At 62.3% G+C, this 115,343-nt stretch carries 54 protein-coding genes (2 of these 54 only partly in view); 29 read left to right on the top strand and 25 right to left on the bottom strand.

What is annotated here, in order from left to right; genetic code table 11:
• Positions 1-275 carry the final stretch of a LysE family translocator gene (locus SGN16_RS12950; RefSeq protein WP_335944255.1) on the top strand. Its footprint begins 334 nt before the window's first position, so only the last 275 of its 609 coding nucleotides appear in the window; its start codon lies off the left edge, out of view; it ends in the stop codon at positions 273-275.
• A 10-nt stretch (positions 276-285) separates the two neighbouring features.
• Here SGN16_RS12950 and SGN16_RS12955 read toward each other — a convergent pair whose 3' ends face one another.
• From SGN16_RS12955 to xylA, 4 genes are all read right to left on the bottom strand, one after another.
• Positions 286-1,422, bottom strand: a complete 1,137-nt coding sequence (locus SGN16_RS12955; RefSeq protein WP_307572060.1) for a sugar ABC transporter permease — start codon at positions 1,420-1,422, stop codon at positions 286-288.
• Entirely contained in the window at positions 1,423-2,979 is a 1,557-nt protein-coding gene (xylG, locus tag SGN16_RS12960) for a D-xylose ABC transporter ATP-binding protein (RefSeq protein ID WP_210644592.1), read from the bottom strand.
• Between the two features lie 197 nt (positions 2,980-3,176).
• On the bottom strand, positions 3,177-4,178 hold the full coding sequence (gene xylF, locus SGN16_RS12965; protein WP_210644594.1) for a D-xylose ABC transporter substrate-binding protein: 1,002 nt from the start codon (positions 4,176-4,178) through the stop codon (positions 3,177-3,179).
• 222 nt (positions 4,179-4,400) lie between these two features.
• Entirely contained in the window at positions 4,401-5,717 is a 1,317-nt protein-coding gene (xylA, locus tag SGN16_RS12970; RefSeq protein WP_210644596.1) for a xylose isomerase, read from the bottom strand.
• A gap of 153 nt (positions 5,718-5,870) precedes the next feature.
• Between xylA and SGN16_RS12975 the strand changes: the two genes are divergently transcribed.
• Positions 5,871-7,058 carry a XylR family transcriptional regulator gene (locus tag SGN16_RS12975; RefSeq protein WP_335944256.1) on the top strand — a complete coding sequence of 396 codons (1,188 nt, stop codon included), beginning with the start codon at positions 5,871-5,873 and terminating at the stop codon, positions 7,056-7,058.
• Between the two features lie 12 nt (positions 7,059-7,070).
• Here SGN16_RS12975 and SGN16_RS12980 read toward each other — a convergent pair whose 3' ends face one another.
• Complete coding sequence (locus SGN16_RS12980; RefSeq protein ID WP_335944257.1) at positions 7,071-7,922, bottom strand: NmrA family NAD(P)-binding protein; 852 nt, start codon at positions 7,920-7,922, stop codon at positions 7,071-7,073.
• A gap of 111 nt (positions 7,923-8,033) precedes the next feature.
• On the opposite strand from SGN16_RS12980, the gene SGN16_RS12985 reads away from it, so the two are divergent.
• The 3 genes from SGN16_RS12985 (at position 8,034) to SGN16_RS12995 (ending at position 10,678) form a co-directional block, all read left to right on the top strand.
• Complete coding sequence (locus SGN16_RS12985) at positions 8,034-8,939, top strand: LysR substrate-binding domain-containing protein (RefSeq protein ID WP_335944258.1); 906 nt, start codon at positions 8,034-8,036, stop codon at positions 8,937-8,939.
• A gap of 117 nt (positions 8,940-9,056) precedes the next feature.
• A complete protein-coding gene (locus tag SGN16_RS12990; protein ID WP_335944259.1) occupies positions 9,057-10,184 on the top strand; it encodes a saccharopine dehydrogenase NADP-binding domain-containing protein in 1,128 nt (375 codons plus the stop codon).
• A gap of 2 nt (positions 10,185-10,186) precedes the next feature.
• A complete protein-coding gene (locus SGN16_RS12995) occupies positions 10,187-10,678 on the top strand; it encodes a DUF2269 domain-containing protein (protein ID WP_210644604.1) in 492 nt (163 codons plus the stop codon).
• Positions 10,679-10,789: 111 nt separating this feature from the next.
• On the opposite strand, the gene SGN16_RS13000 is transcribed toward SGN16_RS12995, so the two are convergent.
• From SGN16_RS13000 to SGN16_RS13020, 5 genes are all read right to left on the bottom strand, one after another.
• Entirely contained in the window at positions 10,790-11,332 is a 543-nt protein-coding gene (locus SGN16_RS13000) for a GNAT family N-acetyltransferase (RefSeq protein WP_335944296.1), read from the bottom strand.
• An 18-nt stretch (positions 11,333-11,350) separates the two neighbouring features.
• On the bottom strand, positions 11,351-11,728 hold the full coding sequence (locus SGN16_RS13005) for a hypothetical protein (RefSeq protein WP_335944260.1): 378 nt from the start codon (positions 11,726-11,728) through the stop codon (positions 11,351-11,353).
• Between the two features lie 84 nt (positions 11,729-11,812).
• Entirely contained in the window at positions 11,813-12,508 is a 696-nt protein-coding gene (locus tag SGN16_RS13010; RefSeq protein ID WP_335944261.1) for a type II CAAX endopeptidase family protein, read from the bottom strand.
• Between the two features lie 174 nt (positions 12,509-12,682).
• Positions 12,683-13,216 carry a histidine phosphatase family protein gene (locus SGN16_RS13015; protein WP_335944262.1) on the bottom strand — a complete coding sequence of 178 codons (534 nt, stop codon included), beginning with the start codon at positions 13,214-13,216 and terminating at the stop codon, positions 12,683-12,685.
• A 28-nt stretch (positions 13,217-13,244) separates the two neighbouring features.
• Entirely contained in the window at positions 13,245-14,300 is a 1,056-nt protein-coding gene (locus SGN16_RS13020) for an SDR family oxidoreductase (protein ID WP_335944263.1), read from the bottom strand.
• 117 nt (positions 14,301-14,417) lie between these two features.
• Between SGN16_RS13020 and SGN16_RS13025 the strand changes: the two genes are divergently transcribed.
• Positions 14,418-15,287 (top strand): LysR family transcriptional regulator, encoded by an 870-nt coding sequence (locus SGN16_RS13025; RefSeq protein WP_335944264.1) that lies wholly within the window; start codon positions 14,418-14,420, stop codon positions 15,285-15,287.
• A gap of 74 nt (positions 15,288-15,361) precedes the next feature.
• Here SGN16_RS13025 and SGN16_RS13030 read toward each other — a convergent pair whose 3' ends face one another.
• Entirely contained in the window at positions 15,362-16,606 is a 1,245-nt protein-coding gene (locus SGN16_RS13030) for an acyl-CoA dehydrogenase family protein (protein WP_210644613.1), read from the bottom strand.
• Between the two features lie 352 nt (positions 16,607-16,958).
• Here SGN16_RS13030 and msuE point away from each other — a divergent pair, with 352 nt between their 5' ends.
• The 8 genes from msuE (at position 16,959) to SGN16_RS13070 (ending at position 24,902) form a co-directional block, all read left to right on the top strand.
• Positions 16,959-17,522 carry an FMN reductase gene (gene msuE / locus SGN16_RS13035; RefSeq protein WP_335944265.1) on the top strand — a complete coding sequence of 188 codons (564 nt, stop codon included), beginning with the start codon at positions 16,959-16,961 and terminating at the stop codon, positions 17,520-17,522.
• Positions 17,523-17,560: 38 nt separating this feature from the next.
• On the top strand, positions 17,561-18,658 hold the full coding sequence (sfnG, locus tag SGN16_RS13040; RefSeq protein WP_335944266.1) for a dimethylsulfone monooxygenase SfnG: 1,098 nt from the start codon (positions 17,561-17,563) through the stop codon (positions 18,656-18,658).
• A gap of 14 nt (positions 18,659-18,672) precedes the next feature.
• Complete coding sequence (locus SGN16_RS13045) at positions 18,673-19,833, top strand: AMP-binding protein (RefSeq protein WP_335944267.1); 1,161 nt, start codon at positions 18,673-18,675, stop codon at positions 19,831-19,833.
• A gap of 13 nt (positions 19,834-19,846) precedes the next feature.
• Positions 19,847-20,629, top strand: coding sequence for an ABC transporter ATP-binding protein (locus SGN16_RS13050; RefSeq protein ID WP_335944268.1), 783 nt, complete (start codon positions 19,847-19,849; stop codon positions 20,627-20,629).
• A 69-nt stretch (positions 20,630-20,698) separates the two neighbouring features.
• Entirely contained in the window at positions 20,699-21,580 is an 882-nt protein-coding gene (locus SGN16_RS13055) for a branched-chain amino acid ABC transporter permease (RefSeq protein ID WP_335944269.1), read from the top strand.
• Between the two features lie 12 nt (positions 21,581-21,592).
• Positions 21,593-22,660 carry a branched-chain amino acid ABC transporter permease gene (locus tag SGN16_RS13060; protein WP_210644625.1) on the top strand — a complete coding sequence of 356 codons (1,068 nt, stop codon included), beginning with the start codon at positions 21,593-21,595 and terminating at the stop codon, positions 22,658-22,660.
• A gap of 71 nt (positions 22,661-22,731) precedes the next feature.
• Positions 22,732-24,057, top strand: a complete 1,326-nt coding sequence (locus SGN16_RS13065; RefSeq protein ID WP_335944270.1) for an ABC transporter substrate-binding protein — start codon at positions 22,732-22,734, stop codon at positions 24,055-24,057.
• Positions 24,058-24,113: 56 nt separating this feature from the next.
• A complete protein-coding gene (locus SGN16_RS13070; RefSeq protein ID WP_335944271.1) occupies positions 24,114-24,902 on the top strand; it encodes an ABC transporter ATP-binding protein in 789 nt (262 codons plus the stop codon).
• A gap of 236 nt (positions 24,903-25,138) precedes the next feature.
• Here SGN16_RS13070 and SGN16_RS13075 read toward each other — a convergent pair whose 3' ends face one another.
• Positions 25,139-26,242, bottom strand: coding sequence for a sigma-54 dependent transcriptional regulator (locus tag SGN16_RS13075; protein WP_210644631.1), 1,104 nt, complete (start codon positions 26,240-26,242; stop codon positions 25,139-25,141).
• A gap of 320 nt (positions 26,243-26,562) precedes the next feature.
• On the opposite strand from SGN16_RS13075, the gene SGN16_RS13080 reads away from it, so the two are divergent.
• The 3 genes from SGN16_RS13080 to SGN16_RS13090 all read left to right on the top strand — a co-directional run bounded on the left by SGN16_RS13080 (position 26,563) and on the right by SGN16_RS13090 (position 30,423).
• Positions 26,563-27,825 carry a serine hydrolase gene (locus SGN16_RS13080; RefSeq protein WP_335944272.1) on the top strand — a complete coding sequence of 421 codons (1,263 nt, stop codon included), beginning with the start codon at positions 26,563-26,565 and terminating at the stop codon, positions 27,823-27,825.
• 117 nt (positions 27,826-27,942) lie between these two features.
• Positions 27,943-29,280, top strand: a complete 1,338-nt coding sequence (locus SGN16_RS13085) for an alginate export family protein (RefSeq protein ID WP_335944273.1) — start codon at positions 27,943-27,945, stop codon at positions 29,278-29,280.
• 39 nt (positions 29,281-29,319) lie between these two features.
• A complete protein-coding gene (locus SGN16_RS13090; RefSeq protein ID WP_335944274.1) occupies positions 29,320-30,423 on the top strand; it encodes a polyamine ABC transporter substrate-binding protein in 1,104 nt (367 codons plus the stop codon).
• A 49-nt stretch (positions 30,424-30,472) separates the two neighbouring features.
• Here the strand turns inward: SGN16_RS13090 and SGN16_RS13095 are convergent, their stop codons facing one another.
• Positions 30,473-31,084, bottom strand: a complete 612-nt coding sequence (locus tag SGN16_RS13095; RefSeq protein ID WP_335944275.1) for a TetR/AcrR family transcriptional regulator — start codon at positions 31,082-31,084, stop codon at positions 30,473-30,475.
• 444 nt (positions 31,085-31,528) lie between these two features.
• Here SGN16_RS13095 and SGN16_RS13100 point away from each other — a divergent pair, with 444 nt between their 5' ends.
• Genes SGN16_RS13100 through SGN16_RS13110 form a run of 3 tightly spaced genes read left to right on the top strand, consistent with a single transcriptional unit; the run spans position 31,529 to position 35,965 of the window.
• Positions 31,529-33,250 carry a type I secretion system permease/ATPase gene (locus SGN16_RS13100; protein WP_335944276.1) on the top strand — a complete coding sequence of 574 codons (1,722 nt, stop codon included), beginning with the start codon at positions 31,529-31,531 and terminating at the stop codon, positions 33,248-33,250.
• A complete protein-coding gene (locus SGN16_RS13105; RefSeq protein WP_335944277.1) occupies positions 33,243-34,613 on the top strand; it encodes an HlyD family type I secretion periplasmic adaptor subunit in 1,371 nt (456 codons plus the stop codon). The genes SGN16_RS13100 and SGN16_RS13105 overlap by 8 nt, the downstream gene beginning before the upstream one ends.
• Before the next feature lie 2 nt (positions 34,614-34,615).
• Positions 34,616-35,965, top strand: coding sequence for a TolC family outer membrane protein (locus SGN16_RS13110; protein WP_210644649.1), 1,350 nt, complete (start codon positions 34,616-34,618; stop codon positions 35,963-35,965).
• 302 nt (positions 35,966-36,267) lie between these two features.
• On the opposite strand, the gene SGN16_RS13115 is transcribed toward SGN16_RS13110, so the two are convergent.
• The gene (locus tag SGN16_RS13115; RefSeq protein ID WP_335944278.1) at positions 36,268-41,883 is read right to left on the bottom strand and encodes a putative Ig domain-containing protein; all 5,616 of its coding nucleotides are present in this window, start codon (positions 41,881-41,883) and stop codon (positions 36,268-36,270) included.
• A gap of 406 nt (positions 41,884-42,289) precedes the next feature.
• Here SGN16_RS13115 and SGN16_RS13120 point away from each other — a divergent pair, with 406 nt between their 5' ends.
• The 3 genes from SGN16_RS13120 (at position 42,290) to hemN (ending at position 45,588) form a co-directional block, all read left to right on the top strand.
• Complete coding sequence (locus SGN16_RS13120) at positions 42,290-42,733, top strand: hypothetical protein (protein ID WP_135845745.1); 444 nt, start codon at positions 42,290-42,292, stop codon at positions 42,731-42,733.
• Between the two features lie 96 nt (positions 42,734-42,829).
• The gene (locus SGN16_RS13125; protein ID WP_335944279.1) at positions 42,830-44,203 is read left to right on the top strand and encodes a coproporphyrinogen III oxidase; all 1,374 of its coding nucleotides are present in this window, start codon (positions 42,830-42,832) and stop codon (positions 44,201-44,203) included.
• Positions 44,200-45,588, top strand: coding sequence for an oxygen-independent coproporphyrinogen III oxidase (gene hemN / locus SGN16_RS13130; protein WP_210644655.1), 1,389 nt, complete (start codon positions 44,200-44,202; stop codon positions 45,586-45,588). The genes SGN16_RS13125 and hemN overlap by 4 nt, the downstream gene beginning before the upstream one ends.
• Before the next feature lie 79 nt (positions 45,589-45,667).
• On the opposite strand, the gene SGN16_RS13135 is transcribed toward hemN, so the two are convergent.
• From SGN16_RS13135 to SGN16_RS13170, 8 genes are all read right to left on the bottom strand, one after another.
• Complete coding sequence (locus SGN16_RS13135) at positions 45,668-45,874, bottom strand: hypothetical protein (protein ID WP_210644657.1); 207 nt, start codon at positions 45,872-45,874, stop codon at positions 45,668-45,670.
• A gap of 6 nt (positions 45,875-45,880) precedes the next feature.
• On the bottom strand, positions 45,881-47,305 hold the full coding sequence (gene adeC / locus SGN16_RS13140) for an AdeC/AdeK/OprM family multidrug efflux complex outer membrane factor (protein ID WP_210644659.1): 1,425 nt from the start codon (positions 47,303-47,305) through the stop codon (positions 45,881-45,883).
• A gap of 87 nt (positions 47,306-47,392) precedes the next feature.
• Entirely contained in the window at positions 47,393-48,220 is an 828-nt protein-coding gene (locus SGN16_RS13145; protein WP_210644661.1) for a helix-turn-helix transcriptional regulator, read from the bottom strand.
• 618 nt (positions 48,221-48,838) lie between these two features.
• Positions 48,839-49,999: an FAD-dependent monooxygenase gene (locus SGN16_RS13150; RefSeq protein WP_210644663.1), complete on the bottom strand. Its 1,161-nt coding sequence runs from the start codon at positions 49,997-49,999 to the stop codon at positions 48,839-48,841.
• Positions 50,000-50,086: 87 nt separating this feature from the next.
• Complete coding sequence (locus tag SGN16_RS13155; RefSeq protein WP_335944280.1) at positions 50,087-57,373, bottom strand: amino acid adenylation domain-containing protein; 7,287 nt, start codon at positions 57,371-57,373, stop codon at positions 50,087-50,089.
• 107 nt (positions 57,374-57,480) lie between these two features.
• Positions 57,481-58,743 carry a nucleotide disphospho-sugar-binding domain-containing protein gene (locus SGN16_RS13160; RefSeq protein ID WP_210644667.1) on the bottom strand — a complete coding sequence of 421 codons (1,263 nt, stop codon included), beginning with the start codon at positions 58,741-58,743 and terminating at the stop codon, positions 57,481-57,483.
• A 268-nt stretch (positions 58,744-59,011) separates the two neighbouring features.
• Complete coding sequence (locus SGN16_RS13165) at positions 59,012-72,598, bottom strand: amino acid adenylation domain-containing protein (protein ID WP_335944281.1); 13,587 nt, start codon at positions 72,596-72,598, stop codon at positions 59,012-59,014.
• A 1-nt stretch (position 72,599) separates the two neighbouring features.
• Positions 72,600-88,724, bottom strand: a complete 16,125-nt coding sequence (locus SGN16_RS13170) for an amino acid adenylation domain-containing protein (RefSeq protein ID WP_339102098.1) — start codon at positions 88,722-88,724, stop codon at positions 72,600-72,602.
• A gap of 297 nt (positions 88,725-89,021) precedes the next feature.
• Between SGN16_RS13170 and SGN16_RS13175 the strand changes: the two genes are divergently transcribed.
• The 3 genes from SGN16_RS13175 to SGN16_RS13185 all read left to right on the top strand — a co-directional run bounded on the left by SGN16_RS13175 (position 89,022) and on the right by SGN16_RS13185 (position 92,160).
• Positions 89,022-90,026, top strand: a complete 1,005-nt coding sequence (locus SGN16_RS13175; RefSeq protein WP_210644673.1) for a cupin-like domain-containing protein — start codon at positions 89,022-89,024, stop codon at positions 90,024-90,026.
• On the top strand, positions 90,023-91,393 hold the full coding sequence (locus tag SGN16_RS13180) for an MFS transporter (protein WP_339102099.1): 1,371 nt from the start codon (positions 90,023-90,025) through the stop codon (positions 91,391-91,393). Before SGN16_RS13175 ends, SGN16_RS13180 begins: the two co-directional genes overlap by 4 nt.
• A 155-nt stretch (positions 91,394-91,548) precedes the next feature.
• Positions 91,549-92,160 (top strand): aspartyl/asparaginyl beta-hydroxylase domain-containing protein, encoded by a 612-nt coding sequence (locus SGN16_RS13185; protein ID WP_210644676.1) that lies wholly within the window; start codon positions 91,549-91,551, stop codon positions 92,158-92,160.
• A gap of 378 nt (positions 92,161-92,538) precedes the next feature.
• Here SGN16_RS13185 and syrC read toward each other — a convergent pair whose 3' ends face one another.
• The 3 genes from syrC to syrB1 all read right to left on the bottom strand — a co-directional run bounded on the left by syrC (position 92,539) and on the right by syrB1 (position 96,610).
• Positions 92,539-93,750: a syringomycin E biosynthesis aminoacyltransferase SyrC gene (syrC, locus tag SGN16_RS13190; RefSeq protein ID WP_210644678.1), complete on the bottom strand. Its 1,212-nt coding sequence runs from the start codon at positions 93,748-93,750 to the stop codon at positions 92,539-92,541.
• Positions 93,751-93,811: 61 nt separating this feature from the next.
• A complete protein-coding gene (syrB2, locus tag SGN16_RS13195; RefSeq protein ID WP_135845730.1) occupies positions 93,812-94,744 on the bottom strand; it encodes a syringomycin E biosynthesis L-threonyl-[L-threonyl-carrier protein] 4-chlorinase SyrB2 in 933 nt (310 codons plus the stop codon).
• An 18-nt stretch (positions 94,745-94,762) separates the two neighbouring features.
• Positions 94,763-96,610, bottom strand: a complete 1,848-nt coding sequence (syrB1, locus tag SGN16_RS13200; protein WP_339102100.1) for a syringomycin E biosynthesis L-threonine--[L-threonyl-carrier protein] ligase SyrB1 — start codon at positions 96,608-96,610, stop codon at positions 94,763-94,765.
• Between the two features lie 343 nt (positions 96,611-96,953).
• On the opposite strand from syrB1, the gene SGN16_RS13205 reads away from it, so the two are divergent.
• The 3 genes from SGN16_RS13205 to SGN16_RS13215 form a co-directional block, all read left to right on the top strand.
• Positions 96,954-98,015, top strand: coding sequence for a TauD/TfdA family dioxygenase (locus tag SGN16_RS13205; protein ID WP_210644682.1), 1,062 nt, complete (start codon positions 96,954-96,956; stop codon positions 98,013-98,015).
• A gap of 34 nt (positions 98,016-98,049) precedes the next feature.
• Positions 98,050-99,747 (top strand): cyclic peptide export ABC transporter, encoded by a 1,698-nt coding sequence (locus SGN16_RS13210; RefSeq protein WP_339102101.1) that lies wholly within the window; start codon positions 98,050-98,052, stop codon positions 99,745-99,747.
• A 393-nt stretch (positions 99,748-100,140) separates the two neighbouring features.
• On the top strand, positions 100,141-115,343 hold the 5' portion of the coding sequence (locus SGN16_RS13215) for a non-ribosomal peptide synthase/polyketide synthase (protein WP_339102102.1). The gene runs 13,888 nt beyond the window's last position; 15,203 of the gene's 29,091 nt are visible here — the first part of the coding sequence; its start codon is at positions 100,141-100,143; its stop codon lies off the right edge, out of view.

Raw genomic sequence — 115,343 nt, forward strand, 5'->3', positions numbered from 1 at the left:
CGCTGTCAATTCAGTTGCTGAACCCCAAGGCGGGTTTCTTCTTCCTGGCTGTCTTTCCCCAGTTCATCAAGCCGGCGGGTGACTACTACAGCCAGTTTTTCTTGCTGGTGTCGTCCTACAGTTTGCTCGTCGTATTGGTGCATTCCGGTTATGCCCTGACGGCCCAAGTCGCAAGAGGCTGGCTCTCCACGAGCAAGGGCGCGAGGATTGCTGGCAAGCTGTCGGGGATCACGTTCATGGGTTTCGGCGTGCTGATGGCCTCTGCCAGCAAGTGACGCATACGGGTCAACGCCGTCCCGTCCGGGTACTCACATCCACCCAAACCGCCAACACCAGGATGCTGCCCTTGACGATCATCTGCCAATAACTGTCGACGTCGAGCATGGACATGCCGTTGTCCAGGCTGGTGATGACCAGCGCGCCGAGGAGGGCGCCGTAGACGGTGCCGGAGCCGCCGCGCATGGAGGTGCCGCCGATGAAGCAGGCGGCGATGGCATCGAGTTCACCCATGTTGCCAGCCGAGGGTGAGCCGGCGGCCAGGCGCGCGGTGTTGACCATGCCGGCGAGGGCGCACATCACGCCCATGATGCCAAAGATCCACAGTTTCACGGCTTGCACGTTGATGCCCGACAGGCGCGTGGCTTCCATGTTGCTACCCACCGAGTAGACGCGGCGGCCGAACACGGTCTGGCTGGTGACGTAGCTGAACACCCCCAGCAGGATCAACAAGAGCAGCACCGGCACCGGGATGCCGTCGTAGCTGTTGAGGGTATAGACGAACCCGGCCAGCACCGCGCCGATCAGCACCACGCGCAATACGTCACGCACCAGTGAGTGCGCCGCCAGGCCATGCAGGGCGCGGTTGCGCCGCTGTTTCCAGGTCAGGAACAGGGTCAAGGCGAACAGCAGCACGCCCAGCCCCGTCCCGACCGTGTGCGGCAAATAGCCCTGGCCGACGTAGACCAGCTCCGGTGATACCGGGGCGATGGTGGTGCCGCCGGTCACCCCCAGCAGGATGCCGCGAAAGGCGAGCATGCCGCCCAGGCCGACGATGAACGACGGGATACGCAAGTAGGCGGTCATGTAGCCGTTGCCCAAGCCAATCACCAGGCCACACAAGGCGACCAGGCTCAGGTTCGCCAGCAGCGGGATGTGATAGACCACGTCGAGAATCGCCGCCAGGCCACCGAGCAGCCCTAGCAATGAACCCACCGACAAATCGATCTCGCCGCTGATGATCACCAGCACCATGCCGCAGGCCAGGATCCCGGTGATGGACATCTGCCGCAGCAGGTTGGAGAGGTTGCGTGGGGTCACGAACCCGCCGTCGGTCTGCCAGCTGAAGAATAGCCAGATCACCGCCACGGCGATCACCAGGGCGAGCATTTTGTAGCGGCTGAAAAGTTGTTTGACCTGATTCATCTACGCGGACTTCCGATCATTATTGTTATGGCCATCGGGCTGGCTGAGTGCGGCGGCGAGCACCTGTTCCTGGGTGAGTTCGTGGTTGATGAAGTCGCCGCGCAACTGGCCTTCGCCGATCACCAGCACGCGGTCGGATACCCCCAGCACTTCGGCCAGTTCCGAGGAGACCATGATGATCGACACGCCTTCGGCCGCCAGCGCGCCCATCAGCTTGTAGATTTCATATTTGGCGCCGACATCCACGCCGCGGGTGGGCTCATCGAGAATCAGCACGCGGGGTTTGGTCAGCAGCATCTTCGCCAGCACGGCTTTTTGCTGGTTGCCGCCGGAAAGGCTGGTGATCGGCAGGAACGGGCTCGCGGTCTTGAGGTGCATGCGCGAGATTTCCTTGTCGATGCTGCCCAGTTCGGCTTCGGCGTCGATGCGGGTCATTTTCGAGTAGTTGTCCAGCACGGCTAGGGTGATGTTCTGGCCCACCCCCAGGTCGGGAATGATGCCTTGTCGCTTGCGGTCTTCAGGAACCATGCACAGGCCGGCGCGGATCGACTTGAGCGGCGTGCGCGTGTCGATTTGTTGGCCGTTGAGCCAGACTTCGCCTTCGTAGCGGCCGGGGTAGGCGCCGAACAGCGCCGATACCAGTTCCGTGCGACCGGCGCCGACCAGCCCGGCAATGCCAAGGATTTCCCCGCGCTTGAGCACGAACGAAATGTCGTCGACCCGTTTGCGCTTGGGGTTGTCGACGTCGTAGCAGGTGAAGTGGCGCGCCTCGAATATCACCTCGCCGATGTCATGGGGTTCGGTGGGGTAGAGGTTGCTCATTTCCCGTCCGACCATCTGGGTGATGATCTTCGGAATATCCATCTCGGTCATGGCGGTAGTGGCGATATGTTTGCCGTCGCGGATCACCGAAATGGTGTCGCACACGGCCGCCACTTCATCGAGCTTGTGGGAGATGTAGACGCAGGCAACGCCTTTGGCCTTGAGGTCGCGGATGATGTCCAGCAGCACCTCGATTTCCGAGCGGGTCAGGGCCGAGGAGGGCTCGTCGAGGATCAGCAGCCGTGCTTGCTTGTTCAGCGCCTTGGCGATTTCCACCAGTTGCTGGTAACCACCGCCGTACTGGGAAACCGGTAGCGAGACGTTCATGTCCGGCACTTTGAGTTCACGCATCAGGGCTTCGGCGCGATGGATCATCGCCGGGTAGTTCATGCGCCCGCCGGGCAGCGTCAGCTCGTGGCCCATGAAGATGTTTTCGGCCACCGACAGGTCGGGGACCAAGGTCAATTCCTGGTGAATGATGACGATCCCGGCGGCTTCGGTTTCGCTGATGGACTGCGCCTTGAGCGGCTGGCCGTCCCAGAGGATTTCACCGTCCCAGGTGCCGTAGGGATAGACCGCCGAGAGAACTTTCATCAGCGTCGATTTGCCAGCGCCGTTCTCGCCGCACAGGCCGACGCATTCCCCCGGCCGGACCTTGATGTCGATGCCATTCAGGGCTTTGACACCGCCGAAGGTTTTGACGATGCCGTTCATTTGCAACAGGTAGTCAGACATGGCGAGGGCTCGTGAAAAAAGGCTCACTCAAAGCAGGGGGGCGGCCGTGGGCCAGACATCCCCTCGATCCAGTCAGTCCTCTGTGGAGCGAGCTTGCTCGCGATAGCGGTGGTTCAGCTTGCATCAATATTGGATGTGCTGCCGCCATCGCGAGCAAGCTCGCTCCCACAGGGACTTTGCTTGATTGACTGGTTAGGTCACTGCCCGGCGATCTGCGCCTTGGTGTAGAACCCGTCCTTTTCCAGCAGGTCGATGTTGTCCTTGGTCAGCGGTGTCGGCGTGAGCAGGATGGTGTCGACTTTTTTGCTGCCATTGTCGTATTGCGAACTGAAGCTGGGTTTCTCGTTCCGCGCCAGTTGCACCGAGAGCTTGGCGGCTTCGGAGGCGATCAGTTTCAGCGGCTTGTAGACGGTCATGGTCTGGGTGCCATCGATCACCCGCTTGACCGCTGCCAGGTCGGCGTCCTGGCCGGAGATCGGTACCTTGCCGGCCATTTTCTGCGCGGCCAGGGCCTGGATCGCGCCGCCGGCGGTGGCGTCGTTGGAGGCGACGATGCCATCGATTTTGTTGTCGTTGCGGGTCAGGGCGTTTTCCACGATGCTCAGGGCTTCGGTAGGGTTCCACTCCTTCACCCACTGCTGGCCGACAATCTTGATGTCACCCTTGTCGATGGCCGGTTGCAGCACCTTCATCTGGCCTTCGCGCAGGACCTTGGCGTTGTTGTCCGTGGGGGCACCACCGAGCAGGAAGTAATTGCCCTTGGGCGCGGCCTTGAGCACGCCGCTGGCCTGCATCTCGCCGACTTTTTCGTTATCGAAGGAGATGTAGGCGTCGATGTCGGCGTTGAGGATCAGGCGGTCATAGGACACCACCTTGATCCCGGCCTTCTTGGCTTCGGCGACGGCGTTGGTCAGCACGGTGGCGTTGAACGGCACGATGACGATCACATCGACGCCACGGGAAATGAGGTTTTCGATCTGGGATATCTGCTTCTGCTCGTTGGCGTCGGCCGACTGCACGAAGACCTTGGCGTCGAGTTTTTCCGCCGCCGCGACGAAGTAGTCGCGATCCCGCGACCAGCGCTCCAGACGCAGGTCATCGATGGAAAAACCGATCTTGGGGTGGGCCGCGTCGGCCATGACCGGAAGCGAGAGCAGGGCCAGGGCGCCGGCGAGTAATGTGCGTTGTATTTTTTTCATTGTGGTGCGTCCTTTTATTGTTGTTTGAAAGACACTGCCTGACGATGAGCGTGGTGCGGATAGAACTGTAGAGACTCCCGGGGCGCCGCGGGCAGAGATTTGTCGCGAGAATGTAACAGCCTCTTTGGCGGCTCAGATAAGTCAGATTGTTCTCCCGAGGGGGCGGTTTCGCAGCCCCGCGGGGCGGTGCGACATTTCGCTAAATCCCCTCGCCACAATGTGTCAGGGGTAGATGAACCGGTTGACCACGTTTTCGAGCATCTCCTGCCGACCGCTGACGGCCTGGGGGTTGAGTTCGTTGGCGAAGGCATGTTCGGCCAGTGACGCGAGACTGAACTCGCCCGCCAGCACCGCCTGGCCAAATGGCTGTTGCCAGCCGGCGTAGCGTTGATCCTTGAATCGCTGGAGTTGATCGTCCTGCACCATGGCCGCCGCGCGCTCCAGGGCCAGGGCGAGGACGTCCATGGCGCCGATGTGGCCGTGGAACAGGTCTTGTTCGTCGCTACTCTGGCGGCGGACCTTGGAGTCGAAGTTGAACCCGCCGTTGGTGAAACCACCGGCCTTGAGGATCTCGTAGGTGGCCAGGGTCATCTCTTCGACGCTGTTGGGGAACTGGTCGGTGTCCCAGCCGTTCTGCGGATCGCCACGGTTGGCGTCGATGCTGCCGAAGATCCCCAACGAGACGGCGGTGGCGATCTCGTGGTGGAAGCTGTGCCCGGCCAATGTCGCGTGGTTGGCCTCGATGTTGACCTTGATCTCGTTTTCCAGGCCGTACTGTTGCAGGAAGCCGAACACCGTGGCGCTGTCGTAATCGTATTGGTGTTTGGTCGGCTCCTGGGGCTTGGGCTCGATCAGCAGGTCGCCCTTGAAGCCGATCTTGTGCTTGTGCTCGACCACCATGCGCATGAAGCGGCCGAGTTGTTCGCGCTCGCGCTTGAGGTCGGTGTTGAGCAGGGTTTCGTAACCTTCACGGCCGCCCCACAACACGTAGTTGGAGCCTTTGAGGCGTTGGGTGGCGTTCATGGCGCTGAACACCTGCGCAGCCGCGCAGGCGAACACCTGCGGGTCCGGGTTGCTGGCGGCGCCGGCGGCAAAACGCGGGTTGCTGAAGCAATTGGCGGTGCCCCACAGCAGCTTGACCCCTGTCTGTTCTTGATGGCGCTCCAGGTGGTCGACCATCTGTGCGAAGTGGTTGCGGTACTCCTTCAGCGAATGGCCTTCCGGGGCGACATCGGTGTCGTGGAAGCAGTAGTAGTCGATGCCCAGTTTGGAGAAGAACTCGAAGGCCGCTTCGGCCTTGCCGATAGCCAGCTCCATCGGGTCCCCGCTGCGCTGCCACGGGCGCTTGAAGGTGCCGGCGCCGAACACATCGGAGCCCGGCCAGACAAAGGTATGCCAATAACAGACCGCCATGCGCAGGTGCTCGCGCATGGGTTTGCCGAGTACCAGCTTGTCGGCGTCGTAGTGGCGGAAGGCAAGGGGCGAGTGGCTGGTGGGGCCTTCGTAGCGAATCTTGTCGACACCGGGGAAGTACGGCATGGCGATTTCCTTATTGTTCTTGGCGGTGTCTCGATACTAACGCCGGGCCTGTGGCTGCTGATTATGAAAATCACCAACGGGTAGTTCGATTTTGAGTATTGAGGTTCGACGTTGCGAAGCCTAGTCTGTTTGCACCGGCTTAGGGTAAAACCAATGAAAACCGTCCCCCCCGTCCACCGCATTGCGCTGTTGTTCAACGGCAGCAAGATCTACGACCGCGGCATCATCAGCGGTATCGGCAACTACCTGAGCAGCACCCGAGCATCCTGGGATTTGTTCCTCGAGGAGGATTTTCTCTGTCGCTTGAAAGGGATCGAGCGCTGGCAGGGCGACGGGATCATCGCCGACTTCGACGACCCGCTGATCGGCGAGGCGCTGGCCGGGATCAAATTGCCGGTCGTGGCGGTGGGCGGGTCTTATCAGGATGCCCGCGCCTATCCCAAGGGCATTCCCTATGTTGCCACTGACAATGACGCGTTGATGAGATTGGCTTATGAGCACCTGATCGAGGCCGGATTGACACGCTTTGCCTGTTTCAGCCTGCCTGAAGCACAGGCCAACCGTTGGGCTCAGGAACGGGAAAAAGCCTTTCGCCGGTTGGTGCAGCGCGATGGCCTGCACGTCGAGGTCTATCGCGGCATGGGCACCAGCGCGCCACTCTGGGACAGCGCCGTCGAGCAACAGATCGCCTGGCTGCAAAGCCTGCCCAAACCCATCGGTATCATCGCTGTGAGTGACGCCCGTGCCCGGCAGCTGCTGCAGGCCTGCCTGACCGCCGGCATCGCCGTACCCGAGCAGGTGGCGTTGATTGGTATCGACAACGATCCGCTGACCCGCAGCCTGACGCGGGTGCCGTTGAGTTCGGTGATCCAAGGCACCGAAACCATGGGTCGCACCGCCGCGCGCCTGTTGCATCAGATGCTGCACGGCATGCCCTCCACCGGCACACAGGTGCTGATTCCTCCTGACGCGATCAACGTGCAAGCCTCGAGCCTGCATCAACCGTTGGGCAATCCCTATGTCATGCAGGCGCTGCTGTTCATCCGCCAATACGCCTGCCAGGGCATCAAGACTGCCCAGGTGGCCGCGTATGTGGGGGTGTCGCGCTCATCCCTGGAGTCGCACTTTCGCAAGGCGCGTGGCTGTAGCGTCCACGACGAAATCCTGCGTTTCAAACTGGCGGCGGCCGCCAGCGGACTGGAAAACACCGACTCGCCGATTGCCGACATCGCCCAGAATTGCGGTTTCAAATCGGCGCAGTACCTGCACACGGTGTTCCGCCGCGAGTTCGGCTGCACGCCGAGGGAGTATCAGCAGGGGGCTAACGCAGCGACTCACTGATTCGCACCGTGGTCAGCGAGAGAGAAGCGCCGACAATACTTCTTTCAAACCAACATGTCCTTTGCGTGGAATGCCTTCGAAGCGAATCCAGCCTTCATTGAAACCATGGAGCATCTGGATGCGCGGATTGGGGTTGCTCATGCCTTGAGAACGGAACAGTGCCTCCCAGCTATCGCTGGGCACCACTTCCATTTTCACGGGTTTATCCAGCAGCTGCGAAAAAGCAGCGGCGATATCGTTGGGTGTAACCTGTTGCTCGGATTCCAGCTCGACGATTCGCTTGCCACACCAATCTTCCTGCAGCAGTTCGGCGCTTACCCTGCCTACGTCGGCTGTAGCGATCATGGGAACTGGCTTATCCAGTGGCTGGAGGAAGCTCGGGATCACGCCGCTGCTCTTGGCGGGCTCGATGTCCCACAGGCTGTTTTCCATGAACCAGGCAGGGCGCAGGAACGTGATGGGCAGGTCCAGCGTGCCAAAACTCTGTTCGAGGATTTGAAGCTGGTTCAGCAGATTTGGTTGACCTGCCTGAGCGCCAATCGTGGAAATGCACAGCACCTTTTCCGGCCGGGTTGTCTCAAGCGCTGTGCGCAGGTTTTCGATGATCTGGCGTGTCTCCGCAAAGCCTTCGGAAGGATCGAAGTTGGCAGGCAACAGGATGAACACGCCAGTACTGGCACTGAAGGCAGGGATCAGTGTGCTGATGTCATTAGCGTCAGCAATCGCGACTTCGCAACCTTTCGCGGCCCACGCTTTGCCTTTCTCAGCATCACGCACGACAACTTTGACTCGCTTGTCTGCACCCAGCAGGTTGCGAGCAACTTCGGCACCTACCTGACCCGTAACACCCATAACCGTATACATACCAATTCCTCTTGAAGAGCGACCTGTTGCCGCTATGGGTGAATTATTGCGCTGGTTCCAAGTTTTCTTCGATATCATGAGTCGCATTGCTTATATGACGGAGAATCATTAATGGGCTTCGACGGGCGCTTGGTCAGCGGTATGGGCGTACTCTCGGCGGTGGTCGATAGCGGAAGTTTCGTCAAGGCTGCGGATGCACTGGATATGACTCAGTCCGGGGTCAGCAGGGCAGTCGCGCGTCTCGAAGCGAGACTGGGAATTCGCTTATTCGACCGGACTACTCGCTCGGTGAAGCTCACAGATGAAGGACGCCGCCTTTACGAAGAAATAGCGCCATTGCTCGCCGGATTGGAGAAGGCGGCGACGGTCGCATCTGGCAGTGCTACGGCTGTACGGGGACGGCTCAGGGTCAATGTTGACCCGTATTTCTCCAGGCTGATCCTGGCGCCCGCGCTTGGCAGCTTCATGGCAACCTACCCCGCGATCGAGCTGGATCTAGTGACCCGTGAGCAGATGGGGGACCTGGTGGCCGATGGCGTTGACCTGGCTGTGCGCTTTGGCGAGCAACCTTCCTCTTCACTGATCGGCAGGCAGTTGCTGCAAACTCGGGTGCTTACCGTCGCGTCCCCGGCTTACCTGGAAAAACACGGTCGTCCGCTGCATCCGTCCGAGCTTGAGCGCGCGGAGCATGTATGCGTGGACTTTCGAAATCCTCAAACAGGCAAGCCTTTCATTTGGGAATTCCATCGAGGTGCCGAGCGTTTGAGTGTCAAAACGCACGGAAGACTGATGGTCAATGATGTAGGCACCATGCACCGAATCTGTGAGGAAGGTCATGCCGTTGCCCAGGTGTTGGAATTGGGGCTAGACGCTGCCCTACGTGAAGGAAGGCTCATCGAACTCTTTCCGGATTGGCCTGATGAATATTTTCCGCTCTACGCTTTGTACCCTTCAAGGCACTTGCCGCCGGCCAAGGTGCGAGCGTTCCTAGAGTTTGTAGTCGCGCTCAGCCGATAATAGGATCAATGATTTAGCGTCATCGACTATCTAACGAATACACTTCGCAGGTATGGATTGGTGCTGGATAGGGCTGCGGCAAGGCGCTGGCTCATCGACTTATTAGGGAAGCATTGAATGGCGTTCAGGGTGTTGGTGATCGGTGGGTATGGCAACTTCGGCAGCATCGTTTGCAGGCACTTGGTGGCGATGCCCGGTATAGAGCTGGTGCTTTCGGGCCGTGATCCCAAGAAGTTGCTACGCAAAGTCGCTGAGTTGAAAACCCAATCAGGCGCTGTCTGCGAAAGTTGGTGCGGCGATGCCATGGGCCCTGAGTTCAAATCCGTCCTGGGCTCGATGAACATCCAGCTGGTCATCCATACCGGCGGGCCGTTTCAGGGGCAATCCTATGCAGTGGCCGAGAGCTGTATCGACGCAGGCGTGAACTACTGTGACCTGTCCGATTCCCGGGCTTTCGTCACCGGCATTGGCGCTCTCGATGCCCGGGCAAAGCAGGCGGGCATGGCGATCCTCAGTGGTTGCAGTTCAGTGCCGACGCTATCGGCCGCGATCATCGATCAGCAGCGCTATCGCTTTAAACGCATCGACTCGATCGAGCATGGTATTTCCTCTTCGGCCAAGATGCCGGGACTGTCCACCGTCGAAGGCGTCCTGGCCTACGCCGGCAAGCCGATCAAGCAGCTCAAGAACGGCCAAGTGCACGAGGTGTTGGGCTGGCAGGATCTTGAACTGCGCAGAATGCCGCACATGGGCATTCGGCTGTTGGCTAATGTCGACGTGCCGGACATGGATATCTTTGCCGGCCGCTATGGCGCACAAACCCTGAGTTTCAAGGCCGGTTCAGGCCTTAAGCTCGGAGGCCTGGCCAACTACCTGCTGGCCCAGGCACTGCGCAAAGGTATCGTCCGTGACCATGCCCCTTGGGCCGCAAGGCTTCATCGTTGGGGGTTGTGGTTCGAACGATTCGGCGATGGCAAAAGCGCGATGTACATCGATGTCCAGGGCATCGGGCTCGAAGGAAAACCGTTGTTCATGACGGCGCAGCTCACGGCCTTGAATGACAAAGGCCCGGAGATTCCCAGCTGCGCCGCCGTCGCCTGGGCCGCAAAACTCGCCCAGGGCTACTTGCCCGCACCCGGCGCCCGCGCGTGCGTCGGCGAAATCACCGTTGACGAATACATGGCCGCGATCAACGATCCGGAAAACCTGAGCCTGTCCGTGCACTTCTCTGACGAGCAGGGCTGACCATGCTCTACCTGTGCCTGAAGTACGTTCACATCATCGCCGCTGTTTTCCTGTTCGGATTCGGCATGGGCTCCTACCTCTATCTGATCGCCGCCAGCCGCACGGCCAACCCTCAAGTGATCGCGCACGTGGCCAGGACGGTCGTGCAGTTCGACACCTGGATTACCACGCCGGCCGGCTTCATTCAGATCATCACGGGCTACCTGCTGCTGACGCTCGCCGGGCTTCCCCTGACCACCGAATGGGTGCTGACCTCGCTGATCATCTTCCTGTGTGTGGGCGCGCTTTGGTTGCCGGTATTGGTGCTGCAGAAGCGGTTGTACGTGATGGCTTCAAGCGCGGTCGAAGCTGGAAAGACGCTCGATAATCAGTACCTGCCCGTGTATCGAAAATGGTTCTGGTTGGGTGTCTGCGGATTTTCCGGGATGTTTGTGATCGTGATGATCATGGTGACCAAGATGACGCCATGGCAGTTGGTTGGGTTATTGGGGTAGGCGCGCGGGGCCGATGGGTTTGGGTATCCCCGAATAATACTTGTTTGCCAATTAGCGTCTGCTTTACAGCCGGATGAAATGTTTGGCTGGTAGACGTGGAGCATCAGAAAGCTAGGAATTATCCTTTGAACCGGTAGCGTACTGGTGACTCTCCTCAATCCACAGGCCAAACCGATAATCGCGCTCTATCCCTTCGTGCAGCGCTAATTGCTCGATCAGGAAACCACACCGTTTGAGGACTTTGGCCGAGGCGATATTGCCAGCGTAGACGTGGGCTACCAATCGGTTAAGGCGCCAATGCACTTGCGCCTGCTGGATCAGATGCTTCACCGCCAGTGTCGCCAGTCCTTGTCCGCAGGCGCTTTGGGCTATCCGATAGCCGACCTCTGCTGACCCCTCGGCCAGGTCGATGTCTTTGAGGTTCGCTCGGCCCACTATTTTTCCCTCGGGATCCTCGATGACAAACGGGTGCCAGGCTCCGGCGGCGAAATCAGCCAGATACGTTGCGATGTGCTCGGTGACGCCCTGCACCGAGTAGAAAGCCGGATCGCGAGGATCAATGTGGCGCTCGAACCACTCGCGGTTGTCCCGCTCGAAAGCCAGTAACGCCTCAGTATCAGTACTGCGTAAGGTACGAATGCTGACGGGCTTCATGCTCATGACTGCCTCCTTCTATCGACCCACTAATGGGTAGTGCTTGATGCGACAGGCATAGCTGTTGCCGTCGCCTTTACACATGCCGTCCAGATACCGGTAGTCGACCTGTGCCGACTGCCCCTTCTTGGGCCAATGCCGGCGGGGGAGCGTGGCTTGGTAATCGGTCGTTTCTGGCGTGAACGTGAGCGTGGTCCCTGCCTCCGGGCATTCTACGGCGGTCGATGCCGGTCTGACTTTCAGGACCTGGGCCTGTAGCTGCGGATACGGTTGTTTCAGCACTTCAACGATACGCAGTTCCAAGCGGCAAATTTGCCACGTTGCTGCTTGTACGGGCTCGCCCACGGCTGAAAGTGCCAAAATGGCCAGGGTATATCCCCTAATATGATTTTTCATTGTTACCAAGGCCTGGAGTGATGATGTACGGCCAAAGAACCAGGACAAGTTGCCTGGCCAGCCGAGAAGTCAGGTACTTGTAGATCAACTGTAAAGCCCCAGCAGGCGCAAAGCCCCGTCAGTGGTCAGGGCAACAATCTCCGCCAGCGAGTGCAGCAGTATCGGGACCAGCAGGCCACCGCTGTTGATTCTCGCGATGGCGAACACGCATCCACAAGCAAAGAGCAGCGCGACGGTTGTCCAATTACCGTATTGGATGTGAATGCCGGCGAAGATGGCCGACGTCACGATGACTGCGATCCATTTCCAGGCAGGGCTGTTCTCGTAGGGGAACAGTCGCAGCAGGTAATGGCGGAAATACAACTCTTCGGCGATGGGGGGAAACACGATCAGCGAGGCGATTTTGATCGCGCCTTGCCAACCGCTGAGGCCGGCCAGGAGCTCGGCCATGAAGGCCTCTTGAGGCAAGCCCAGCACGACGATGGCGACCCCGCAAAGCAGGTAGGACGCAATGATCCCGAACGCACCGATCCGCAGCGGGTTGCGGATGGCGTCACCGCGCAGTTGGGCGCCTGAATCGGAGCGGTATTGCCAGGCGAACAGGGCGAGGAGAATGAGCGCGATTGGGCCCATCGTGGCGGCAAACGACAGGTATGACTCTGCCGGTAGGAGGAGAACCGCGGGTATTGCGCCTAGGAAAAACACCAGGCTGGCAAGAACGAACATGCCCAATCGGCGAAAGAAGCGGTAATCCGCAAAGGTGGAGGCGGGTAGCAACACAGGGGCGGCACCAAGATTCGTCACAGTCACTCCATGAGTGCAAAGAAGGAAAGGTATGCTGCCAGTATTCTTGGCTGCCTGGTACGGGTTCCGACTGGTTTTGTGGAAAAGTAGGCGCATGGTTCAAGGCCAAACGCCGGCATAGGCTGTGCGGCGGTTTAAAAAACGCCGGGATTAATTCCGATAGACCGCCGCACTCCAATACTGGCTGCCATTGCGCTTTTGACGAGTCCAGCCGTCCGCCTTCAATTGCTTGGCGATCATGCGATTCATCCAGCCATGCCCCAGCAGCAGGACCGGGCCATTGCCGGCAAGTGCCTGCAGCCGTTGCGCTGCGCTGTTGGCACGCAGCTTCGCGGCACCTGCGGACTCAACCCGGCGGGAGTACCCGCACAACCATAAGACCCGCAGAACAAACGCCCAGGTAAACGGTGAGAGCCTTGGCCATTTCCAGCGGCCATACGGCAGTTGCGCTTCACAGAAAAGCGCGTCGACGACGGTGGGCTCCAGGCCCAATGCCAGGGCAGAGGCCAGGGCACGAGGCGCGGAGCTTGAAACGATGACCGTGGCGGTCGCGGCGAGCTGTTGGCTGGCGTCCGGGGCGGGGTGATGAGTGATTTCCGAGCGGTCGTAGCGTTCGATCCAGTCTTTCATATCGAGCGCTGATACTTTGGCGGTCGCGGCCAGTTTTGGCTGGCCATGGCGCATCAGTATTATTTCTCTGGGCACAGTCTTTCTACGTCCTTGTGTCAGTGGTCTGTCTGGCCGGCACACTGTAATTTTTGAACCAGCCGTGATCACGGTACCACGCCACGGTATCGCTGAGGGTCCGCTCCAGCGTACGGAAGCGTATACCGAGCTCGTGTTCACTTTTGCTGTGATTGAAACGGCTGCGGTCTGCTTCTCGCACCAATAGGCGCAAGGTGGCCAGGCTCAGCAGGACGGGTTTGCGGGTAATACGTGCATAGAGTTCTTGCACGGCCGCCAAGAGGTATAGAAGGGGCAGCGGTACTTGTCGAGCCGGTGTCTTGACGCCCGCGATGCGTCCAAGGACAGGCACCAGTTCGCCCATGGTCATATGCCGGCCTGCGGCGAGATAGCGTTCCCCCCGGCGTCCATGATTGGCAGCGGCAATCTGCGCCAGTGCCACGTCGCGGGCATCGACCACGGAAAAGCTGCCGGGGATCAGGCCGGGCAATTTGCCGTTCACGACATCGTTGACCAACTGCCCCGAGGAGGTCGGTCCGATGTCGGCGGGGCCCCACATCCAGCCAGGCAGGACCATGCAGGCATGCATTTCGGGATGGTCTTGCAGAAACGACAGGATGACCCTGTCAGCGAGAATCTTGCTGCGGTAGTAGTCATCCGCGTCGGCCTCGGCGCGCAGGCAGGTCTCGTCGATGGATGTGCCGGGCGCCCCGTCGAGCACGGCGATGGATGAGGTATGGATGAACCGCCGTATGCCGGCGCGGAAGGCCTGGTCAATCAGATCCCGCGTACCGCTGACGTTGATCTTTTCCAAGGCTTTCCAGTGGCTGCCGCCCTTGTAGTTGTCGCGAAAGAATGCCGCCGTGTGAAACACCGTATCGCAGCCTTGCAGCGCCGGTGCGAAGGCCTCTACGTCGGCCATGTCTCCCACGACCAGTTCCACCCGTGGCAGCTTGCTGAACTGCTGTTCACCCTTGGCTCTTGATCGGACCAGGGCTTTGACCGCGTAGCCTCGAGCGATCAGTTCACGCACCAGGTTGTTGCCCAGTAAGCCTGTGGCGCCAGTGACGAAGACGCTGTACATGTTCGAACCTTCCTGTTGTTTCGACGGCGTGTAGATATACCGCCCAGGCCTCTCGCGAAAAATGGCGACTGCTGCATAATGGCTTTGCATATATGCAGACCAGGGAAGGAATGACGCATGGCGTTGCAAGCAAATTGGGATGATCTTCGTCTGCTGTTGGCGGTTTCGCGGCGCGGCAGCTTTCTTCAAGCGGGCCAGTTACTGGGGATGGCGCCGTCTACGGTGTCCCGACGCTTGACCCAGCTTGAAAGCGCCCTGGGCGAACCGCTGGTGGAGCGGGGCGTGGAAGGATGTTGGTTGACCCCGCGTGGCCAGTCGCTTCTGGAGGTTGCCCAGGCTGCTGAATCGGGCTTGCGACGGCAAACCTTGGCGGCCCTGTCCGAGCGGCCCACGGAGCTATCGGGCAGTGTTGTCGTCAGTGCCGGGGAGGGGTTTTCATCTGCCGTGCTGGAGGCTGCCAGTCGCTTCACTGCTTTGCATCCGCGCTGTTCGGTGGAGTTGCTGTCAACACCGGACTTTCACAAGATCGTTCGCGGCGCCGCAGACATTGCGGTACGCACGGCCCATCTGGGCGAACCGTCGTTGATTTATCGTCCTCTCGGCAAATTCGCCTACGGGGTCTTCGCGGCAGCAAGTTATCTGCAGCGCTTTCCGGGAATGACGCTGGCCACTGCGGGCAACATTGCCTTGCTGCCTCCATTGGACATGTTGCCGCAAATGCGTGCAGCAAAAGCCGCGGGCTTGGAACGGGCACAGATCAGCGTGAGCTCCTTTACCGCGCAGCTTGAATCGGTGAGACGAGGTATGGGGGTGGGCGTATTGCCGCGGATTCTGGCAAAGGACCTGGTCGAGGTGTTTCCGCAGATCGAGCTTCCGGATTTGGAGGTTTATCTGGTGACCCGGCCCCAGGTATTGAAACAGGCTCATATCAAATGTTTTTTTGCCATCCTGGAACAGGTGCTGATCGAAGCCGTTTCCATGAATTGAAGCGGAACGCGGAGCGTCCCTGGCGACATTCCCACGCGGAGCGTGGGAACGATCAATCCTTGCAGGTACAGCCCTCAGCCTTGCTTGGACCCTCTGCCAATTTGCCAGACATACGGTGGTTCCGTGCCATTGATTTCCCAGTCGCCAATGATGCGCTCCTTATAGATCAGCGGATTGTGCGAGGCGGCGGTGCGCGCATTGCGCCAGTGGCGGTCGAGGGCTTTGCCAGTGCTGGTGGCCGACGCGCCGAGGGCGTTGAACAGGTCGCTGGTGGCACGCAGTACCAGGTCGGAGATCACCACCTGGGCTTGGGCGGACTCCAGTTCGGCGGCGATGTTGGCGATGTGCTCGGCCTCGGTGTTACGGCCAAAGCGGCTTTCGTAGGCGCGTTGCGAGGCCGCTGCGGCACGCAGGGTGGTAGCCTCGGCAGCATAGACTTGGGCCGAGGCCTTGCCGACCACTTGCTGCACTTGTACGTCCTGGCTCACTTGGCTGGCATTGCCGGTGCTGAATATCCGTGTGCGTTTGTTCACCTGCTCGGTGATGTCGCGCACGGCTGCGCGGCCTGAGCCGGTCAGCACCGCCAGCAAGACCAGTTGATAGAACGCCGTCTGGTACTTGAAGCGGGTGGCGAAGTCGATGAGGTTTTCGGCCTCGACCACGGCATTCTCGAACACCGACGTCCCGCTGCCGGTGGTGCGTTGGCCAAAGCCGTCCCAATCGTCACTTTGCTTGACGCCCGGCTGGTGGACATTGACGGCGGCGATCACGTCGCTGCCGTTGTCGTCACGCTGGGCGTACAGGTCGATCCAGTCGGCAAAAATACTGCCGGTGCTGTAGTACTTGGTGCCGTTGACGACCCATTGATCGCCCAGGCGGGACACGCGGGTGCCGACTTCGCCGATTTTCACCGCGCCGATTTCGGTCCAGGCATTGCCCACCAGGTCGCCCTCGACGAAGCGCTTGAACCAGATGTCCTGCGGACTGCTGGCATGGGCATTGAGGCGATCCTCGACAAAGGCGAAGTGGCCGCGCAGGGCCTGGGGCAGGTTGGAGTCGGCTTCGGCCAGTTCGATCAGCAGTTGCAATAACTGCGGCAGCGAAGCCCCGGCACCACCGAACTCGACTGGTACGCGCACGGCGCCAAAGCCGGCTTCCTTCAACCATTTCACCTGTTCGAAGGGCAGGCTGCGGGTTTGCTCACGCTCCAGGGCGCCGGCTTGGATGCGCGCGAAAATCGGCCGAAATCGCTCGACCAAGGCTTGATAGTCAGTGCCGGTGGAGAGGACAGGCGGCAGGTGTTGTTGCTGTGCGGTCATGACGGTGTTCCTTCTGATGACGAGAGGGTAGCTGGAGCCATTGCACGGTCCATGCCTGACGTGAAATGCCCGTAGAACCTGGGCTGCACGGCTTTTATGGGCGAAAGAGTTGTCGGCCTGCGGACAATCTGTTGCGCGACTGTGTGCTGGGCAACAGTCATCACCGCGAGCAACGACACCGCGGGGTGTTGGCCAGGCAACAGCGTAGCAACAGCTTGTCTGTAAGACGACAGCGCAGTGATTTCGTTATTTGGTTAAATCATTGATTAATAAGTAAATATCAAGCTGGCACGGTTGCTGCTCTAGACCTTGTGCGGACGCTGCGACAGCGTCTACTGGCATGAGGTAAGTGATGAACAAGCAATTCAAAGTGGTGGCAGTGTCAGGCAGCGTGCAGCAACCGTCGCGCACCCTGGTCCTGCTTAACGCGCTGGTGGAAAGGCTCGGGCAGCAATTGCCGATCGAAGTGCGCTTGGTCGAACTGGCCAAAATCGGCCCACAGTTCGCCGGCGTACTGCGTCGTGAGGCGTTGCCCGCCGCCGTGCAAGAAGACCTGCAGGCCATTGAAAGCGCTGATCTGCTGATTGCAGCGAGCCCAGTCTATCGGGCGTCGTACACCGGCCTGTTCAAGCACCTGTTCGATTTCGTTCATCACGAAGCCCTTAAAAACGTACCGGTGCTGCTGGCCGCGACCGGGGGCTCCGATCGCCATGCCTTGATCATCGATCACCAGCTGCGGCCACTGTTCGGCTTCTTCCAGGCCCTCAGTCTGCCCGTGGGGGTCTATGCCAGCGAAACCGATTTCTCTCACTACAGGATTTCCAGCACGCCGCTGCTCGAACGTATCGAGCGTGCTGTCGAGTCGGCGCTGCTGAGCCTAGCCCCGGACTTGCGGCGCAACGCCAGCGCCGCCTGATCAATCACTTCATTTCAACGAACTGTGGAGTACATGCAATGAGCCAGGACACGATCAAATTTGCTTACTGGGTGCCCAATGTCAGCGGAGGCCTGGTGGTCAGCAAGATCGAACAGCGCACCGATTGGGGAATCGACTACAACCGTAAACTTGCGCAAATCGCTGAGGATGCAGGCTTCGACTATGCCCTTTCTCAGGTGCGTTTTACCGCCGGGTACGGTGCCGAATACCAGCATGAATCGGTGGCGTTCAGTCACGCCTTGCTGGCCGCCACCACACGCCTGAAAGTCATCGCCGCCGTGTTGCCGGGGCCATGGACGCCGTCGGTGCTGGCCAAGCAGATCGCAACCATCGATCACCTGACCGGCGGCCGGGTGGCGATCAACGTGGTGTCTGGCTGGTTCAAGGGCGAGTTCACCGCCATTGGCGAGCCGTGGCTGGAGCACGATGAGCGCTATCGCCGATCCGAGGAATTCATCACCGCGCTCAAGGGCATCTGGACCACCGACAACTTCACCTTTCGCGGTGACTTCTACCGCTTCCACGACTACACCCTCAAGCCAAAACCGTTGCAACAGCACCCGGAAATTTTCCAGGGCGGTAGCTCACGTGCCGCCCGGGACATGGCTGCCCGGGTCTCCGACTGGTATTTCACCAACGGCAATACCGTTGAGGGCATCAAGGCCCAGGTCGATGACATCCAGGCGAAAGCTGCGGCCAACAACCACAAGGTCAAGGTCGGAGTGAACGCGTTCGTCATCGCCCGCGACACCGAAGAGGAGGCGCGGGCGGTGCTGGCCCAGATCATCGACCAGGCCGATCCTGAAGCGGTCAATGCCTTCGGCGATGCGGCGAAGCAGGCCGGCAAGTCCAGCCCGGAAGGCGAGGGCAACTGGGCCAAGTCCAGTTTCGAGGACCTGGTGCAGTACAACGACGGCTTCAAGACCAACCTGATCGGCACGCCGCAGCAGATCGCCGAGCGCATCGTCGCGCTCAAGGCCGTGGGCGTCGACCTGGTGCTCGCGGGCTTTTTGCACTTCCAGGAAGAAGTCGAGTATTTCGGCCGCAAGGTCCTGCCGCTGGTGCGTGAACTGGAGCAACGCAAAGTGGCAGCAAAAACGGCGGCGGTCGCTTAGGCGCGGGAGGCAGCATGGGTACGTTCACCGACACAGCCGCTGCGTCACCGGCCAGCTTGCCCCAGTGGTTGCAGCAACAGGCGCATCAACATGGCGCGGATGTCGCGCTGCGTCATAAGCACCTGGGTGTCTGGCAAGAGCGGACCTGGGAGCAAGTGGCCGACGAGGTGCGCCGTTTGGCGAGCGCCTTGCAAGTCTGCGGTTTTTCGGCGGGCGCGACCCTGACGATTATCAGCCGGCCCAGGCCGCAGGCGCTGTTTGCAGCATTGGCCGCGCAGTGGCTGGGAGGCGTGGCGAGCCTGTTCGACCCGTTGGAGGCAAGGGGCGAACAGGTGCGACTGCTCGGCACGCTGCAGCCGGACTTCGTTCTGGTCGAAGGCTTGGAAGAAATGCTGCGTCTGCAGGCGGCGCAGGCCGTCGTGCGCGTGCTGGTTTACCTGGACAAGCGTGGCTTGTCGGATTCGTTGCCATTTGCTCAAGCACTGGATTACGCCGCGTTGGTTGCCGAGCGGCCCACCGGTGAGCTGGCACCGCAAGGGCGAGTGCTGCAAACGGCCTTTGTCTTTTATCGAGGGGCGGGGCAGGCCATTGAAGAACAACGCGTCAGCCACGCCGAGCTGTTGCAGGAGGGCCAGCGATTGGTGACACGCGAAGGGCTGGGACGCCAAGAAGAAGCATTGGCCGCACGGGCGTTCGCCTCAGGCGGACAAGCTCGCTATTTGCTGGCGCCCTGGTTGATCGCCGGTTTTCGCCTGAACTTCCCAGAGAACCTGGCGACCCGTGATCGCGACCGTCGCGAGCTGGGCCCGACACTGGTGGCCGGGACACGTGACACCTACGAACGTTTGTACCGCAATGCGCTGGAGCGTTTGCCGGAGCCGGGCAGCTGGCCGCGCCGGCTGGTGGACTGGGCGCTGGCGGTCCATCCGGGGCCCCTGCAAAGGTTTCTGGGTGACTGGCTGGTGCGCCGGCCTTTGCGCGATGTGCTGGGTTTTTCCCGGACCCGTGCGCCGCTGCTGGTGGGGGATGCCCTGGCGCCTGAGACCCAGGCGTTTTTCCAGGTGTTGGGTATCCAGGTCCGGCAGTGGGGCGACGCGGCCCACTGGGAAGCGCCGACGAACCTTGTGAAGCGAACCACTCATGACTGGACCGGGTTCCAGTCGCAATTGGCCTGAGAGGAAACGCCCCATGACCCAGACGGCCGCCAAGCATCTGCTGGAACTGGAACATATTTCACTGTCATTCAAGGGCGTCAAGGCGGTTACCGACATCAGCTTTCGGGTTGCCAGCGGTGAGATCTGCGCCTTGATCGGCCCCAACGGTGCCGGCAAGAGCTCGCTGTTGAATGTCATCAGCGGTGTGTACCAGGCCCAGGACGGGCGCATCCGTTTTGACCGGCAAGATCGGCGCCGGATGCGCGCCCACGATGTGGCGGTGCGCGGCATTGCCCGGACGTTCCAGAACATCGCCTTGTTCAAGGGCATGAGCGTGCTCGACAACGTGCTCACCGGACGCAACCTCAAGCGTCGCAGCAGCTGGTTTGAACAGGCCCTGCGCATCGGTCGGGCCCGGGCCGAGGATGACATCCAGCGCGAAGCGGCGGAGCGGGTCATCGAGTTCCTGCACTTGCAGCCCTGGCGCGACGCTTTGGTCGGCAAGTTGCCCTATGGCCTGCAGAAGCGGGTGGAGTTGGCCCGGGCCATGGCGGCAGAGCCTCGGCTGTTGCTGCTGGACGAGCCCATGGCCGGGATGAATGCCGAGGAGAAGCAGCAGATGAGCCGCTTCATCGTCGACATCAATCGAGAGCTGGGCACCACTGTGGTGTTGATCGAGCACGACATCGGTGTGGTCATGGACATCAGCGACCACGTGGTGGTGCTCGATTACGGCCGCAAGATCGGCGATGGATCGCCTGAAGAGGTACGACAGAACCCCGAGGTCATTGCGGCCTATCTGGGCACGCGCCACTAACCCTGGGCATTCGAAGGCTTCTCCGTCTGGAGAGGGCAGGCAAGTTGCGCCCGCAAAACAGGAACAGGCATGGAGTTTTTCTTTGAAGTATTGATTGGCGGGCTGTTGGCGGGGGTGATGTACGCCCTCGTGGCGATCGGTTTTGTCCTGATCTACAAGGCCTCCGGCGTGTTCAATTTCGCCCAGGGCGCGATGGTGCTGTTCTCGGCACTGACCTTCGTCAGCCTGCTGGAGCGCGGTGTGCCGTTCTGGCTGGCGTTTGTCATCAGCCTGGTGGCCATGCTGCTGATCGCGGTGGCGGTGGAGCGCGTGGTGCTGCGGCCGTTGGTCAACCGCTCACCGATCACCCTGTTCATGGCCACCCTCGGGCTTTCCTACGTCATCGAAGGTTTCGCCCAGGCGCTGTGGGGTGCCCAGGTGCACGGCCTGGAGCTGGGTATCAGTGACGAACCGCTGGAGCTGGGCGGGATGTTGTTGTCGCAGTTCGACATTTTTGCCGCGCTGACGGCCGCGCTGTTGGTGCTGCTGTTGTCCTGGCTGTTCAACAAGACCAGGTTGGGGTTGGCGTTGCGCGCGGTGGCCGACGATCCACTGGCGGCCTTGGCTGTGGGCATCCGCTTGCAGCGGGTCTGGGTAGTGGTGTGGGCGGTGGCGGGGTTTGTCGGGCTTGTGGCCGGGCTGCTCTGGGGCGCTCGCCTGGGGGTGCAGTTCTCGCTCTCGCTGGTGGTGCTCAAGGCCCTGCCGGTGTTGATCATCGGCGGCTTTACCTCCATCAGCGGGGCGATTGTCGGCGGGTTGATCATCGGCGCCTCGGAGAAGTTGGCGGAGGTTTACCTCGGGCCCTTTATCGGCAGTGGTATCGAGAACTGGTTTCCCTACGTCCTGGCGCTGCTGTTCTTGCTGGTGCGTCCGGCGGGGCTGTTCGGCGAGCGGGCCATCGAACGAGTCTAGGGGAGAAACCACATGTTTTATCGAGAAGCAGGTCAGTTCAACACCCGTTACGCCGAGGATCGCCGTGTCTTTGCCTTGCGCCAGGATCGCCACGGACTCGCCGTATTATTGCTGGTTGCGTTCGTCGTGGTGCCCTGGCTGGGGAATGACTATTGGTTCAGCGCGATCCTGATTCCGTTCCTGGTGCTGTCCTTGGCCGGGCTGGGGCTCAACCTGCTGACCGGCTATGCCGGGCAATTGTCCCTCGGCTCAGCGGCGTTCATGGCGGTGGGGGCCTTTGCCACCTACAACCTCGAACTGCGTGTCGCCGGCTTGCCGTTGTTGTTCAGTATCGCCCTGGGCGGGCTGACGGCGGCGCTGGTGGCGGTGCTGTTCGGCCTGCCGAGCCTGCGGATCAAGGGTTTTTATCTACTGGTCTCGACCTTGGCGGCGCAGTTTTTCGTGACCTGGGCGTTGACCCGGTTCAGCTGGTTTTCCAACAACAGCGCCTCGGGCGTGATCACCGCGCCGCGCCTGGACGTGTTCGGGGTGAACCTGGACGCACCGGCCGGCCGCTATCTGCTGACCCTGACGGTCGTGGTGGCGCTGTTCTGGCTGGGCAAGAACCTGGTGCGCAGCGAGCTGGGGCGCAACTGGATGGCGGTGCGTGACATGGACACCGCCGCAGCGGTGATCGGCATCCCACTGGCGAAAACCAAGCTGCTGGCCTTCGCCATCAGTGGCTTTTTCCTCGGGGTGGCCGGTGCCCTGTGGGCCTTCGCCTACCTGGGCACCGTGGAGCCCCATGGCTTCGATCTCAACCGGTCGTTCCAGATCCTGTTCATCATCATTATCGGTGGCCTCGGCAGCCTGCTGGGCAACTTTCTCGGCGCGGCCTTCATCGTGCTGTTCCCGGTGTTGCTCTCCAACCTGGTGGCGCTGCTGCCCGGCGGGCTGGTGGACGCCGGCCAGGTGGAGAACCTGCAGAAGATGATATTCGGCGCCCTGATCATCCTGTTCCTGATCAAGGAACCAGAGGGCCTTGCACGCCTCTGGCAGCGATTTCGCGAGCGCGCACGGCTGTGGCCGCTGCGCTACTGAGCGAACCGCTCAAGGCGATTTTCAGCTCCATTTTGTTGGCTTATCACTGGCTTCATCACAAGGAAAATCCGATGTTCAAACGATCATTCGCCAGCAGTCTGGCGCTGGCCCTGAGCCTCACCGCCGCGGCCTTTACCGTCCAGGCGGACAATGAACAATACTTCCCGCTGCAAAGCTATCGCGTCGGTCCATATGCGGCCGGCGGGACCGGTTTTTTCGGCGGCTTCATCGACTACCTCAAATACGTCAACGCCAATGGCGGGGTGAATGGCGTCAAGCTGACCTGGAGCGAGTGCGAAACCGAATACGTGGTGGAAAAAGGCGTGGAGTGCTACGAGCGCCTGAAGAAAGGCTTGAACGGCGCGCCAGCGGCGGCCACCAACCCGCTGTCGGTGGGCATCGCCTACGCCACATTGGAGCGTTCGACAGCCGACAAACTGCCGCTGATCACCATCAACCACGGTCGCACGGATTCCACCGACGGCAGTGTGTTTCCCTACGTTTTTCCGTTGCAGTTGAACCCGTATTCCGAGGTTTCGGCGATCATCAATTACATCGGCCAACGGGCTGGCGGGTTGGACAAACTCAAGGGCCTGAAGATCGTCACGCTGTATCACGGCTCGCCCTATGGCAAGGAAACCAATGAGGTCTTGCAGACCCTGGCCGACAAATACGGCTTTACGCTGACCTTGCTGGAAGTGCCGCATCCAGGCAATGAACAACAGTCGCAATGGCTGAATATCCGTCGGGAAAAACCCGATTGGGTGATCTTGCGTGGCTGGGGCGTGATGAACCCGGTGGCGCTGAAAACCGCGCAGAAAGTCGGTTTTCCGGCCGATCACATCATTGGCAATATCTGGAGCAACTCCGAGGACGACGCGGCGCCGGCCGGTGCTGCGGCCAAGGGCTTCATCGCCATCACCACCCATCCTTCAGGCACCGATTTCCCGGTTCTGCAGGGCATCAAGCAGCAGGTGGTCGATGCCGGTCATGGCGACCTGGCTGACCCCAAGCGCTTCGGCACCGTGTATTACAACCTCGGCGTGGTCAACGGCATCCTCAACGTTGAAGCCGTGCGCATTGCCCAGCAGAAGTTCGGCAAGCAGCCGCTGACCGGTGAGCAGGTGCGTTGGGGGTTCGAGAACCTCAAGCTCGACGACGCCAGGCTCAAGGAACTGGGGGCGCTGGGCCTGGTGCAGCCGTTGCAGTTGTCGTGCGCGGACCATGAAGGCGGTGGTGCGGTGCGCTTCCAGCAATGGGACGGGACCCAGTGGAAGCTGATCAGTGACTGGGTACAGGCCGACCGTGCCTTGCTGCGGCCGATCATTGAAGCCTCTTCGCATCAGTACGCCCGGGAAAAAGGCATTACCCCGCGTGATTGCAGCAAGGAATCCTAAGGCATCGCAGCGACCCGGACGCTCGCGTCCGGTCGCTCCCTGAAGAGGCGAAAAGCATGACCACGCAAGTGCCGATCCTGCAGATCGACGACATTGAAGTGCTCTACGAACAAACCATCCTGGCCGTGCGCAGCGTGTCGCTGAAGGTGGTGAAAGGGCAAGTCGTGGTGCTGCTGGGCGCCAACGGCGCAGGCAAAAGCACGACCTTGAAGGCGGCCTCCAACCTGGTGCGTGCCGAACGGGGCGAGGTGGTGCGGGGGCGGATTGTGTATCAGGGAAAGGAGGTGACCCACAGTGCGCCTCACACGCTGGCGGCAAACGGATTGGTGCAGGTGCTGGAGGGCCGGCATTGCTTTGCCCAGTTGACCGTGGAAGAAAACCTCTTGGCCGGCGCCCTTGCGCGCCAGGTTCCGCGGCGCCAGCTCCTGGCCGACCTGGAGTGGGTCTACGCGCATTTTCCGCGCCTGAAATTGCGGCGCAAGAGCCTGGCCGGCTACACCTCGGGCGGCGAACAGCAGATGATCGCGCTCGGGCGTGCGCTGATGGCCAAACCACAACTGGTGCTGCTCGACGAGCCGTCGATGGGCCTGGCGCCGCAGATCGTCGAGGAAATCTTCGAGATCGTCCGCCAACTCAACCAGCGCGATGGCGTGAGCTTTTTGATCGCCGAACAGAACATCAACATCGCCCTGCATCATGCCCACTATGGCTATGTATTGGAAAGCGGTCGCGTGGCCAGTGAAGGCAGCGCCGAACAACTGGCAGCCCGCGGCGATCTCCAGGATTTTTATCTGGGGACGCGGGCTAGGGAGCAGGAAGGAGCCGGGATTGAAGCACTGCGTTGATGCACCGCGTAGCTGTTATCAGGGCTGCTGCGCAGCCCAACGGGGATAAATCCCCTCGCCACAAAAAGTGCTTTGATCGTTCCCACGCTCTGCGTGGGAATGCATCCCGTGACGCTCTGCGTCACCTTCCAGAAGCGGAACGCGGAGCGTCCCTGGCGACATTCCCACGCAGAGCGTGGGAACGATCGATATTGCTTTTGTGGCGAGGTAGCTTGCTCCCTCGCCACGAGGGAAATTCAGGTAGACAGATTGACCACCCGGCCATCCCGTGTATCCAGGGCCGGGCGCCGTCGATTGACCACCAGCTCGCCAATCCGGATCAGCAGCGTGCGCGTCACATTGCGACTGAGGCCCAACAGACTGGCCGTATGCACTTGATTGCAATTGGCGTAGCGGTAGGTGGCGCGCAGTAGCGCTGCTTCGACCTGCTCATGAAGGTTGCCGTGCTCCTGCTCGAGCAGTTTTTCAAAGGCTTTTTGCAACAACGCCTCTGCGTTTTGTGGGACGCATTCCTGTGGGTTGTCCTGACGTTCGATGCGAAAATTCGACAGGTGCAGGTCCTGTTCGCCAATCACTTTGTTACGGCAAATCAGCAGTGTGTGGTGAATGACGTTTTCCAGCTCGCGGATATTGCCCGGCCAGGAATAGTCGAGCAGTTTGCGCTGCGCCTGGGCGTCCAGCGTCACCTCGCCGTGACCCAGCCGGCGGCTGTACTCGGCGATGAAATGGCGGATCAACGGCAGGATGTCGCCGGGTCGTTCGCGCAAGGGTTTGAGGACCAGGCTGACTACGTTCAGGCGGTAATAGAGATCTTCGCGAAAGTGTCCGGCGTTGATGGCTTTTTCCAACTGCACGTTGGTGGCCGCCAGTACCCGCACATTGATCTTGATGCTCTTGCGCGAGCCCAGGCGGACCACTTCACGTTCCTGTAGTACCCGCAGCAACTTGACCTGGATCGGCAGCGGCAAATCACCGATTTCATCCAGGAACAGCGTGCCACCGTCGGCCTCCTCGAACCAGCCGGCCTTGGCCGTCAATGCGCCGGTGAAGGCGCCTTTTTCATGGCCGAACAGCTCGGCTTCCACCAGTGTTTCGGAAAACGCCCCGCAGTTGACCGCAACGAACGGCTTGTCGCGGCGAGTGCTGAGGTTGTGCACATGGCGGGCCACCAGCTCTTTGCCTGTCCCGGTCTGGCCGATGATCAATACACTGGCATCGCTGGGCGCCACTCGTTGCAGATGCGCCAACAGCGCCTGGGAAGTAGGGTCTTCAAAGACCTGGGCCGTGGCGCGAATCGAGGTGGCCAGGCTGGGCGAGGGAGGAAGCGTGAGGAGCTGCATGACGGTGGCCCGTTAATGAGAGTGCAGTGACTGATGGTGAGTGCCAACGCTCCTTGTTGGGATCACCGCGCGAAGCCAAAGGCTTAAGTCTTAATCTAAATGATCTAAAAAACAGAGAGCAAATAACTTTAAGTTATTTGCTTAGCGTCTTCGACGACAGTCAGGGCACTGGAATGAGGCAATTCTTGCGCATGATCCTGCGAAGAGCCTGCATCCAATAAAAAACAACCAATAAAAAACTTTATTGACTAAAAATAAATAGCGAGTAATTATTCCCCTGCATCTGCTTTCACGCAGAGTCACTTTTCAGGGGCAACCCGATGAGTCAGAACACCCTGCCTTCGTTGGCACGTCTTTACGTCGAAGCGACCGAATCGCCGTCCGACACCTGCAGTGCGCCCTTGCTCATGCAAGGCTTTCCAGCTGAACCTCACCGTCGCGTTACCTGGAGCAATTGGATGCGACCTCCATTCAATCAATGGGGGTTTCGCAACCTGGCGCGCCTGCGTCCGTCCATTGATGTGCAGGCGGGGAGCGCACCGATCAGCCTGTTCAAACACGCGTCCCGTCCTCTGGATCAGTTGCACTTCGACAGCGAGTCGGGGTTGAGCATCAGCGTGATCGAGCATTTGATTGCCAGTCAGACCGATGCCTTTGTAGTGCTGCAAGGCGATACGCTGCTGTTTGAACGGTACTTCAACGGCCAGCGTCCTCAGGACCGGCACATCATGTTTTCGGTGACCAAGTCGCTGATCGGCACCCTGGGCGAACAGCTGGTTACTGAAGGTGTACTGGATCCAGCGTTGTCCGCCGCCCATTACGTGCCGGAACTGGCGGGTAGCGCGTTTGGCGACGCTACCGTCAGGCAACTGTTCGATATGGCGGTGGGCATCGACTACAGCGAGGTTTATGAGGATCCGGATTCCGAGAGCTCCCAGTACGGCTACGCCTGCGGTTTCCAGCCGGCGCCGGCGCAGTACGCTCAGTTCGAGTCCTTGTATCAATACCTGCCGTCACTGAAAAAACGCGGCAGCCACGGCGGCTTCTTCCATTATGTGACCGCCACCACCGAAGCCTTGGCCTGGGTGATGGAGCGCGCCAGCGGCAAGGCTTGCGACCGGTTGTTGCAGGAGCTATGGGGCCAATTGGGTTGCGAGCGCGACGGCTACTTCATGGCTGACCCCTGGGGACGCAGCGTTGCCGGTGCCGGTTTCAGTGCCACCTTGCGAGACATGGCGCGTTTCGGTCGCCTGCTGGCCAACGATGGTCGTCACGATCAACGACAACTGCTATCGAGCGAGACGGTCAGCCGTATCGCCGCCGGTGCCGACCCGGCGATCTATGCCACGTCCCCCGACTTCTCGGCATGGACCCCTGGTGCTTCCTATCGCAGCCAGTGGTACGTCTTCAACGACCACAGCCAGGCACTCATGGCCGGTGGCATCCATGGCCAATACCTGTTTGTCGACAAACCCTCCGGCGTGGTGATCGTCAAGCAGTCATCGCTGAGCGAGGCCGTCAGTCCGTTCGACGGGGACAGCGTGCGCATGCTGCGCGCCATCGCGGCGGACCTTGCCCGCTGACGTGACCCGAAAAAACAAGAGATCCGCGTTCCGTTCACCTGGCCTGGCCGGGTGTTGGCGACGTTTTGCGCCGCCATTCACTGCCCTGTAACAACAATAATCACACAGGAGCTTCAAATGGTTTCCATGACGCGTTTTCCCCGAACGCTCTTAGCGCTCGGGTTGCCCCTGACTACCCAGTTCGCCTTGGCGGGCTACACCTTCGAGGACGGTAACCTCAAGGGCGAGGTCAACCTCACTGCCGGTGGGGCGGCTATTTCTACCCGTAATGTCAATTTCGGCGCTGGTCGCGTCGATATGCGCAGCGGCAAGAACGGTGGCACCAAAATCGACTGGCAGGAGTTCTACGTCAAACCCGGCGTCAAGCTGGAGTATGCCGTACAGCCAGACTTCAGCTTGCTGGCCGGCGGCTCTCTGGTGGGGGCGACTACGTTGGGCGACGGTGATGCCGGCGGCTTTACCCGCCGCTCCGATGGCAAGGTGGACACCGAAGAGCTCTACGGCGGTTTCCGGACAGGGGAGTGGACAGTCACCGCCGGTCGCCAGAACTACATGATCGGCACTGGTTTCATCGTGATGGACGGCAACCTTGACCAGTTGAAAGATGGCGCCTACTGGCTCGCCCCGCGTACCGCGTTCAAGGATTCCGCCGTGCTTGCCTGGGACCATGGCGCCTTGAAGGCTCAAGCGTTCAGCCTGGGGACCGACAGCGACCTTGGCGACTTTCGCATGAGTGGCGCGAACCTGGATTACAACCTCGACGATCAGGTAACGCTGGGGGCTACGGCCATGAAGGTCAAGGCCATGGGTCCCATAAGCAGGACGTCGCCGCGGCATCGCGATGGCATGCAGGTGTACAACGTGAGGGCCTTGAACACCAAGGTTCCAGGCATCCCTGACCTGACCCTGAATGCTGAATATGCCTTGGAGCGCGGCAGCGGAGAAGGCGTGGATTACGATGCCAAGGCTTGGTATGGCCAGGCGGATTATGCCTTCAACACGTTGCCACTGACCCCTGTCATCGGTTACCGCTACGCGAGCTTTTCCGGCGACGACAATCTCACAGATAACCGCCAGAAGGCTTGGGAGTCCCTGAGCAAGGGGTTCGTCGACTGGAGTACCTGGTTGATCGGCGATGTCGTCGGCAACTACCTGCTGTTCAACAGCAACGAAAACGTCCAGCAGTTTTCACTCAAGACCCACCTCGATGAAACCCTCACCCTCGGTGCCATCCACTACCAGTTCTGGCTGGACGAAAAAAACTACATGGGGGCAGCCGTCAGTGATCGGCGATTTGCCGACGAAAGCGTAGTCTTCCTGGATTGGGTGCCGTCGAAGTCGTGGTCAACCTCGCTGTCCTATAACTGGGTCAAGCCGATGGCTGCGGCCAAGCAAGTATTTGGCGACGACCAGAAATTCAGCGCGCTGGAACTCTATTTCACCTACCGCTATTAAGTGCCGCGAGCCATCGCGGCCGCGCTGGAGTGTTTGATCATGAACAGGTTTTTGCGTAACACCATGCTGGGTGCGGTTGTTTCGATGCTGGTCAGTGGCGTGAGCCTGGCCGAAGAGCGGACGGTGCGGATCTACAACTGGATCGAGTACCTGCCGCCGGAAATCCTGAAGAGCTTCCAGGAGGAAACCGGCATCCGCCCGATCTATGACGTCTTCGACAGTGTCGAGACGCTGGAGTCCAAACTGCTGACCGGCAACTCCGGGTATGACGTGGTGTACCCGAGCAGCTCCAATGTCAGTCACCTGATCGCTGCGGGCGCAGTGCAACCCCTGGACCGCAGTCAACTGCCCAACTGGCAGCACCTGGACCCCGAATTCATGAAATCCCTGGAAGCCGTCGGTGACGAAGGCAATCGCTACGCGGCACCGTATCTCTGGGGCACGACCCTGATCGGCTACAACGTCGACAAAGTACGCCAGGTGCTCGGGGCCGACGTGCAGATGAATACCTGGGACATCCTGTTCAAGGAAGAGAACATGGCCAAGCTGGCCAGTTGCGGTGTCGGCTTGCTCGATGCGGCCAACGAGATCGTGCCCATCGCCTTGCACTACAAGGGGCTGGACCCCAACAGCCAGAAGCGAGAGGACTACCCACAGGCGCAGGCGGCGATGGCCAGGATTCGTCCCTACATCACCTACTTCAATTCGTCGCGTTACGGCATGGACCTGGCCAACGGTGAGATCTGCGTAGGGGTGGGCTGGTCTGGCGGGGTGGCCTTGGCCAAGCGGCTGGCCGAGGATGCTGGCAAGGGCGTCAAGGTGGAGATGGCGCTGCCCAAGGAAGGCGCGCCGATGTGGTCGGACGTGATGATGGTGCCCACCAACGCACCTCATCCCCAGGAGGCCTATGCCTTTATCAACTACATCTTGCGTCCGGATGTGATTGCGCGGATCAGCAACAAGATCGGTTACCCCAACCCGAACAAGGACGCCACGGCATTGGTGAGCGCCGAGATCCGTAACAACCCCGCCATGTACATACCGGACGAAGCTCGCAAGACCCTGTTCGCGCTGCAACCCGTGCCGGCTGCCGTGGAACGGATCCGCACCCGCACCTGGACCACCATCAAGACCAATCGCTGATCAGCGTGGCCCGGCGTCGCAGCGCCGGGCTCTTGATGGCTGGGTGTACTCAGGCGCGCATTCCCTGGAACAGCAGCTCGGTGATACGCCGCACCTGTGTGGAATGTGCCTCGATATCCGGCTGTTGCTGGTTGACCAGCCTGAAGAGCTGCAAGTGCGAGTAGTCGTTCAACAGGAAGGCGGCCAGCTCGACGTCGAGGTCGGCACGTAGCTTGCCGGCCTGCTGCAGTTCTCTGATCAAACCGCTGATTTCGGCCCTGAGCGCATCGTTCATGGCGCGATAGCCTTCGGGCAGGCCGTTGTCGCTACCAAACAGAATCAGCGGCAGCAATTCGCGCCAGAGGCTGGGGTGCATGACTTCCAGGGCGTAGCCGGTGAGCAGCCGCTCCAGGTAACACAGGGCTTCGACCGGATCCTCTATTTCCGGGATCTGGCTGCGGGTGTCCGTGAGCGCACGCTGGTCGGCTTCGTGCAGGATCTCGAGGATGATCTCCTGTTTGTTGCCGAAGTACTTGAACACAGTGGGTGCCGATACCCCGGCCTGGTTGGCGATCTGTTCGATGGTGGTGTTCTGGAAACCCTGACGCTCGAACAGCTCCACCGCTGCCTTGCTGATGGCTTGGCGTCGTTCGGCTTTTTGACGTTCACGCAGTCCGCTCACGGGAGGTCCTTGTCATTGAAAGAGGAGGGCGGCGCAATGCGCTAATCCTGTGGGAGCGAGCTTGCTCGCGATAGCGGTCGGCCAGTTGGCATTGATGTGGCTGACATGACGCCATCGCGAGCAAGCTCGCTCCCACAGGTTTGTGGCATGGCCTACACCTGTACCCAAGCAAAATACTTAACCGAGTAAAATTTTTAAAGCAGTTATTTCGCGAGTGTCCTTTTTGAAGGGCAGCATTCCACTGGTCATTGATGTGCAAACACCCTCCCTGGGTCCGGCACTAACCTAATGTTACGTTGTCAGTATTTGGCGCCCGTAGCGCCGACGATCGGCTCAGATAGCTGCACGTCAGCAACATGACGCACTTTTTTTTGACGCCTTAGGGCAAATAACTCGCGATGGATTGCGCCGGGACCGACTATTCCTTTGCGGGTTTGATTCTCTATGCGTTTTCTACTCGATCCGCGTCATGACATTGATGCTGCCTTGCTCAGCTATCGCCGGGTTTTCTGGTCCTTGGCGCTGTTCAGTGGCGTGATCAATCTGCTGGTGTTGGTGCCATCGCTCTACATGATGCAGGTTTACGATCGGGTACTGACCAGCCGCAACGAAACCACCTTGTTCATGCTTACCTTGATCGCCCTGGGCCTGTTCATGTTCAGCGCCCTGATCGAGTGGGTGCGCGGCCAGGTGATGATTCGCATGAGCGCGGGGCTGGACGATGCCTTGGGCGAGCGGATTTTCGACGCCGCTTTCGCCCGCAGCCTGCGTGAGCACAACGCCAACCCCGCGCAGGTGCTCAGCGACCTGGCGACGCTGCGGCAGTTGATCACCGGGCAGGGCTTGATCGCCTTGCTCGACGCGCCGTGGTTGCCGATCTTCTTGCTGGTGGCGTTCATCTTTCATCCGTGGTTCGGGGTGCTGACCCTGGTGCTCGCCTTGGTGCTGATCGGCCTGGCGCTGTGGGGCGAGCTGGCGACCCGGGCGCGCCTGGGGGAGGCCAATCGACTGGGCGTGCAGTCGTCGATCTATGTGAACAGCACGCTGCACAATGCCGAGGTCATCCAGGCGCTGGGCATGCTCGGGCCGTTGCGCCAGCGCTGGAGCTTGCTGCAACAACGCATCATTGCCGCCCAGGCCCACGCCAGCGACCGCAGTGCCCGTATCACCTCGACGACCCGTTTCGTGCGCATCTCCGGGCAGTCGCTGGCCCTGGGGCTTGGGGCGTTGCTGGTGCTCGAAGGCCAGCTGTCAGCGGGCATGATGATTGCGATGTCGCTGCTGCTGGGGCGGGCCTTGGCACCGGTGGAAATCGCCATCGGTTCGTGGAAACAGTTCAACTCCGGGCGCCAGAGCTACCAGCGCCTGAGCCAACTACTGACCCAGCATCCGCGTGATCGCCTGCGCATGCCCTTGCCCCCGCCCAGCGGCGCGGTGCGCCTGGAACAGGTGTATGTCGGCCCGCCCGGGGCCACACAGCCGATCCTGCGGGGGATCAATTTCAGCCTGGCCAAAGGTGATGTGCTTGCCATTGTCGGCGCCAGCGCCAGTGGTAAATCGACCCTGGCCAGGGCATTGGTCGGGGTATGGCCGGCCATGGGCGGATCGGTGCGGCTGGACGATGCCGAGATCAGCCAATGGTCCCATGACGCCCTGGGCCCACACCTGGGCTATCTGCCGCAGGACATCGAGCTGTTCGACGGCAGCGTGGCCGACAACATTGCCCGTTTCGGCGAGCAGGATGCCGACAAAATCATCGCCGCCAGTCGTCACGCCGGTATCCACGAGATGATCCTGAGGTTTCCCAAGGGTTACGACACGCCGTTGGGGCCCGGCGGGCTTGGTTTGTCCGGTGGCCAGAAACAACGCCTCGGGCTGGCCCGTGCGCTGTATGGCCATCCGACGCTGATCGTGCTCGACGAGCCCAATTCCAATCTCGATGAAGCCGGTGAGTTGGCGTTGCTGCAGGCCATCAACGCCCTCAAGGCCGCTGGCAGTACGGTGGTGCTGATTACTCACCGGCCGAATGTGCTGGCGGTGGTCGATCACATCCTGGTGCTCAAGGACGGCACCCAACACGCATTCGGCCCGCGGGACCGGGTGCTCAAGGCTTTGATGCCAGCGCCCAGGCCGACCGCGGTAAGGGAGGCTGGCGGCGATGCGTGATCTGACTCCAGGTACACAAGCGTACAGCGAGCAAGGGCTGAGCGTACTCGGTGCCCATACGCTGCCCACCGCCAGCACCGACGCTGGCGGTGCCGCCCGCTATGGCGTGGTTTTCCTGGTCCTGGCGCTGGGCGGGGCGCTGCTCTGGGCCTGCCTGGCGCCGCTCGACCAGGGTGTCGTCGGCAGCGGCACCGTGGTGGTGGCGGGTGAGCGCAAGGCTGTGCAGTCATTGGTCGGCGGAGTGGTGGAAAAGCTGCTGGTCAGCGATGGCGATCGTGTCGCCCAGGGGCAGTTGCTGGTGCAGCTCAATACCGTGCAGGCGCAGTCGCAGCTGGACGTGACCTTGGGCAAGTTGCTCAACGACCGCAGCGTCGAGGCGCGGTTGATTGCCGAGCGCCTGGGCAGCGCCGAGATCCAGTGGCCGGCCGAGCTGCTGGCGCACGCCGACGAGCCGCGGGTCAAGGCGGCCATGGCCTTGCAGAGCCAGTTGTTCCTGACCCGCCGTGCGGAGTTGGGCAGCCGCTTGCAGATCATCGAGCACGAAGCTGTGGCGTTGCAGCAGCAGTTGCTTGGCTATGAAGGCGTCAAGCGTAACTACGACGCGCAGATGCGCTTCCAGCAACAGGAGCTTGAGGGGCTGCGTGACCTGGCCCGTGAAGGCTACGTTCCGCGCAACAAGCTGTTCGAAGCCGAGCGCAATGCGGCTCAATTGGCGGGGCAGATCGCTTCCGGCGTGGGCGATATCGGCAGGACTCGCCAGGCGATCAACGAAAGCCGGCTCAAGGCCTTGCAGGCGCAGCAGGAGTTCCGCCGCGACGCCGAAACCCAACTCAGCGAAGTGTCTGCCGAAGCGGCCGGCTATGCCGATCAGATTCGAGCGCTGCAGTTCGAAGTCGACAACGGGGCGATCCGTGCGCCTGTGGCCGGGCAGGTCATGGACGTGAGCATTCATACCGTGGGCGGTGTCGCTCAGGCCGGACAAACCCTGATGCAGGTGGTGCCGCTGGACGCGCCGATGGCGATCACCGCGCGTTTCGAGCCGCTGATGGCCAACAAATTGCGCCCGGGCTTGCCGGTGCATGTGCATTTCACCGCGCTGCAACGGGTGGATACACCGACGGTCATCGGCACGGTGACCACGGTGTCGGCGGACCAGTTGATCAATGAGCAGACACACCAGCCGTATTTCTCGGCCAAGGTCGAGATTCCCGCCGACACCGTCGCTTCGTTGCAGAACGCCGGACTGTTGGTGCGCCCCGGCATGCTCGCCGATGTCACGGTGGTGACGGGCGAACGGACCTTGATGAATTACCTGATGAAACCCCTGCGCGAACGCTTGCTTGCGGCCTTCAAAGAGGAATGAGCATGACCGACCGTTGCCGCTACCGCTCTCGTGTATTGCTAAGCCTGTATACCAGTTGGGCGGCGATCAATCCTGTGTGGGCTGGCGAAGGAGGTCTGAGCCTGACCGCCGCCTACGATGCCTCGCGCCTCAACGATCCAACCGTGCAATCGGCCGCCCATGCCTTCGAGGCTTCGCGGCATGAAGAAGACATCGGTCGTGGTGGTCTCTACCCGCAAGTGTCGTTGTCCTCGCGCTATGGCTATGGCGGGCGTACCGACGGCGGTGACGACAGCGGCTACGTCAACAGTAACGATTACCAGGCCAACAACGTCACCCTGGCGGCGCAGCAACCGCTCTACGACAAGGGGCGTTGGGCGGCGTATCAAGAGGGCAAGGCCAGGGGGCAATTGGGCAGCCAGCTATTCGACGTCGCCGGCCAGACCCTGTTCGACCGGGTCGCCAAGGGTTATTTCGATGTCGCCCGGGCTGAGAACGAGATCAAGCTGATCGCCCAGCAGAAAACGGTCATCAATGGGTTGGTCACCCAGAGCAAAAAGCTCTATCAGGGTGGCCAGGGGGCGATCACCGATATCGATGAAGCCCAGGCCCGGCTCGATCTGGTGGAGGCCCAGGAGACCGAAGCCCAGGCCCGCCGAGTGGCGGCGTTGCGGGCACTGTCCGGTCGTGCCAGCGTGCCCATCGATGATATCCAGCCGATGCGCGAGGAGATTGCCGCCGGTAGCCCGATCCCGCCGGAGCAGGATTTGGCCTACTGGACGGCGATTGCCCGTGAGGCCAGCCCCGATCTTGCCGCGCGGCTGGCGGCGGTGAAAGTCGCCGAGGCCCAGGCTGACAGCCAGCGTGCCGGGCATTACCCGACCTTGTCGCTGACCACGCAACTGACCCGTCGGGAAACCCGCCAGTATCAAGAACTCGACCCGCGTCAGGACACCTACTACGTAGGCGTGCAACTGGATATTCCGTTGTATCGTGGCGGCGCGGTACGCGCCTCCGTGGCCAAGGCCGAAGCGCAACTGGCCGGCGCCCAGTCCGACTATGACGTGCAGCGGCAACAATTGGCCGAGGATATCGAAACCGATTATCTGGGTGTGGTGGCCGGGTTCGCCAAGAGCAAGGCGATGCAGCGCGCGGTGGAGTCCAATCAGCGGGCACTGACCTCCACGGAAAAAGGCTTCCAGGGTGGCGTGCGCTCTACGGTGGACATTCTCGATGCACAGCAACGGCTATTCCAGGCCCGTCGGGATCTGCTCAACACCAAACTCGACATGCTGCAAAGCTATGTCAGCCTGCACACCCACACGGGCCAGATGAACCGCGCGGTCCTGGAGCAGGTGCAAAGCCTGTTTTGAATAGCCCAAATTCCTGGATCCTTGTGGGCAGGGAATAAATCTCCTCGCCACATTGGTTCTCTGGCGAACCTCGATTTTTCAGGCTCAGCCAATCCCCTGTGGGAGCGAGTCTGCTCGCGAAAGCGCTGGGTCGCTGCGCATCGATGTTGAATGTGCCGTCGCCATCGCGAGCAAGCTCGCCCCCACAGAAGATCTGTGCCAAACACAGGCTTTGTGTCCACTAAAGACCCATTGTGGGAGCGAGCCTGCTCGCGATAGCGGTGGGTCGATCAGCATCCATGCTGAAGACTCACCCCATCAGATCAGGCGGTAAAGTCGCTGGCGTGCAGCTCCTTGACGCCCACCAGTTCGAATTCGAACTCGGGGGTGGCGTCGGCGTTGGTACTGCCGTAGACAATGCCATCGGCAAAGCGCAGTTGGCCGGTGGCGTTAGTGGGGTCGAAGGCGTTGCTGCCGATGAACGTGAAGGCGTCGACAGTGGCGGTCAGCGGGTTGGCGTCCAGGCCGGTGAGGTCCAGATGATCACCCTCGGTAGTCTTGAAACCGTTGATCACATCGCGCAAAGCGCCGACGCCCATGTCCGACAACGCGCCAAACGCGTAGGTATCCGCGCCCGTGCCGCCGGTGAGGTTGTCGGTGCCTGCGCCGCCAATCAGCCGATCATCACCCGAACCACCCACCAGCGTATCGTTGCCTGCGCCACCGTTCAGAATGTTCGCCGCGCTGTTGCCCGACAGGCTGTCGGCGTAGGCACTGCCGGTGAGGTTCTCGATGAACTTCAAGGTGTCGAGGCCGGCCCCCACGGTGTTTTGTTGCGCAGAGGTCGAGAGGTTTACGGTAACGCCGGCCAGGGCACGTTCAAACGAGGCCGTGTCGTTGCCGTCGCGCCCATCCAGTACGTTGTTGCCGGCACCAGCGAACAGCGTGTTGTCCAAGGCGTTGCCCGTGCCATTGGCGGCGCCCGTGCTGTCGATATACAAATTCTCGACATTGTTGCCCAGGGTATAGGCCGCCAGGCTGCTGTGGACACTGTCGATGCCGCCGGGCACCGCATTGCTGTTGGTTTCGATCACCGCGTCATCGGCGTTGTCGACGTAGTAGGTGTCGTTGCCATCGCCACCGCTCATGCTGTCGGCCCCTGCGGCGCCATCGATCACGTTATTGGCGGCGTTGCCGGTGATGAAGTTGCGCCGCTCGTTGCCGGTGCCGTCGATGTCCGATACCCCGGTGAGCACCAGGTTTTCGAGATTGGCGCCCAGGGTCCAACTGACCGAGGCTTGCACGGTGTCGATCTGCGAGGTCGAAGTGTTGGTTTCCACCACGCTATCGAACGCGTTGTCGACCACGTAGATATCGTTGCCATCGCCACCGGTCATGGTGTCGGCGCCGAGGTCGCCATCCAGCGTGTCGTTGCCCGAGCTGCCCACCAGGGTATCGTCCTGGTCGGTGCCGGCAATATGTCCGCCCTGGTTCTGTGCGTTATCGAAAATGTCCTGCACGCTGTTGTTGTCGTTGGGGTTGCCCTGGAAGCCAAGGTCATCGGCGATGTAGTCGGCCAGGCGTTGCCCGACGATTTCCGCCGACTCCTCGTGCAGGTGCCAGACGTCGTCGGGATACACCAGCGGATCGACTTCATAGCGCAGGGGCAGGTCGGTGTAGTCCACCGCCAGCTTGACGTCGGCGCGCTCGGCGGCGATGGCCTCCTGGGCGGCACGGACGTAGCCGACACCCTCGACGATGGAGGCGATTTTCTCCTCCGAATAGCCCCGGGCCCGGGCCGCATCCTCTTCGTAGTGACCGGTCTCCATCATGTACACGCTGAAATTGCCGAACTGGGCATGCAGGTAATCAAACACCTTCAGCGTCGCGGCCTTGTAAGCCGCAGCTGCCGCCGCTTTGTCCGTGGACCGAGCGATCTCTTGGGCGGCTTCCTCGCCCTGGCCCCAAATGATGCCCATGGTGACGTTATCGATCGATTGCAGTTCGGTGAGTTGCTCGCGCAGCAGCGTCACGGCCCGCAACAGCGCGGGCCCCGGTTGGTTGGTGTCGGTCAACCACCAGCACAATTTGAGCTCATCGGGCCCCAGGGTGGACAGGCCGTTGACCGTGCTGCCGCCGACGGCGATGTCGATGCCATTGCCGTCGGCATCGGTGAACTGGCTGCGCACGTCATAGGTGGTGTAACGGTCCAGGTCATTGACCAGCATCGAGGTGCCGGACTGGTCGTCGTCCTCGGTCATGCGCAGCAGGCGCGCATTGGATTGGCCAAGGGTCGGCAGGTAGAGGATGTCCTGCTGGGCGCGTTCGCCGAACACGAAATCACTGGCGGTCAGCGTGTTGAGGTAGTTGCCGTTGAGGGCGATTTCAAAGCGATTGCCATCGGCGTCAGCCTCGGCGGATTTGATGTAGGTCTTGTCACCAGCCGCGTTCAGGGTCATGTACAGCGTGCCATTGCTGCCATCGCCAAGGCCGAGAAAGCCCAATCCTGAAACGTCGATTTTGTCGACGCCCACGGTGAAGTCATAGATCGTGTCGGTGGCGGTGACGCCGCCGGTGTCGTAGTCGCGGTAGCTGTCGAGCACGTTGGTGTAGCGGAAAGTGTCGGCACCGTCTCCACCGTACAGCGAGTCGCGTCCGGCACCGCCATCGACAACGTCTGCGCCGGTGCCGGCCTTGATCGTGTCGTTGCCGCCGAGGCCGAGGATCAGGTCCGCGCCTGCCGTGCCATTGAGGGTCTCGGCGTTATTGGTGCCGGTGACGGTGTTGGCGGGGGCATCGGCGACGACCAGGGCGAAGCTGTCACTGACCGATGCGCCTGACGGATCGGTAGCCTTGACCAGCACGTTGTAATTGCCGGACGCAGTGCTGGTGGGCGTACCGGTGAAGGTCAGGTTGCTGGCATTGAAGCTCAGCCAGGTGGGCAGGGCGCTGCCATCGGCCAGGGTCGCGGTGTAGGTCAACACGTCCTGGTTGGCGTCGGTGAAGCTGTCGTGAGTCACGGTGTAGCTGAACGGCGTGCTTTCGGTGGCATTCTGGTCGAGGAGCGGTATGGCCACGACCGGCGCCACGTTGCTGGGTGTGTTCTGGTCGGCGAAGGCAAAATGACTGGCGGTCAGGCTGCTCACCAGATTGCCCGCCAGCGACACCTCGAAGCGGTTGCCGTTGGCATCGACCGTGAGGTCCTTGAGGTAGGTGCGATTGGAGGAGGCGCTGTAGGTCACTTGCAGCGTGCCGTTCAGGCCATTGCCCAGGCCGGTGTAACCAAGTGCCGAGACGTCGATCTTGTCGGCGGCCACGTCGAAATCGAGGATCTGGTCACTGGCGCTGGTGGAGCTGGTGCGGTAGCTGTCGAGCTTGGAGGTGTAACGGAAAACGTCGGCCCCCGCGCCGCCGGTGAGTTTGTCCACGCCGGTACCACCCACCAGGATGTCGTTGCCCGCTCCGCCGTTAAGGGTGTCGTTGCCGGCGCCGCCAAACAGTTGCTCGTTGGCCGCAGTGCCGGTCAGCGTGTCGTTGTTCGGCGTGCCGTTGATGATGGTTGGGGGCGCGGGTACATCCTGCACCGCGAGGGTAAAGCTGTCGCTGACGGTGGCATTGCTGCCGTCGGTCGCGGTGACCTGTATGGAGTAAGTGCCCGATGCGGTGTCGCTGGGCGTGCCGCTGAAGGTGCGGGTGGCTGCATCGAAGACCAGCCAACTGGGCAGCGCACTGCCATCGGCCAATTTGGCGGTGTAGCTGAGGCTGTCGTTATCTGGGTCGCTGAAACTGGTGGCCGGCACCACGTAGCTGAACGGGGTGTTTTCGGTGGCGTTCTGATCCAGCAATGCCGTTGCCACCACTGGCGCATGGTTGACCGTTGGCGAAGTGGCAAACACGAAGTTGGCGCTGGTCAGCGTGTTGAGGTAATTGCCGTCCAGCGCTACTTCGAAGCGGTTGCCATTGGCATCGGCCTCCAGGGACTTGATGTAGGTCTTGGTCCCGGTACTGTTGAGCACCAGGTACACGGTGTTGTTCTTGCCATCCCCCAGGCCGGTGAAGCCCATGGCCGAGAGGTCGATCTTGTCGGCGCTGACATTGAAGTCGGTGATCAGGTCACCGAGGTTGGCGCCGCCGGTGTTGTAGTTGCGGTAGCTGTCCAGGCGATTGGAAAACACAAAGGTGTCCGCCCCGGCGCCGCCGGTGAGGGTGTCCATGCCGGCACCGCCGTCGAGTTTGTCGTCACCGGCGCCGCCACTGAGGCTGTCGTTGCCCGCAAGGCCGAGCAGGGTATCGGCCGAATCGCTACCCAGCAGCGAGTCGCTGCCGCTGGTGCCGGTGACCACCCGATTGAAGATGAAGTTGCTGGCCGTCAGCGTGCTGGTCAGGTTGCCCGTGAGGATCAGTTCGAAGCGATTGCCGCTGGCATCGGCATCGTAGTCCTTGATGTAGGTGCGGTTGCTGCTGGCGCTGTAACTGACCTGCAAGGTACCGCCACGGCCATTGCCCAGGCCAGTGAAGCCGAGACCGGCGAGGTCGATCTTGTCTTGGGTGACATCGAAATCGGTGATGGTGTCATCGAAACTGGAGGTGGCGTTGCGGTAACTGTCGGATTGAGCGACGAAGCGGAATGTATCGGCGCCAGCGCCGCCGGTGAGTTTGTCGATGCCCGCGCCGCCCACCAGAATATCGACACCGGCCCCGCCATTGATGGTGTCGTTGCCGGCCCCACCATAGAAAATCTCGCTGGCGGCGCTGCCCAGCAGGGTGTCGTTGCCCGCGGTACCTTGCACAGTGGTCATCGGTACCGTGTCGCTGACGTAGCTGCCATCGCCATAGACCAGCGTGGCGCCCTTGCTGGTGTGGCTGATGGTGTTGCCGATAATCGCGTTGCGATCGGTGCCGTCTTCGTTGCGTTCGGCGACGCCATAGGTCGACAGGTCGCTGCCGCTGATGATGTTGCCCTGGATGGTGTTATCGCTGCCGTTGAAGTACTTGCCGGATACGCCCAGGGTATCGTCGTAGGACTGGATGATGATTTCCGGTACGGCGCCGCCCAGGGAGTTGTTGTTCAGCGTGTTGTCGAGGATCTCGACGTGGTTGCTGCCGTAGATACGAATCCCGGCGCTGCTGTTGTCGTGGATGTCGACGTCGCTGACGGTGATTTCGCTGGACAGCTTTATCAGCACCCCTTCGGCGCCGTTGCCATACACCTCGCCACCGGTAATGGTGACGTTGCTGGGGGAGGGAATGTCCTCGCTGCCGCGCTGGACCACGATGCCATTGCCGCCGTTGTCGTAGGCGACGTTATTGGTCATGGTGAAATCGTGGGTGCTGGTGACGATGTTGAAACCGTGGCGGTCGTTGTCGTAGGCCACGTTGTTTTCGAAAGTGCTGTCGCTGAGGAAGTCAGCAACGAAGCCGTCCAGGCCGTTGCCGTGGGACACACTGTTCTTGATGACCATGTTGACGGTCTGCTCGTGAGGGTCGAAACCGTACCCTGAGCAATCCTTGATCTCGACACTGTCGAGGGTGACGTTGGAGTCGTAGCCTTCTTCGCCAGGGATGTAGCCGTTGAACCAGCCGTCGATCTTGCCGGTGGTGTTGTCGCGGTTGCCGTCGATGGTGAGGTTGCTGACCCCGAAATCGTGGGTTTCCTCGCCATAAGCCGAGCGGATGACCCCGGTGATCTTGGTGTCGGAACCATCAGCCACCTTGACTGTGGTTTCGCCCATGCCGTCGCCGTACAGATAGACGTTGCTTTTAAGCATCAAACAGCCGTCGGACGGTTCCTCGCCTGCCGAAACGATATAAGTCCCGGTCGGCATGTACACCTGACCTCCACCTGCCGCGGCCGCCGCATCAATCGCACTTTGTATCGCCGCCGTGTCATCGGTGATGCCATCTCCTTTGGCGCCAAAATCTTGTACGTTGAAAATCATGAGCTTATCTCCGTATCTGGCTAAAACCGCGCTAGATGCCAATATTCCATCGGCAGCCAAAGTGTTATGACCCAGCGGAGCGCAAAAGTTGTGACCGAATATCGGTGAAGTGTCAAAAAAACGGAGTAACTGATCAACGGTTGTGAGGTGTTTCAAAAAAGTAACGTTATGTTGACGCTTTCAGCGGCGTAATCCTGTGGGAGCGAGCTTGCTCGCGATGGCGGTGTGTCAGGCAACACTCATGCTGCTGATCCGGCGCTATCGCGAGCAAGCTGGCTCCCTCAGGGGGCGGTGGTGTGGCTTATACCGGACACACGCGTTCCTTGATTGGCATCAACCCCCGCGCACCGCCAGCGCGATAACCTCGTATAAACCGCCCGCTGAAGCAGGGTGGCCGAGGAGTCCCATGAGTTATCCGCTGTTTTTGACCCTGCACCTGTTCGCCGCGCTGGTTTTCATCGGCACGGTGTTTTTCGAGGTGTTGTTCCTGGAGAGCATCCGCAAACAATTGCCTGCCAAGGTCATGGTGCTGTTGGAGCAAGGCATCAGCCAACGCGCGCGCCAGTTGATGCCTTGGGTGCTGTTGGTGCTGTTCGGCGCAGGTGGCGCCATGGTCTGGCTACGCTATTGGCCGTTACTGTCGTCGCCGTTGCAATCATCTTTCGGTTTGCTGCTGGGGTTGAAGATCCTGCTGGCGGGCAGTGTGCTGGGACACTTTCTCTGGGCCATGTGGTTGTTCAGGAGTGCCCGCATGAACGCCCGTTACGTGCACATCATCCACACCAGTGTGTTTCTCCATATGGTGGCGATTGTGTTGTTGGCCAAGGGCATGTTCTACGTCACGTGGTGAGCGATAACGGCGTGGTTCCAAGGCGCTTGATACAGGTCAAGGAGCCCCGGCGGGTAACGTCGGACACTGTCGCTGTGCTGCCACTCGGAGATTGTCATGTTCGACCTGTTTCAAACCCTCGGTGAGCGACCCGCGGGAAGTGCCCCGGTGGTGGCTGATGCCAATTGCCCGGTCGGCACGCGAAAATTCCATGGCGGCATCGGCTCGCTCGATCTGTTGCGCGGGTTGCGCGACAGCCGCCAGACGCGGCGCCCCCTGTCCCTTTCGGTGCATCTGCCTTCGCGTTTGAGACTGGCCTCGTGTTCGCCGTTGGCCAGCGTGTGCCGGTGCGGGGAAATCGAGGGCTATCTGCAACGCCTGACGTACGAGATGGGCCTGGTCGGCTGTCACCTGGGCGCGGGGCGGCGGGTCGAACAGTTTTGCCTGACCGGTGGCACCCCCGTGATCGCGCATTTGCAGAAGCTGATGAGCGATCTGCGCAAACGCTTCGACTTCTGCGAATACGACAGCGGCGATCACAGCATCGAAGTGGATCTGCACCACACCGACTGGTCGACCATGGGCCTGATTCGTGACCAGGGTTTCACCCATGTCAGCATAGGTGTGCCCGACATCGGTGCTGACTGTGATTTGCCGGTCGATTGCTACCAGAACCCGGCCCCGATTCATTCGCTGATAGATGCCGCGCGCACCTTTGGTTTTCGCTCGATCAACATTGACCTTGGTTATGGCCATGCCTGGCAGACGCCCCACAGTTTCGCCCTGAAGCTGGCCACGCTGATCGAGCTGGAGCCGGACCGGCTGCACGTTTTTGACTATGCCCGTGCGCCTTATCGTTACCGCTCGAAGAACGCCGGAGTGGCCGGCGCTTTTTGCAGCCAGGCGGACAAGGAGGCCATGCGGCGGATTTGCTGCGAGCAATTGATCGGCGCAGGTTATCACTACATTGGCCTGGGGCAGTTCGTCAGGGCCGACGATGACCTGGCGGTCGCCCAGGAGCACGGGCGCCTGCATCGCAATTGCCAGGGTTTTACCCGCCACGGTTGCTGCGATCACGTGGGGTTTGGCTTGTCGGCTGTCACCCAGATCGAACACCTGTACGTGCAGAACACTGACGATCTGCTGCAGTACTGTCAGCAGCTGGACGCCGGGCAGTTGCCGGTGTGTCGTGGCTGGCGATGTGAGGCGCAGGATCAGGTCAGTGCGACCGTGATCGAACAGCTTTCCTGCGACCTGGAATTGGATATCCCGGCCATCGAGGCGCGTTTTGGCTTGCAGTTTCGCGAGCACTTTGCGTCGATCTGGCCGTTGCTGGAGGTGTTGCACGACAAGGGATTGATTGAACTGTCGAGCCGTTTTATCGGCATCCTGCCCGCTGGGCGCCTGAATGTGGACGCGATCTGCAATCTGTTCGATCCAGAGCTCGATGACGCAGGCCCACACACTTTTGAAAAGTTGAACCCTTCATGAATGCTGCATCCGGTTTCAATCGTGCCCTGGTGGAAAAATACGACCGCCCGGGGCCGCGCTACACCTCTTATCCCACGGCCCCGCAGTTTCACCAGGCGTTTGCCATGGATGAATACCGCCACGCTGCCCAGCGCAGCAACCAGGCGCCAGTGCCCAAGCCGTTGTCGGTGTACATCCATATCCCGTTCTGCCAGAGCCTCTGCTATTACTGCGCGTGCAATAAAATCATCACGCGCAAGACCCACCGCGCCGCCGAATACCTGACGTACCTCAAGCGCGAGATCGCCCAGCAGGCCACCTTGTTCGACCGCTCGCGCAAACTCACCCAATTGCACTTGGGAGGAGGCACACCGACTTACCTGACCCATGAGCAATTGGCTGATCTGATGGACTGCCTGCACCAATCGTTCGACATGGATGACAGCGACGAGCATGAGTTTTCCATCGAGGTCGATCCTCGGACCATCGATGGCCAACAGATCCAAGGCCTGCGTCAGTTGGGGTTCAATCGCTTGAGCTTCGGCGTCCAGGATTTCGACGCGCAGGTGCAGGCCGCCGTCAATCGAGTGCAAAGCGTGGCGCAGGTGGCCGAGCTGGTGGCGGCGGCCCGCCTGGCGCGCTTCAAGTCTGTCAGTGTGGACCTGATTTATGGCTTGCCGCTGCAGACCATCGCCAGTTTCGATGTCACCTTGAGCAAGATCATCGCGCTGCGGCCCGACCGCATTGCCGCCTACAGCTATGCGCATCTGCCACAACGGGTGAGGGCGCAGCGGATGATCCGCCCCGAAGACATGCCGCCGCCGGAGCGCAAGCTGGAGCTGCTCGAGCTGACCATCAATCGCCTTACCGAAGCCGGTTATGTCTACATTGGCATGGACCATTTCGCCTTGCCGGACGATGAGCTGGTGCGCGCCCGCGCCCAGGGTACGCTGCAGCGTAACTTCCAGGGGTATTCCACCCACGCCGACTGCGATTTGATTGGCCTGGGCGTGTCCTCGATCGGCAAGGTCGGCGACAGCTACAACCAGAACGTCAAGGAGCTTTCCCAGTATTACGCCCGTCTGGATCAAGGCCTGCTACCCGTGCAGCGCGGCTATCGCCTGAGCGACGACGATCGCTTGCGACGCGAGGTCATCAGCGAGCTGATGTGCCATGGACGGGTAGAGTTCGGCCAGATCGAGGCCGAGCACGGCATTCGTTTTACCGAGTACTTCGCCGATGCGCTGGAGCGTCTCCGCGAGCAGGTTCGCGACGGCCTGCTGGACATCACCGATCAAGCGCTGGTGCTGCTGCCCCAAGGGCAATTGATGATGCGCAGCGTCGCCATGGCTTTTGACGCGTATCTGGAAGTCGACAAGACGGTCCAGTATTCACGTACGGTCTGACGACGCAGGTAAGAAAGAGCAGGGGGCATCGGACTGCCCTCGCTACAAGGGCTGGTGTTCGTCCCGATTCCCAGGTTCGCTAGGATCTTTCGCCGCCCGGGGTTCCGGAGATCGGAATCAAGTCGCGGATCGCATAGAAGCCTTGTACCAGGCGCTTCTTGGCCCGGTACTCGCACAGCAGCAGCAAGGTATCGGGCAACTGGGAGATCGACGAAGAGTGTTTGACCACCATTGTTTTACCTCCCGAGCGTAGGCGTACAAGTGCCCCTGGTTCGAATGTGCCCATCTGCAGTCACCTCACAGTCACTTTGTTTGTGCGTTCTACCCAACCCCCGCCCAGGGCCTTGTACAGGTTGACCTCGGCCAGCAACTGCGACAGCCGGTCGACGATCAGGGTTTGTCGGGCGCTGAACAGCGAGCGTTGGGCATCCAGGAACGTCAGGCTGCTATCCACGCCAATGCGATAGCGTCGTTCCGCCAAGCGGTAGTAGTCCTGGTTGGCCTGGACCAGATCGCGTTGGGCGATCAATTGGTCTTTATAGGTCTTGCGCGCCGCCAAGCCATCGGACACTTCCTGGAAGGCGGTCTGGATGGCTTTCTCGTATTGCGACACGCGGATGTCTTTCTGGATCTTCGAATAATTGAGGCTCGCCCGAAGGCTGCCGGCATTGAAAATCGGCAGGTTGATCTGCGGTTGAAATGTCCAACTGCCCGAACCACCCTTGAACAACCCGGACAGTTCGCTGCTCGAGCTGCCGGCATTGGCGGTCAGGCTGATGCTCGGAAAGAACGCGGCACGGGCCGCACCGATGTTGGCATTGGCCGATTGCAGCAGGTACTCGGCCTCAAGAATGTCCGGCCGCCGTTGCAACAAGTCCGAAGGCAAGCCTGCGGGCACTTCGCTGAGCAAGTCGGACGCCAGTGGGCGGCCGGGCAGCTCATCGGCGACGGACGTGCCCACCAGTAACGTAAGGTTGTTGAGGTCCTGGGCGACCTGGCGCTGGAATTTGGCCAGGCTGGCCCGGGCGCTTTCCACCGACGTGCGTGATTGGCTCAGGTCCAGCGCCGAGGCGGTGCCGACCTGATTACTGCGCTCGGTCAGGCGCAAGCTTTGCTCGTAGGACTCTAGCGTGTCGCGAGTCAGGGCCAGCAGTTCCTGATCGGCACGCCAGGTCAGGTAGGCGCTGGCCACGCTGGCCACCAGACTCAATTGGCTGCTGCGGCGGGCTTCTTCGCTGGACAGGTAGACCAGCGAGGCCTCATCGCTGAGGCTGCGTATTCGCCCGAACAAGTCCAGCTCATAGGCACTGATCCCCAAGGTTGCCGAATACGAGCTGCTAATCCCCGGGGCGCCGGTTCCCGTCAGGTCGGCCGGCAGCCGCTGGCGTGAACCTGTGCCACTGGCACTGATTGCCGGGAAAAGGTCCGCCCGCTGAATCCGATATTGCGCCTGGTACGCCTCGACGTTAAGGGCGGCCACGCGCAAGTCGCGGTTGTTGACCAGCGCACTGTCGATGAGTTGCTGCAGTACTGGATCCTGGAACAAGTCGCGCCAACCCTGCTCAGCCGCGATAGGGCCCGAGAGGGCCGGGGCATAGGCGGATGTCTGCGGATATTGTCCAGCTATCGGTGCATCGGGGCGTTGGTAGTCCGGAATAAGCGAACAACCACCGAGCATGAATGCCGCGGCCGCCAAGGGGCTCAAGAATCTACGCATCGACCTGCCTCATCGTGGTACCCGTTCAGGTCCCGCAGGCGCGGGTAGGCGGGTTCTGTTGGGTCCGCGCTTGCCCGCCGCGCGTCGTCATGATCCGATCATCCATTTCGCCAGCCCATGTCGCCCGCTGACGCCCAGCTTGGCGGCGGCACGTTTGAGATAGGTTTCGATGGAGCTGTTCTTGACCCTGAGCTTTTCTGCTATTTCCGGTACGGTGCCACCGGCCAGCAATCCCAGGCACACTTCTTTTTCCCGCACCGAAAGGGTCACGTCGCACGGGCTCAATCGCTCATGGAAGTCACGCTGCAACTGGGTCTGGTCAGCGGCATTGAGTGATTGGCTCGCAGCGCTGCCAGGGGTCTTGAAGCAAGACTGCCGGTTGAGGTGCGCATGGCGCTCCGCCAGCGGCAGCAGGGTCTCGGAGAGGTATTTCAAAAAGGACAGTTCCTGGAGGGAAAAGTCGCGTTGTATCTGAGAACGATGCAACGAGATCACGCAACGACGATTGGCCTTGCGGGAAATCAGATTGCATTGATGGGATGTGCCGAGGCAGGTATTGCCTTTCTCGTCCTTCATCCGGGCGTTCAGGTGAATCAGCAGGGCGTCATCCACCTCCAGCACTCTTTTCACCAAAGGGTGATCGTTGCGCTGTACCGCACTGGTAGGGCAAGCCGATTGCATTTGCGCGTGTTTCTCTAAGCCCGCGTGCCCCAACAACTGGACATCGAGGACGTTCGATTGGGTATCGTCGACTGTCCACTCACTCAATTCGAGTCGACTGACCGGCACGGATGTTTCGATCATCTGGTGCATGTTGGTCAAGAAACTCTCGTGCCCGACACTTGAAATCAGCTTTCCTAGCTCTACGTAGAGGTGCGATTTCTCGGCACCGTCAATATACGCATGTCGATTCATTATGCTTATCCTGCATACTGCGAAAAAGCTCTGCATCTCAGTGATTGTTGACGGAAGAAAATCCGACCGCTTCTCAAAATGCTGAAGCCTCTTCTGGATTTGATACCTGGGGTCAAATATCACCTGTGAATCCATTCACAAACAACGGTTCAGCTGGTAGGGCTATTAAGCGTTCCAGTGTAGGAAAAGTCTGTAAGGGAAAACAGGGACATTCCGGGTCAGAGGGGGGCAGTTTGGGTGATGCCTCCTTGAAGAAATTTGACTCTTTGACGAAAGGCTTTTCCTCGGAACGTGAATGCAACGGGGGGATTGATTCTGAGCGTCTATCCGTAGAATTTTTATTAAATCAATAGCTTGGGTTCTTTTCTTGGCCCGGTGAGGGCGTTCGCCATCTGCTTTTTTGACGGCCCTCACGGTAGAGATTTTCTGGCAAAAATGCCCGGAATCCGGCTTCAGGCTATGGCGAAAGACGCTGATCTTCTCGATTCTCGTTTATAAAAAATGTCGTTTTCTGTCTATATGGGAGTCGTTTTTCGTCATTGACTCATCCCGGGCGCGGGCGACCAGGCGCGCTTTCACATCGTCCGGCCCAGGTCGGTGACTGATCCCCTTGATGGTTTATGCGCAGGGCTTGAATGACAGGATGTCGATATTCTTTTTACGCAGGCTGCTTTGCGGGGTCAGGCGGAAATACCATTCTCGAAGCCAACAGGTGAGCGTCGACTCGGCCTGTTCGATACCGCTCATGAAGCGAGCGGCGTTGACGATCCCATTGGCCCGGGGGTGTCGATACGCCTGGTAATGCAGCAGCGCGGTGCGCAGCTCCGGCGTTCGGGCCAAGCGATCGGCCAGTACCACGGCGTCTTCAATCGCCTGCGCCGCGCCTTGGCCCAGGCTGGGCAGCATGGGATGAGCCGCATCACCTAACAGCACCACATGGCCGTCACAGAATTGCTCCACGGGATGGCGATCCCGGGCATGCATTTTCAATATGGCATTCTCGGGTGTCGCCTCGATGGCCGCCATGACTTCCGGCGCCCAGCCGGCGTAAGCGCCGAGCACTTCCTGTTTACTGATATTGAGCGCGGCATCCGCTGCGTTTTTATGGTTGCAGGTTCCCCACCAATACGCCTGGCCGTCCCCCACATCGCAGAGCCCGAAGCGCTTGCCACGCCCCCAGTAATGCGCCACGTAGCCGTCGGTCATGACCGGATGGCTGAAGGGAGTGACCGCCAGCCAGGCGACATAACCCGATGGGCGGGTGGGTGTCTCGCCAAGCATCTGCTGGCGGATCACCGAGTTCAGGCCATCTGCACCGATCAGCAGATCAGCTTCCTGGCTGCTGCCATCTTCGAACTGCACCGTTACGCCATCCGGGAGATTGATATAACCCACGCAACGCAATCCGGTCGTCAGGGTGTCAGGTGTGAGTTGCTGCGCCAGGGCACGCAGTAGCAGAGGACGCTGGATATTCACGTTGGGGTGGCCCAACTGTTCGCCGATCTCGTGGATAGGCATGCTGGTGATGGGATCGCCGTTTTGTTTCTTGAAGAAAAACTGGCGGATCACCTGGCCTGCCTGCTCCACTGGAACGTGGGCGTCGATCGAGTGCAGCGCCGCCATGGCATTGGCCATGATCGATAAACCGGTGCCGCCGGTACGCAGCGTCTGGGCCGCCTCGAAGACCTTGACCTGCCAGCCCGCTCGCTGCAGCGCGATGGCGGCGGTCAGGCCGCCGATACCGGCGCCGGCCACAATGGCTTTTCTGGGTTCTGTCATGTTGTTTCACCTGTATCTGGCCCGGAACGACCGGGCATGTGAGTCTGGCGGGGCAGCCAATCCTGCCCCGCGACTGTTCGGTAACGGTTATGCGAATGCCGTCACGGTCCCGGTATTCCTGGCCCGGGCCACGTCCATTCGGGACTTGATGAATTGGCCCACTCGCTCGATATGAGGTTCGCGCATCATGGTCAAATGGTCGCCCTCCACGGCGACTCGCTGTACCTGGGGCGCAATCGAGCGCCAGCCACGGTAGGGGTCGCGAAAGGCCGTACCCACCAGCTCATGGGGGGCTTGCAGCACATCGGGCAGCTCGACATCCGCCGCGAACAGCGTGATAGGCAAGTCCAGGGGCGGGAAGCGATAGTCCAGCAACCCTTGCCAGTTGGCATGAAACACCCGGAACAGCTGATCCAGTGTCGCCAGGGTGATGCTCTGGTCGAAAATGCCCTGGTCGATGCCGTGCTGCCTGATCGCTGCGAAGGCCTGGGAATCGCCCATGGAGGCGAAGTCCAGGGCGTGGTAGGCGTATTCCTTCTGCCCATCGCCACTGAGCAGTTCCCACATGAACCAATTCATGAACTCGGTGCGTTCTATCTGCACCTCGCCCTGCCTGACACGCACGATGGTGTCGAGCAAAAACACGTTATGCAGACGCCGCCCGCGCCGCTGCAACTCGCTCGCCAGCTCATACGCCACGACGCCGCCATAGGACCAGCCGCCAATGTTCAGTGGCCCTTCAGGCGCGACCTGTTCAATGGCATCTGCGTAGTACTGCGCCTGGGCCTGTACCGATTGCAAAGGGGCGCGGGCATCCCATGTGCCCGGTGCTTGCAGTGCGTACAGGTGGACCTGGTCCTTGAGCACCCGCGCCAATGCCGCATAACACAGCACATGCCCGCCGATGGGGTGCACCAGAAACAATGGCGGCTTGCGCGTGGCGTTCTTGAAGTCCACCAGCGCACCGGTATCAGGGTGGCCGGTTTCAGTGTGCTGCAACACCTGGGCGAATTCGGCGATGGTCGGGGCCTGGATGAAGTCCGACAGCGACGGCTCCAGGCTCTGATGCCTGGCGAGCATGGCAACCAGTTGTACGGCCTTGAGCGAGTTGCCCCCCAGCTCGAAGAAGTTGTCGTAGACGCTGATGTCTTCCAGGCCCAGGGTTTCTTGCCAGTAGGCTTGCAGCAGGTCCTCCATGGCATTTCTCGGCGCGATGAACGGACGCAGCAAAGTGCTGTGGACTTCAATCTTCTGCAACCGCTGCCGGTCAATCTTGCCGGTAGGCCCGAGGGGTAGCTTGGCGATGCTGACCAGGGTGTTCGGCACCATGTAGTCGGGTAGTGCCAGGCGCAGTTCGGCCTTGAGTTGGTCCAGCTCCGGCTCGCGGCCCGGCAGGGGCTGGACGAAGCCCACCAGATACCGACTGCCGTCGGTCGCGGGCTTGTCGATGACCGCTACCTGCTGGATGTCGGCCCTGAACCGGGCGGAACCGAGCATGGCCACTTCGATCTCGCCCAGCTCGACGCGATAACCACGGATCTTGACTTGTGCGTCACTGCGGCCCTGGTAGACCAGATCGCCTCCGGGCAGGTAGAAACCGATGTCGCCGGTTTCATACAAGCGCCGGGTCTGGCCAGCTAACTGGCGATAGACAAAACGTTCGTCGGTCAGGTCGGGTCGGTTCCAGTAGCCGTTGGCCAGGCATTCCCCTTCGATGAACAGGTCGCCCATGACTCCGACCGGGCAGGGGTTGCCCGCCGCATCCAGGACATGCATGCGCACCCCATCGATGGGCGTGCCAATCGACGGCATGCTCGGCCAGTTTGCCGTGGCGCCTTCAAGCGCCAGGCGGGTGACCACATGGGCCTCGGTCGGGCCATAGTGGTTTTCGACCCGGCAATCGCCGATGCCATCGATCAGTTCACGGATTTCGGCGGTGATTTTCAATTGCTCGCCGGCCACGTTGATCTGGCGCAGCGACACCGGCCGAATGCCCAGCTGCATGGCGACTTCGGCCAACCCCTGGAAGGCGACATAGGGCAGGAACAGGCGATTGACGTGTTGCGCGCTGATAAATTTCAACAACCGGATGAAGTCATAGCGCAGTCCCTCATCAATCATGACCAGTTCTTCGCCGCAAGACAGCGTCGAGAGAATCTCCTGGAACGATACGTCGAACGAGATGGGCGAGTATTGCAGCGTCTTCAGTGGTCCGGCCGGCTGCTGACGGTTTTGCCAGAGGATCATATTGGTCAATGCCCGGTGCGGCATCGCCACGCCCTTGGGGCGGCCCGTCGAACCGGAGGTATAGAGCAAATAGGCGTTATCGTCAGCCACAATGTCGGCGGCAATAGAGGCAACCCGTGCGTGACTGCGTACCAGGTTGTTGTCGAAGCCGGCGACCACACTGTCCCAGTGTCGGACGTCTGCCTGGCCGGCCAGGGTCATCGCCAGGTGTGCAGATGCATCGGCGAAGAGCACCAGTCCCGGTTGCGAGTCTTCGAGAATCAGCTGGATGCGCTCATTCGGATAACTCAGGTCAATCGGTACATACGCGGCACCAGCCTGTAGGACGCCGAGCAAGGCAATGATCAGGTCAGGCGAGCGCGGCATCATGATCGCGACCCGGTCGCCCTGGCCGATACCCTGCTGGTGCAGCCAACTCGCCAGTTGTGCGCAGGTATCTCCCAACTGCCGATAAGACAGGCGGGCCTGGCCAAAACTGACGGCGGTCTGCTGCTCGTGGCGGGCGAAGCTGTCCAGTAGCAGGGCCGACAGATTGTCAGGGGCAACTGCCGCGGCTGCCTGTGGCGTGGGTCGTTCGAGGCGCGGCAGCCAGGCCGGGATGCTGGGCTTGGCATCGGGGGCGGCGATCATCAGTTCCAGTGTGCGCAGCAAGTATTCGGCATAGGCCTCGACCTGGCTCGTGGCGACACGCGTTGTGCAGTAGTCCATTTTCAGCATCAACGAACCGTTGCCAGGGTGGCGGCCCAGCGTGGTCAGCAAGTCATAGTTGCTGGCTTCGGTGGTTTCCCACTCGGTGAGGATTCCTTCGCCTTGGGCCAGCATGTCTTTGAGCACATAAAAATCGACGTAATTGAACACCACGTTCAGGGCGACATCGGTTTCGCGATGAATCAGTGCGAACGGATAGCGCCGGTGGGCGAACACCTGTTGTTCCTGGGCAATCAAGGCCCGGATGACCTCAAGCCAATTCTGGCCCTGGGCGTTGAAGCGCACCGGCAGGGTGTTGAGGAACAGGCCCAGGACCGAGGCAGCATCCTCGAACTCTGGCCGCCCATGGCTGATGACGCCGCACAACACTTCCTTTTGATTGGACATGATGGCTTGGGCGAAACCATGGGCCGTCAGCAAGACCGCACGCAACGGTAGGTCGTGGGCCCGACAGAACGCTTCGAGGCGGGCCAGCTCCGCTGCAGGCAATTCCCGATAGGCCGAGCGATGCGGCGTCGGATCCGGAGCGACCGCGTGGATCCAGCTGGTCATGGCGGCGGCAGGCGCATCGCGCAGGTATTCGCCCCAGAACCGGCGGTGAACATCGCTTGCCATGGCCGCCTGCTCCTGGGCAATGAAATCGGCCGGCGTGGTGGTCAGGGCTGGCAGGGCGTCGGTTCCAGGCGCCGAGGTGTAGAGCGTGATCAAGTCGCGCATCAAGGTGGCGACGCTCCAGCCATCGAGGATCGCATGATGGAAGCTCAAGACCAGGTCGATTTCATCCTGCGCGACGAACACGCAGAACTGATACAGCGGCGCCCGCTGCCAGTCTTCGCGGTAACCCTTGCGCTCCTCCACATAGGCGGCAATGGCCTGGGCACGTGCGTCCGGGCTCAGTGAAACAACATCGATGACTTGCACCGGCGATTCGACCGTCGAATGCACCCGGGCCATGGGCACTTCGGCGTGGCCGATGTCGAATGACATGCGCAGGGCCGGGTGGCGCCGGATCAATGTCTCACAGGCGCGATCCCAAGCCGTTGCATCCCAACGCAGGCGCAGGCGATAGCGGAAGATGTCGTGATAGATCGCCGACTCCGGATGCATCATCGAGTGATAGATCATCCCGACTTGCAGCTGCGAAGCTGCAAACACATCATCGTACAGACCCGCGCTGGTCACGCGGATCTCTGCCGGCACCTGGGCAAAAGGTGCCACGTGCTTCAAAGGCAGCAGCGGGGTGGATGGCAGGTCTTGCGTCTGTAGCGACTGGGCCAGTTGCGCGATAGTGGGGTGCTGGTAAATTTGCGCCAGGGTCAGCGCTATGCCTTGTTCACGTGCATGGATCTGCAAGTGAATGACCTTCAAGGAATCGCCGCCAAGCATGAAATAGTTGTCGTGGATGCCCAGCGTCGTGCGTTTGAGGTTTTCCTGCCAGAGGTCGGCCAGCGCCTGCTCCAATGCCGTGCGCGGCGCTGTGGTATCGGTGCCCAGGGTGTCGGCAGGCTCGGGCAAGGCCTTGCGGTCCAGCTTGCCATTTACATTCAACGGCAATTGTTCAAGCTCGATCAGGTGCCTGGGCACCATGTAGTCGGGTACCTGCTGGCGCAAATCATCTTGCAGCGTTTGCGGTGACAGCTTGCATCCGGGTTCGCTCACCAGATAGGCGCACAAGTACGCATCACCTTCGGTTTCCTGGCGAGCGATCACCACCACGTCCTTGACGCCCTCGCAGGCGAGCAGGTGCGCTTCGATCTCGCCGAGTTCAATGCGCAGGCCGCGGATCTTCACCTGGAAATCATTGCGCCCCAGGTATTCGAGGCTGCCATCGGGCAGCCAGCGCCCCAGGTCGCCGGTCTTGTACAGGCGGGCCTGCGGGTCATCCCGGAACGGGTCCTGGATGAAGCGTTCGGCCGTCAGCTCGGGACGGTTCAGGTAACCTCGGGCGACACCCAGCCCACCAATATGAAGCTCGCCAGCCACACCAGGTGGCAGCAGTTGCAGGTTCGCATCCAGGACATGCATTTGAATGTTCGCGATCGGCTGGCCGATCGGCACGATGCCTTCGTGCATGTCGGCCCGGCAATGCCAGGCCGTGACATCAATGGCTGCTTCGGTGGGGCCATAGAGGTTGTGCAGCTGCACGTTGGGCAAGCGTTCGAAAAAGCGCTTCTGCAAGGCATGGGGCAAGGCTTCGCCACTGCACAGTACCTGCTCGAGCGCCGGCAAACGCTGTGGTTCGACCTGATCGAGGAAGATTTGCAACATCGACGGCACGAAATGCAACAGCGTGATGCCGGCGCTCGCCATGATGTCCATCAAATAGCCTGGATCCTTGTGCCCGTCGGGAGCAGCGACGACCAGTTGCGCGCCACTGAGCAACGGCAGGAAAAATTCCCAGACGGACACGTCGAAACTGAACGGAGTCTTCTGCAGCACGCGGCTGTGCTCATCGACGCCATAGGCATCGCGGGCCCAGAGCAGTCGATTCACCACCCCGTCATGTTGGTTCATGACGCCTTTGGGCAGGCCCGTGGAGCCGGAGGTGTAGATCACGTAGGCCAAATGTTGGGGCGTCAGCCCGAGCGCAGCGGCGTCCGGGTTGTGCTCCGGTTGCCGGGACACGCGTTCCTGGTCGGTATCCAGGCACAGTACCGGCATCGTCGCGGCGGGCAGGCTCGCCAATAACCCGCGAGTGGTAATCAGCGCACTGGGTGCACTGTCGCTCAACATGTGGCTCAAGCGGTCGGCCGGATAACCCGGATCCAGGGGCACGTAGGCGGCGCCCGCCTTGAGAATACCCAGCAGGCCTACCACCATCTCCAGGCTGCGTTCCAGGCAGATGGCGACTCGGGCGTCCGGGCCAAGGCCGGTCTCCAGCAGGGCGTGGGCCAGTCGGTTGGCCTGGCGGTTCAGTTGATCATAGGTCAGTGCTTGCTCTGCGAACCGTACGGCGAGCGCTTCGGGGCGAGCGCTGACCTGGGCCTCGATCAGTTGATGGAGCAGCACATCCCTGGGGTAGTCGACGTCTGTGCAATTGTATTCATGCAGCACCTGGCGTTCATTGGCCGGCATCAGGTCGAGGGTGTTGACCGGTACGTCGAAGTCATCCGCCACGCCTTGCAAAATGTGCATGAAGCGCTGTTGCAGTGCCTCGATCTGCGCGGCTTCGAAATAGGCTTCGTTGTAGATGAAGTGCATCCACACATCGTCATCTGGCGCCGCCTCACGAATGTGCATCGCCAGTGGCAGCTGTTCGTAGCCATTGCTGAGCTTGACCGGTTGCGCCAGTGCCGGCCCGTACCAGGTGTCCTGATCCTGTTCGTAGGACACCACCACGTCGAACAACTGCCGCCGACCGAGGTTCTGCAGCCCGAGCTCACGGTTGAGTTCACTCAACGGAAAGCGTTGATAGCGATAGTCCTGCTTGAGCGTCAGGGCAATCCTGCCGGCCAGCTCGGCAAAGCTCAGGTCGGTGCCCAGGTCCAGGCGTACCGGGCTCATGCCGACGAACAGACCCAGCGTGGCCTTGTGTGTGGCATTGGCGCGGTTGAGGATGGGCAGGCCGATCAAGATTTCATTGCGTTGCTCGATGCGTGCAAAGTAGCTGTACAGCGCGGCCAGCATGACGTGGAAGACAGTCGCCTGGCCTGTGGCTTTCGCCTGTTCGGCGAGACGATTGTAAAGCGCTCGTGGCAGGCGCCAGGCATGGTTCTGGCTGGGTGCCAGGTGCTGGCCGAAGCGACTCTGATAGCGGGGGGCAAGCAGGGGCTCGGGCAGGGTACGGTACTTGTCCAACCAGTATTGGCGTTGGCGCTGGAACGCGGCCGAATCCTTGTGGGTGACTTGCTGCTCGATAAAAGCTTGATAGCTCGGCGCCGTGACTTGGTTGTGCGTCTGCTCATGCAGGGCGGTATAGGCCTGGCTGACAGCACGGCCGATCATGGCGAAGGACCAGCCATCGACGATCAGGTGATGGCAGTTGACGAAAAAGTAGTAGAGGTCTTCCCGAATCTTGATCAGGTCGGCGCGCAACAGCAGTCCGCGGTCAAAGGAAAACGGGGTCTGCAGGTTTTCCTGCAGCAACGCCAGTGCGCTGGCCTGCGGATCGTCATGGCCCGATACGTCATGTACCGTCATCGGAACGCTGACAGCCCCCAGGAACCGTTGCCGTGGCAGAGGATGTTCGCTCGAGCCGGGTACCAGCTGGATCCGCAGCGCGTCGTGGCGGTTGACTACTTGATCGATGGCCGTTTGCATCAGTGATGCATCGACCGCGCCGTTGATGCGTGCATAGCCGCCGATGTTGTACAACGGACTGTCACCGTGCAGCACCTGGTCCAGCCAGATATCCAGTTGCGGAGCGGTGAGGGGATAAAGCACCTGCTCTGCGCTCGAAGCGGGCATGGTCTGAGTCATGAGGTTCTCCGTGGGCCGATCCGCTGGCCCGATGAAACGAATGAAAAGAGTGATGCCTTCAGGCCGAGCCATTGGCAGCGCAGAGTCAAACGCCGATCAATCCGTGATTACGCGACGCGATACGTGGCCGTGCGAGCGAGTGCCTCGACTTGCAGCGCTGCCGCTTCGCGGGCGCTTTCACCACTGGGCATCAGCTTGCTGTAGCGGTCACAACTGGCACGCACGTCATGACTGTTCAGCACCTTGTCCAGGGCCGTGGCCAGTGACTCGGCAGAGGCAGGCGAGAAAATCCGCAGGCCGCACCCCAGGCTTTGCATTCGTGCTGCATTGTCGAAATGGTCGTGCGCAAATGGCGTGATGATCTGTGGCACCCCAGCGGCGATTGCCAGGGCCGTGGTCCCGACGCCTCCGTGATGCACCAGGGCCGAGGTGTGGGGCAGGATGCGGCTCATGGGGACGTAGCGCCTGACCAGGATCCTGCCGTCGCTGGACAGCGCCGGGTCTACCGGCTGACTGGTCAGGAACACTCCGCGGCGGTCGATCAACTTCAGCGCTTGAGCCGCGGCGGCGAAATATTGCTCGGCATTGACTGTGGTCGAACCCGGGGTGAACACCACCGGTGGGGCCACGCCCAGGAAGTCCTCCAGTTCGGCGTCGGGTTCCTCGAAGCCGGACTCATCGAATAACGGGAACCCGGTCAGTACCGTCTGGGTCGGCCAGTCCTGTTGGATTGGGGCGAACCAGTCCGGGAACAAGCCCAAGACCCGATCGGGTGAGGAGATCCACTGGCTGATGATGCGCTTGACCGGGGGCAAGCCCAATTCACGGCGAAAACTGTTGAGTTCCGGCTTCATGAGCCGATCGAGGAAGGCGTGCTCGATGACTCCCAGCAGCAGGCGTCTCAAGGGATACGGGACAAAGGCCGGCAGATTCGTTCCCGGTGGATGGGTAGGGCGTGCGAGAGGCGACCAGATGGCGAACGGTGTGACCTGCCCGGTGACCAGCGGGATGCCGTGCTTTTCTTGCAGCAGGCGGGCGGAAAACGCCCATAACGAACCGAGCATGACAGTGTCGTCGTCACACGCTTGCTCCAGTAGTCGATACTGCTCACGCAAGGTACCGCCGACGGTTTTCCATAAGGTGGGCAGTGACGTGCGCGGATGCCACAGCGCCGGGTCAGCCATGACCGCTTGATATTCCTCGCGGGTACCCAATGGCAGAAACTTGAAGCCGCAGCGCTCGATCACCGGCGCGAACGCCGCGCTGGCGCAAAACGTTATCCGATGCCCGCGGGCTGCGAGTGTGCGGCCGATCCCGACAAACGGGTGAACGTCACCGGCTGAACCGATGGCCGTAATGATCACATGCATAAGGCTCCCTCTAGAGTGATCGTGCGGTGGGTGAAAGGCCTGATCGGCGGGCGACCAGGCATCGCCTGTGGAATCCATCCACAGAAACGATTCAGCTTGCGGGGGGTATTTAAGCGGTTGCAGGTAGGCAGCGTCTGTAGCGGAAAACGGGGACATCCTGGTCTGCCGATCAGGGCTGTTGATCCTGTGGGAGCTAGCTGGCTCCCACAGTGGTTGTGTCCAATCCCGGGGTGTCCGGCGCATTGCTCACCGGACACCCAGGGTTCCTTTATGACTCCGCGGCGGTTTTCAACGCCTGTGAAATCGCCTCGCCCAGCTTGGCCACATGGGGCGCCTTGACCAGCGTGTTATGGGTGCCGGGCAGTGGCGTCACGCTGACCTGATCCGCCAGCAGCGCACGCCAGCCCAGGGTCGGGTCGCTGCGTCGCTGTTCGCTTGCGGTGAACAGCGAGACCTTGAGCGGGCTGGGTGGGCTGACGTAGGCGCCGATGGCCTGCCGCATCCGATAGGCGACTTCCAGGTGAGTACGCAGCAGAGCAGCATCGATGTCGTGGGGCAGTTCCTCCGGCAGCAGGCGATGGGTGATGCACAGCGCGAGCATCGCGTCGATGTCCGAGTGTTCCGCCAGTGCCGTCAGTTGCCGCATCAGCCCGGGGTCGATCTGCTCAGGCAGCCAGGCCATCAGGAACTGTGCTTCGCTGATCGATTGCGTCGGTACCGGATCGGGACGTGCCGACGCATCGATGATGCCAAGGAATTCCACGACCTCGCCACCGGCCTGCAGCTGACGCGCCATTTCATAGGCGATCAGGCCACCGGCCGACCAACCGGCGATCCGATACGGACCTTGCGGCTGGGTTTGTCTGATGGCCGTCAGGTAACGCGCCGCGATGGTCGGCACATCGGCCAATGGCGCCTCACCCGCCACCAGGCCACTGGCCGCCAAGCCGTAGACGGGGACCTGGGGATCGAGCACCGGCGCCAGGTCCCGTGCATATTGCACTTCACCGCCCAGCGGATGGACCAGATACAGCGGTCGCTGGGAACCGGTGCGCCGGATCGGCACCAGATTGCTGTGGCCGCCCGGGCGGGCCTGGCCGTCGAGGGTCCGGGCGAAGCCGGCAATGGTCGGCTCGACAAACAGGTCGCGCACGGCAATCGGCTTACCGAGGACCTTGCGCAGACGCGAGGCCATCTGCACCGCCATCAACGAAATCCCGCCGAGGCTGAAGAAATCATCATGGCGGCTGACCCGTTCCAGTTTGAGCAATTCTTGCCAGAGGGCCGCGATGGCGATCTCGGTGTCGCCCTTGGGCGCCTCGTAAGGCAAGGCCGGGGCAGGGCTGTCATCGCCAAAGCTCGGCTGGGCGATGGCATTGACCGAGCGCACCAGCGGCGGTGTGCTCTCCAGCAGCTTGCCGATGGATTGCTGCCCATCGACCACCAGGTTTTCCAGGAGCTTGGCGAAGAGCTCGGCAATGTTCTGTACCGTCGGCCTGTCGAACAGGTCATTGGCGTATTGCAGGCTGCCGCCGATGCGCTCGCCGTTGTCGATGAGGGACAGCGAGAGGTCGAACTGCGTGGTGTTATGGGGGCTTTCCAGGGTTTTCACCTCAAGCCCAGGCAACTGCAGCGGTGCCGGTGGCGTGTTGTCCAGGCTCAACATGACCTGGAACAACGGGCTGTGGCTCATGCTGCGGGTCGGTTGCAATGCGCTCACCACCTGCTCGAAAGGCAGGTCCTGATGATTGTAGGCGCTCAGGGTCAGGTTCTTGATCCGCGCCAGCAGTTCTTCGACACGGATATCGCGCTCTGTGCTCACTCTCAAGGCCAGGGTATTGGCAAAGAAACCAATCAGCGCCTCCAGCTCCGGACGTTGACGATTGGCCACCGGGGTGCCGACCACCACATCATCCTGACCGCTCAGATGGCTCATCAACACCGACCAGCCGGCCAGCAGCGCCATGAACAGCGTGGTGCCCTGGGCCTGGCTGAAAGCCCGCAGATCAGCACTCAGGGCCGGCGAAAAGCTGCATTCGAGGATACCGCCGGCATAACTTTGTATTGCCGGGCGCGGACGATCCAACGGCAGGTTCAACAAGGCCGGCGCACCTTCCAGGTGTTGCCGCCAGAAGTCGACCTGCGCTTGCAGTGCCGGGCCTTCAAGGGACTGTCGCTGCCAGGCGGCATAGTCCACGTATTGCAACGCCAGGGGCGGCAACGGATCTTTCTGGCCCTGGGTAAACGCGCTGTAGAGCGCGCTGACCTCCCGGGCCAGCACACTGTTGGACCAGCCATCGGAAACGATGTGGTGCAGGGTGATGAACAGCACATGTTCCTCGTCCGCCAGTTGCACCAGGTGACCGCGCATCAGTGGTCCATGGCTCAGGTCGAACAACTGCGTGGCGTTGATCTGGCCGAGGTGCTCCAGCCTGGTCTTGCGTTCATCGAGCGCTAGTGTGCGCAGGTCCTGCTGGTCCAACTGGAAACCGTGATCGGCCGGAGCGATTTTTTGCACCGGCTCGCCGTCCACCAGTTCAAACCGGGTACGCAAGGTTTCGTGACGCGCCACCAGGCGGTCGAGGGTGGCCTGCAGCGCCGCTTTGTCCAGCGCCCCCTGCAAGCGCAAGGCCAGGGGCAGGTGATAAGCAGCACCCGCCGCGTGATCCAGGTGGTCGAGGAACCACAGCCGTTGCTGGGCGAAGGATAACGGCAGTCGCCCCGAGCGGTTGGCCAATGGAATCGATGCCGACTGGGTGGGCGACGCGCCGTGTACCAGGGCGGCGAGGCCACGCACGGTTGGCGCGTCGAACAGTTCGCGCAGGGTGATTCGTGCGCCCAGCTTGCGCCGCAGCCGCGAGAGCAACTGCACGGCGAGCAGCGAATGGCCGCCGAGTTCGAGGAAACCGTCATGACGACCGACCTGATCCAGGTGCAGCAAACCTTTCCAGATATCGGCAATGGCGATTTCGGTATCGCCCTGGGGCGCCTCGTAGGTTTTGCTCGCCAACGATTCCTGACCAGGTGCTGGCAGGGCGCGGCGGTCGAGCTTGCCGTTGGCAGTGAGGGGCAGGGCGTCCAGGTGCACGAAGGCGCTGGGCACCATGTACTCCGGCAGGCCGCTCAACAACGCGCTGCGCAGGTGTTCGGCCGGGACGGGTTCGCCGCAGACATAGGCGACCAGACGCTTGTTGTCCGAATCGCCTTGGCTGTCTTCCCGGGCGATGACCACAGCCTCGCGGATACCCGGGTAGGCCACCAGGGCGTTCTCAATTTCACCCAATTCGATGCGGAAGCCACGGATCTTCACCTGGAAGTCATTACGCCCCAGGTACTCCAGCGTGCCGTCGGCCAACCAGCGGCCAAGGTCACCGGTCTTGTACAGGCGTGCGTTTGGTTCAGTGCTGAACGGATTGGCGATGAACCGTTCGGCACTCAGCTCCGGGCGGTTCAGGTAACCGCGCGCCACACCGGCACCGCCGATGTGCAGTTCACCGGCCACGCCCAGCGGCGTCGGTTCGCCCCGGGCGTCGAGCACGTGCACCTGGACGTTGGCAATCGGCCGGCCAATGCTCGGCCGCTCGCCGAGGTCGCGGATCAGGTCGATGGTGGCGTCTACCGTGCATTCGGTCGGGCCGTACATGTTGTAGAAGCGAATGCTCGGGCAGTTGCGCAGTTTCTCCCAGGTCGCGGCGTTGATCGCCTCGCCACCGAGCAGCACGCTCACCGGCTGATAGCTCTGGCGCTCCAGCAGGCCGGCGGCGAGCAGGGTGTCGAGCTGCGACGGCGTGGAGTCGAAGGCATGCACCCGATGCTGTTCGAGGAAGTCCAGCAGCTCGTGGCCGCTGGCGCGGATCAGTTGCGGGATGATCACCAGGCGGTGGCCGGAGAACAGCTGCGAGATGCCCTTGATCGACATGTCGAAGAAGAACCCGGCATTCAGCGCCACGGTGGCCGGTGTTGGGCAATACCGGTGGGTGGTGCGGGTCAGCACCTGCCAGAAGTTGAACACCGAACGGTGCTCGACCATCACGCCCTTGGACTGGCCGGTGGAACCGGAGGTGTAGATCACGTAGGCCAGGTGCTTGGCTGTCAGGCCGGGGACTTGCGGGTTGCCATCGAAGGCTGGATTGCTTGCAGCCTGCAACGAATCAACCGTGTCGAGCAACAACAGCGGCAGCTCGCCGGACGGCAGGCTGAGGGCCGATTGGCTCAACAAGGCCCGTGGCTGGCTGTCCTGCAGCATGAACGCCATGCGCTCGGCAGGATGGGCCGGGTCGATCGGCACGTAGGCGGCGCCGGCCTTGAGCACACCCAGCAGGCCGACGATCATGTCCAGGCTGCGCTCGGCACAGATCGCCACGCGTTGATCGGGTTGGACACCGAGTTCGAGTAATTGCCGGGCCAGGTGGTTGGCGCGGCGATTGAGCTGGCGGTAGCTCAGTTGCTGGCTCTCGCAAACCAGGGCCACGGCCTCGGGATTGGCCTGGACCTGGGTTTCGAACAGGGTGTGGATCGGCTGTGCAGGCCCGAAATCGCTAGCGGTGTGGTTGAAGTCGCCCAGCAGCAATTGCCGCTCGGTTTCAGGCAGCACTTTCAGGTCGCTGGCGAGGCGTTCAGGGGTCTGTTCAAGGGCTTCCACCAGGGCGGCCACGGCTTGGCCGAGGTAGGCGGCGATGCGTTGCGGGTCGATGCCAGTGATGGACTGGGCGGTCAGGGAGAACCCGTTGCCGACGTTCGCCACGGCGATTTCGATAGGGTAGTTGGTACGGGTTTCGGAGGCGATGAAGTGCATGCCTTCGTGATCGCCCATGTCTTCGACGTTTTCCCCGGAGGCATTGACCAAGTCGCCATGGCGGCAGTTGAGGATCACCGTGAACAGTGGTAGCGACGCATCCACGGCACTGCAACGCTGGGCCAAGGCCAGGGAAGCCTGTTCGTGGGTCAACAATTCACTGAGCTGCTGGTAGGCGTCGCGGACGATGTCGCTGACGGTGTTTTGCTGCAAGCGAATGCGCATTGGCAGGGTGTTGATGAACATCCCCAGGGCATGGTCGGCGCCGGCGGTGCCTTGGGAGCGCCCCGACAACACCGTGCCGAAAATCCCGTCGTCGCGTCCGCTGGTCGCCGCCACCACCAGGCCCCAGGCGGCATGGAACAGCACAGAGGTTGGCACCCCTTGCTGGCGTGCCATGCGATGCACCCGGGCACTGAGCGCCTCGCTCAGGTGCTCGACCGCACGCTTGATCCCAGCGCCATTGCCGCGCACATCCAGTACCCCGTAAGGCGCGGTGGTGGAGTCGACATCGGCCAGCAGGCGACGGAAGTAAGCTTCGTGGTCGGCCTGGGATACGTTGGCGGCCTGGGCAATGAAGTTACGGTAAGGCTGGGACGGCGGCAGGCTGTCGGCCTGCCCGGCCAGGACGGCCTGGATCTCCAGCATGATCAGACGCAGCGTCACGTTATCGCTGACCAGGTGGTGGTCGAGCAACGCCAGCAGCCACTGCTCATTCGGCGCGTCGTAGATGATGTACGCGGCGATCAGCGGCGCCCGTTGCAGGTCCAGTCGCAGATGGTGGGTGTCGGTGTGGTCGCGCAGGGTTTGCAAGGCATTTTCGCCGGGCAAGCAGTCCAGGGTCACGACCGGCAGTTGCGCCTGGCGATGGACCACCTGCACTGGTTGCGGCAACCCGTGCCAGCGCAGGGCGGTGCGCAGGATGTCGTGGCGGTCGATTACCACCTGCACCGCGGCCAGGAAGTCATCGAGCAACTGGCGACGGTTGAACGTCACCACGGTGCGCATCAGGTACGCATCGCCTTCGGCCTGTAACAAATGGTGGAACAGAATGCCTTCCTGCAATGACGACAGGGGATAGATGTCCTGTACGTTACTGGCCCCGCCGGGGACATCGGCGACGATCTGCTCGATTTCCCCCTGGCTGAGGCTCACCAGCGGCAGCATCTGCGGTTCGATGGCCATGCAGTCGGCCGGGATCAGGTTGGCCGGCACGAACCGCTGGACGTTGTTGCCACCGGCCAGGACCGCCGCCATGGCCTTGAGCGTTGGCGCGGAAAATACCGTGCGCACATCCAGTTGCAGGTCGGCCTGACGCAGGCGCTCGATCAGGCTGATCACCAGGAATGAGTGGCCGCCCAGTTCGAAGAAGTGGTCCTGGCGACCCACACGTTCAACCCCAAGCAGCTCCTGCCAGGCGCTGGCCAGCGTGAGTTCGATTTCGCCCAAGGGGGCTTCGTAATGCTTGCTCGCGGCGGCAGACAAATCCGGCGCCGGCAACGCGTTGCGGTCCAGCTTGCCGTTGGTGGTCAGCGGCCAGGCTTGCAGGGTCACGAAGGCCCCGGGCAGCATATGTTCGGCCAGCACGCCGGCCAGTTGGTTGCGCAAGACCGAAGACTCAAGCACGACATCGTCATGGGCGATCAGGTACGCCACCAGGCGTTTGTCGCCGGGCTGATCCTCGCGCACGATCACCAAGGCTTCGCGCACATCGGCCAGGGCCAGCAACTGGGCTTCGATTTCCCCCAGTTCGATGCGAAAGCCACGAATCTTGATCTGCGAATCGTTGCGGCCCACGTAGACCACACCGCCGTCGGCGCGGTAGCGGGCGATGTCGCCAGTGCGGTACAACCGCGCCCCGGGTTCCACGGCGTACGGGTCGCGGATGAATCGTTCGGCATTGAGTTCGGCGCGGTTGAGGTAATGCCGGGCCACGCCAGCGCCGCCAATGTAGATTTCCCCATTGACCCCCACCGGCACCGGTTGCTGGTACTCGTCGAGTATGCGCAGGCACAGGTCCGGCAATGGCGGACCGATCAGGCTCGGCGCGCCAGTGTCGATTTCTACCTGGCTGATCGGGTAATACGTCGCGTGCACGGTGATTTCGGTGATCCCGTACATGTTCACCAGGCGCGTGCGCGACAGCGCGGTGCGTGCGGTCCAAGGGCGCAGGCTGCGGAAGTCCAGGGCCTCGCCGCCGAAGATCACTTCGCGCAGGGCATGTTCCTGGTCGCTGCGCTCTCGGGCCTCGATGAACTGGCGGAAGGCGCTCGGCGTCTGGTTCAGGACCGTGACGTGCTGTTGGCAGACCAGCGCATAGAAGTCATCGGGCGATCGGGCGACATCGCTCGGAACGATCACCAACTTGCCGCCGTAACTCAGCGCGCCCCAGATTTCCCAGACCGAGAAGTCAAAGGCAAAAGAGTGGAACAACGTCCATACGTCGTTTTGGTCGAAGTCGAACAACCCTGCGGTGGCGTCGAACAGCCGAGCCACATGGCCGTGCTCCACCAGCACGCCCTTGGGCAGCCCGGTGGACCCCGAGGTGTAAATGACGTAGGCCAGGTGCCGTGGCGTCAGGCCTAGTGCCTTGGCCTCAAGGTTGTAGTCCAGGGACACGTCCGCCAGGTCGTCTGCCGCGACGTAATCCTTGAGGCTCACCACCGGCACGGCATGCTCGGGCAGCCCGTCGAGGCAGTCCGGCTGGGCCAGCAAGGCCACCGGAGTACTGTCGGCCAGCAGGTAGCCGAGGCGTTCGCTGGGGTAGGCCGGATCCAGCGGTACATACGCTGCACCGGCCTTGAGCACGGCCAGCACCGCGCAGACCATCTCCACTCCGCGCCGGGCCAGGATCGCCACCCGGTCATCGGGGCGCACGCCTTGGGCGAGCAGTTCACGGGCGATGCGGTTAGCGCGGCGATTGAGGGCCTGGTAGCTCAGTTCGCATTCGCCCAGGACCAGGGCGGTGGCGTGGGGTTGTGCGGCGGCGACCTGTTCGAAGCGTTGATGAATCAGCAGTTGCACAGGGAACACGGCTTTGGGCGCCAGCGTCGCCGGCGAGGCCTGGCGCTGTGCCGGGCTGAGCAATGGCAGGGCGAGTACCGGCTGTTCGACATCCTCGACCAGTGCTTGCAGCAGCGTTTGAAAGTGCTGGGCAAAGCGCTCCACGGTGGAGCGGTCGAACAGGTCACTGGCGTATTCGATCACCCCGGCCAGGCTGCCACCGTCATTGCCCAGCGTCAGCATCAGGTCGAACTGCGAGGTTTCATGGGCTTGGGCCACGGGGGTCAAGGTCAGGCCGGGCAGGCTCAGCTCGCCGCCCCCCGGTGTGTTATCCAGCGACAGGGCAACCTGGCACAGCGGGTTGTGGCTCAGCGAACGCGGTGGCTGCAAGGCTTCGATGACCTGCTCGAAGGGAATGTCCTGGTGTTCGTGGGCCGCCAGCGTTGTCTGCTTGATCTGTTCCAGCAACTGCACCACGCTCGGGTTTTCTGTCAGGTTCACTCGCAGGGCCAGGGTGTTGACAAAGAAACCGATCAGGTTTTCCGTTTCGGTGCGACTGCGGTTAGCGGTCGGCACGCCAATGACCACGTCGCGCTCGTTACCCAGGCGTGCCATAAGCACCGACCAGGCGCTGAGCAAGGTCATGAACAGGGTGACGTTGTGTTGTTGGCAGAAACGTTCCAAGCGTTCGCGCAACGCCGCGGCGATCTCGACCGGGACGTCGCCACCCCGATAGCTCTGCGTCGCCGGGCGCGGACGATCAGTGGGCAAGGACAGCAACGCCGGCGCACCGCCCAGGTGCCCGCGCCAGAAGTCGGCCTGGCGGCTCAGGCGCTCGCCGTTCAGGGCCTGATGTTGCCAGGCCGCGTAGTCGGCGTATTGGATCGGCAGCGCCGGCAACGGGTCGGCCTGCCCCTGGCTGAAGGCCCGGTAGAGGGCCGCGAACTCCTTGACCAATACACCCACCGACCAACCGTCGGAGATGATGTGGTGCTGGGTGATCAGCAGGATGTGCTCGTCGTCGGCCAACCGTAGCAGGCGACCGCGAATCAGCGGTCCCTGGCCCAGGTCGAACGGTGCCAGGGCTTCGCTATTGCCGATGCGAGCCGCGCTGAGGCTGGCCTGCTCATACGGCAGCGAGCGCAGGTCCTGTTCGCTGAGGGCAAAGCCACAGTACGCCGGGGCAATGACCTGTACCGGTTGCTCGCCACGGCGTACAAAGGTGGTGCGCAGGCTTTCATGCCGCGCCACCAAGCGGTCCAAGGCTGTCTTGAGCGCGGCACGGTCGAGATTGCCGCGCAGCAGCAGCGCCGCGGGCATGTGATACGCGCTGCCCGCATCGGCATCGAGCTGGTCGAGGAACCACAGGCGTTGCTGGGCAAAGGACAGCGCCAGGGGCTTGTCCCGGTCTACCAGGCCGATGGTCTCGGTGTGTGCGATTTGCAGGTCGCCCACTACCCGCGCCAGTTCTTCCACGGTCGGATGGCTGAACAACTCGCGCAGCATCAGGTCGCCGCCCAGCTGTTGCCGCACTCGGGAGACCAGTTGCGCGGCGAGCAGGGAATGCCCACCCAATTCAAAGAAACTGTCGCTACGACCGACCCGTTCCAGGCCGAGCAGCTCTTGGAATATCTGCGCCAGGGCGGTTTCGGTGGCGCCTTCGGGGGCGACATAGCCACGTTCGGACATGGCATCCAGGTCCGGCGCCGGCAGCGCATCCTGGTCCAGCTTGCCGTTGGCCGTGAGTGGGTAGGCGTGCAGGCTGACAAAGGCACTGGGGATCATGTAGTCGGGCAGGGTGGCGCCCAATTGCTTGCGCAATGCGGCCACTTGCAGCGCGGTTCCCGCCTGGGGGATCAGGTAGGCGATCAGGCGCTTGCCCTGGCTCACGTCTTCACGAGCCAGTACCCGGGCTTCACGCACGCCGGCGCAGGCCAGCAGCTTGGCTTCGATCTCCCCCAGTTCGATCCGGAAACCACGGATCTTCACCTGGGCGTCCATCCGCCCCAGGTGAACGATCTCGCCGTTGTCCAGCAACTTGCCCAGGTCCCCGGAGCGATACAACCGTTCGCCGGGACGGAACGGGTCGGCAATGAAGCGTTCGGCGCTCAGGGCCGGACGGTTCAGGTAACCGCGACCGACCCCCAGCCCACCGACGCAGATCTCACCGGCCACGCCCACTGGCAACAGCCGTTGATGGGCATCGAGTACATAGGCCACGGTGGTCGGGATCGGCCGCCCGACGTTGGAGACGCCAGCGGCGATGTCCGCTGCGCCAATGGCCTTGTAGGTCACGTGCACGCAGGTTTCGGTAATGCCGTACATGTTAACCAGCGCCACATGCCCGAAGGCCCGATGGAAGGCGTCGAGCCTGCCCAGTTCCAGGCTTTCCCCGCCGAAAATCACATAACGCAAGTGTTCCAGGCGCACATCCGGTGCCGCCAGGGCCGCGGCGCTGAGTTGATGGAACGCCGAGGGCGTCTGGTTCAGCACCGTCACTTGTTCGCGTTCAAGGAAAGCCAACAGTTCCTGCGGATCGCGACGCAGGGCTTCGGGTACCAGGCTCAGGCGCGCGCCGTAGAGCAGGGCGCCGAAGATTTCCCAGACCGAGAAATCGAAGGCGTTGGAGTGGAACAACGACCAGACATCGTCGGCGTGGAACCGGAAATCCAGGCGATTGTTGTGCAGCAATCGCACAACGTTGCGATGTTCGAGCAACGCCCCCTTGGGTTCACCAGTGGAACCCGAGGTGTAGATCACATAGCAGAGGTGGTTCGCTGCGGTGAGGTTCGGCAGGTTGGCGGTGCTGCCGCCACTGGCCGGGGCGGCATCAAAGACTTCGATGCCAAGATCCTGCAACGCCGGGCTCATGTCTTGGCGAGCGATGGCCTTGCGTACGCCGCTGTCACGTAACACATAGGCGATGCGCTCCTGGGGCGAGCTTGGGTCGATCGGCACGTAGGCGCCGCCGGCCTTGAGCACCGCCAGGGTGGCGACGATCATCTGCACCGAGCGATCCAGGGCAATGGCCACCAGTTCTTGCGGCTGCACGCCAGCCGAGCGCAAACGGTGGGCGAGGCGGTTGGCCTGTTCGTTGAGCTGTCGATAGCTCAGGCGCTCCGGGCCGAGATTGACGGCAATGCGTTCCGGGTGTTGGCGGGCCTGTTCCTCGAAGATTTGATGCAGGGTCAGGGTATCGGGCCAGGCGGCTTCGCTGTCGTTGAAATCGAGAATCTGCCGCTGGCGTTCGGCGGCATCCAGTAACGGGATGTCGTCGACCCGCTGCTGCAAATCTTCGACGAAGGCCTCCAGCAAACGCACGTAGTGGCGCATCAGCTGTTGGATGAATTCGACGTCGAAGAATTCTGCGTTGTACACCAGGTGCCCGGCCCAGTGTTGCTCACTGGCCTTGATCAGCAGGTGCAGGTCGTTCTTGCCGTAACCGAGGTTGGTTTCCAGGGTATTGATCGCCAGGCCCGCGACCAGCGAGCTGGCGTCGGTGGTGCGTTGGAAATTGAACAGCACATCGAACAGTGCGGTGCGGCTCATGTCCTTGGCCGGATTGAGGGCCAGCACCAGTTGGTCGAACTGCATGTGCCGGTGCCGCAGGCCCTGGGTCAGGTTGCTCGCGGTGTGTTCCCACAGCTGTTGCAGGGTGGTGTCGCTGTCACACTGGCCACGCATGACCAGCAGGTTGTCCAGCGGCCCGACAACATCGCGCAAGGCCGGCTCACGACAGGCGGCCGTGGTGCCGACCACCAGCTCATCGTGCCCGGCGTAGCGGCGCAGCAGTGCTGTGAAAGCACTCAGGGCCAGGCTGTCGCAGCTCACGCCGACTTCCCGGGCCAGGGCCTCAAGGCGTCGTACCAGCGCCGGTTCGAGGGTAAAGCTGTGGCTGGCTTCGGCAAACACATGCACCGCCGCCCGCGGTCGATTCAGCGGCAGCTCCAGGGCTTGCAGCTTGCCGCGCAGTTGATAGGCCCAGTAGGCCCGCAGGTTTTCCAGCACCGTGGCCGGCAGCTTGCGTTGCCAGGCGGCGAAGTCGCCGTAGCCCAACGACAAGGCCGGTAGCTCGGCGTCACGGTCGGCGCAGGCGGCTTCATAAAGCGCCAGCAGATCGCGCTTGAGCAACTGCATGGAGCTGCGGTCGGCCAGCAAGTGGTGCACGGCGATGGCCAGGATGGCGCTGCGCTCATCCGCCCGTACCAGGCTGGCGCGCACCAGGCTGCCGCCGTCCATGGTCAAAGGGCGGCGGGTTTCGGCCAGGGCCAGGGCCGTCAGGTCGTGAGGGTTGCCCTGGATCAATTCGAGCGCCAGGGTCGCTGGCCCGTCGAATTGCTGCCAGGCGCTGCTGCCGTCGCTCAGCACCCGGCAGCGCAGAATGGCGTGGCGGGCCAGCAGCCCGTCGAGGGCGGTTTGCAGGGCCGGCTGATTGATCTCGCCGCTCAGTTCCAGCAGCAACGCAATGTTGTGGTAGACCGGGTTGGCGTTGTACAGGTAGCCGGTTTCGAAGGTATCGACGAACCACATCCGCTCCTGGTGAAAGGACAGCGGCAGCCGCTGCGGCGCAGGCACAAGGGCCTTGACCTCGGGCAAGGCCAGGGTCGGGTCCAGTTCCAGGGCCGCAATCCGGGTGTCTGGGGCTTGGGTGAAGCAGCGCAGCAGACGTTCGAAGCGCCCCGCCAGTCGCTCGATGGTGGAGGCGTCGAACAACGCGGTGGAGTACGACAGGCTGCAGGACAGGCTTGGACCACCTTCGTCGATGTGCAGGGAGAGGTCGTGCTGGGTGTTGTCCTTGGGCGACGGTAAAAACTCCAGGTTCAGCCCCGGCAACTGCAACTGGCCGCCAGCGCCCCCGGCATTGGTGTAGAGCATGGTCTGGAACACCGGGCTGTAGCTGGCGCTGCGTGGTGGCTTGAGGGCTTCGACCACCAGCTCGAAGGGCGTGTCCTGGTGGGGCGAGGATTCCAGCATCAGGTGCTTGACCTGTTGCAACACCTGATCAAGGGTCGGGTTGGCTTCCAGGCGTACGCGCAGGGCCAGGGTGTTAACGAAGAAGCCGATCAGCGACTGCACATCCTGGCGGTCGCGGTTGGCGGCGACGGTGCCGATCACCAGGTCCTGTTGGCCGCTGATGCGCGCCAGCAGGACCGCCCAGGCGGCCATCAAGGTCATGAACGGTGTGGCGGCGCGGGACTGGGCGAACTGGGCGATGGCGGCGGACAACGACGCGGGCAGATCGAAGCCCAGGGTTTCGCCGCGGTAACTCTGCACCGCTGGGCGTGGGCGGTCGGTCGGCAACGAGAGCAGGGCCGGGGCGCCACCCAGGTGAGCACGCCAGAATTCCACTTGCTGGTCCAGGCGCGCGCCTTCCAGGTGTTGGCGCTGCCAGGCTGCATAGTCGGCGTATTGCCGGGGCAGCGGCGGCAGCGGGTCGGGCTGCCCGGCGCTGAACGCCTGGTACAACGTGGCGAACTCCTTGACCAGGATGCCGATGGACCAACCGTCGGAGATGATGTGGTGCTGGGTGATTAGCAGCCGATGCTCGTCGTCGGCCAGGCGTAGCAGGCTGCCGCGAATCAGCGGCCCCTGCAGCAGATCGAACGGTTGCTTGGCTGCCTCTTCACTCAGGCGCGCTACCTGGGCCTCGGCTTCGTCCCGGGATAGATGGCGCAGGTCATGCTCCACCAGGCTGAAGCCGCAATCGGCCGGGGCGATGATCTGCACCGGGTGTTCGCCTTCACGGCGGAAGGTGGTACGCAGGCTTTCATGCCGCGCCACCAGACGATTGAGGGCCGCCTTGAGCGCGGCCTGGTCGAGCGCGCCACGCAGCACCAGCGCGGCGGGCATGTGATAGGCGGCGCTGGCGGTCGGGTCCAACTGGTCGAGAAACCACAGCCGCTGCTGGGCGAACGATAACGCCAGCGGAGCGTCACGGTCGACGCGGGGCAGGTCGTCAGGAGCACTTTCGATGACCCGTGTCGCACCGCGTTGCTTGAGCAGTCGCAGGAGTGCGGCACGTTTCAACTGGTCGAGACTATCGTTATGTTCGTTCAATTTATTCAGCATCCTTGGAGACGATAGCGAGCAGTTCGCTTTCAGACAGCGAAGCCATTTCTTGTTGCAGGTCGAGCAATTCATCCGACTCGTACTGCGCCAGTTGCAGGGTGTTGATCAGGTCGGCCAGGGCCAGCAGCGAGGGGTGTTCGAACAATCCTCTGAGCGGCACTTCGACACCGAAGGTTTCTCTCGCCCGCAGCGTGACCTGCACCGCCAACAGTGAGTGGCCGCCGAGTTCGAAGAAGTCGTCGTGCCGGCCGATCCGTTCCAGGCCCAGCAGGTCGGCCCAGATCTGCGCCAGCAACGTTTCGGTTTCACCGTTGGGCGCTTCGTACTGGCGATAGGCAAAGTCTTCGCTGCGGGGAGCGGGTAGGGCGCGGCGGTCCAGCTTGCCGTTGGGGCTCAGCGGCAGTTGCTCGACCACCACGAACGCGGCGGGGACCATGTAGTCCGGTAGCTGCGAGGTCAGGTAAGGCCGCAGCGTGCTGCTGGCATTGCGGCCGGCCAGGTGCGGTTCGACACTCAGGTAGGCCACCAGACGCATCGCCCCTGGTGTGTCTTCGCGGGCGATAACTGCCGCCTCGCGGACCCCAGGCAGGGTCAGCATGAGGGCTTCGATCTCACCGGGTTCGATACGGAAACCACGGATCTTGACCTGTTGGTCGTTGCGTCCGAGGAACTCGAGCACCCCATCGGCGCGCATGCGCACCAGGTCGCCGGTGCGGTACATCCGTGGCGCGTCGCCTGGGGCGAACGGGTCGTTGAGGAAGTGTTCGGCGTTCAGTGACGCCCGGTCCAGGTAGCCTCGCGCGACCCCCGCGCCGCCTACGTACAATTCGCCCGGCACGCCGAGTGGCACCGGCTCGCGCTGTTCGTCCAGCACGTACAGGCGACTGTTGGGGATCGCCCGCCCGATGGGCACCGTGCCCCGGTCCTGGGCGGTGCAGCGATGCACCGTGGTCCATACGGTGGCTTCGGTGGGGCCGTACTCGTTGTACAGAGTGATCTCAGGTTCCAGCCCGGCACACGCCTGCACCAACTGCGCGGGACAGGCTTCGCCGGCGACGATCATTTCTTGCAGGTGGCCATGACCGTTGCCGCTGGCCAGGCTTGCCAGCACCAGACGTCCCAGGGACGGCACGCACAGCAGCGAGGTGATGGCCTGTTCGCCAATGAACCTGGCGATGGCGTCGGGATCCCGGGCGGTCTCGGCATCCGGGATGCACAAGGTGCCGCCACCCACCAGGGTGCCGAAGACCCCGGCCACGGAACTGTCGAAGGCAATCGACGACAACAGCAGGAAGCGCTTGTCGGTTGCCGGCCCATACACCGTGCCGCGGGCCAGCGTCGAGGCCACCAGGTTACGGTGCTCGATCATCACTCCCTTGGGTCTGCCGGTGGAGCCCGAGGTGTAGATCACGTAGGCCAGGTGCGCCGGGGTCAGGCCCTGGGCATCCCATTGTGGGTCCTGGCTGCTCGAACGCACCGCCAGCGCCCGTTCGATGGCCAGGTAGCGAGTGCCCTCCTGCAGTGTGCCCACGGCCGCGCGACCGACCGGATCGGCCAGCAACAGGCGCGGCCTGGCGTCCTCGATAATCGAGGCCAGGCGCTCGGCCGGGTAGCTCGGATCCAGCGGCACGTAGGCGCCTCCGGCCTTGAGAATCCCCAGCAGGCCACTGATCATCGCCACGCTGCGTTCGACACAGATGGCCACCAGATCCCCCGGTTGGACCCCGGCCGCGATCAACTGGTGCGCCAGAGCGTTGGCTTGGGCATTGAGCTCGGCGTAACTGAGCGATTGTCGGCTGTCGAGCAGGGCACAGGCGTTCGGCGTGCGGCGCACCTGCGCTTCGAACAGCTGTTGAATGCACAGGTGCGTCGGGTAGTCCACCTCGGTCTGGTTAAAGGTTTCCAGCAGTAGGGTGCGCTCCTGGGCAGGCAGCACGTCCAGTTGCGTGAGTGGGATCTGTGGCGTGTACATCAGGGCCTGGGTCAGTTGCTCCAGCGCCCGTTGCATCAAGGCGCAGATGCGCTGCGGGTCAACCCCCTGCACACTTTGCACGGTCAGGCCCAAGGCATCGCCATAGTCGTTGACCGACAGGGTCAAGGGGTAATTGGTCCGCTCGGCACTGTCGAGGATGCGCATGCCCGGCCAGTGCAGCTGGCTGTCGTCGCGCTGGTGGCGATAGTTGAGCAGCGTGGTGAACAGCGGCAAGGCGTTGGGTACGCCACTGCAACGCTGCGCCAGGGCCAGGGAGGCCTGTTCGTGGTCCAGCAGCTCGATCAGGTCGCGGTGCGTGGCCAGGACCTGTTCATTGGCCCCGGCGTTTAGCTGCAGGCGCACCGGCAGGGTGTTGATGAACACGCCCAAGGCCCGTTCGGCACCGGCCGAGCCTTGCAGGCGCCCGGCGACCACCGTACCGAATACCACATCCTCGCGACCGGTGCAGCGGGCCAGGACCTGGGCCCAGGCAACATGGAACAGCGTCGCCGGAGTGATGCCTCGCTCCCGGGCCTGGGCGCGGATGCGCAGGTTGAGCTCGACGCCCAACTGCACGCTGGCTTCTTCGATATGGCTGCCGTCGCCTTGCACTTCCAACAGATCGAAGGGTGCGGTGGGGGCATCGACATCCGCCAGCCGGCGGGTGAAGTAAGCTTCGTGAACTTCGGCCGGGATGGCCTGGGCCTGGGCAATGAAGTCGCGATAGGGCTGTGGTGCCGCCAGGCTGTCGCTTTGTCCATGGAGGATCGCGTGGATTTCTTCCAGGACGATTTCCAGGGTCACATGGTCGCTGGCCATGTGGTGGTTGAGCAGCGCCAGCAGCCAGCGTTCGGAGTGCGGATCCTGGGCGATGCAGGCACGCATCAGCGGCGCCTGGCGCAGATCCAGGCGCAGTTGCCGTGGGTCGCTCAAGGCTTCGAGCTGGCTGCGCGGGTCCTTGTGGCCGTCGAGGGAAACACTGTGCACCGGCAACCGCGCCTGGCGCTGTACAACCTGCACCGGTTGGGGCAAACCGTCCCAATGCACGCAGGTGCGCAGGATATCGTGGCGGTCGATCACCTGTTGCAAGGCGGCGATGAAGGCGTCGAGGCGCTGGCGGTCGTCGAACTCGAGCATCGAGCGCACCAGATAGGCGTCGCCTTCATGCCCGAGCAAATGATGGAACAGGATGCCTTGTTGCAATGGTGCCAGGGGGTAGATGTCTTGGATATTCTGCGCCCCCCCGGGCACGGCAGCGACGATGTGTTCGAGCTGAGCCGAGGTCAGCTCCACCAGCGGCAACATCTGCGGTGTCAGTGCCAGGCAAGTGTCCGGAATGCGATTGGCCGGAGCCTGGAAAACCGAGCTTGTGGTGGTCGTCAGGGCCAGGGCCAGCTCCCGCAGGCTCGGGGCGCTGAAAACCATGCGCACGTTGGCGTTCAGGCCTTGTTCGCGCAAGCGTTCGATCAGGCTGATGGCCATCAGCGAGTGGCCGCCCAGTTCAAAGAAACCGTCGTGACGACCAATGCGCTCGACCCCCAGCAAGGCTTGCCAGATATCGGCCAGGATCTGTTCCACACGTCCTTCAGGTGCCTCGTAGGCGCGGCTGGCGTAGGCATCCTGATCCGGTTCGGGCAGGGCGCGGCGGTCGAGCTTGCCGTTGGGGGTAAGCGGGAATGCGTCCAGCACCACGAAGGCGCTGGGCACCATGTGTTCGGGCAGGCGACTGAGCAGTTCGGCGCGCAATTGTCCGGCAGCGGCCGGTTCGCCGCACAGGTAGGCAACCAGGCGTTTGCCGGACTGGTGATCGCGGGCAACGACCGCCGCTTCGCGAACCCCCGCGAGAGCAGCGAGGGCGGCTTCGATCTCCCCCAGTTCGACACGCAGGCCGCGGATCTTCACCTGATCGTCGTTACGGCCCAGGTACTGCAACGTGCCGTCGGGCAACCAGCGACCGATGTCGCCGGTCTTGTACAGCCGGGCGTCGGCCTTGCCATAGAACGGGTCGGCGATAAAGCGCTCGGCGCTGAGCCGCGGCAGGTTGAGGTAGCCGCGCGCGACTCCGATACCGCCGATGTGGATCTCACCGGGTACGCCCACCGGCAGCAACTGCCCGTGGCTGTCCAGTACATGCAATTGCATGTTGCGGATCGGTCGGCCAATCGGGATCGACTGGTGCCGGTAGGTCTCGAGATCGCTGTCAGCGGTGTACCAGGCGACCACGTCACTGCACTCGGTCGGCCCGTAGCTGTTGATCACCGTTGGCCGTGGCAGAGGGAGTTTTTCCAGCATGGCGAGCTGGATCGGCTCACCGCCCAACACCACCCGTTTCAGACAGGCAAGGGCTTGTTGATGGTCGGCGTCCACCAGCGCGTGGAAGGCGCTGGGCGACATGTTGAGGTGCGTGATGCCGGCGTCGGCGATTTGCGCGACGATGGCGCCGGGGTTGAAGGGTTCTTCGGCCAGGTGCAGCGTGGCGCCGACCAGCAGTGGCGCGAGGATGTTTTTCTGGGTCAGGTCGAAGTTGTAGGAGGACGCGAGCAGCACGGCATCGCCAGCATCGAACGCCAGGTCTTCGAGGTACCAGTCCAGCAGGTTGCGCAGGCCGCGATGTTCGACCATCACGCCTTTGGGCAAGCCGGTGGAGCCGGAGGTGTAGATCACGTAGGCCAGGTGGCCGAAGCCCAGCGCTGTTACTTGGGGGTTGTGAGCAGGGGCTTGCAGCAGCGCCGCGCTGCCCAGCTCCAGCGTTGCCAGGCCTTGGGGCAGCGGCAATTCGTCCAGGCCTTGCTGGCGAACCAGGGCTCGTGGCTTGCTGTCGCCCAGCATATGGGCCAGACGTTGCGCCGGGTACTGCGGATCGAGCGGCACATAGGCCGCACCGGCCTTGAGGATGCCCAGCAGGCCAATGACCATTTGCGCACTGCGGCGGGCGCAGAGGCCGACGGTGTCGTCGGGTTGCACGCCCAGGGCGATCAGCGTGTGGGCGACGCGGTTGGCCTGGGCATTGAGTTCGGCGTAGCTCAGGGTTTGTCCTGCGCAGACCAGCGCCACGGCGTCCGGGGTGCGGCTCGCCTGTGCTTCGAACACCACGTGCGGGAAACGGCTTGGGCTTTCGTCCAAAGCGACACTGGCCGGGTTGAAGGTTTCCAGCAGTTGTTGGCGCTGCGAGTCATCCAGCAACGGCAGGGTTGCCAGCGCTTGGTTGGCATCGTCGAGCATCGCGTCGAGCAGGTGCAGCAAATGCTGGCCCCAACGGGCGATGGTGCTTTCAGCGAACAGGTCGGTGGCGTATTCGAACTGGCCGCTGATGGTTTCACCATCGTCATTGAGCGACAAGCTCACGTCGAACTGCGTGGTGCCGGTAGGTTGTGGCAGCGGGGTCAGGCTCAAGCCTGGCAGTTCCAAAGCCTGGTCGCGCGGGGTATTGCCCAGCACCAGCATGGCCTGGAACAGCGGGCTGTGGCCCAGGCTGCGTTCCGGTTGCAGGACTTCGACCACCTGTTCGAACGGCAGGTCCTGATGGCTGTAGGCGTCGAGGGTGGTGGCCTTGATCTGTTCCAGCAACTGGTCGACACGGCTGTGGGCCTGGACGTCGATGCGCAGGGCCAGGGTGTTGACGAAGAAGCCGATCAGCGCCTCGGTTTCCTGGCGTGGACGGTTGGCCACCGGGGTGCCGACCACCACTTGCGGCTGGTTGCTCAGGCGCGAAAGCAGGATCGACCAGGCGCCGAGCAGGGTCATGAACGGCGTCAGGCCCTGTTGCTGGCTGAAGCGGCGCAGGCGAGTGCTGAGTGCTGCGGGCAGTTGCAGGGCCAGCGCGGCACCCTGGTAGCTTTGCACTTGCGGGCGGTTATGGTCGCTGGGCAGTTCCAGCAGCGCCGGGGCACCGCTGAGGTGTTCCTTCCAGAAGCCGACCTGGGCGTGCAGGCGTTCACCTTGCAAGTGTTGCTGTTGCCAGGCGGCATAGTCGGCGTATTGCAGGGCCAGGGCCGGCAGTGGATCGTCGAGATCCTGGCTGAACGCGGCATAGAGCGCGTTGAATTCACCGATCAACACCGCCACCGACCAACCGTCGGAGACGATGTGGTGCTGGGTCACCAGCAGGATGTGTTCGTCGGCGTCCAGGCGCAGCAGGCGGCCACGAATCAGTGGCCCCTGGCTCAGGTCAAAGGCATCGCGGGCTTCGGCCTGGGTCAGTTGCTCGACGGCCGCTTGCCGGGCCTCGGCGTCGAGGGCTTGCAGGTCGTGTTCCTGCAAGGCGAAGCCGATGTCGGCGGCGGCGAAGCGCTGGCGGACCTCGCCGTCATGGCGTTCGAAGGTGGTGCGCAGGCTTTCGTGGCGGGCGACGATGCGGTCCAGGGCGCGCTGCAAGGCGTGGCGATCCAGCTGGCCACGCAGGTGCAGGGCGGCGGGCATGTGATAGGCGACGCTGGCGGCGTGGTCCAGTTGATCGAGGAACCACAGGCGTTGTTGGGCCAGGGACAGCGGCAAGGGCTGGTCGCGGGACACCACGGCAATCGGCTGGACCTGGGACTGGCCGGCCTGTTCCACCTGTTGGGCCAGTTCACTCAACGAGGTCTGGGCGAAGAGGGTACGCAGGTCGATCTCGACACCGAGGTCCTGGTGCAGGCGCGCTTGCAGTTGCACGGTCAGCAGCGAGTGACCGCCGAGTTCGAGGAAGCCGTCGTGACGGCCGACCTGATCCAGGCCAAGCAGGTTTTTCCAGATATCGGCAATGGCGAGTTCAGTGTCGCCCTGGGGCGCTTCGTAGGTTTTGCTCGCCAGGGACTCCAGGCCGGGCGCGGGCAGGGCGCGGCGGTCGAGCTTGCCGTTGGCGGTGAGGGGCAGGGCGTCCAGGTGCACGAAGGCGCTGGGCACCATGTATTCGGGCAGGTGCTTGAGCAGGGTGCTGCGCAGTTGCTCGGCACTGACCGGTTCGCCGCACAGGTACGCCACGAGGCGATTGTCGTCCCGGGCGATCACGACGGCGTCGGTGACACCGGCGCAGCCCCGCAACAGGTTTTCAATCTCACCCAATTCGATGCGGAAGCCACGGATCTTCACCTGGAAGTCATTACGCCCCAGGTACTCCAGCGTGCCATCGGCTAACCAGCGGCCAAGGTCACCGGTCTTGTACAGGCGTGCGTTTGGTTCAGTGCTGAACGGATCGGCGATGAACCGTTCGGCACTCAGCTCCGGGCGGTTCAGGTAACCGCGCGCCACACCGGCACCGCCGATGTGCAGTTCACCGGCCACGCCCAGCGGCGTCGGTTCGCCCCGGGCGTCGAGCACGTGCACCTGGACGTTGGCAATCGGCCGGCCAATGCTCGGCCGCTCGCCGAGGTCGCGGATCAGGTCGATGGTGGCGTCCACCGTGCATTCGGTCGGGCCGTACATATTGTAGAAGCGAATGCTTGGGCAGTTGCGCAGTTTCTCCCAGGTCGCGGCGTTGATCGCCTCGCCACCGAGCAGCACGCTCACCGGCTGATAGCTCTGGCGCTCCAGCAGGCCGGCGGCGAGCAGGGTGTCGAGCTGCGACGGCGTGGAGTCGAAGGCGTGCACCTGGTGCTGTTCGAGGAAGTCCAGCAGCTCGTGGCCGCTGGCGCGGATCAGTTGCGGGATGATCACCAGGCGGTGGCCGGAGAACAGCTGCGAGATGCCCTTGATCGACATGTCGAAGAAGAACCCGGCATTCAGCGCCACGGTGGCCTGTGTTGGGCAATACCGGTGGGTGGTGCGGGTCAGCACCTGCCAGAAGTTGAACACCGAACGGTGCTCGACCATCACGCCCTTGGACTGGCCGGTGGAACCGGAGGTGTAGATCACGTAGGCCAGGTGCTCGGCTGTCAGGCCTGGCACTTGCGGGTTGCCATCGAGGGCTGGATTGCTCGCAGCCTGCAACGAATCAACCGTGTCGAGCAACAACAGCGGCAGCTCGCCGGACGGCAAGCTGAGGGCCGATTGGCTCAACAAGGCCCGTGGCTGGCTGTCCTGCAGCATGAACGCCATGCGCTCGGCAGGATGGGCCGGGTCGATCGGCACGTAGGCGGCGCCGGCCTTGAGCACACCCAGCAGGCCGACGATCATGTCCAGGCTGCGCTCGGCGCAGATCGCCACGCGTTGATCGGGTTGGATACCGAGTTCGAGTAATTGCCGGGCCAGGTGGTTGGCGCGGCGATTGAGCTGGCGGTAGCTCAGTTGCTGGCTCTCGCAAACCAGGGCCACGGCCTCGGGATTGGCCTGGACCTGGGTTTCGAACAGGGTGTGGATCGGCTGTGCAGGCCCGAAATCGCTGGCAGTGTGGTTGAAGTCGCCCAGCAGCAATTGCCGCTCGGTGTCGGGCAGCACTTTCAGATCGCTGGCGAGGCGTTCGGGGGCCTGTTCAAGGGCTTCCACCAGGGCCGCCACGGCTTGGCCGAGGTAGGCGGCGATGCGTTGCGGGTCGATGCCAGTGATGGCTTGGGCGGTCAGGGAGAAGTCGTCGCCTTCATCCGCCACGGCCACTTCGATCGGATAGTTGGTGCGGGCTTCGTTGCTGAGGAAGCGCACACCGTCCCAGGCCAGGACCTGGTCTGCGTTGGCCAACGAGCCGCCGTCGGTCTGATGGCGGTAGTTGAGCAAGGTGGTGAACAGCGGCAGGCCCGCGCCAACGCCGCTGCAACGCTGGGCCAGGGCCAGAGAGGCCTGTTCGTGGGCGAGCAGTTCGCTGAGGTCGCGATAGGTTTCGTCCACCAGCGCGCTGACGCTGAGCCCGGCCAATCGCACCCGTACTGGCAGGGTGTTGATGAACACGCCAAGGGCCCGGTCGGCGCCCAGCGAACCTTGCAGGCGTCCGGCGACCACGGTGCCGAACACCACGTCATCACGCCCGGTGCAACGCGCGAGCACCTGGGCCCAGGCCAGATGAAACAGTACCGCCGGCGTCACCCCGGCCGTGCGCGATTGCGCGCGGATCCGCAGGCTCAGGGCCGGGTCGAGACGCACGCTGGTTTCCACCACCTGGGCACCGTCGCCCTGGACATCCAGCACACCGAATGGGGCCGTCGGCTCATCGACACTGGCCAGGCGCCCGGCGAAATAGGCTTCGTGGGCCTGGGGCGGAGTGGCGAGAATCTGCGCGACGAACTCCCGATACGGCATGGGTGTGGGCAGGTTGGCACCCTGGCCCTGCATCAGGGTCTGGATTTCCTCGAGCACGATGCCCAGGGACACGTGGTCGCTGATCATGTGGTGGTCCAGCAGGGCCAGCCACCAGCGTCGGGAATGCGGGTCCTGGGCGATGCAGGCGCGCATCAGCGGTGCCTGTTGCAAATCCAGGCGCAGGTGTCGTGGATCGCTCAAACGCTCCAGTTGCGCGCGCGGATCCTCATCGGCCGTCAGGGTGATGGGCTGGACCGGTAGCTCGGCCCGACGTTGCACCACCTGCACCGCTTGCGGCTGGCCGACCCAATGTACGGCGCTGCGCAGGATGTCGTGGCGGTCAATGACCACTTGCAGGGCCGCGACAAAGGCATCGAGGCGCTGGCGGTCGTCGAACTCGATCATCGAGCGCACCAGATAGGCGTCGCCTTCATGCCCGAGCAAATGATGGAACAGGATGCCTTGCTGCAGTGGCGCCAGCGGGTAGATGTCCTGGATGTTCGCGGCACCGCCAGGCACGGCGCTGACGATACGTTCGAGCTGGGTCGAGGTCAGTTCCACCAGGGGCAGCATGTCCGGCGTCAACGCCGTGCAGTCGGCCGGAATCCGGTTGGCCGGGGCCAGGAACAAGACTTCCTCGCTGCGGCTCAGGGCCTGGGCCATCTCCCGTACGCTGGGCGCGGTGAACACGGTGCGCACCGTGGCGCTGAGGCCGTGCTGGCGCAAACGGTCGATCAGGCTCACCGCCAGTAGCGAATGCCCGCCGAGTTCGAAGAAACGGTCATGCCGGCCGACTTTCTCGATGCCCAGCAGATCCTGCCAGACGGTCGCGACGATCTGCTCGACCTCGCCCCGCGGTGCCTCGTAGGCCCGGCTGGCGAATGCTTCCTGGCCCGGTGCGGGCAGGGCGCGGCGGTCGAGTTTGCCGTTGGGCGTCAGTGGCAGGGCTTCGAGATGCACAAAGGCGCTGGGCACCATGTATTCAGGCAGCGCCGCCAACAAGGCGGTGCGTAGTTGTTCCACGGGGACCGATTCACCGCACAGGTAGGCGATCAAGCGCTTGCTTTCCGATTGGCCCGGTCTGCTTTCCTGAGCCACCACCACTGCTTCACGCACACCGGCGCAGCCGGCGAGGATGGCTTCGATCTCGCCCAGCTCCACACGGAAACCGCGGATCTTCACCTGATCGTCGTTGCGCCCCAGGTACTGGAGAGTGCCATCGGCCAGCCAGCGGCCAAGGTCGCCGGTCTTGTACAGGCGCGCGTCCGGGTCGGTGCTGAACGGGTCGGCAATGAAGCGTTCGGCGGTCAGCTCCTGGCGATTGAGGTAACCGCGCGCGACACCGACACCGCCAATGTGAATTTCTCCGGCGACCCCCAGTGGGACGAGGTTGCCGCTGGCATCGAGCACGTGCAGCTGGGTGTTGCGTACCGGTTTGCCGATCGAGCGGAAGTCGTCGTGGTCGCTTTCCATCAGGCGGATCGAGGCGTTCACGGTGGCTTCGGTCGGGCCGTAGGCATTGAACAGCGCCGGGCGATGACCGGCCCGGGCGAACCACTGGGTCACGGCCTGTTTACCCACCGCTTCGCCACCGATCATGAACTGACGCAGCGAGGTGGGCAGCGGTACATGCAGGTCGCGGCTGACCTGCTGCCAGAACACGGTCGGCAGGTTGGCGACGCTGATCGCATGTTGTTCGCACAGTGCGGCGAAGGCCGCAGTCCCGGCAATCCAGGCATCGCTGCGCAGAACCAGGGTGGCACCGGACAGCAACGCCCCGAAAATCTCTTCAACCGACATGTCGAAGGTCATGGTGGCGAACTGCAGGATGCGGTCTTCCGGGTTGAGGCCATAACGCTCTTGCAGGGCGCCGATCTGGTTGCACACCGAACGGTGTTCGAGCATCACCCCCTTTGGCTTGCCGGTGGAGCCTGAGGTGTACATGACGTAGGCCAGGTGCCGGGAGGTCAAGCCTTCGACCCGCGGGTTGCGTTCATCGCCAGCGGCTGGATCGTCCAGCGACAGTTGCGCAATCGGCAGCGGTGGCAGATGTCCGGCCAGGTTGCCTTGGCTCAGTAATACCCGCGGCGAGCTGTCGCTGAGCATGTGCTGCAGGCGATCCTGCGGATAGTTCGGGTCCAGCGGCACATAGGCGCCGCCGGCCTTGAGGATGGCGAGGATACCAATGATCATCTCGGGGCTGCGTTCCACCAGCAGCGCCACGCGTTCATCCGGGCGCAGGCCGGCGGCGATCAAGCGGTGAGCGATACGGTTGGCCCGGGCATTGAGTTCGCCATAGCTGAGGCGGCTGTTTTCAGCCTGGACAGCAATGGCGCGGGGGCGATCCAGCACCTGTTGTTCGAACCACTCATGCACCAGCCTGCCCTCGGGAAACGGGGCATGGGTCTGATTGAAGCCACCGAGCAGTTGCCGGCGTTGCTGGTTGTCCAGCAACGGCAGGGTTGCCAGCGCTTGGTGGGCATCGTCGAGCATCGCGTCGAGCAGGTGCAGCAAATGCTGGCCCCAACGGGCGATGGTGCTTTCAGCGAACAGATCGGTGGCGTATTCGAACTGGCCGCTGATGGTTTCGCCATCGTCATTGAGCGACAAGCTCACGTCGAACTGCGTAGTGCCGGTAGGTTGTGGCAGCGGGGTCAGGCTCAAGCCTGGCAGTTCCAAAGCCTGGTCGCGCGGGGTATTGCCCAGCACCAGCATGGCCTGGAACAGCGGGCTGTGGCCCAGGCTGCGTTCCGGTTGCAGGACTTCGACCACCTGTTCGAACGGCAGGTCCTGATGGCTGTAGGCGTCGAGGGTGGTGGCCTTGATCTGTTCCAGCAACTGGTCGACACGGCTGTGGGCCTGGACGTCGATGCGCAGGGCCAGGGTGTTGACGAAGAAGCCGATCAGCGCCTCGGTTTCCTGGCGTGGACGGTTGGCCACCGGGGTGCCAACCACCACTTGCGGCTGGTTGCTCAGGCGCGAAAGCAGGATCGACCAGGCGCCGAGCAGGGTCATGAACGGGGTCAGGCCCTGTTGCTGGCTGAAGCGGCGCAGGCGAGTGCTGAGTGCTGCGGGCAGTTGCAGGGCCAGCGCGGCACCCTGGTAGCTTTGCACTTGCGGGCGGTTATGGTCGCTGGGCAGTTCCAGCAGCGCCGGGGCGCCGCTGAGGTGTTCCTTCCAGAAGCCGACCTGGGCGTGCAGGCGTTCACCTTGCAAGTGTTGCTGTTGCCAGGCGGCATAGTCGGCGTATTGCAGGGCCAGGGCCGGCAGTGGATCGTCGAGACCCTGGCTGAACGCGGCATAAAGCGCGTTGAATTCACCGATCAACACCGCCACCGACCAACCGTCGGAGACGATGTGGTGCTGGGTCACCAGCAGGATGTGTTCGTCGGCGTCCAGGCGCAGCAGGCGGCCACGAATCAGTGGCCCCTGGCTCAGGTCAAAGGCATCGCGGGCTTCGGCCTGGGTCAGTTGCTCGACGGCCGCTTGCCGGGCCTCGGCATCGAGGGCTTGCAGGTCGTGTTCCTGCAAGGCGAAGCCGATGTCGGCGGCGGCGAAGCGCTGGCGGACCTCGCCGTCATGGCGTTCGAAGGTGGTGCGCAGGCTTTCGTGGCGGGCGACGATGCGGTCCAGGGCGCGCTGCAAGGCGTGGCGATCCAGCTGGCCACGCAGGTGCAGGGCGGCGGGCATGTGATAGGCGACGCTGGCGGCGTGGTCCAGTTGATCGAGGAACCACAGGCGTTGTTGGGCCAGGGACAGCGGCAAGAGCTGGTCGCGGGACACCACGGCAATCGGCTGGACCTGGGACTGGCCGGCCTGTTCCACCTGCTGGGCCAGTTCACTCAACGAGGTCTGGGCGAAGAGGGTACGCAGGTCGATCTCGACACCGAGGTCCTGGTGCAGGCGCGCTTGCAGTTGCACGGTCAGCAGCGAATGGCCGCCGAGTTCGAGGAAGCCGTCATGACGACCGACCTGATCCAGGCCAAGCAGGTTTTTCCAGATATCGGCAATGGCGAGTTCGGTGTCGCCCTGGGGCGCCTCGTAGGTTTTGCTCGCCAGGGACTCCAGGCCGGGCGCGGGCAGGGCGCGACGGTCGAGCTTGCCATTGGCGGTGAGGGGCAGGGCGTCCAGGTGCACGAAGGCGCTGGGCACCATGTATTCGGGCAGGTGCTTGAGCAGGGTGCTGCGCAGTTGTTCGGCCGGTACCGGCTCACCGCAGACGTAGGCAACCAGGCGTTTGCTGTCCGGTTGCCCAGGATGGTCTTCCCGAGCAATGACCACCACTTCGCGAACGCCGGGGCACAGGGCCAGGGCCGCTTCGACTTCGCCGATCTCGATGCGCAGGCCGCGGATTTTAACCTGGAAGTCGTTGCGTCCCAGGTACTCCAATGCACCGTTGGCCAGCCAGCGGCCAAGGTCGCCAGTCTTGTACAGGCGTGCGTTGGGTTCTTGGCTGAACGGGTCGGCGATGAAGCGTTCGGCGCTCAGTTCCGCTTGGTTCAGGTAGCCTCGGGCGACGCCGATGCCGCCGATGTGCAGCTCCCCGGCGATGCCCAACGGTTGGGGTTCGCCCCGGGCATCGAGGACATGCATCTGGATGTTGGCGATCGGCTTGCCGATGGGCACGCTTTCGCCGGGGTCACTGGGCCGGCACTGCCAGGCGGTGACGTCGATGGCCGCTTCGGTCGGGCCATAGAGATTGTGCAGCTCGACCCCCGCCAGTTGTTGTTCGAAGCGCCGTTGCAGGCCGCGAGGCAGGGCTTCGCCGCTGCACAGCACGCGGCGCAGGGCAGGGAAGTCCTGCCTGTCATGGTGTTCGAGGAACATGTCGAGCATCGACGGTACGAAGTGCAGCAGCGTGATGCCAGCCTGGCGCATCAATCGGGCCAGGTAATCCGGCTCCTGGTGGCCGCCCGGACGAGCCATGACCAGCTCGGCGCCGGCGAGCAACGGTAGGAAAAACTCCCAGACCGACACGTCAAATCCGAACGGAGTCTTTTGCAGCACCCGGTCGCTGGCATCGACACCGTATTGGTCGCGGGCCCACAGCAGGCGGTTGACCACCCCGAGGTGTTCATTCATCACGCCCTTGGGGTTGCCGGTGGAGCCTGAGGTGTAGAGCACGTAGGCCAGGTGCCGGGGTGTCAGGCCCAGGGCTTGCGGGGCCGGGTCATGTTCGGGCTGAGCGGCCAGTTGACCTTGATCTTCGTTGCCATCGAGTGCCAGCAGCGGAACATCCAACGGCGGCAACTGGGCCAGCAGTGCCTGGCTGGTCAGCACGGCTCGCGGGGCACTGTCGCCAAGCATGAATGCCTGGCGGGCGCTCGGCAGGTCCGGGTCGATGGGCACGTAGGCGCCCCCAGCCTTGAGAATGCCCAGCAGGGCGACGACCATTTCCGGCCCGCGTCTGAGGCTCACGGCCACCCGGTCATCCGGCTTCACACCCAGTTCTATCAGGCGATGGGCGAGCCGGTTGGCCTGGCGATTGAGTTGGCCGTAACTGAGCAGGGGACCGCTCTCGTCGCGCACGGCACAGGCAGCCGGGCGCTGCTCGGCTTGCTGTTCGAACAACTGGTGGATCAACACGTCCTGCGGATAGTCGCGGGCCGTGGCGTTGAATTCGACTTGCAGGCGTTGCCGCTCGGCCTGGCTCATGAGCGGGTAATGACCCACGGCGGTGTCATGGCGCTCCAGCACCGCTTCGAGCATCGAGAGCATGCGCTGTTGCAGGAGTCGGGCTTCTTCCAGGCTGAAATAGGCAGTGTTGAAGTTGAAGTCCAGATGGACGTCTTCGAACGGATGGTAGTCGCGCACGAAGATCGCCATGGGCGTCTGTTCGTAACCGTTATCCATGGTGATGACGGTGGATGAAGTGCCGCCGAACTGATCGTCGCCGTCCAGGCTTTCGAACGACAAGGAGATGTCGAACAGCTGCCGACGTCCGCTCTGTGCCAGGCGCAGGGTGCGGTTGAGCTCGGCGATGGGGAAGCGCTGATGACGGTAGCAGCGGCGCAGTTGCCCACCGGCAGTGTGCATCAGGTCCAGCAGCGAAGCATCGAAGTCGACGGGCAGGCGGATCGGGCTGACCGAGGAAAACATGCCCGCGGTTTCTTTGGTACGGGCGGTGGTGCGGTTATGCACGGGCATGCCGATGACGATTTCATCGACCCCCACGGTGCGGCAGAAATAGGTGGCCACTACGCTGATCAGCACGTGGGCGACCGATAGGCTGCGTTCGCTGGCGAATTGTGTCAGGGCGTTGTACAGCGCTCGGGGAAGCATCGCCTGCACCTGGGCGCTGGGCGCCAATGCATTGGCCTGGCCGGTCTTGAAGTCAGCGCGGCGTTGCAATAGCGATGGCGGCATTTGCGCGTAGGTTTCCTGCCAGAACTGGCGGTCGCGCTCGTAGCGGGACGAGGCAAGGTAAGCCCGGTCATCTTCCAGGAACGACAGGTAGGAATGCCCCTGGGCGACTTCGTCATTGCCGGCCAGCAGGCCGTTGTAGGCCGCGCCCACGGCGTGGCCGATCAGCGCCACGCCGATACCGTCGGTGACCAGGTGGTGGTAGCGGTTGAGCCAGTAATGGAGGTTCGGGCCGCAACGGACCATGCGCGCCTCCCAGAGCTGCCCGGTCAGCGATTCGAACGGCTGGCGGAAAGCGTCGCGCAGGTACTCCATGGCCAGGCCGGCGGCAGCCTGCTCCTCGGAGAACTCCACCACTTGCAGGTTTACCTTGACCTCGGGGATGACTCGTTGGCGGCCGATGCCGCCCTCATGGCTGAAGCTCAGGCGCAGGGCATCGTGACGGTTGGCGACCAGCTCGATGGCTTTCTCGAACAATGGGATGTTGATCTCACCCCTGATCTCCAGGGACATGCCGATGTTGTAGTAGGGCAGGTCTGGGTGCGCGATCTGGTCCAGCCAGATGCCCTGCTGGACTGAGGCCAGCTCATGGGACACGCAATCTTGCGAGAGCGACATATCGGTCGACGAATCCATATCGGAGCACCTGCTTGCAGAATCAATTGAGGTTTTGTCTCCGTTCGAAAGGCAGCGGTGTGTGGAGGCCTGGGCGACTGCCAGTCGGCGGATCAATAGCCGTGAGGAAGGACGTTGGTGGTGGCGGGCGGGCGCCTGAAGTCCCTTCACAAAGTGAGAAAAAATTAGAGCATCCAGTGGGGGATGTCTGTCATGGGAAGCAGGGACAACGGCGAGGAACGGGGCTGTGCGGTGCTTGGGCGTGGTCGCGCGAGTCTGTTATACCAACGGCCCTGAGTGTGCTTGCGAGGGTCGAAAATGCCACTAATCGCCGAATCGGATCGCCCGGTATCGAAGTTCTGGAGCCTGTCCCGTTTTCCCAATCATCCGCAGGCGGGCCCGGTCGAAGTGATCGACGCGCTGTCGATCTCCAAAGAGGACTTCACCCGGCGGTACGTCAATCGCAACCGCCCCTGCCTGGTCAAGAATGCGGTGCGGCATTGGCCGGCGTTTCAGAAATGGAAGCGCCTGGACTACCTCAAAGCCCATTCACGCAACAGCGCGGTGGTGGTGCGTTCGCAGATCGTCTCCGAGGTCATTGGTTGGTCCAATCCCAAGGTCAAGGCCGAGCTGACCGAGTATGCGAACAGCGTCTACCGGGAAATGCCGTTCCACGAATTCCTCGCAGGCCTGGGGGAGGGTGATGGGCCATGGGTGGCCGACAGTTGCCGGTTTTCCGAAGGCTCGGCGATCGAGCAGATGAAAGAGGACGTCGGCGGATTGCCGTTCATGCCGCAGTTGGGCAAGTCCCGGCATTACCCGCCTCATCGCAGTTTCCTGTATCGCAACTCCTATACCGATTGGCATTTCCATGTCGTCGATGAAACCTTCATGGCCCAGGTGGTGGGCGCCAAGGAGGTGCTGCTGTTGCCGCCGGACGAAACCAGCTGGCGGGCATTGCAGCCGGTGATCGAGCAGGCGGGTTACCTGTACGACATCGACACCGGGCGTTTTCCGGGTACCCGACAACTGCGAGCGTTGCGCACGGTGGTGGAGCCGGGAGATGCGTTGTACATCCCGGTCTACTGGTGGCACGCGGTGCAATCGATGGACGATGAATTCGGTGCCACCGTCGCGGCGACCTTCCCGACGCCCCTGCACGTCAGCGGCGACATCAGTTCGCCTATCGCCAGGCGGGTGTTGCGCACCTATCTGTTTTCCCGTTATGCGCCGGTGGTGTTGGGTGCGGTGGCCTATTCCCTGGGTTATCGGCTGCTGAGCAAGTTGATCGATGTCGCCATGCCTCGCGATGTGCGCCCATGAGCTTGGGCAGTGGCCGCCGGGGTTTTGATCTTGGCCGAGGTTTCTATTTCCTCTGGTGCGGGGAGTCGCTGGCGGTGGTCGGCACCGCGTTGATGGAGTTCGCCCTGGGCGTCTGGGTGTACACCCATACCGGTTCGGCGGTGGCCTTCGCCAATGTCGTGCTGGCGGCGACCTTGCCGGCGGTGCTGTTTCTGCCACTGGCGGGCGGGCTGGCCGACCGGATCAGCCACCGGGTGATCATTGTCTGTTGCGATGTGAGCCTGGCGATACTGCTTCTGGGGGTGATGGCGCTGCTCTGGTTCGAACGCCTGGAACCGCTGCACCTGTACATTTTCAATTGCCTGGCGTCCATTGTCGGGGCCTTTCGCAAACCGGCCTATCAGGCCGCCGTGAGTACCATTGTCGCCCCCGACAAATTCACCCGGGCCTCGGGGTTGATCAGCATCAGCAAGAACGCTTCGGCCCTGGTGGCGCCGCTGCTGGCCGGGGCGATCATGGCCAGTGCCGGGCTGGTGACGATCCTGGCGGTGGACCTGATTACCTTCTGCTCGGGCACCTTGCTGGTGATCAAGGCGTTCTCCCATGTGCGCGGTGCGTCGGACCGTCATGAGCGTACTAGCAAAGGCTCGGTGTTCGGGGGCGCGGTGAGCAACGTTGCGGCGGCACTGAAGTTTTTCATGGCCGAACGGCTGATGGCCGGGCTGCTGGTCTACACCATGATGCGTACCGCATTGTTGTCGCTGGCCACCTTGATGATGACGCCGTTGTTGCTGTCGACCCTGGGTAGTCAGACGCTGGGGATGGCCTACACCTGGGCGGCCCTGGGTGGCCTGGCCGGTGCGGGGCTGTTGATTTCCATGGGCAATCCGCGGCGCTTGATGGCGCTGGTGGCGGTGGCCGATCTGTTGCTGGCGGCCTGTGTCGTTGCCCTGGGGATGGTGTCGCAGGCCGTTGCGTACTGCGCGCTGGCCTTTGTCGCGATCACCATGGCGAGTATCGCCGATGCCAGCGTGAACTCGCTCTGGATGCGCAGGATCCCCGCCGGCAGCCGTGCCAGTGTCTTTGCGCTGATCAGCATGTTGACCATTGCCACCACCAGCCTGGCGGTGATCGTCGGTGGCTTCCTGGTGGATCACTGGTTCCAGCCGGCGCTGATGCCGGGTGGCCTCTATGCCGAGTCGATCGGGCGCTGGCTGGGCGTAGGGCCGGGGCGTGGCGTCGGATTGCTGTTCGTCGTGGCCGGCGGACTGTTTGCGCTCCTGCCCTTGAGCGTTTTGCTCTATGGGCCGATGCGCCGATTGGACGAGACGCCCACGCAGGCGGCCGTCGTACGGCTGGCCGACAACCCGCAGGTCGAGCCGCTGTAATGCCCGGCGTGGCCTGCTGTACCGGATTCCCGTGACAGACAGGTCGGGCCCGGTGGGTCAACCTTTGCAGGCTCTTCTGCTGTGCCCGTATCACGCGGGCAGGGCTGCCTTCGCAGCGTCATCGGAATCGACAACCCTCAATAAAAGGAGCAACTATGCGCCCGTCGTTTTATGAACCCAGCCGTTTTCCGGCACTCAAGAACCTGGCTGACAACTGGGAAGTGATCCGCGAGGAATTTCTTGCCCTTGATGCGCCGACCCTGACTATCAACCGTGTGGGCAAGTCGATTACCGAGATCGTCGACGAAGTGACCGCGCATATGGAGGCCGGCGGCGAGTATGGCTGGCTCTGGGGATGGGGTGACGACATGGACGTCATGCCGGAGTGGACCCAGTATGGCCTGGTCGCCTACGACACACCGATCCCCTACGCCCAGGCCGCCATGCCCGGCACCATCGAACTGTTGAAGAAAATCCCCGGCATCAAGCTTTGTGCCTTGCTGCGCATGGAGCCCAATGTGTTCCTCGGTACCCACTCCCACACCGGTACCTGGGAAGAAGGCTTGCTGCACATGCAACTGACCATCGACGCGCCCACCACCCAGAACTATGCCTACCTCAACGTCAACGGCAGCTTCAACCAGAGCACCAACGGTAACCTGGTGATCTTCGACGGCTCCCTCGACCACTTCGCCGTCAACGCTTCACGGGCTCACCGGACTGTGCTGTATCTTGAGTTTCATCGTGAGAAGCACATGGTGGCTTGAGGTGGATCTGTGGCCGGGGGGAGGGTGGCGACCGGGAGATTGAGGTCGCCGCGATTCCATTGTGGGAGCGAGCTTGCTCGCGATGGCGGTGGGTCAGTCACTGGGATGGCGACTGACACGGCCCCGTCGCGGGCAAGCCCGCTCCCACAAGTACGAATGGGGACACCGGATTTATTAATGCTGGAAAAACTCGTGTGGGAGCGAGCCTGCTCGCGATAGCGGTGGGTCAGTCATGGTGATGGTGACTGGCCTGGCTTCATCGCGAGCAGGCTCGCTCCCACGGGATCTGTGGCGAACGCCAAGTCTGTGGCCCACCGAGAACCAATGTGGGAGCAAGTTCGCTCCCACAGGTTTTGCTTTGCCCCAGGTGTGCAGAGGTCAAACAGCCGTCGCTTCGAGGGTCGATTCCAGGAAGTGGAAAGCGGTGTGCTTCGAGCGCTGGGTGGACTCGAAGAACGCCAGATGACTGCCGTTGCGTTCCACATGCAGCAGGGCGTCGCTGATGGCCTCGGCAATGAGCCGGGAACCGCCGATGTGAGTGGTTTCATCGGCGTCGCCGGCGACCACCAGGGTGGGCACGGTGATCTGTTCCAGGCGCGACTTCAACTCGGTCTTGTTCAGCGCATCGTTGAGTCGTGCATAGCGATAGAACAGCTCCTCATTGACGTAAGGATAGAGCGCCGCATGGGCGATGGAGTCCGGAATGGTCGCCAGTGTCGCCTGGTCCAGGAACAACGCCTGCAAGTCGCTGGCTTCGTTACGGTCCACGGCGGCCGATTCCATCAGCCATTCGAAGTTCTGCTGGTGGGCGGTGCGCAGGCTGTCGTCGCCCAGGTTGTAATCGCCATGCCAAAGGCTCAGGGAGTTGACCCGATCCGGATAGGTGGCGGCAGCGCTCAGCGCAATCACCGCCCCGCCGCAGATGCCCATCAGGTGTGCGCTCTGCAATCCGTAGTGATTCATCACGTTGATCAGGTCGCCGACCTGGGCGTCGGTATCCACCGACAACTGGTCGAACGAGGTGCAGGAACCGAATAGCCCACGGGTTTCCCAGGTGACCACGAAGAACCGCTCGCTCAGTGCGTTGAACCACTCGCGGCACAAGTCGAATGGCATGCCACAGGGCAGGGCCAGGACGATGGCCGGGCGCTGGCGCTCGGTACTGGCGTGGACCGATAGCGCCACGTTGTCGCGGGTGATCAGGTGCAGTGTCTCGACCTCGGGCACTGCACCGCTGAAATCGAAGTGTCTGACCAGGCGCCCGAACTCCTTGGCACTGTCGACGTCGTCGAAGTGGTCGTAGGAGAAATCGAGCGCCTGGCAGATTTTCTTGCTGATAAACATTTCGAAGGACGACAGTTGCGTCTCGCCGTCGTGCAAGTACTGCACGGCTTTGACGCCGATCCGTGCGAAGGCGGTGCTGACCGCCCGTTCGGTGGCTCTGACGCTAGGGGAGGCCTGGTCGGGTGACAGGTCACTCCCCTGGGCGAGAAAGCTCAGGCAGATAGGATCGGGCAGATGGATGGCAAGGTGCCTAAGCATCCTCACGGTCTCACACAGGCGCGTGGCTGCGTCGGTGGAAATAGTCATGGATTGGGGGACTCCTGTCAGGCACGTTGCGCATGCCAACTGTCATATGGCACTGAAAAAATCAGACCGCTTCGAATTTCTTGCCTCGGGTGGTATGGGTGACAAGGCGGTTGTATTCCGGGGTCTTGTCCCCGATCACTTGGACCGCACCGTATTTTTCCAGGCTGATACGACCGCCGTATTCCTCGATGTGGTCGGAGTCCGGATAAATCTTCACGAACGACGGCACATAGCGCGAAGCGAAGCCCATGCGCATGTCCTGGGACTCACCGCTGTGGGGATAGGAGGCGTGCATCAGGGTCGACCAGAAAATGATGAACTGACCGGCCTTCATCTGCATGGGCACGGCGGCGGCTTCGTCAGGTTTCCAGTTCTCGTCGATCTGCAGCTGGCGATAGTCGTAGCCGAAGAAACCGCGTCGCACACCATCCTTGACCACCGAGTTGTTGGTCTCGGGCTCGTAGCTCATGCGCTTGGTTTCGTCGTAGTTCATGCTGTTCTGGGTGCCGGGAATGAATTGCAGGCAACCGTTGGCAATGTTGGCGTCGGTGAAGGCGGTCCAGACGGTGATGGTGCCACCGAAGTCTTCATTTTCCGGCCAGAGAATCTGCGGTTTGCCCGAGGCATTGGCAAAGGTGTCGGCCTGGTGCCAGTCGGTGCCTTCGTCGCCCGGGTATTTAGGGAAAAACTCGGTGCGCCAGCACAATACATCCGGGCCGAGAATGCTCTCGACGCGGTCGCAGATCTGCGGGCGACAGATGTGACTGGCGAGGAATTCGTCGTCCAGGTGGCGATCATAGTTGGCGATGTTGGTGGCGCCGGAAATCGCATCCAGATCCTGGTACGCCGCAGCGCTGCGGTCGAGCAGGCGCAGACGGGTGCGCTTCCAGGTCTCTTTCATTTCTTCTGGCGAATAGGCGTCGAATGGTCCGATGAAACCGTTCTTTTCGAAGGACGCACGTTCTTCCGGGGTCAAGGCGAATTTTTTGCTCATGGGCTTTTTCCTTTTCGGTCAATGGGCTTGAACAAGGGAACGCTGGATGCAGCCGGCCAACACTTTGGCGGTCGCGCCATCTGCCAGCACGCCTGGGTCGAGGTTGACCCGGTAATGGGCCTTGAGTGTGCTCAACGAGCGGATCAGGGCCAGGGAGGTGCCGCCGAAATCGAAGAAATCATCGTTCAGGCCGATGTTCTTCAGGCCGATATCGTCCGACCAGACCTTGAGCACGAACTGCTCCTGTTCGGTGAGGCCCGGTTCGCTGGCGTGCTCCACGCTCGAAGGCACCGATTCAGGCGAGGGCAGGCGAGCCTTGTCGATCTTGCCGTGGTCCGTGACCGGCAATTGCGCCAGCGCAATGTAGGCCGAAGGACGCATGTAGTCCGGCAGATTGGCGGCCACCAGCGCGGCCACTTCGCTGCGGGTCTGTTCGGTCCAGGCCTCGACGCCCTGGGACGGCACCACGTAGGTGACCAGGCGCCAGTCGCCCTCGCCGTAATCGTGGCCGACGACATGGGCCGCGGCGATGGCCGGGCTGGTTTGCAGGCAAGCCTCGACTTCTCCCGGCTCGATCCGGAAACCGCGGATCTTCAATTGTTCGTCGCAACGTCCGGCGTAGCGGTACTCGCCGTCATCCCCCAGGACCAGCAGGTCTCCGGTGCGATAGGCTCGGCTCGAGGTGCCCGGCAACTGGACGAAACGCTCTGCGTTCAGGGTGGGACGACTCAGGTAACCCAGCGCTACACCGGCGCCCTCGATGTACAGCTCACCGGGGTTGCCCTGGGGCACCGGTTGCTGATCGGCGTCGAGCAGATGCAGACGCCAGCCATCCAGTGGCGCGCCGATGGAAACCATGGCGGCACTTTCCAGGTCCTGGCCGAGCACACGCTTGAAGGTGGTGTGGACGGTGGCTTCGGTAATGCCGTACATGTTGATCAAGGCCGGCTTCTGGTCGCCATGACGCTCGACCCACGGGCGCAGCACGGTGGCCGGCAGCGCCTCGCCACCGAACACCACATAGCGCAGCGCCAGAGGGGCAGGGGCGGAGCGGTCGGCTTCATCGAGGCCACGGAACGCCGAGGGCGTCTGGCTCAGGACTGTCACGCCCTGGTCAGCCAGCCATTGGCGCATCTCACTTGGCGAGCGCGACACATCGTAAGGCACGACGGCAACGTGGCCGCCGTGGGCGAGGGCGCCCCAGATTTCCCAGACCGAAAAATCGAAGCCGATGGAGTGGAACATCGACCAGACGTCGTTCTCGTTGAAGGCGAACGAACGCTGGGTGCTTTCCAGCAGGCGGCTGACATTGCCGTGCGCGACCAATACACCCTTGGGCTCACCGGTGGAACCGGAGGTGTAGATGACATAGGCCGCGGCCTCGTCGGGGTTGCGGCGGTCGGCGTCGGCCGACAGCTCCAGTGTCGGGCCGGCCAGCAGTTCGGCCAGGGGCAGGACACGCACGGACGTGCTTTGTGGCAGGTCGGCCAGTTCGCCGATCATCAGGCTCAGGCCGCTGTCGCGAACGATGTGTTCGACACGCTTGCCAGGGTACTGCGGGTCGACCGGGACATAAGCGCCACCGGCCTTGAGGATGCCCAGCAAGCTGATGACCAGGTCGACGCCGCGTGGCAGGCACATCCCCACCAGCATCCCGTCCTGGACGCCTTCCTGGCGAAGCCGGGCCGCCAGCTTCGACGACGCCGCGTCGAGTTGGGCGTAGCTCAATGAGCGCGAGGCGTCGGACACCGCGGTTCGCTCGGGGAATTCGCGGGCCCGGGCGATGAATAACTCATGCAGCAATGCACCAGGCGTGAGGGGGGCTGGCGCGGATTTGACCGATCCGCCAGTGTTCTTAATCGGCATGACTAACGCTCCTGTTAAATGCCACGTACAGCGTGTTTGCGTGGTACGCAAACCGCTGCACTCGATACGTCACTGCGGCCCACGGGATCGTTGGAGGTACCTGTGCGAATCGCAGCTGGCGCATTTCAGCACCGACTTCGTGCCTGCGTCTGTCGGGGGAAATGGGGACAAACGATCCTGATGCGGATCGACCGTGTCGGTGCAGCGGCAGGTGCCGGGCTCTGTCCCGGTTTGCGGTGCCAGACACCATCGCGGATCAGTGTTTTTATCCTTGCCCGATGGTGGGGCGCATTGATTCGGCCCTGCGACGTGGATCCGAGGATCTGTGGTTCAGGAGTTATGCATGAGTCTTCAAACTGACGCTTCACCCGTCATGCCCGCTGACGGGGTGGCGGATTCACTCGTCTGGCCCGGTCACGGCGCCGGCGAATCGGTAAGGCTGTCGTCACTCGCCGACGGTTTGAGTTTGCCCGTGGTGATCGAACCCATCGAGCCGGGGCTGGACCCTTCGCTGTGGGCCAGCACCCATCGCGAGGCGATCGAAGCGTTGCTGTGTCGCCACGGCGCGGTGCTGTTTCGCGGTTTTGATCTCGCCTCGGTGCCGGACTTCGAGGCGTTCGCCGAAGCCCTGTCGCCCGGGCTGCATGGTAGTTACGGCGACCTGCCGAAGAAGGAGGGCGGACGCAACGTCTACCGATCCACGCCATACCCCGAGCGCGAGATGATCCTGTATCACAACGAGAGTTCGCACCTGGAAAGCTGGCCGCGCAAGCAATGGTTCTACTGCGAGCAGCCGTCACGGGTCGGCGGCGCGACTCCCCTGGCGGACATCCGTCAGGTGCTGCGATGCCTGCCGGCGGAGGTGGTGACGCGCTTCGAACAGAAAGGCTTGATGTACAGCCGCACCTTTACTGTCGGCGTCGAGCCGAGCTGGGAATCGTTCTTTGGTACCACTGACCGCGCGGCTGTCGAGCAGCGTTGCCGGGAACAGGGCACCGATTTCGAATGGCTCGACGACGAAACGCTGCAAGTGCGCACGCTCTGCCCGGCGGTCATCGAGCATCCGGTGACGGGCGAGCGTGCTTTCTTCAACCAGGTCCAGCTGCATCACCCATTTTGTCTGGGCGAGGAAATGCGTGAAGACCTGCTCGATATATTCGGTGCCGATCGTCTGCCGCGCATGGTCAGTTATGGCGACGGAACACCGATAGAAGACAACGTCATGGCGTTGCTCGGCGAGGCCTATGAGGCCTGTGCCGTCAGGTTCGCCTGGCGCAAGGGCGATGTAGTGATGCTCGACAACATGTTGGCCGCCCATGCTCGCGATCCTTACGAGGAGCCGCGCCTGATTGTCGTGGCCATGGGCGAGATGACCGCCCGCGGCGACGTATGGCAGCCAGCGTGAGCCCTTTCGCGACTCCATTCGAGGACAGCAACCCATGAAAGAGAAAAAAGCGAAGAAGCCGAAGCCGGGCTCGGTCATGCGCCTGTTGTGGCGCAACCATCCCTGGCTGACACTCTTTACCTTGATCTGCGGTGTCATCAGTGGGGTAGCGTCTATCGCGGTGGTGAGCGTGATCAACGAGGCGATCCACAATGATGGCTCTCGCCTGCACGCGCTGTACTGGTTCATCGGGCTCAGTGCCACGGCGCTGATCTTGCGCAACGGTGCAGCCTTGTTCCCGGCTTACGCCAGCATGCGGATCATGACGCGGTTGCGCATCGCGCTGTGTCGCAAGATCCTCGCCACGCCGCTGGAAGAGGTTGACCGGCGCGGCCCGCCCAATGTGCTGACCATGTTGACCAACGACATTCCGCAACTGAACACCACGTTGATCATCATCCCCACAGTCCTGGTCGAGATGACTGTCTTTCTGTTTGGTATCGCCTACCTGGCTTACCTGTCGTGGGTTGTCCTGGCCTTGACTGTCTCACTGATGATCCTGGGGGTCGGGCTTTATCTGTTTTTCTTCACCAGCGGCGTCAGATACACCGGTCGTGTACGGGACGAGTTCACTGCATTCAACGAATACACCCACGCCCTGGTGTTTGGTCTCAAGGAACTGAAGCTCAATGGCGTTCGGCGGCGTTGGTTCGGTCGCTCTGCCATCGAGGCATCGTCTATACGGGTCGCGCGCTACAACTTTGTCGAGCGTCTGTGGTACACCGCCGCCGACAACGTCGGCCAGTTCACCTTGTCCTTGCTGATCGGTTGCCTGTTGTTCGCCGCGCCACTGGTCGGTGCGGTCGAGCCGAAAGTCATGACGGCCAGTGTGTTGGCCGTGCTGTACATCATGGGGCCGCTGTCGTTGCTGGTGGGAGCGATGCCGCTACTGGCGGCGGGGCGGGTCGCCTGTGCTCGTCTTTCGGAATTCGGTTTCTCGATCAACGATCCGCACCCAGACCCCGTCGAGACCCCAGCCCCCAAAGTGCATCTGCTGGAGCATAAAAAGTCCTGGGACAGCATCGAGTTGAAGGATGTGCAGATGCACTATCAGGACCTGCACGCAGATGCCGGTTTCTCTCTGGGACCTATCGACCTGAGCGTGCAATCCGGGGAGTTGGTCTACATCGTCGGTGGCAACGGTTGTGGCAAAAGCACCCTGGCCAAGGTGATCTGCGGGCTTTACATCCCCCAAAGCGGTGAGGTGCTGCTCGATGGCTCACCCATCACCGATGAAAGTCGCAGTGACTATCGAGACTTGTTCTCCGCAGTGTTCTCCGATTTTCATCTGTTCAATCGCCTCATCGGTCCCGATGAGGAGGACGGCAGCCCCGCATTGGCCCGTAAGTATCTGGAAACCCTGGGGCTGACCGACAAAATCAAGATCGAGGGGCTGGGTTATTCAACCACCAAGGCTTTGTCGTATGGCCAGCAGAAGCGCCTGGCGCTGGTGTGTGCCTACATGGAAGACCGACCGGTCTACGTGCTGGACGAATGGGCGGCAGACCAGGATCCGCCGTTCAAGAAATTCTTCTATGAGGAATTGCTGCCCGATCTCAAGCGTCGTGGCAAGACGGTGCTGATCATTACCCATGACGATCAGTACTTCCAACTGGCCGATCGCATCATCAAGTTGGTCGATGGGCAGATCGTTTCCGATACCAGCTGCGCTATCCGCGATAAGCGCGCCTGAATGTCGATTTCGGCGACGTTGTCCGGCATGCGAGGTCGTGACAATACCTCTGCACAACCGTGAAGGATACCTGGCTTCAAACCCCACCTGGCAGGCGCGTATGGGTTGTCGGGGGGGCAAGGCCATGCAAGGTCGACCCGCTTGTTCAACCGACACCATGCCGCGCTGGCTGGCTGCGCGGATCTGCTTCAACTCCAGGCGTGCCTGTTGCGTTTTCCCCAGGCAGCACTGACAAATCTCTGAGAAGGAACGTATGAAATTTTTCTTTGCGCGTGCTGTGGATGACGTTGTTGCAACGAGCCTTTCGGCCAACCGGTGTCACGAACAACCTCTGAGCGGGATTGCTCAGAGCGGTCCGTTGTCGGTGGACGGACGAGTGTCGGAGGCGCGGGTATGAATCAGTCCCTGCAGTTTTCGCAAACCTACCCCCTGACGGCCGCCCAGCGGGACATCTGGCTGGATCAGATGAGCAAGGGCGATTCACCTTTGTACAACATAGGAGGATATCTGCACATCGAGGGCGTTGTTGACCCCGAGCGCTTCCAACGGGCGTTCGACTTGTTAGTGCAGAAACACGACGCCCTGCGCACGGTATTGCTCTCAGGCACCGAGGCCGGTGGCGTCCCCATGCAGATGCTGGTCGACACTCTGGCGGTGCAGGTTCCGGTGCATGATTTTTCTGATCGATCCGATCCAGAAGCAGCGGCACAGGCCTGGATACAGCAACGTATGGGGGTTGCGTTTCCATTGGACGGTGACCACCTGTTTCGCTTCGACCTGCTCAAACTCAACGACTCGTCGTTCTATTTCGCCGTCCAGGTCCATCACATCGTCCTGGATGGCTGGAGCATCGGTTTGATGTTCAAGGACCTCGGTGAGCTTTACAGCGCCCTGGAAAGTAACCAGTTGCCGGATTTGTCGGCGCCGTCCTACGTGGAGTTCATCCAGGACGATGCCCGCTATCGCCAATCCCCTCGCTTTGTTCGTGAACAACAATACTGGCTGGAAAAATACCAGGATGTTCCATCGCCATTATTCGTCGCGCGTGATCGCGATCATTACCCCAAAGGCATGGCGCCCAGCCGCCATGCCCTATGGCGCTATCCTCAAACGCTGAACGAACGGATCGACGTCCTGGCGCAATTGCATCAGTCGTCACGCTCTGCTGTGCTGCTTGCCGCGCTGTATGTCTATTTTTCCCGCACCACCCAGCGCGAAGAGCTGGTGATCGGCCTGCCGGTCCTGAACCGCTCCAACGCGACCTTCAAGAAGACCATGGGGTTGTTCACTCAGGTGAGCGCCGTGCGGTTGCGGTTCAGCGCCGACTTGTCATTCGGTGAGCTGGTCCACGAAGTGGCGCGCACCCTCAAACAGGACTATCGCCACCAGCGCTTCCCCCTGAGCGATATGAACCGTTCGCTGGAGCTGTTGCAGGGCAATCGCGCGCAGTTGTTCGATATATCGTTCTCCTATGAATTGGACGATCACCAGTTCATGTTCGGGCAGGCCCCGGCCCGTTCGGTGAAATGCTCGAACGGCCATGAACAGATGCCGTTGGCCATCCACGTGCGGAGCAACCCGCACGACGATAACGCCTGGCTGCACTGGATCTACAACGCAGCCTTTTTCCAGGACGGTGAAATCGAGGCGATGGCCGAGCGCTTCATGCAGGTGTTGGAGCAAGGCTTGGGCAATGACGCATTGCCGATCCGCGAGTTTGTGCTGCCGACGCCGGCCGAAGCCCGTCAGCTTCAGGCCTGGAACGCCAACGATGGGCAGCACTATGAGCATGACCGCACGATCCACGGCCTGTTCGAAGTGCAAGCGGCCGCGCAACCCGATGCGCTGGCGGTGGTATACGAAGACCGGGCATTGACCTACGGTGAGCTCAATGCCCGGGCGAACCAGGTTGCTCATCGCCTGCTGGCGTTGGGTGTTCGCCCGGATGACCGGGTGGCGATCTGTGTCGAGCGTGGCCTGGACATGATCGTCGGCCTGCTGGGTATCCTGAAGTCCGGCGCCGGTTACGTGCCGCTGGACCCGGCCTATCCCCCAGAGCGCCTGGCCTTCATGCTCGAGGACAGCTCCCCGGTGGCGTTGCTCACTCAGTCGGCGCTGGAGGTGCAACTGCCGGCGCTGTCTGCCCCGGTGTTATGGCTCGATCAGCCTGACAGCGCAGGCATCGCCCCACAGCCGGCGCACAACCCTGACGTCGCGACGCTGGCGTCGCATCACTTGGCTTATGTGATCTACACCTCCGGTTCCACCGGGTTGCCCAAGGGCGTGATGGTCGAACACCGCAACGTCGCACGGCTGTTCTCGGCGACCCAGCCGTGGTTCGAGTTCGGTCCGCAGGATGTGTGGGCGCTGTTCCATTCCTTCGCGTTCGACTTCTCGGTCTGGGAGATCTGGGGGGCGTTGATCCATGGTGGCCGCCTGTTGGTGGTACCGCAGTTGGTCAGCCGTTCCCCGCAAGACTGCTACGCGCTGCTGTGCGAGGCCGGGGTTACGGTGTTGAACCAGACGCCGAGTGCCTTCCGGCAGTTGATCGCGGCCCAGGGCGAAAGCGATCTGCGTCACAGCCTGCGCCAGGTGATCTTTGGTGGCGAAGCGCTGGAAACCGGCATTCTCAAGCCGTGGTATGCCCGTGTAGCCAACGCCGGGACACAGTTGGTGAACATGTACGGCATCACCGAGACGACGGTGCACGTAACCTATCGTCCGCTTGAAGCGGCGGACGCGCAGTTGATCGGGGTCAGTCCGATCGGCAAGCGAATTCCTGATTTGCGCCTGTACCTGCTCGACCCGTACGGCCAACCGGTGCCGGTGGGCGTGGAAGGTGAGTTGTATGTCGCTGGCGCGGGGGTGGCGCGGGGCTACCTGAACAGGCCAGAACTCAATGACACCCGCTTCCTCGCCGATCCGTTCGACAGCGCCGCCGGGGCGCGCATGTATCGCACCGGTGATCTGGGCCGCTGGTTGCGCAGCGGTGAGCTGCAATACCTGGGGCGTAACGACGAGCAGGTGAAAATTCGCGGCTTCCGTATCGAGCTTGGCGAGATCGAGGCGAAGCTGACGGCGTGCGAAGGTGTACGTGAAGTGGTGGTCGTCGCCCGTGAAGACGTGCCGGGCGATCAACGTCTGGTGGCCTATCTGATCGCCAATGAAGGCGTACGGCTGTCCGTGGTCGAACTGCGTTCAACCCTGCTGGGTTCGTTGGCGGATTACATGGTGCCCAGTGCCTTCGTGGTCCTTGAACGGTTCCCGCTGACCACCAATGGCAAGCTTGATCGCAAGGCACTGCCAGCGCCCGATGCAGAGGCTTATGCCCATCGCGTGTTCGAAGCGCCGGTAGGTGACGTGGAAATCACCCTGGCCGGGCTCTGGACTGAACTGCTCGGTGTCGAGCGGGTGGGGCGCCATGACCGGTTCTTCGAACTGGGCGGTCATTCGCTGCTGGCAGTCAAACTGATCGAACGCATGCGCCAGGTCAATCTGGACACCGATGTGCGGGTGCTGTTCGGCCAGCCAACCCTGGCGACACTGGCGGCCGTCACGGGGACCAGCGGCGTCAACGTCGTACCGGACAACGCCATTGCCCACGATGCCGAGCGCATCACGCCGGACATGCTGCCACTGGCAACGCTGACCCAGGACGAGATCGACCGTATTGTCGCGGCGGTGCCGGGCGGGGTGAGCAACGTACAGGACATCTACGCGCTGGTGCCATTGCAGGAAGGCATCCTGTATCACCACCTGGCGACGACCCAGGGCGATCCCTATCTGCTGCAAGCACTGTTGCGCGTGGGCAGTCGCGCACAGTTGGATGCGTTCGTGCAAGCCTTGCAGGCGGTGATCGAGCGGCATGACATCCTGCGTACGTCAGTGATGTGGGAAGAACTGGGCGAGCCGGTCCAAGTGGTCTGGCGCCAGGCCCGGCTGAGGGTGGAAGAACTTGCCCTGGATGCGGCCGCAGGCGACATTGCCGAGCAGTTGCAGGCCCGCTTCGATCCTCGCCATACCCGCTTCGACCTGCGTCAGGCACCGATGATGCGCATCCACGTGGCAGAGGACCTCGCCAACGGCAGTTGGGTCGCGGTATTGCTGTTCCATCACTTGATCGATGACGCCACTTCCCTGGGCATGCTGGGCAAGGAAATCGAGGCACACCTGGAAAACCGTTCGGGTGAACTGCCCAGGTCCGTGCCTTATCGCAACTATGTGGCGCAGGTCCGCTTGGGCAGCGACCCTGGCCAACATGAAGCGTTCTTCAGCGAAATGCTCGGGGACGTGGACGAGCCGACGCTGCCGTTCGGCTTGCAGGATGTGCAGGGTGACGGCACCGGTATCGAAGAGGCTTCGCTACCGCTGGCTGCCGACTTGACCCAGCGCCTGCGCGCCCAGGCACGGCGTCTCGGGGTCAGCACGGCGAGCCTGCATCATTTGGCCTGGGGCCAAGTGGTGGGGCGTTTGTCCGGTCGTCAGGATGTGGTGTTCGGTACGGTGTTGATGGGCCGCTTGCACAGCGGCCAGGACGAAGGACACGCCCTGGGCATGTTCGTCAACACGCTGCCGTTGCGCGTCGAGGCTGGGAGCCAGGGCGTACTGGCTGCTCTCAAGACCACCCACGAGCGCCTGGCGGCACTGCTGGGTCATGAACATGCGCCGTTATCCCTGGCGCAGCGCTGCAGCGGGGTCGCCGCGCCGACGCCCCTGTTCAGCGCCTTGCTGAACTACCGGCAAACCGCAGTGGCCGCGCAGGCACCCAAGGACGCCGGCCTGGCGCGAACCTGGGCCGGTGTCGAGATCCTGGGCGGCGAGGAGCGGACCAACTACCCGCTGTCGCTGTCGATAGACGACCTGGGCGAGTCGTTCGGGCTGACGGTGCAAGCCGTGGCCGGCATTGGCGCGCAGCGCGTCTGCGGCTATATGAATACGGTGCTCGAAGCATTGGCCGATGCGCTCGATCAGGCGGTCGACACACCGCTGCATGGCCTGGATATTGTCCCCGCCAATGAGCGTCGGCAATTGATCGAGGACTTCAATGCCTTCGATACGGCCTATCCGGCGGGAATGCTGATTCATCAGTTGTTCGAAGCCCAGGCCCAGGCCCGGCCGGAAGCTGTCGCGCTGACGTATCAGGACTTGCGCCTGAGCTACGGTGAGCTGAATCGGCTGGCGAACCAGATTGCCCATCGCCTGATCGAGCTGGGGATCGGTGCCGATGATCGCGTGGCAATCTGTGTGGACCGCAGCCTGGAAATGGTCGCGGGGCTGCTGGGGATTCTCAAGGCGGGTGCCGGTTATGTACCGCTGGACCCGGCCTATCCGAGCGAGCGCCTGGCCTACATGCTGGACGACAGCGCGCCCAAGGTGCTGCTGACCCAGCGCGATTTGCAGGCACGTTTCCCGCAACCGAGCATGCCGGTGTTGTTGCTCGACGCCGAGGAGCGCGATGCCGCCGGTATCAGCGCCCAGCCGCAAACCCCTCCGCACGTGAGCGGCCTGAGCCCCGACAGCCTGGCGTATGTCATCTATACCTCCGGTTCTACTGGCCAGCCCAAGGGCGTGGCCATGCCGCACCGGGCCCTGGTCAATCTGATGCAGTGGCAAATCGCACAGGCCCAGCAGCAGGGCCGCGCAGCTGCACGCACCTTGCAGTTCGCGGCCCTGGGCTTTGACGTTGCCTTCCAGGAGATCTTCAGCACCCTGTGCGCCGGTGGCGAATTGTCGTTGATCCATGCCGATATCCGGTTGAATTTCCATCGTCTGTTCCAGCATATCCGCGAGCAGCGCATCGAACGGCTCTACCTGCCGTGTGTCGCCCTGCAGGCATTGGCCGAGGCGGTGCTGGGCGATGGCGAGAGCGGTCCGTTGGCCTGCCCGCTGCGGGACGTCATCACCGCGGGCGAGCAACTGCGCATCACGCCACAGATCCGTGGCTTTTTCGCCCGCCTGGACGGCTGCCGCCTGCACAACCACTACGGCCCGACCGAATCCCACGTCGCCACCGCGCTGACCTTGCCGGACGATGTCGCCGCCTGGCCAACGCTGCCGGCCATCGGCTACCCGGTGGCCAACACGCGCATCTATCTGCTGGATGAACACCTGCGTCCGGTTCCAGCCGGCGTAGCTGGCGAGCTCCACATAGGCGGCGTGTGCGTTGCCCGTGGCTACCTGAACCGCGACGACCTCAGTGCCGAACGTTTCATTCGCGATCCCTTCGCGTTGGATGGCCAGGCACGTCTGTACAAGACCGGTGACCTGGGGCGCTACCAGCCCGACGGCTGCATTGAATACCTGGGACGTAATGACGACCAGATCAAGATCCGCGGCTTCCGCGTCGAGCTGGGGGAAGTCGAGGCCAGGCTTTGTCAGCAGGCCGGGATCAAAGAGGCGGCGGTCATCGCCCGCGAAGACAGCCCTGGCGACAAACGCCTGGTGGCGTACTTCACGCCTGCGATCGCGGACCTGTGGCCCGATGCCGATGCGCTGCGCGCGCACCTGCAGGCGCTCTTGCCGGACTACATGGTCCCGGCGGCCTATGTGCGCCTGGAAAAACTGCCCCTGTCACCCAATGGCAAGCTGGACCGACGGGCGCTGCCAGCGCCCGAGGCGCACGCCTTTGCCAGCCGTGCCTATGAAGCACCAATGGGCGAGGTGGAAACCGTGCTGGCCCGGCTGTGGACCGAAGTCCTGGGCGTGGAGCGGGTGGGGCGCCATGACCATTTCTTCGAGCTGGGCGGGCATTCGCTGCTGGCCGTGAAACTGATCGAACGCATGCGCCAGGCCGGCCTGAGTGCCGATGTGCGTGTGTTGTTCGGTCAACCGACCCTGGCCGCCCTGGCCGCGGCGGTGGGCGGTCGCGCTGACATCGTGGTGCCGGCCAATGCCATCAGCGCAGGTTGCCAGCGGATCACGCCGGCCATGCTGCCGCTGGTGTCGCTGGATCAGCCAACCATCGACCGGATTGTCGCCACGGTGCCCGGCGGGGTCGCTAATGTGCAGGACATCTACCCGCTGGCCCCGCTGCAAGAGGGGATTCTCTACCACCATATTGCCGCGCAAGCGGGCGACCCGTACCTGTTGCAAGCCGTGTTTGCCCTGGACAGCCGTGCCCAGCTCGATGGGTTCGTCCAGGCCTTGCAGGCGGTCATCGACCGGCACGACATCCTCCGGACCGCCGTGCTCTGGGAAGGCTTCGACCAGCCCTTGCAAGTGGTCCTGCGCCGTACCGAACTGCTACTCGAAGAACCGCTGTTGGACCCGGCACAAGGCGATATCGCCACGCAACTACAAGCGCTTTTCGACCCTCGGCACTGTCGCCTGGACCTGGGCAAGGCGCCACTGATGCGCCTGGCGTGCGCCTGGGACCGCGTCCAGCAGCGCTGGGTCGCGATCCTGCTGTTCCACCACATCGCCCTGGACCATACGGCACTGGACGTGATGCAGGAGGAAATGCTGGCGTGCCTCAACGGTGAGGCCGAGCGCCTGGACGCTGCCATGCCGTACCGCAATTATGTGGCGCAGACCCTGCTGGGCGTCAGCCGCGAGCAACACGAAGGCTTCTTCCGCGACATGCTCGGCGATGTCGAGGAGCCGACGCTGCCGTTCGGGCTGCGTGAAGTACAGGGCGACGGCCGGGGTATCGAAGAGGTCAAGCTGAACCTCGATGCCACATTGAGCCTGCGCCTGCGGCGACAGGCGCGCCTGCTGGGCGTGAGCCCGGCGGCCTTGCATCACTTGGCGTGGGCCAGGGTATTGGGGCGCTTGTCCGGTCGTGAAGACGTGGTCTTCGGCACCGTGTTGTTGGGCCGCATGCAGAGCGGCGAGGGCTCGGACCGCGCGCTGGGCATGTTCATCAATACCTTGCCGCTTCGAGTGAAAGTGGGCGCCGAGGATGTACGTTCGGGCGTCAAGGCGACCCATGAGCGACTGACCGCGTTGCTCGGTCATGAACACGCCTCGCTGGCACTGGCCCAGCGCTGCAGCGGCGTGCCGGCTTCGTTGCCGCTGTTCAGCGCCTTGTTGAACTACCGCCACAGCCCGCTTCAGGATAACGACGGCATCGAACGTTGGGCGGGTGCGCAAGTGCTAGCGGTCATGGAACGGACCAATTATCCGTGCATGTTGTCGGTCGATGATCAGGGCGAAGGGTTCCTGTTGAGCGTGCAGACCGCCGGCGCGGTCGATGCCCGGCAGGTTGGCGCCTACATGGAGACAGCCCTGGCGAGCTTGGTGGAGGCGCTGGAGTTCGCGCCCCAATCGCTTGTCAATGATCTGGACATCCTGCCTGACGGCGAGCGTTCGCAGTTGTTGCGCGATTTCAACGCCACCGAGGCCGATTACCCACAGCAGCAGACCATTCATGGTTTGTTCGAGGAGCAGGTGCAGCGTACGCCGGATGCCGTGGCGGTGATCCGTGGCGAGCAACGCCTGACTTATCGTGAGTTGAACGAACGGGCTAACCGTTTGGCCCACTATCTGCGCAAGCAAGGGGTGAAGCCCGATTCGCGAGTGGCGATCTGTGTCGAGCGTGGCATCGACATGGTCGTGGGCTTGCTGGCGATTCTCAAGGCCGGTGGCGGTTATGTGCCATTGGATCCGGCGTATCCGCTGGAGCGGATTGCCTACATGCTCGAAGACAGTGCGCCAGCAGCGGTATTGGCTCAGACCGCGACTGTTGAACTGCTGGTCGGCGCTTCGATGCCAGTGATCAATCTCGACAGTGGGCTGTGGCAGGACGAGTCCGTCCGGAATCCGGTGGTTGCCGAGCTGACTTCAGCGCATCTGGCCTATGTCATCTACACCTCGGGTTCGACCGGCCTGCCTAAAGGCGTGATGATCGAACACCGCAACACAGTGAACTTCCTGACTTGGGCCCATCGTTCCTTCGATGACGCCACGTTGTCGAAAACCCTGTTCTCGACCTCGTTGAACTTCGACCTGGCGGTCTACGAGTGCTTCGCGCCGCTGACGTCTGGCGGCAGCATTGACGTGGTCACTAATGTGCTGGAACTGCAACAGGGCGAGCACGACATCACCTTGATCAACACGGTGCCGTCGGCGCTCAAGGCCTTGTTGGAGTCCGGTGGGTTGGGCGAGGGCGTCGATACGGTCAACGTCGCTGGCGAAGCACTCAAGCGCAGCCTGGTGGAAACGCTGTTCGAACAGACCCAGGTCAAGCGCCTGTGCAACCTCTACGGCCCTTCGGAAACCACGACTTACTCCAGTTGGGTGTCGATGGCCCGCGAAGAGGGTTTCGCTGCACACATCGGGAAACCGGTCGCTAACACCCAGTTCTACTTGCTGGATGAACACCAACAACCGGTGCCATTGGGCGTGCCGGGTGAAATCTATATTGGCGGCGCCGGGGTGGCTCGCGGGTATCTCAACCGCGATGACCTGACTGCCGAACGTTTCCTCAAGGACCCGTTCAGCACCACGCCAAATGCCCGGATGTACAGGACCGGTGACCTCGGTCGCTACCTGGCGGATGGCAACATCGAATACCTGGGGCGCAACGACGATCAGGTCAAGATTCGCGGTTTCCGCATCGAACTGGGGGAGATAGAAGCCAAGCTCGCCCAGGCTCCAAACATCAAGGAAACCGTGGTCCTGGCCCGGGAAGATGTGCCGGGTGACAAGCGCCTGGTGGCTTATTTCACCCAGCACTCGCCAGATCAAGCACTGGACATCGAAACCCTGCGCACGCACTTGCAAGCGCAACTCCCGGATTACATGGTCCCGATGGCCTACGTCCGACTGGACGCGCTGCCACTGACCCCCAACGGCAAGCTCGACCGCAAGGCGCTGCCGGCACCGGATCTCGATGCCGTCATATCCCGTGGCTACGAAACTCCGCAAGGCGAAACCGAAACCGTCCTGGCGCAAATCTGGCAGGACCTGCTGGGGCTGGAGCAAGTCGGTCGACACGACCACTTCTTCGAGCTGGGCGGGCATTCGCTGTTGGCGGTCAGCCTGATCGAGCGGATGCGCCAGGCCGGTTTGAGTGCTGATGTGCGCGTGCTGTTCAATCAACCGACCCTGGCCGCGCTGGCGGCAGCCGTTGGTCATGACGGCAGCGAAATCGACGTCCCGGCCAACCTGATTCCGCTCGGTTGCACCCACATCACCCCGGCAATGCTGCCGCTGGCCGCGTTGAGCCAAGACGCCATCGACCGTATCGTGGCGACCGTGCCGGGCGGGGCGGGCAATGTGCAGGACATCTATCCGCTGGCGCCGTTGCAGGAAGGCATTCTCTATCATCACCTGACCGCCGAGCAGGGCGATCCGTATGTCTTGCAGGCACAATTTGCCTTTGACAACCGCGAACGCCTCGACGCTTTCACCCAGGCCCTGCAGGGCGTGATCGATCGCCACGACATCCTGCGAACCGCCATGGCCTGGGAAGGCCTGGACGAGCCGGTGCAGGTGGTCTGGCGCACGGCATCGCTGGGTGTCGAGCAAGTGGCCCTGGGCGCTGGGGACGGCGACATCGCCAGCCGGTTGAAGGCGCGCTTCGACGCGGGGCAATATCGCCTGGACATCCGCCAGGCGCCACTGATGTGCATCCGGTTTGCCGAGGATGTACTCAACCAACGTTGGGTGGCGACCCTGCTGTTCCATCACATGGCGCTCGACCATACGGCGCTGGAGGTGGTGCGGCACGAGATGCAGGCGCACCTGCTGGGCCAGGCCGGCCAATTGGGTGAGGCGGTGCCGTATCGCAACTACGTGGCCCAGGCCTGCCTGGGTGTGAGTCGCGAAGCACACGAGGCGTTTTTCCGTGAAATGCTCGGTACCATCGACGAGCCGACGCTGCCGTTCGGCCTGCAGGATGTGCGCGGCGATGGCAGCCTTGTCGAGGAAGCCCGACAGGGGCTCGCGACGGATTTGAGTCGACGCCTGCGTACCCAGGCCCGCCGCTTGGGCGTGAGCGCGGCCGCCTTGCATCACCTGGCCTGGGCCCAGGTGCTGGGCCGGGTGTCGGGGCGCGAAGAGGTGGTGTTCGGCACGGTACTGATGGGGCGGATGCAGGGCGGCGAAGGTGCCGACCGGGCATTGGGGATGTTCATCAACACCTTGCCGATTGGCGTGCAGGTCGGTGCGCAAAGCGTGCGCGACGGCGTCCTGGCGACCCACGCACGGCTGACCGGCCTGTTGGGCCATGAGCATGCCTCGCTGGCGTTGGCCCAGCGTTGCAGTGGCGTCATGGCACCGACGCCGTTGTTCAGCGCGTTGCTCAATTACCGGCATTCGGTCGCCGCGCCCATCGCGCTGCAAACCTCGTCCGCCTGGCAAGGCATCGAGGCACTGGGGGGCGAAGAGCGCACCAATTATCCGCTGACGATGAGCGTCGATGACCTGGGTGAAGATTTCAGCCTGACGGCGTTGGTTGAATCCAGGATCGGTGCCCAACGTGTCTGTGGCTATATGCAAGTGGCGCTGGAAAACCTGGTCGATGCGCTGGAACATGCGCCACAGACGCCGTTGCACAGCCTGGCGATCTTGCCGCTGGCCGAACGCAAGCAATTGCTTGAAACCTGGAATGCGACTGGTGCGACCTATACCCATGACCCGCTGATCCATCGGCAGTTCGAAGCCCAGGCCGCGGCGCATCCGCAAGCGGTGGCGGTGGTGTATGCAGACCAGGCACTGACCTACTGCGAACTCAACGCCCGGGCGAACCAGGTCGCGCATCGCCTGTTGGCCTTGGGCGTCTGCCCGGACGACCGGGTGGCGATCTGTGTCGAGCGTAGCCTGGAAATGATCGTCGGCCTGTTGGGCGTGCTGAAAGCCGGGGCCGGTTATGTGCCCGTAGACCCGGCCTACCCGGCGGAACGTATCGGCTACCTGTTGCAGGACAGTGCACCGGTCGCGGTGTTGGCGCAGACCATCACCCGCGGTTTACTGGCCGTCGGCTCGGCGCCGGTCATCGATCTCGATAGCGGCGATTGGCAGGACGAATCCGTCTCCAACCCCGAGGTGCCGGGGCTCGAAGCCAGCCATCTGGCGTATGTGATCTACACGTCCGGTTCGACCGGTCTGCCCAAGGGCGTGATGGTCGAGCATCGCAACCTCAGCAACCTGGTGGGCTGGCATTGCCAGGCCTTCGATGTGAAGCGCGGCAGCCGCACGTCCAGTGTCGCTGGTTTCGGTTTCGATGCGGCGGCCTGGGAGATATGGCCTTCGTTGTGTGCGGGGGCGACGTTGCTGTTGCCGCCGGCCCATGCGGGCAGCGAGGACGTCGGCGCGCTGCTCGACTGGTGGCAGGCCCAGGCGCTGGACGTGTGCTTCCTGCCCACGCCCATTGCCGAATACGCATTTGGCCGCGATATGGCCCACGATCAACTGCGCACCTTGCTGATTGGCGGCGACCGCCTGCGCAAACTACCGGCCGATCTGCCTTTCGAACTGATCAACAACTACGGCCCTACGGAAGCGACGGTGGTGACCACCTCGGGGCGGATCGATGCCTCGCAGGCGGTGTTGCATATTGGCAGACCGGTGGCCAACACCCAGGTCTACTTGCTCGATGCCCACCTGCAGCCGGTTCCGGTCGGCGTGGCGGGTGAGTTGTATATCGGTGGCGCCGGCGTTGCCCGGGGCTATTTGAACCGTGCGCAGTTGACCGCCGAGCGGTTTGTGAAAGACCCGTTCAGCACCGTGCAGGACGCGCGGATGTACCGCACCGGTGACCTGGCGCGCTACTTGCCGGATGGCAATATCGACTACCTGGGGCGCAACGACAGCCAACTGAAGATCCGTGGCCTGCGTATCGAACTGGGTGAAATCGAGGCCAGGCTTGGCGCGTGCCCCGGTGTGCGGGAAGCTGTTGTCGTCGCGGTGGGAGAGGCCCCGGATGACCAGCGCCTGGTGGCGTACTACACGGCGCACGACAGCCTGGATCAAGCGTTGACGGCCGAGCGCCTGCGCGAACAATTGCAAGTGCATTTGCCCAGCCACATGGTGCCTGCGGCCTATATGCGCCTGGACGCCTTGCCCCTGACCCCGAACGGTAAGCTCGACCGCCGGGCCCTGCCTGTCCCGGACAGCGAGGCCTATTCGGGCCGCGGTTACGAAGCCCCGCAAGGTGAGGTCGAAACGGCACTGGCGCGGATCTGGTCCGAGCTGCTCAAGGTTGAGCGGGTCGGCCGGCACGACCACTTCTTCGAGCTGGGCGGGCATTCGCTGCTGGCGGTCAGCCTGATCGAGCGGATGCGCCAGGCCGGGCTGAGCGCCGACGTCGGCGTGCTGTTCAGCCAATCCACCCTGGCGGCGTTGGCGGCGGCAGTCGGCAGTGGCCGCGAGGTCCGTGTCCCGGCGAATCTGATTCCATTGAATTGCGAATACATCACGGCGGACATGCTGCCGATGGTCGATCTGGACCAGGACGCCATCGACCGGATCGCCTCGACGGTACCGGGCGGCGCCGGCAACGTGCAGGATATCTATCCGCTGGCGCCCCTGCAGGAAGGTATTCTTTACCATCACCTGGCCGCCGAACGCGGCGACCCCTATGTGCTCCAGACGCAGTTCGCCTTCGACAACCGTGGGCGCCTGGAAGACTTTTCCCAAGCCCTGCAAAAGGTCATCGACCGTCACGACATTCTGCGCACGTCGGTGCTGTGGGAAGGGCTCGAACAACCGGTGCAAGTGGTCTGGCGCAAGGCGCTGCTGATTCAGCAAGAGGCGATCCTGGACCCGGCCGACGGAGACGTCGCGGCGCAGTTGCATGAGCGTTTCGATTCGCGGCAGAACCGCCTGGAGATTACCCGGGCACCGATGCTGCGCCTGGTTTATGCCCACGATGCCAGTCACGATCGTTGGCTGGCGATGCTGCTGTTCCACCACATGGCCCTGGACCACACCGCGCTGGAGGTGGTGCAACAGGAAATGCAGGCGTATCTGCTGGGGCAGGCTGATCAGTTGGGCGTCGCGATGCCGTATCGCAATTATGTGGCTCAGGCCCGTTTGGGTGTGAGCGCTGAAGCCCATGAACGGTTCTTCCGCGACATGCTCGGTGACGTCGACGAGCCAACGCTGCCGTTCGGCTTGCAGGATGTGCAAGGCGATGGCAGCGACATCGAGGAAGCCCGCCATGAGGTGGAAGCCGACCTCGGTCGTCGGTTGCGGGCCCAGGCGCGTCAGCTCGGGGTGAGCGCGGCGAGCTTGTATCACTTGGCCTGGGCCCAGGTGCTGGGCCGGGTCTCGGGTCGCGAAGACGTGGTGTTCGGTACGGTCCTGCTGGGCCGGATGCAGGGCGGCGAGGGTGCCGATCGGGCACTGGGGATGTTCATCAATACCTTGCCGTTGCGAGTGAGTGTCGGGCAAACCGGCGTTCGCGCCGGTGTGAAAGCGACCCACGCTCGCCTGACCGCATTGCTCGGCCATGAACACGCCGCCTTGGCGCTGGCGCAACGCTGCAGCGGCGTAGAGGCGCCGACGCCGTTGTTCAGTGCCTTGCTCAACTACCGCCACACCGCCGTGTCGACCTCGGCCGAGGCGCTGTCGGCCTGGAACGGCATTCAGGTGCTGGGCGGCGAAGAGCGGACCAACTACCCATTGATGTTGTCGGTGGATGACCAGGGCGAGGCGTTCAGCTTTACCGTCATGACCCCGGCACGCATTGGCGCGCAGCGGCTTTGTGGTTATGTGCAGCACACCCTGGAGAACCTGGTCGATACGCTTGAGCAGCAGCCGGACTTGTCCTTGCAGCACATGTCGATCCTGCCGGCCTCGGAACGTGAGCGACTGCTGGTGACGTTCAACGCCACCGAAGCCGATTACCCGCAGCAGCAGACCATTCATGGGTTGTTCGAAGAGCAGGTGCAGCGTACGCCGGATGCCGTTGCGGTGATTCGCGGCGAACAACGCCTGACTTATCGTGAGTTGAACGTGCGGGCTAACCGTTTGGCCCACTATCTGCGCACGCAAGGGGTGAAGCCCGATTCTCGAGTGGCGATCTGTGTCGAGCGTGGCATCGACATGGTCGTGGGCTTGCTGGCGATTCTCAAGGCCGGTGGCGGTTATGTGCCATTGGATCCGGCGTATCCGCTGGAGCGGATTGCCTACATGCTGGAGGACAGCGCGCCAGCGGCGGTGTTGGCCCAGGACGTGACGGTCGAACTGCTGGCCGGCGCTTCGATGCCAGTGATCAATCTGGATAGCGGGCTGTGGCAGGACGAGTCCGTCCGGAATCCGATGGTCGCCGAGCTGACGTCCGCGCATCTGGCCTATGTCATCTACACCTCGGGTTCGACTGGCTTGCCTAAAGGCGTGATGATCGAACACCGCAACACAGTGAACTTCCTGACTTGGGCCCATCGTTCCTTCGATGACGCCACGTTGTCGAAAACCCTGTTCTCGACCTCGTTGAACTTCGATCTGGCGGTTTACGAATGCTTTGCGCCGTTGACTTCAGGCGGCAGTATCGAAGTCGTGACTAATGTGCTGGAACTGCAACAGGGCGAGCACGACATCACCCTGATCAACACCGTGCCTTCGGCGCTCAAGGCCTTGCTGGAGTCCGGTGGACTGAGTGAGGGCGTCGACACGGTCAACGTCGCCGGCGAAGCGCTCAAGCGCAGCCT

It is taken from the genome of Pseudomonas sp. G166, assembly GCF_037027455.2.
Taxonomy (GTDB): Bacteria; Pseudomonadota; Gammaproteobacteria; order Pseudomonadales; family Pseudomonadaceae; genus Aquipseudomonas.

What these genes read in the sequence shown, in the direction of transcription:
- SGN16_RS12955 (WP_307572060.1), bottom strand. Translation starts at nt 1,422, where the DNA reads ATGAATCAGGTCAAACAACTTTTCAGCCGCTACAAAATGCTCGCCCTG.
- xylG (WP_210644592.1), bottom strand. Translation starts at nt 2,979, where the DNA reads ATGTCTGACTACCTGTTGCAAATGAACGGCATCGTCAAAACCTTCGGC.
- xylF (WP_210644594.1), bottom strand. Translation starts at nt 4,178, where the DNA reads ATGAAAAAAATACAACGCACATTACTCGCCGGCGCCCTGGCCCTGCTC.
- xylA (WP_210644596.1), bottom strand. Translation starts at nt 5,717, where the DNA reads ATGCCGTACTTCCCCGGTGTCGACAAGATTCGCTACGAAGGCCCCACC.
- SGN16_RS12975 (WP_335944256.1), top strand. Translation starts at nt 5,871, where the DNA reads ATGAAAACCGTCCCCCCCGTCCACCGCATTGCGCTGTTGTTCAACGGC.
- SGN16_RS12980 (WP_335944257.1), bottom strand. Translation starts at nt 7,922, where the DNA reads ATGTATACGGTTATGGGTGTTACGGGTCAGGTAGGTGCCGAAGTTGCT.
- SGN16_RS12985 (WP_335944258.1), top strand. Translation starts at nt 8,034, where the DNA reads ATGGGCTTCGACGGGCGCTTGGTCAGCGGTATGGGCGTACTCTCGGCG.
- SGN16_RS12990 (WP_335944259.1), top strand. Translation starts at nt 9,057, where the DNA reads ATGGCGTTCAGGGTGTTGGTGATCGGTGGGTATGGCAACTTCGGCAGC.
- SGN16_RS12995 (WP_210644604.1), top strand. Translation starts at nt 10,187, where the DNA reads ATGCTCTACCTGTGCCTGAAGTACGTTCACATCATCGCCGCTGTTTTC.
- SGN16_RS13000 (WP_335944296.1), bottom strand. Translation starts at nt 11,332, where the DNA reads ATGAAGCCCGTCAGCATTCGTACCTTACGCAGTACTGATACTGAGGCG.
- SGN16_RS13005 (WP_335944260.1), bottom strand. Translation starts at nt 11,728, where the DNA reads ATGAAAAATCATATTAGGGGATATACCCTGGCCATTTTGGCACTTTCA.
- SGN16_RS13015 (WP_335944262.1), bottom strand. Translation starts at nt 13,216, where the DNA reads ATGCGCCATGGCCAGCCAAAACTGGCCGCGACCGCCAAAGTATCAGCG.
- SGN16_RS13020 (WP_335944263.1), bottom strand. Translation starts at nt 14,300, where the DNA reads ATGTACAGCGTCTTCGTCACTGGCGCCACAGGCTTACTGGGCAACAAC.
- SGN16_RS13025 (WP_335944264.1), top strand. Translation starts at nt 14,418, where the DNA reads ATGGCGTTGCAAGCAAATTGGGATGATCTTCGTCTGCTGTTGGCGGTT.
- SGN16_RS13030 (WP_210644613.1), bottom strand. Translation starts at nt 16,606, where the DNA reads ATGACCGCACAGCAACAACACCTGCCGCCTGTCCTCTCCACCGGCACT.
- msuE (WP_335944265.1), top strand. Translation starts at nt 16,959, where the DNA reads ATGAACAAGCAATTCAAAGTGGTGGCAGTGTCAGGCAGCGTGCAGCAA.
- sfnG (WP_335944266.1), top strand. Translation starts at nt 17,561, where the DNA reads ATGAGCCAGGACACGATCAAATTTGCTTACTGGGTGCCCAATGTCAGC.
- SGN16_RS13045 (WP_335944267.1), top strand. Translation starts at nt 18,673, where the DNA reads ATGGGTACGTTCACCGACACAGCCGCTGCGTCACCGGCCAGCTTGCCC.
- SGN16_RS13050 (WP_335944268.1), top strand. Translation starts at nt 19,847, where the DNA reads ATGACCCAGACGGCCGCCAAGCATCTGCTGGAACTGGAACATATTTCA.
- SGN16_RS13055 (WP_335944269.1), top strand. Translation starts at nt 20,699, where the DNA reads ATGGAGTTTTTCTTTGAAGTATTGATTGGCGGGCTGTTGGCGGGGGTG.
- SGN16_RS13060 (WP_210644625.1), top strand. Translation starts at nt 21,593, where the DNA reads ATGTTTTATCGAGAAGCAGGTCAGTTCAACACCCGTTACGCCGAGGAT.
- SGN16_RS13065 (WP_335944270.1), top strand. Translation starts at nt 22,732, where the DNA reads ATGTTCAAACGATCATTCGCCAGCAGTCTGGCGCTGGCCCTGAGCCTC.
- SGN16_RS13070 (WP_335944271.1), top strand. Translation starts at nt 24,114, where the DNA reads ATGACCACGCAAGTGCCGATCCTGCAGATCGACGACATTGAAGTGCTC.
- SGN16_RS13075 (WP_210644631.1), bottom strand. Translation starts at nt 26,242, where the DNA reads ATGCAGCTCCTCACGCTTCCTCCCTCGCCCAGCCTGGCCACCTCGATT.
- SGN16_RS13080 (WP_335944272.1), top strand. Translation starts at nt 26,563, where the DNA reads ATGAGTCAGAACACCCTGCCTTCGTTGGCACGTCTTTACGTCGAAGCG.
- SGN16_RS13085 (WP_335944273.1), top strand. Translation starts at nt 27,943, where the DNA reads ATGGTTTCCATGACGCGTTTTCCCCGAACGCTCTTAGCGCTCGGGTTG.
- SGN16_RS13090 (WP_335944274.1), top strand. Translation starts at nt 29,320, where the DNA reads ATGAACAGGTTTTTGCGTAACACCATGCTGGGTGCGGTTGTTTCGATG.
- SGN16_RS13100 (WP_335944276.1), top strand. Translation starts at nt 31,529, where the DNA reads ATGCGTTTTCTACTCGATCCGCGTCATGACATTGATGCTGCCTTGCTC.
- SGN16_RS13105 (WP_335944277.1), top strand. Translation starts at nt 33,243, where the DNA reads ATGCGTGATCTGACTCCAGGTACACAAGCGTACAGCGAGCAAGGGCTG.
- SGN16_RS13110 (WP_210644649.1), top strand. Translation starts at nt 34,616, where the DNA reads ATGACCGACCGTTGCCGCTACCGCTCTCGTGTATTGCTAAGCCTGTAT.
- SGN16_RS13115 (WP_335944278.1), bottom strand. Translation starts at nt 41,883, where the DNA reads ATGATTTTCAACGTACAAGATTTTGGCGCCAAAGGAGATGGCATCACC.
- SGN16_RS13120 (WP_135845745.1), top strand. Translation starts at nt 42,290, where the DNA reads ATGAGTTATCCGCTGTTTTTGACCCTGCACCTGTTCGCCGCGCTGGTT.
- SGN16_RS13125 (WP_335944279.1), top strand. Translation starts at nt 42,830, where the DNA reads ATGTTCGACCTGTTTCAAACCCTCGGTGAGCGACCCGCGGGAAGTGCC.
- hemN (WP_210644655.1), top strand. Translation starts at nt 44,200, where the DNA reads ATGAATGCTGCATCCGGTTTCAATCGTGCCCTGGTGGAAAAATACGAC.
- SGN16_RS13135 (WP_210644657.1), bottom strand. Translation starts at nt 45,874, where the DNA reads ATGGGCACATTCGAACCAGGGGCACTTGTACGCCTACGCTCGGGAGGT.
- adeC (WP_210644659.1), bottom strand. Translation starts at nt 47,305, where the DNA reads ATGCGTAGATTCTTGAGCCCCTTGGCGGCCGCGGCATTCATGCTCGGT.
- SGN16_RS13145 (WP_210644661.1), bottom strand. Translation starts at nt 48,220, where the DNA reads ATGAATCGACATGCGTATATTGACGGTGCCGAGAAATCGCACCTCTAC.
- SGN16_RS13150 (WP_210644663.1), bottom strand. Translation starts at nt 49,999, where the DNA reads ATGACAGAACCCAGAAAAGCCATTGTGGCCGGCGCCGGTATCGGCGGC.
- SGN16_RS13155 (WP_335944280.1), bottom strand. Translation starts at nt 57,373, where the DNA reads ATGACTCAGACCATGCCCGCTTCGAGCGCAGAGCAGGTGCTTTATCCC.
- SGN16_RS13160 (WP_210644667.1), bottom strand. Translation starts at nt 58,743, where the DNA reads ATGCATGTGATCATTACGGCCATCGGTTCAGCCGGTGACGTTCACCCG.
- SGN16_RS13170 (WP_339102098.1), bottom strand. Translation starts at nt 88,724, where the DNA reads ATGGATTCGTCGACCGATATGTCGCTCTCGCAAGATTGCGTGTCCCAT.
- SGN16_RS13175 (WP_210644673.1), top strand. Translation starts at nt 89,022, where the DNA reads ATGCCACTAATCGCCGAATCGGATCGCCCGGTATCGAAGTTCTGGAGC.
- SGN16_RS13180 (WP_339102099.1), top strand. Translation starts at nt 90,023, where the DNA reads ATGAGCTTGGGCAGTGGCCGCCGGGGTTTTGATCTTGGCCGAGGTTTC.
- SGN16_RS13185 (WP_210644676.1), top strand. Translation starts at nt 91,549, where the DNA reads ATGCGCCCGTCGTTTTATGAACCCAGCCGTTTTCCGGCACTCAAGAAC.
- syrC (WP_210644678.1), bottom strand. Translation starts at nt 93,750, where the DNA reads ATGACTATTTCCACCGACGCAGCCACGCGCCTGTGTGAGACCGTGAGG.
- syrB2 (WP_135845730.1), bottom strand. Translation starts at nt 94,744, where the DNA reads ATGAGCAAAAAATTCGCCTTGACCCCGGAAGAACGTGCGTCCTTCGAA.
- syrB1 (WP_339102100.1), bottom strand. Translation starts at nt 96,610, where the DNA reads ATGCCGATTAAGAACACTGGCGGATCGGTCAAATCCGCGCCAGCCCCC.
- SGN16_RS13205 (WP_210644682.1), top strand. Translation starts at nt 96,954, where the DNA reads ATGAGTCTTCAAACTGACGCTTCACCCGTCATGCCCGCTGACGGGGTG.
- SGN16_RS13210 (WP_339102101.1), top strand. Translation starts at nt 98,050, where the DNA reads ATGAAAGAGAAAAAAGCGAAGAAGCCGAAGCCGGGCTCGGTCATGCGC.